Origin of the sequence: Limosilactobacillus reuteri (assembly GCF_034259105.1) — a bacterium.
GTDB classification, from domain to species: Bacteria; Bacillota; Bacilli; order Lactobacillales; family Lactobacillaceae; genus Limosilactobacillus; species Limosilactobacillus reuteri_G.
In genome coordinates this window covers 1,645,685-1,761,027 of record NZ_CP139478.1, presented here as the reverse complement: position 1 = coordinate 1,761,027, position 115,343 = coordinate 1,645,685, and the positions used below count along the sequence as shown (strand labels likewise).

Genomic DNA, 115,343 nt, shown 5'->3' with positions numbered 1-115,343 from the left:
GTCATTACCGCCCCTTGGTGCTTTTTGCCTTGGACGGTATCAGCTTCAAGGTGCCCAAATTCAGTGGCATAGTGCGGAAAGTCCTTGGCACGCTCGTGAATACTTTGCCCCAATTGGCCAGCCTTCCCGCGGCGCTCGACATAGCCATTCGGGTGCCGCTTACCTCGCATCGGCAAGGAACGGACATCGAAGCCGAACTGGCTACGTTCAAACATCCGGTAAAGAGTTCGCCGGTTACAACTAATTGGGCGCTCAGCGCGCCCAATAATGGTATCAGGCGTCCACCCCTGGGCAATTTTGTCGTTGATATAAGTGAGTTCAGCCAGTGACAACTGAGTACGTTTTCGGCCACAACGTTGCTTATTGCGCATATAGTGATCTTGATAATCGGCAATTGAGGCACCGGTTTCCAGGTAACGATAAACGCGATAAACGGTTTCGGCACAACGGTTAATCATTTGGGCCACTCGGTACGCTTTAAGCTTTTGCGCGAAAGAATGGGCGATGATTGTCAGCTCGTTTGTGGTAAGATGGGTGTAAGTCATTTGTGGTTTCCTTTCTTTTATTTAGGGGTATTCAAAAGTCTACCACAAATGGCTTTTCTATTTTTCTAACTTAATTTTACAAACGGCGTGATTAAATAAAGGATTGATTTCTTTACCTAGTGATATATTAAGAACGAAATACTTAACGATTAACAAATGATAAAATTATCACTTTTTAGTGAAAATTTAATATATTTTTATGAAAAGGTTTTCTTTTAATGTAATTGAGAATGAAATGTTTATTAAATAAGAGATTTTATTAACATTAAAATACAATTATAAATATAATTGACTTTTAATTCTGAGTCGATTAAACTAACAACAATCATTAATTAAAAATAAATTATAAGGAGGCGTTAATGATGGAAAATCGAGTTAGCAATTCTAAAGCTAATGCAACTTATCAAAATTCATCAAAGGTCAAGGAAGTGGCCTATCGAATTTTTGCGGCGGTGGCTAATGCTATTTTGGTCGTTCTAGGAGGAGGATTATTAACTCAAACAATTGGTAACTTGACAGGTATCCATGTCCTTACCCTAATTGGTGGTGAGGCTCAAGCATTATTAGCGCCTGCTATTGGGGTTGCGGTTGCTTCACAGATGAACACAAATACATTAGTTACATTTGCATCAATGGTAGCGGCTACCGTTGGATCAAATGGTGTTCATTTTACTGATACGGCGGTTAAAGGAATGACTGCAACAGGGCAAGTAACTGCGGCGGCAGCGGGAGCATCGGTTCTTACTACTGGCCAACCTGTTTCTGCTGTTTTAGTGGCACTTGTTGCTGTTCTTGTCGGTAAGTATTTAACTGGAAAGACGCCACTTGATATGGTTCTTGTTCCATTTGGTGCGTTAGCCGTGGGGATCGGTTTTGGTCTAGTCGTTGCGGCAGTTGTTACGCCGGCGCTTCTTGCTGTGTCCGCCTACATTGCGCATTCGATGCAAGTTTCACCAGTTTTAGGATCAATGGTAATTTCCGTTGTGTGGGCCCTATTTCTGATGACGCCTGCCTCTTCTGCAGCCTTGGCCGTTGCGTTGATGCTTGATCCGATCTCTTCGGCGGCTGCCTTGATCGGTACTACTGCTCAATTTGTTGGTTTTACTGCGATGTCATTTCGGCAAAATAACCTTGGCGCAAATATCGCCCAAGGACTTGTTACCCCTAAAGTTCAATTTCCCAATCTCCTCATCAATCCTTGTCTTTTAGTTCCAACGGTTGTTTCAGCAGCTGTTTGTGCACCAATTGCAACAGTTCTGTTTGATTTCCGTTCAACATCGACCTTAAGAGGATTGGGACTAAACTCCTTGATTGCACCAATTGCTTACTTATCACGCGGCTGGGCTCAGTTCAGCACATACATGGTTTTCGGCGTGGTAGTACCCGCTGTTCTTTCAATTGCTCTTTACCTTGTTCTTAAGCGCGCTGGATTCATCGGTGAAAAGCAATTACATCTTGAGCTAGTTTAGAAGTATCGATCAAAGAAAAAAGCTGTTTGTCTATTGAAAATTATGAAATAGGCAGACAGTTTTTTATTGATAAAACATCCTAACAACTGCTATTGTTGTGATTAGGGAATGTGATACAATAGACAGTGAATGTAAATTATAGATGGTAACTATCTATGATTAACGGCACGGAACGAAGCCAAAGATTAAGGCTTGCTTTAAAGCAAAGTCCCATTAATCGGTAAAAGAGTTCAGTTTTATATGAAGGAGTTTTTATACTATGATTCAAACAATTGATTTGAAAAAAGGTATGGTTTTTGAACGTGACGGTAAGTTATTAAAGGTTCTTCAAATCAACCACCACAAGCCTGGTAAGGGTAACACTTTAATGCAAATGGACATCCAAGACCTCCGTTCAGGTTCAATTGTCCACACTACTATGCGTCCATCTGAAAAGGTTGAACAAGTTAACGTTGACAAGCGTTCTGCTCAATACCTTTATGATGAAGGTGACTCAGCCGTATTTATGGACCTTGAAAGCTACGAACAATACAGTTTAAACCATGACTTGCTTGGTGACGACAAGAACTACCTTGTTGAAAACATGAAGGTTATCTTAAACTTTGTTAACGGCGACATCATTGGTGTTGAATTACCAACTACTGTTGAATTAACTGTTGCTGAAACTGAACCAATGATTAAGGGTGCTACTATCGATGGTGGTGGTAAGCCTGCCACGATGGAAACTGGTTTAGTTGTTAACGTTCCTGCATTTATCAAGAACGGTGACAAGTTAATCATCAACACTACTGATAGTAGCTACAAGTCACGGGCTTAGTTAAATATGGAAGTGGGAAATAACCCCCTCGACAAGGCGGTGGACTAAGCTAGGACGGCGATTAGCACGGCAATTATCGTCCGTACTTAGACCTGAGCCTTGTGGTTATTTTCCATGTTATCTTACTATTGTTCATAAAAACAGTTGAGGCTGGAGAAAATTTTTGTTTTCTCCAGCCTCATTTTTTTATAGGAGTATATTAATATGAATAAGAAAATAGGATTTTTAATGGTTACGGGGATGGCCTATTATTAGCTGGTTGTGGAAATCAGGCTAACAATAAAGCGGCTAATTCTTCATCTGCCTCAAGCAGTAGTTTATTAGTGGCTAAAAGTAATGTGAAAGTTAATAGTGATAACATGAGCCCCCAAGAAGCTGTTAGTTTGATTAGTACGTATTGTGGCCTTCGTTATGGTGGGAATTGGGCTGCCATGGCTAAAGAAGCGCAAAAAGAGGGATTGCAGGTAAATCTTTACCCAAGTTCTAAATACCAATTGAGTGATGGAGGACAAGGAGTAGCTTACGATGTGACTGCTGGTGGAAAGTCACAGGGCTTGGTTTACACTGTTAATAACGATGATGTAAACATCTACCAAAATGTCAAGGAAAATCAAAAGAGTACTAAACTCGCCACAATCTCAAAGTCAGAAATGGCCAATTATGTTAATCAAGAAGGTCAGGGAAAGCTCGTTAATGACTTAGCTGCTAAGGCACAGGTAGTCGATAAGCGCAGTGGGGATAGCAATTCCTCAGCAAGCACCAGTAATTCTGGCAATGATCATAAGTATGGCCGCAGTGGTACTATTGATGTTCCAAGTGAAATGCAGGGAACATGGTATTCGACAGATAATGATGCTGATTCAACAATAACATTTGGTCCTCATACCTTTACCTACAGTGGCGAGAATAGCAGTACAACAACTCAACTCTTTAAACAGGATTCTGAGTGGGGTGAAGACGAGGATAACTATACTAACGAAGGAATCCAAAACGCTACTAAGAACTGGGGGAAAGCCAGCTTCTTTAACATGGATGGATCACGATGGTTAAATATCCGTGGTTGGGTTCAAAATGCCGGTGACGGTTCATCATATACTGTTAAGACCGAAACAATCGATGGAAAGCAGGTTAAAGTTCTTGTATCAGCCGGGGGTGCCGGAAATTGGGTAGATGCTGTTTACTACCAATCAAAGGATATGGCGCAACAAAACGCTGATAAGAAGTTTGACGATCTTAATTACCAATAAAATCGAGTAGGAGATAATTGATTAGTTCAATTATCGACCTCTCACACCACCGTACGTACGGTTCCGTATACGGCGGTTCGACAACTTAATCACATTGAATTGACTGGAGCGTCTTGGACATATTCATAAGTCCGAGTTGTTCCAGTTTTCTATTAGTTAGAGAATAGCTCAAGGTCTTACTATGTGCAGTTCGCCAGTAGCCCTTTCGGGTACTAGCGAAGACATATGCATCATGCTGGGGCAGCCCCAACTTCTGTAAGTTAGTTACCTTAGTTTTAAACTTTTTCCATTGCTTCCAAATATACTGCCTTATTCGGACCCTCAACCACTTGTCAAGGCGTTGAATAAAGTTAGTTAGTTTCCCAATTGAGTAGTACTGAAGCCACCCACGCATTTTTCGATGAATTTCTTCAAACATTCTTGTCAGAGATATTCCACGATTACGTTTAGTTAATAACTTCAGTGCTTTCTTTACTCGTTGTTGCGATTGTTTAGCTGGACGGGCGTAGGCCCCATTGTGGTCTACACCCAACGAAAAGCCAAGAAACTTCAACCGTAGCGGGCTACCGACTTTGGTTTTATCTGGGTTCACTTTAACTTTCAAGCGCTTTTCTAGAAACTGGGTAATGCTTCGCATTACTCGTTCTCCGGCTCGTTGACTTTTAACATAGATGTTACAATCATCCGCATAGCGCACAAAGTGGTGACCACGTCTAGTCAACTCTTCGTCCAACTCATTTAGATAGATGTTCGCCAGTAGTGGTGACAATGGCCCTCCTTGTGGGGTTCCTTTTTCACTCTTAGCGAAAAGCCCATGGTCTAAGACTCCGCTAGTTAGAAACTTACGAATGAGTCTTAGTGTCCATGGGTCATCAATATATTGTTGGAGATACTTAATCATCAAGTCATGATTAACGTTATCAAAATAGGCTTTTAGGTCTAAGTCGACAACTCTTCGATAACCTTGATTATAAAGATCTACTACTTTTGAAATAGCGTCATGGGCCCCACGGTGGGGACGGAAGCCAAAGCTATTATCAGAGAAAATACGCTCAAAGATAGGCGTAAGAATTTGGGCTACAGCTTGTTGAACCATTCGGTCCACCACCGTTGGTATTCCAAGTCTTCTTACTCCACCATTAGGCTTCGGAATTTCTACCCGTTTGACTGGAGCTGGTTTATACTTGCCCTCACGCAAACTAGCGATCAGTTCCGTCTTATTTTCTCTGAGATATGGCAGAAGGTCATTGACTGTCATATCGTCAACGCCTGCTGCTCCTTTATTTCTCTTAACTCGCAAATAAGCCTGATTAAGGTTATTGCGATCCAAGACCAGGTCTTGGATAGTGACACTCATACCTTTACCTTCACCATAACCGGTACTACGCGCCCTTGTGTACTTTCGGTTTTCCAAACCTATCCTCGACAAGCGGTCAGCTTGTTGTTCTGTTTTCTGCGATTGTCGCACCTGATTACACCTCCGATATAAGTTACAAGTTATTGTCGTTCAGTCCTTCATCTGATTATTCAAACTACTATGACCTCGGCTGACTTCTGGCTTACTCAACACTGCATCACTGCACCGCTTGTTTCTGTGGAAATTAAACTTATTCCTCTTGTCGGAAACGTGTAGGCCAGATCTCCCCGGGTAAGAATATTAGCTTTCGTACCATGTCATCGTTAGCTTTACTGAGACCAACTTCGAGTAGTATTGGACTTCAACTTGTCTAGCAGCCTTATCCAGTTAATTCCAGCCTTATAGCTACTTCTTGTTCATCGATGCAGTACTTTGCCTTAGACTTCCTTCAGATTCCACCTCACGGTGGACACCCTTGTCCTCAGCTCATGGTTCCGACTACTACGGCCCATAGCGGACTTTCACCACCTAGCTAATACCCATGCCGGGCGCACAAGAAAAAACACGGCTGAAATTTTCAGGCGTGTTTTTTGATAAACAGTTATTTAATTTCCTTCTTTAGCTTAGCAAGCCAATTGGGGAGAGCTTCACTTAAGCTATCATAGGTATCTTGGAATCGGTGAGTGATCCAGGGGTCAACGATATAGCAATTTTCTTTTCCTGGGGTAGCTTCAAAGATTCCATGAACCTTATTTTCTAACCCAGCTGGTGCCATATCTTTTGCGTCCCGGACATTCATCTGATCCATTGCGATAATATAATCGGCATCATAATAATCCCTGTCCTGCAATTGACGGGCAATCATTCCGTCGTCTTTAATGTGATATTTATCGAGAATGGCTTTTGTTCGACTATCAGCAGGTGAACCTTCAGCAATGTTACTTGTTCCGGCTGAATCAATAGTAATTTGATCAGCAAGGCCAGCTTCTGCAACCATTTTTTTGAACATTGCTTCCGCCATTGGTGAGCGGCAAATATTACCAAGGCAAACAAAAATTACTTTCATAAAAACACTCCACCTAATTATTTAGCTAATTCAGGATCAATTTTGATGATTGGCTTAATAACCTTTCCGTTTGTTGAGTCAGCGATAACTTGGTTAATATCAGCAAAATCGTAGTACTTAACAAGCTTATCAAGGGGGAACTTGCCTTGCTTGTAGTACTTAACTAGTTGAGGAATAAACTCTTGGGGATTGCTATCTCCTTCGACAACCCCAGAGATTTTCTTAGATTCTGATAAGATATCATTCATTAAGTTTAAGGTAATATCGCCGCCAACTCCTAAGAGGACACATTCTCCAGCGGTGGCAAGACTATCAATTGCTGACTTAATTACACCGGTGTTTCCGGTAGTATCGATTGCATAAGTTACACCACGCGGAACGATTTCCTTAATTGCTTTGACGGGATCTTCAGCCGTGTTATTAATTGTTTCAGTAGCGCCCAATTCCTTTACCAGGTCAAGGTGGTTACCGTTACGATTGATCGCAATAATGTGTTTAACTCCAGCGATTTTAACAGTCATAATTGCGGCTAAGCCAACAGCACCAGCACCGAAAACGGCAATTGCATCTTCAGGAGCAGGTTTAATATAATTTAGAACGGTTCCAGCACCTGTTTGCATTCCAAAACCGAGTGGCCCTAATAAGTTAAGATCAACATCTTGATCAACTTTAACAATATTATTGACATTGGCTGTTACATATGTTGCAAAGGAAGACTGACCAAAAAAGACACTGACGGGTGTTCCATCATCTAAATGCAGGCGGTGAGTACCATCATAGGTTTTTCCTTCAAAGTTTAGCTGATTGAAGTTTTCGCATAAGTCTTGATGATTATGAGTACAGTTATAGCAATGGCCACAGTAGCTAAATGACAGAACAACATGGTCGCCGGGGTTAACGTCCGTAACGTTAGCTCCCACTTTTTGAACGACGCCCGCACCTTCATGCCCGAGGACAACGGGGAGAGGAGTAGTGGCACCGCTTCGACCAACAATATCTGTATGACAAAAACCTGTTGAAGCAATTTTTACTAATACTTCATTTTCTTTTGGTTCATCCAATTCGACGGTTTGAATCTCTAAATCAGCGTTAGGATTAGTTGCAACAGCAGCTTTAATTTGCATATTTGGCTCTTCCTTTCAATATAAATACTCTGGATATTAAACAAAATTATTGTAGCATTAGAAAGAAAAAGTATAGACTGTTAATGGAAGTCTACACCCGAATTAAAATGTTCGCCTAGGAGATAAAAATGAACGAAGAATTATTACGATTATTTTTGGATGTTGTTCAATTAGGCAGTTTTCAAAAAGTAGCGAAAAAGAATTACGTCTCACAACGAGCTGTTTCACGACAAATTCAACGGTTAGAGCAAAATCTTCATACCCAATTGTTCGAACGCAAGAAAAATAAAATCATTTTGACGCCAGCTGGTGAATTCTTTAAAAAACGCAGTGAGGCAATTATTAATATGCTAGATGCAACTGAATATGAACTCCACCGTTTTTCTTATCGGGGTGCAACTAACTTGTCAATCGGCTATTTTTCGCCTTTTGATGGCCTCTTTATCCATAAACTGCTTGCTAAGTTATCTCCCACTGTAAATGCCTTTGTAAGCGAAGAGAGCGTGGAACATTTGGTCTCAGATGTATTAATGGGTAACCTTGATTGTGCCATTGTGATGGATAATTATGGCTTTAATAATAATTATGCACAAATGGGATTACAAACGGTTACCATCCATCGTGACCGAATGATTATCGGAATAAGTGAGCGTTTAGGTCATAATAGTGAAGTTGATCTTGCTACTATTCAGAAAATACCAGTGACCTATTATAGTAATGAAGATTCATCATATTTAAAACAAGCCTTTACCAGTAGTCTCCAAGGAATTGTGCGACCTGCTGAAGTATTGCGGGTGCCGACTTACGAGCAAATGCAGATGTTAGTCGGATCAGGTCAAGCCTTAGCTTTTTATCCCGAAAAGTTGATCAAGGTCCTTCAGAACCCCCTTGAAAATATCTGCTATTTACCGTTGGCAGGGAAAAGCAATCAGTCGTTTGAGTTTAAATTAATTTTTAAAGCGGAGAATCCGCATGATATTGTAAAACAAGTAGCTAAAATACTGCAGGTAGCAAATGATTAATCTGTCGGTTCAGAAGCAATGGCTAAAAGTGTACCGTCCATCGTCCAGCTTTTAACGGTTGCGGGGATGATAAAATGATCGCCTTTGTGAAGTGAATATTGTTGATCATCAACGGTTAAAATTCCATTACCATCAATAATGGAAACCAGAGTATAGGGACCATGATCGTGGGTCAAGCTGGTTTGATCATTGATCTCCCACTTGTAGACGGTAAGAATGGTGAGTCAGATTGAGAAATTAAAGTAGTAATTATTGAACTATCATCATGGACGATGCGGGGGTTAATTTGTGGCTCAGTAAATGGCACTGTTGTCACGCCTTTTGCTTGTTTTAAATGAAGCTGGCGTAGCTGACCTGTTTTTTATCTCGACGGTCATAGTCGTAGATCCGATAAGTGGTATCAGAACTTTGCTGGGTTTCTAAGACGATAATTCCTTTGTTTAAGGCATGGATGGTTCCGCTTGGCACATAGACAAAGTTCCCCGTTTTTATTGGCTTTTTACTAAAAAGTTTTGACCATTGATGATTATTGATCATCTTAATAAGCTCATCGCGCGTTTTTGCGGTATGTCCGTATGTTAAATAAGCTCCAGGTTCTGCATGAATGACATACCAACACTCTGTTTTACCTAGTTCGTGCTCATGTTCTTCGGCGTAAGCATCGTCGGGATGAACTTGAATTGATAGACTAGCATTAGTATCAAGAATCTTTGTTAATAATGGAAAAACAGAAGAGCGTGGATTACCAAACAGCTCTGGATGTTGCTGATAAACTTTTGGCAATAGTTGGCCTTTGTATTGACCATTGGTGATGATATTTGGCCCATGAGGATGTCCAGAAATTGCCCAGCACTCCCCAATTGTCCCTTCTGGAATTTGGTAACTGAAATCAGTTGCAAGGTGTCGACCCCCAAAAAAAATTTTCTCATGAAAGACTGGCTTTAAAAATAATGGTTCTACCAATGTTATCACCCCTTTATATATCCGCTTACATAAATTGTAACACTTTTGTAAACCTTATTTTCTTGACAGTAAAAAAAGGCTGTTGAAAAAGCAAAAAAGCTTTTTCTCAGCCTCAAACTAGTAAAATCGAAACATTTATTGAATCAACCAACCAAGCGGCCATGAGAACCACTCGAAGGCCTTATCAATCTTTCGTTGGTTGATTTTTTTATTGGTTGCTAAAACTTGGAAAGTGACTTTTTCCTCTTTGAAAAGTTTTGGAGTTGGGAAAAAGCCATTGCGCCGATAAAATTTAAGTCGTCGTAACCGCTGCTGGTTATTTGCCGCTTGGGGATTAGGCTGCTCAACGTCCAAGGCTAGCGAATCCTCAGGGTAAAGGCGACGAAGTTCATTAATAATCCGTGTCCCGTATCCTTGAGAACGGATTTGATCATTAACTGCGAGGTACAAAATATAATGCATACCGTGACTGTGAATAACGTAAGCAAATCCAACAAACTGTTCCTGGTCATAAAAGGCCATAAAGTCAGCGCATTGATACTTACTCTTGATGAGCAACCACGTCCACGGTTCTCGCTCATATTTCGGAAATGCGCGCATATATAATTGTTTAACTTGTTTATATTCTTTTAAACTCAACCTCACGGGCTGTATGTCTAAATCCAAATAATATCACTCCTTGTAGTTAAATATTTTACCAGAAAAGGATTAAATAGACAATTTGAAATCAAACATTTGTTCTGATATAGTAATACAGTATTTTTAATGGGAGGGATGAGAGGATGGACAAAATCATTGCGTTGACCCGTCAACAGCGAGAAGATATTTTACAACAGTTAAGGCCAGACCAGGTTCAGGCATTGAGTGAATTTACGCGTTATGCGATGCTATCGCGTTTTCATACCCACCATTATCTCAAACAGACTGATTGGGAGTTCCAGGGGATGGTAATTGACCCATGGTATCAGCGACAACATGATCATCCTGGCGATAACCTCTATTGTGATTGTGGTCGGCGTTTAAAGAATCAATTTATCTTACGTTCGCGGACAACTGGTCGGCAACTATTTTTGGGCATCTCTCATTTTCAGCAGCATGCAAGTATTCCCCACAAAGTCGCGAGGGAGATCCAGGCAGGAATTAATGAGATTAACCTGTATATGGATAGTATTCTGTTGGCTTATCAAGCTGGTCGGCGTTTTCCAAAAAAGATATTCCAGTTTGTTGTTGCCCAGCAGGGATTTAAGAACCACGAAGGGACGATCCTTTACCAGCGATGCAACTTATTTAGTCAGGTTGACCTTCCACTCCACCAACGCGATTATCAAGATCTGCAAACCTTATATCACCAATTAAAACAAGGAGTTACCCACCGTCTTACCAAAGAAGAGATTGAGCAATTACGAGATGATATTGCAACGGATTGGCGACAAGTCGACCAGCAGATTACGATGTTTAATTATCTTCTCCGTCAACACGGCCTCACAGTTCAAGACCTTCACCGGATCAAGAGTAATTCAATTAACTATGCTTTACAACGCCGGAAAACCCGTTTCATGATTCATGACTATAAGCAGTTTAAGGATGTGACTTTGACGAAGGCACGGAGCCAGTTAGCGATTAAATTACGGCAATTATCATTCTACCTGCAAATATTCCAGCCAAATGAGTTAGCAAAAGTACAGTGTGAACAAGCGCAACAAATATTGATCGCTCATAAGATGAGTAGTCCTAAATCACATTTCTTTGGAATAAAAGAGGCACAAATTTTACTAAAAAGTAAATATACAATATAATGTTATTGATAGCGATTTCATTGTATAAATTGACTTTATTTATAAAAGTGTCTTTAAGATTAATAATCTGATAAATAAATAGGGGGGGGGTCTTTTGAGATTGTTTTTCGCTCATGTTATAATTTGTGATGATTATTACAATATTTTGTACGCGGGAGTGGGTTAATGATGAATCAAGAAACTAATCATGGCATTACTTATTCTTTAAGCCTTTTGCGCAATAGTGATTACTCTAAAGCTCTTTTCTGGCTAGGAATAAAACCGTTAGACTTTGATGAATTACATGAATTGTTGACTAATATTTATGATAATCAATTGATAACAATAATTGAGGAACTGCAAACCAAATATTTGATCAGTCCGATTAAATATTTGGTTGTTTTGTTCTCACGGAAGGTGGTCAAGAATTTGCCCGTCTCGTTATGTCTTTGGGAGTATGGGGACGTCAACAAATGGATGAAAACGGTGGCAATGATAGCGCTCAAGTTGTTCTCCCTGATTCTTCCATGGATCAAACAGAACTATTAAAGTATCGAAATACGGTTGAACAGTATATTTAGTTTTACTAAACTCTACACGGAAAAAAATAAATCAAATTAATTACACTAATAAAACAAAAGCCTATGAGACTATCAATTCTCATAGGCTTTTTTAGTCGTTATATTTTTTATGAAAATAAAAAACTTGTTTATTTTAATAATTAATATAAACATTATTATAAAAAGTGAATATTAGTGAAAAGAATTTAATAATCATTTAGCAATTACGTGTTTATTATCAATATTTCATTAATAAATCAATTAGCAGTAAAGGAGGAATTATATTTTGCATATTAATAGTGGTGACACAGCGTTTATGATGCTCTGTACGGCAATGGTTTGCCTGATGACGCCAGGCCTCGCTTTCTTTTATGGCGGTTTAGCTCGTAAGCGCAGTGTTTTATATATCATGATGCAATCATTTATTTCAATGGGAATTGTTACACTGATTTGGATTTACAGTGGATTTGGTCTTGCATTTGGAAAAGATGAGGGGGAGTTATCGGACGGATTTCTGATTACTTTGCTTTGGCTAATGTTGGATTAGTACCAAGTTCAGTTCACGCTGCTTCTATTCCATTTACTTTATTCTTCCTATTCCAGTTAATGTTTTGTGTAATCACAGTTCCATTAATTAGTGGAGCCTTTGCAGAACGGCTGAATATGAAAGGGTATATTCTTCTCGATATTTTCTGGACATACCTTGTTTATATTCCAGTATGTCACTGGGTATGGGGTAATGGTTTCTTAGCAAAATGGGGCTTTGTTGACTTTGCTGGTGGAACGGTTATTCATACCACTGCTGGTTTTGCCGCCTTAGCAAGTATTATTGTGCTCGGTAAACGGAAATTAAAGCAAGCGGGAATGAAGCCAAGTAATTTGATGGCTGCCGCGATCGGGACAGGTCTTCTTTGGTTTGGCTTTAATTCAGGTGGGGCCTTAAAAGCAGGTGCCCTATCTACCAAGGCTTTTGCTAATACTGCGATTGGATTAGCTAGCGGAATGATTGTATGGGTCTTATATGCCAAGTTTGTTCGTGGAAAGGCTAATTTTATTGACGTTTTAACTGGTTCAGTTGCCGGTTTAGCTACAATTACCCCTTGTGCTGGTTATATCAATCCTGCCTCCGCGGTCTTAGTTGGTTTAGCAGCTGGTGTCATTTGTAATGTGGCTGTCAGTCTTCAAGAAAAGATTGGCTGGGATGACGCACTTGGTGTTTGGGGAGTTCACGGTATTGGTGGATTCACTGGAACGATTTTGATTGGTATCTTGGCAGATAAAACCGTTAATGGTGTTGCTGCAAGTGGCCACCAATTCTTGATTCAAGCTGGTGGCGTTATCTTAGTTGCTGCTTATTCGTTTGCAATTACCTTTATCTTACTTAAGGTTTTAGGTGCAATTACTAATATTCGTCCTTCTGATGAAATCATTCAAGAAGGTCTTGATCAAACGTTGCTTAATGAAACGACATACGACATTGATTAGTACTCTTTAACTCGTCTCAATGAAAGGAGGCGAAAATGAATTGTTAGGTTGTATATTGCTTTATGTCGGCATGGTACTGATGAGTAATGGTTTCTATACTGTAGAAGACATAAAGGATAAATCGATTGTGGTTATGAACTTCTTTACCGGTGGTCTCAGTTTAACTCTTAATATCGTTGCGTTATCTTGGGGAATTATCAACAATAAACCGGCAAGTTGGTTCTATGCCAGTGCCACTGGGTTGCTATTCGCATTTACTTATCTTTATGTAGCTTTTAACACTCTCTGTGATTTCGACCAACGACTTTATGGTTGGTTTAGTTTATTTGTTGCGATCAATTCAATTCCAGCTGGGATTCTTTGTTTCCAAAACTATGGTGGAAATTGGATGTATGGAATCATCTGGTGGGCCTGGGGAATTCTCTGGTTAACAGGATTCTTGACCAACAATCTAAAGATGAATCTTGGGAAGTTTCCAGGATATTTAGGAATTATTGAAGGAATTTGTACAGCATGGATTCCAGGATTCTTAATGCTCCTGAACTGCTGGCCTAACTAACTCAATTTAGGCAGAAAGGAAGGATATACAATGAGGCAAAGCGTGAACAGGAAAAAATGATGATTAGTTTAGCCGGAATGGTTGCTGAAAAGCGTAAGGATCGTGGCTTAAAGCTAAATGAACCAGAAGCAGTTGCCTTAATCACCAGTCGTTTAATGGAAGGTGCCCGTGATGGTAAGACCGTGGGTGACTTAATGAACGCTGGGGCTACTTGGCTAACAAAGGATGATGTTATGGAAGGTGTTCCAGAAATGATCCCAATGATCCAAGTTGAAGCAACATTCCCTGATGGCACTAAGCTAATTACTGTTACTGACCCAATTCGTTAATTATTAGCATAGATAAAAGGAGGAAACAAAATGGTTCCTGGAGAATACAAATTACAATCAGATAAAGTTCCATACAATGTTGGTTACGATGACATTTCACTCAAAGTAAAAAACGTTGGTGACCGTCCTGTCCAAGTTGGTTCAGAATATCACTTCTATGAAGCTAATGAAGAAGGGCTCCAATTCGACCGTAGTCAAGCCTGGGGCGAGCACCTTGATATTCCAGCTGGTACTGCTATTCGTCTAGAAGCTGGTGAAGAGCGAACCGTTAAGCTAATTGATTTTGGTGGTAAGCGCCGTGTATTCGGCTTTAACAACAAGGTCAATGGGTGGCTTGATGTTGATAAGAAGGCCGATACCTTTAATGGATACCCATTTGAAAAGAGTTATCCCGAAGAGAAGTAATGAGGAGGTAAAGTTATGAGTTTTGATATGGATCACGAGCAGTTTGCCTCATTTTATGGACCAACTACTGGCGATAGTGTACGACTAGGCGACACTGATCTGTTTGCCAAGATTGAAAAAGACCTAACAGTTCATGGTCAAGAAAGTCTTTTTGGTGGTGGAAAAGTCCTTCGTGACGGTATGGGTGTTAGTGCTACTGAAACCCGTGCTGAAAATCCAATGGTTGCTGATTTAATTATTTCTGATGCAATTATTATCGACTGGACCGGTATTTACAAAGCAGATATTGGTATTCGTGATGGTAAGATCTTAGCCATTGGTAAGGGTGGTAACCCTGATGTCATGGATAACGTTGATTTCATTGTCGGTGCAAGTACTGAAGCCATTTCTGGTGAAGGAATGATTGTTACCGCGGGTGGAATTGACTTACACGTTCACTACATTACACCATCAATTGCCCAAGCAGCTTTGGATAACGGTATTACGACTCTCTTTGGTGGTGGTACTGGTCCTGCCAATGGTACTCGTTCAGCTACTTGTAATCCAGGTGCTTGGTATACTCATCGGATGTTACAAGCCGTTGATAATGCACCTATTAACTATGGATTGATGGCTAAGGGTTCTGGTGATCGTCCAGAACTAATTGGCGAACAAATTGAAGCTGGTTGTGCTGCTATTAAGACCCACGAAGACTGGGGTGCAACTGCAGCCGGAATTGAAAACTCAATTGCTGCTGCTAACAAGTATGATGTTCAATACGCTGTCCACACTGACTCCTTGAACGAAGGTGGATTCGTTGAAAATACGATCAATGCGTTCGATGGTAACACTGTTCACACATTCCACACAGAAGGTGCCGGTGGTGGACATGCTCCTGACATTATGGTTGTCTGTGGTCAAGACAACGTTCTTCCATCATCAACTACGCCAACCAACCCATATTGTAAGAACACTCTTGATGAATTGTTCTACATGACAATGGTTTGTCACAACCTTAATCCAAAGATTCCTGATGACGTTGCCTTTGCTGAATCACGGATTCGGAAGCAAACTGAAGCTGCTGAAGACGTTCTTCAAGACATGGGTGCCCTTAGTATGATGACTTCTGATGCGCAAGCTATGGGACGTGTTGGTGAAGTTGCAATGCGGACTTGGCAGTTAGCAAGCAAGATGAAGAAGGTTCGTGGACCACTAGATGGCGATTCCAAGTACGATGATAACAACCGGATTAAGCGTTACGTTGCTAAATACACAATTAATCCAGCTATCTGTAATGGTATTTCCGATTATGTTGGTTCAATTGAAGTTGGTAAGTATGCTGACTTAAACATTTGGGATCCTAAGTACTTCGGAACTAAGCCAGATATGGTTATTAAGAACGGAATGATCACATACGGTATTGCCGGTGATCCAAGTTCAAGTCTTCCAACACCTGAACCAGTTCTTGAACGGTTCCTTTACGGTGCTGAAGGTCGAGCTGTTAACCACACATGTGTAACTTATGTATCTCAATATGCATATGACCATGGCATTAAAGAACAACTTGGTTTGAACAAGACGATCTTACCTGTTCACAATACGCGGAGTCTTACTAAGGCTAACATGAAGCTTAACAATTACACTCCAAAGACAATTGAAATTGATCCACAAACTTACAAAGTAACGATTGATGGTGAGTTGATCACTTGTGATGCTGCACCAACATTGCCATTAACTCAACGTTACTACCTATACTAATCTAATTTAGATTTATCCAGGGGATTGGGAGCCGTGCCCCAATCTCCTTTTATAAAAATATATAAAAAGAGGTTTTATACTTATGGTTTTAACAGAAGTTTATCGTAACGTAGATGATATTCCTAATATTGGTAGTTATCACATTGAAACTGCAATGGTTAAAAGTGATGATTTAATGAAAAATATTCTCCGGGTAAAGACAGATCATGGCAATGAATATGGCATTCGTCTCGATAATGAAGATCAAATTTTAGAGAATGGTTCTGCCTTTAAGCTTGGCGATAAGCAATTGCTTGTCTTGAGCGTAATCGCTGATGAAATGATTGAGATAACGCCACGTGATATTGATGAAATGGGTCTTGTAGCTCACTTCCTTGGCAATTTACACAAGCCAGTCCAGATTAAGGATGGTAAAATCTCACTGCTCCTCGATAAAGTTGTTATTAAAATGCTTGATAAGCATGATATCAATTATGAATTAAAGAAGGTTCAACTAGACCAACCACTTGAGTACCTCGATTTGACAAAGTAAGTAGGGATAGATAATGGAAAATGAATTAACAAAGAAACTCAACTATCTTGAAGTTTTTCAAATTTGTGATTCGACCTTCCCAATCGGTACATTTAATCACTCATTCGGAATGGAAAATTATCTGCGGACTAATGTGATTAAAAAAGCTCCTGAATTTCGAATTTGGCTTGAGAACTACTATCGTTCGCAATTTAGATTTGGTGAAGGCTTGCTCGTCAAGCTGTGTTATGAAGCAATTGATAAGCTTATTGAATATGATGACCAGATTACGAAATCGACTTTAGCAACTGAAACACGGAACGGGACAAAGCTAATCGCTCACCAAATGATTATTTTAATCGATAAAATTTACGGCGATAAGGTTCCGCACCTAAAAGAATATGCGAAAGCAATTGAAGATGGCAAAGCGTATGGAAACCCCGCAATCGTCTTCTCAATGTTTGCTCATTATAAAGGTGTTCCATTGATGGATGCGTTCTTAATGTATGGTTATAGTGTTGCTTCAACGCTGGTTTTGAATGCGGTTCGAGCAATTCCATTAGGGCAGCGTGAAGGACAAGTAATTTTAAACGACCTAATTAAGTTATTAAAGCCATTATATAAGCGGGTAATGAAATTAGATGCGTCCTACATTGGTGCTAATGCTCCGGGACTTGAGATGGCACAGATTAATCACGAAACACAAGAATCACGGTTGTTCATGTCTTAATTATTTTGGAAGGGAAGTTAAAATTTATGAAACGTGCAGTACGAATTGGTGTTGGTGGTCCTGTTGGGTCAGAAAAAACGCAATTAATCGAACGGCTTACCCGGCGGATTCATAATGATTATAATATTGCGGTAATTACTAATGATATTTACACAAAATGGGATGCCGAATATATGGCTAAAAATTCAGTTCTTGATGAAGATCGGATCATTGGGGTTGAAACAGGTGGTTGTCCTCATACTGCCATTCGTGAAGATGCTTCAATGAATATGGCCGCTGTGGAAGAATTAGAGCAACGGTTTAATAATGACCTTGACCTAATCTTTATTGAAAGTGGTGGAGATAACTTAGCTGCAACTTTCAGTCCAGAATTAGTTGACTTCTCAATCTACATTATTGATGTCGCTGAAGGTGAAAAGATTCCACGGAAAGCTGGACAAGGAATGATCAAGTCAGATCTCTTCATTATTAACAAGACAGACTTGGCTAAATATGTCGGCGCTGATCTTGACCGAATGAAGAAAGATTCAGAAAAATTCCGGAATGATGGCAACTTCCTCTTTACTAACTTAAAGAAGGATATTGGTTTTGATGGTGTTGTTGATTGGCTGAAGAAAGATGTATTACTTGAGGACTTGGAAGATGAAAAGTAAAGATTATGATGGCATGATCGACCTCGAATTTACCCATACGAAAGGGCGTAACTTTGCTAAGCGTACTTTCCGAAAAGGTAATTCATGGTTATCATTTTGCCAACCCAATAAAGATAACATTCCATATTACTTTCTCATAACAACAGGTGGCGGATACGTTGAGGGTGAAAAATATCATCACCAAATTACATTAGATGATAATAGTCACGCGATTGTAACTACCCAATCACCAACCTATGTTTATAAGTGTGAAAATCATCAAATGACAACTCAAGAGGATGATTTTCATCTCGGCAAGAATGCGATCTTAGAGTTTTATCAAGATGAAACAATTCCATATAAAGATGCATATTATCGTCAAACAACAACAATCGATATGGAAAAGGGTGCTAAGTTGATTTTAACTGATGGCCTTTCTAAAGGATGGTCACCAGATGGAGCACCTTTCCAATATGATGAAGTGGGTTTACAAACAAAAATTAACTATGATGGTCAGTTAGTTTATAACGATTATCTGTTGGTTGATCCAGAATCTGATCCAATGCAGGAAATTGGTTATTTTGAGGGTAAACTAAACTTCAATTCAGTTGTCATTATTGATGAAAATATTACGCAAAAGACGGTTGAAGAATTGCGGAAGTATTTGGAACAGTTTGACGTTAATATTCACTATGGTATTTTCCTGCTTGAAAAAGATGGGATGGTGCTGCGGTTATTGAGTGATAGTGCTTTTGAAAATCACAAATTAATGTGGAAGTTTATCAGTTACTATCGTGAAAAGATTCTTCACTTCTCTGAACTCAACTTGCGGAAGAGTGAACACCTTGAACGGGAACAAGCTTAGATAGGTAAATAGTGAATAAATATTGTTATCACAGATCTGCTCGCAGCTGGAGTTGGTGTATTTTGATGGATTGCGAAATCTACTGTCTGATGTATTAACCTCTGACTATTACTGGTGAGAAATCATTATGGCGAGGAGTTGTTGAAATAGGTTAAAAGGAGTGGGATTAGTGCATATTCCAGATAATTATTTGAGTCCAGCTACTTGTGCGGTAATGTTTGCAGTTGCTACGCCAGTGGTTGCGGTCTCAGCGAAAAAAGTAAAAGTGCAGTTAAAAGAACATCGTGAACTTGCGCCAATGCTGGGGATTGCAGCCTCATTATCATTTTTGATGATGATGTTTAATGTTCCAGTACCTGGTGGAACGAGTGCACACGCGGTTGGAGGTACGCTGCTTGCAATCTTAATTGGGCCATACGCGGCTAGGACTGCAGTTACAGTCGCACTAATCTTACAGGCGTTTCTCTTTGGTGACGGTGGAATTCTTGCCTTAGGTGCTAATATTTTTAATATGGCAATTATTATGCCGTTTACTGGTTATTGGATTTATAACTTTTTGCGTAAACACCACCATGCAAGCTTAGGAGCGATTATTGGTTCGTATTGTGGTATTAACCTTGCCGCTTTAATGGCAGGGTTTGAATTAGGAATTCAGCCATTAATTGCGCATACGGCGAGTGGTGCACCGCTATATAATCCGTATCCATTAGCCGTAACAATTCCAGCAATGGCGTTTGCCCATCTAGCAGTAGCAGGATGGATTGAGGCTTTCTTTACCTATGTTGTTTATGCTTTTGTCAAGAAAGTTGCGCCTGCTGAAATTTACAAGAATGGTCAGCAGAAAACGCCTAAAAAAGGCTCCCTTAAATATCTGGTATATGTCATTATTGGCTTAGTTGTCCTTTCACCAATTGGGTTGCTTGCTAGTGGAACGGCTTTTGGTGAATGGGATAAGACTGAGTTACTTCAACGCTTAAAATTAGAACATATTTCAAGTTCGGTACCTGCAGGGATGAATCATGACTTTAACTATACAGCATTGTTTGGTGACTATACGATTCCCGGAACGAGTTTGCCAATTGGCTACATTTTAAGCGCGATTACAGCAATATTAATTTTCTTCTTAATAAGTAAGGTGCTGATGGCAGTCTATGGTTCAACAAACAAAGCCCCAAATAAATAACCAACCTAAAAATAAACCAATAGAAAAGTTGCCAGTCTGGTTGATGAATTCAGAGCGGCATCAAGTTCCCCTAACAAAGGGGCGGTTAGTGCAAGATAACTTGAGCAAATTTGCCGCATTGGTTGCTTTTCTTACACGAATTACGCCGGTTTATTCTGCTAAGAATTCACCATGGGTTCGAATTGTTGAACTGATTGGTTTAACAATTTTGATCGTATTATCATCTCAAGTTATGTTTTTATGGTTAATGCTAATCCTGATGTTAGTTCACCTGCTTATTTTGCCTGGATCGGTAATAATTACAATTAGTAAAAAGCTTTGTAAATTATTGCTTGTTTCATTAGTTGTCCTTTTACCAAGTTTATTATTACAGGCAAATAATATTGGGTTATTTTTAGCGCGGATTGCACTAATCATGTTAAATATTTCCATATTCTTAAGTATTACTTCTTGGCCGCAATTCATTCAAGGATTGAAACAATTACATTTACCGAATGTCATCATTCTAACTCTTGATATTACAATGAAATATGTTTATACATTAGGTGTTTATATCCAGGAATTATTAAGCAGTATTAAATTACGGACATTTGGACAACACGTAAATCGGCGTGTTTTAGGCGTAATTATCGGCCAAGTATATCTATCAGCAAAGAAGCGAACCAGTGACCTTTACCAAGCAATGTTATTACGGGGATATAATAGTAATAATGTTGCGAGTTGGAGACTTAGTTGGAATAAATATGACGTTATTAGTATGGGAGAATTGTTACTAGCAATTGTTGCATACTGCTTAATACGAGGAGTGGTTGCATGATCAAAATAGCTAACGGAGCGTATACTTATGGAACGCAAACCGGTTTTCATGATGTAAATATCAATGTTAATCGTGGGGATGCGGTCTGTATCATGGGTCCAAACGGGTCTGGAAAGTCGACACTGTTAAAAACAATTGTTGGGCTATTTAGTTTGAAGAATGGCAAATATACATTTAATGACCAGACGATCGATAAGAAGTTCTTAAAAGATTCAACTAAAACTGGTCTATTTTATCAAAAGTTTGGCTTTGTCTTTCAAAATAGTGATATTCAATTATTTAATACCAGTGTAACTGATGAGATTGCATTTGGCCCCCAACATTTAGGACTTCCGCAGCATGAAATTGATCAACGAGTAAATGATTGTTTGAAACTTCTGAAAATTGAACGGCAACGTGATCGGGTTCCTTATCACCTTTCTGGTGGAGAACAAAAACTCGTGGCGATTGCGAGTGTTCTGGCAATGAATCCTGACATTGTAATTCTTGATGAACCCTTTAATGGTTTATCGCCAGAATATCGGGCATTGATAACTCAGATTGTTAACCAACTTCATCATGCGGGAAAAACAATTATTATTTCGAGCCACCATTTTAACCAGATTAGATCATTAGTAGACCGAGTTTATGTTTTTTCTGAAGATCATACTATTACCCGGGAAATAACTGCAGATCAATTGGAAGAAATGCCCCGCTTTATTGATTACTTAGATAATTTATAAAATGAGAGATGTTTGTAACAAAAAATGAACGCTAATGTTAACTATTAACATTTAGCGCTCATTTTTTATTATTTTAAACAAATTTATAGCCAAATCCCCGTACTGTGAGAAGATGAGTAGGGTGTTGAGAGTCATCTTCAAGTTTATCTCGGAGGTGACTGATGTGAATGTCAACGATCCGTGAAGTATCAAGAATATCATACCCCCAGACCCCATTAACGAGTTGATCCCGATTTAATACCTGTCCTTTATGATCAACTAAGTAAGAAAGTAATTGAAATTCCTTGGGTGTTAAAGCAATTGTTTTATCGTTTTTAGTAACAGTATAGGTTTCTTGATTAATTTCCCATGATCCAGTAGTTATTACTGGGTCATTTTTGGTTGTATTATCATCAGCTAATGAATGCATCTGTGGATAGTGGTAAGTCCACAAGCGTTGCTGAATTAAGGGGCGGAAAACACTGGGAAGGAGAGGAAATGCAATCACATCATCAACATGTGCCCGGTATAATTTCCGCTGAATGCGTTCCGTAAGGCGAGAAACAAAAACGGTAATTGGTCCTTGAACTTGCGACCGAATGAGGGTCATGGTAGCAATCGTGGTGTCTAAGCTTACTTCCGTCATATCCCACCAAATTCCGCTAATTTGATTTTTTTCTAAGGCTACTACTAAGCCAGTCGGAGTAGTCACGAGCTCATAGGTCCAGTGTTCTTTTTTACAAATAGCTTGTAACTGTTGGACGAGATCGTCTTGCTGGCTCATTAGCAAAAATTTATTGGTCATAATACTTTCTCCAAAATTTACATAACCTTTACATTACAAAGATTAAAAATTTACATCGACTTGCTATTCTCTATTTGTACCATACGAAATATATGAAAACAACTAATAAACAGGTAGGAATAGTAATGAAAAAAACGATTATCGGGGTTGTTATCGTCGCAATAGTTTGTTGGTTAGGTGGGTCATGGGTACTCGCTAAGCAACAACCATCACAAGAAAAAATTACCATTGTCGGCTCAACAGCTCTTCAACCATTAGCTGAAGCAGTTGCAAATGATTACCGGACTAAGCATCCCCAAACCAGCATTATTGTGCAGGGTGGGGGTTCAGGAACCGGTCTTAGTCAGGTACAAGCAGGAGCAGTAAATATCGGATCTGCTGATATCTTTGCTGACCAGCAAGATGGAATTAATGCCAATAAATTAGATGATAATATTGTTGCTGTTTCGGGAATAGTACCAATTGTTAATGAAGAGCTTGGCATTAAGAATTTAACAATGAAACAGCTTCAACAAATTTTTACTGGTCAAATTACGAATTGGCAAGAAGTTGGCGGACCTGATTTGCCAATTACAGTTATTAATCGTGCTCATGGGAGCGGAACACGGGTTGCGTTTGAACAGACGGTATTGAAACCGGGGATGCAGGCAGTAAATGCTCAAGAACAAGATTCAAACGGGACAGTCAAAGAAATTATTAGAAATACACCAGGGGCAATCAGCTATATTGCATTTGCTTATCTTAATGACCAAGTTCAGTCAGTTAGCCTTGATGGAGTAGCGCCAACTGCTGATAACATTACGACTAATAAGTGGCCATTATGGTCATATGAGCACATGTATACGCAAAAACAGCCATCCCAATCAACTGCAAATTTCATTAAGTATATGCAAAGCGAGAAAGTTCAAAAGACGCTTGTAACAGAAGCTCACTATATTAGCATTCATGATATGAAAGTTGAAAAAACACCAACTGGGAAAGTAACTGAAAGGAAATAGTACGATGGAAGACTTACGACAACGTTTGACACAGCCCTCGGTTGAAAGTAAGCAGGAAGCCTCAGGGAAAGTAATTAGTTATCTTGCAATTACTTTAATTGGGGGACTAGTGGCAACGATCTTAATCTTTTTAACTTGGAAAGGAATTGCCCTCTTTACTGGCAATCACTATTCATTGTGGGATTTTCTAAGTGGGATTAAATGGCGGCCAAGTGATCATGTATTCGGGGCCTTACCGATGATCGCCACTTCTTTTAGCGTTACTCTTTTGTCAGGAGTAATTGCTTTGCCGCTTGCCTTAGTAGTAGCTATTGCAATCACAGAGATTTTGCCATCAACCGCATATAAGTTTCTTCAACCGACCATTGAATTATTAGTCGGAATTCCATCCGTCGTATATGGCTATGTCGGTTTAACAGTAATCGTTCCCTTCTTACGTCGCTTTTTCGGCGGCACTGGCTTTGGGATTCTCGCTGCTACTTGTGTATTGTTTTTGATGATTTTACCAACAATGACCTCGATGACAATTGATAGTTTTAGGGCAGTTCCTAAACAATATCGCAATGCGTCTGCAGGGCTGGGGGCAACTCGCTGGCAGACGATTTTGCGGGTGATTATTCCGAGTGCTAAAAGCGGGATTTTAACTGCAATGGTATTCGGGATGGCCCGGGCATTTGGTGAGGCCTTAGCAGTCCAAATGGTAATTGGAAACACGACGGTAATGCCAACGGGATTGATGCATTCAGCGGCAACCTTGACTAGTGTTTTGACTACCGGAATTGGAAACACAGTCATGGGGACGATCTCAAACAATGCACTCTGGTCCTTAGCTTTAATTCTATTAGTAATGTCCTTGGCCTTCAATCTTTTAATGCGGCTCGTTAGCCGGAAAGGGGTAAAATAATGCGTCCAGAAAAAGTAGATCGGTTGGCAACCGTGATTATTTTAACTTTAACCGGTTTAGTAGGGTTAGTTTTATTTGCCTTGTTAGCGTACCTATTACTATCAGGAATTCCCCATATTTCTTGGCATTTCTTAACGTCAAGCGCTGAATCATTTAGAAGTGGTGGGGGAATTCGTGATCAATTATTTAATTCTCTTTACCTGGTTGTTTTAACATTAATCGTTTCGATTCCTTTAGCATTGTGTGCTGCCATTTACTTAAGTGAGTATGCACCAGATAATCGGTGGACAAACTTATTACGCTTGGCGATTGAAGTTTTAAGTTCATTGCCATCAGTAGTAGTGGGATTATTTGGTTACTTAGTCTTTGTTTTGCAATGGGGGTTAGACTTCTCCTTACTTGCGGGGGCACTAGCATTAACAATTTTGAACTTGCCGATTTTAACGCGGGCATGTGAAGACGCCCTTTGCCAAGTTCCTTATCTTCAACGCCAGGCCGGATTGGGATTAGGAATGTCAAAGTGGCGAGTAACAACTAAAATTGTTTTACCGGCTGCTTTACCGGGAATTATTACTGGAGCGATCCTAAGTGCTGGCCGTATCTTTGGGGAAGCTGCTGCCTTAATCTACACGGCCGGGCAGAGTTCACCGGCAATTAGCTATACCGATTGGAACCCATTTAGTCCTACCAGTTTCTTAAATCCATTACGACCAGCCGAAACTTTAGCTGTCCATATCTGGAAAGTTAACAGTGAGGGATTGGTTCCAGATGCCCGTGCTGTTTCAAATGGTTCAGCAGCGATTTTGATTCTAACAATTTTAATCTTTAACCTATTAGCTAGATATATTGGTTATTTAATTAAGCGACGACTTGCAAAGTGAGGATAAAAGAATGGAAAATTCAGTTGCTCTTGAAGTGAAAAATTTACAAGTATTATATGGTGACAAACACGTTGTTCATGATGTTTCAATGAAATTTCCGGCCAATAAGATTACGGCAATGATTGGGGCTTCTGGTTCAGGAAAGTCAACATTATTACGAAGTCTTAACCGGATGAACGATGACTTAGCAACGGTCAAAGGTGAAATTAATTTTCATGACTTGAATATTAACCAGCCTAAAGTTAATGTTTACCGGATTCGTCAACAAATTGGCATGGTCTTTCAACAACCGACACCGTTCCCCTTATCAATCTATGAGAATGTTATTTATGGATTACGGCTTGCCGGAGTAAAGGACCGGCAAATCCTTGATCAACGAGTAGAGGAGAGTTTGCGTCAGGCTGCTTTGTGGGAAGAAGTCAAAGATCACTTAAAAGAAAGTGCGCTCGCCTTATCAGGAGGCCAGCAACAACGGCTTTGTATCGCGCGGACGCTGGCAGTTCAACCAGAAATTATCTTGATGGATGAACCAACAAGTGCTCTTGACCCAGTTTCGACTTCGCAAATTGAAGATACTTTAGTACAATTAAAAGAGAAATTTACGATTATTATGGTTACCCATAATATGCAGCAAGCATCACGTTCAGCAGACTGGACAGCTTTTATGCACCAAGGAAAATTAATTGAATTTAACCAGACGACAGATATCTTTATGAATCCTCAACAACAACAAACGGCGGATTACCTTAGCGGAAAATTTGGTTAGGAGTGAAAACATGGGAGCAATTTTTGACGATGAATTAAAACGGCTGCGGAGCCACTTCATGGAAATGGGAATTGACGCTAGTGAGCAGATCTATCAAGCAACAAAGGCATTTACGGATCATGATGCGGACTTAGCAGATAAGGTTTTAGCAACTGATACAAAGATTAACGATGAAGAAATTCATTTGGAAAAACAGGCGTTGAAGCTAATGGCATTGCAAAACCCGGTTGCAACCGACTTTCGGAAAATTATCAGTATCTTAAAAGCTAGTACTGATATCGAAAGATTAGGAGACTATTCCACCCATATTGCCCGCGCTGCGATTACCTTAAGTAAATTTGAACATCATGAAGACGTCGAACAGCCAATTGAACAGATGATGATGATTGTTCGCAAAATGCTTGAACGAATCCTTGATGCTTATGTCTATACTGATGAGCAGGTTGCCTATGAGGTTGCTAACGAGGACTTGAAAGTTGATTTACTTTATGTGAAATTACAAAAAGAAATCATGAAAGCACTGGTTAAAGGTGGCGAAGATGTAAAAGCCTATGAAAGCTATTTGGCCGTTATCCGGAATTTAGAACGCGCTGGCGACCATATTGTTAACTTAGCAGAATGGATTATTTACAGTGGATCGGGGAAACTGGTCGAATTGAATCCAGGAAAGGCTGACCCAACGTTAGTCCGTCGGAAATTAACTGGAAATCAGTAATCTAATAAAAAGCAATCTCGAGGTCAAAGGATGACGCTGAGGTTGCTTTTTGATTAGAAAGCTTAAATATAGAGATTGCTTTGTAACTGCGTATTAATGAATATTCTATTTTTGGATCAAACAACAGCGCTTCTAAGAAGCTTCTAAGAATAATGAGAAACGCTAAAAGAGAATTACTAGGTTAAAAGTATTAGTGATATGAATCCAAGCAATTTAATCAATTTGATAAAGGAAGAAAAGTAGCTATAAAGTAAATTAAATAACTCAAATGATACCCCTAAACTTAGCTAACAAAGTAAAAAAACTCTGCTCCTTTCTATAAAAATTGATAAATAAAATCCAATGAAATAGTAGTTTATAAATAGCTATAAAATCATCGCTGCTGACCGTATGGGGTGTGATCAGGAATAATAAATTCATTTATTTTAAACAAATTTATCAAAATTTATTTATCACCCTTATCTTAGCCTTTTTTAATACCAATCACATAAAAATATTTATTTTTCTAAATTATAATATAATGAACTAGATATAATGAAAATTTTTAAATAAAAGCAATGATATTATCTATAAAATACCGAGGAGAATTTTAATCAGAGACAGACAAGGTAATTTATTATTTCTAAATTTAATTAGAAATAATGTGATATTGTGATGATAATCACTGCTGGAAAATAAGATAAATAGTAGATAAATAAGAAATTGTTGCGAAAAATATTTAATCATCCTAAATCTTAGTTAACATTTTCACAACAGGTGTGCTATAATACTTACAAACAAGAAATCCACTTGTTTTTTAAGTTAGATAAAAGACTCTTCATTGAAACAATGCATCCCTTTATCCAATTAACATCAGCAACATTATGTTTCATCGATGAGTTTACTAAGTTAAAAGTCTGATTTTTCCTGCACAGTTAAATCAGGCTTTTTTTGTTTGCCTTAATTATTGTGGTTTTGCTTATCAACGTACAAAAATAAAACATACCTTATATGAATACTTATAAATTTAAATATGAAAAAAAGTGATTTTTTGCAGGCGAATTTACCTGTTATAAAATGATAATTGTTTTCGCAAACAAAGCGTAATCCCTTGTTTATCAAGCTTTTAAACTAGTGAAATGCTGAAAAAGGAGTGCTAAGACATTAGCTGCTAATTTATAAGAAGAAGGGGAGAATATTTTTATGATTCGGCGACATGTTGTAGAATCGGGGTTTATTGCGCTTTGTGTAATATTGACTGCAATTGTGTTAATGATGTGGTGGGTATCCCAATACTCACATTTTATTATAACGGCGATGATGACTATGATCATTTTAGGCTTAGCGATGGGGAGTCTGGTGCCGAATATTGTTTTAACTTGGCTAGCGATCGGCCTAACAACTGTTGGTAGTGCCATTTTATTGCTAGGTTATGTGGTAATGGATAATTCGATCAAAATAATGCTACTGTTTGCCTTTCCAATTACCGCAAGTTTAGCGTATTTCAGTCGGTACATTATTGGTGAGTGGGGCTGGATTGACCGAAATCGAGCAGAGATAGAAAGCTATGCGATCCACTATAATCAAATAGTAAAACTTCAGACGGCCTATAATACTAATAGGATCTATGAAAAAGAACTTTAATTCATTATTAAAGAACAAATTACTGATTTATGGATTGATATTACAGCGATTCACTGGGTTCATAATCAACAAATACGGCGATTTCATCATAATGATTATAATTCTGCTCTTCAGCAAATTGCGAAAGTCTTAAAGCGCCGACGATTACCATCGGAGGCCTTGTACTATTTAGAAAGTGGCACTTTTTTAATTTTGTCATATCATTTACCAGATATTACATTTGCTTATCAAAACCAAAGCACGCGTTCGGGACTTGATGAATTACAAATTAATAATTCAAGACCCCAATTTAAATGGGGACATTTGAAAGTTGATGATATCAATGCGACTTCATTTAAGAACCTGGAAAGTGTAATGCGTCATATTGAAAGAGATATGGAAACAGACCTTGTCGTTGAATATTTAAGAGGGGTTCAGAGATAATGGTAAGGATTTTCTTTTGGTTGGCGCTTGTGATTACCCTGATCTTTTTTGTTCAGGCATTAATATTTGCTGTTCTTCAATGGGTGATTTATTTTCGCGTTGAACAGACAACACTAAATGTAAAAAGGGAAAGGAAAAAGCAATGATCGAGTTTGTAATGATTGTGACCCTGATCTCAATTTGGAGTTCGCTATTAATGTCATCTATTACATTAGGTGGGGCAGTTCACTTTTGGCTTGAACATAGTAGAAAAATCGTGGATATTGTCCAATTGAAACGATATCCAGTAATTACGATTGTCGTTCCAGCTCATAACGAAGAAGTAGTTATTGCTCAGATGACCCAAGCGATCCTTGAATTAAACTATCCAGCAGATAAGGTCGAACTATTAATCTTTGCGGATAATTGCAATGATCAAACTGCTCAACGGGCCCGAACAGTGTTACAGCTTCCAAAATATGAGAAAAGAAAAGCAAAGGTAATAGAACGTCATGGCAGCGGAGGGAAGGCCGGTGTCTTAAACGATGCCCTTAAATTGGCTCACGGTGAATATATTGGTGTTTACGATGCCGATGCAATGCCGGAAAAAAACGCCCTGTACTTCTTAGTACGAGAAATCCTCGAAAACCCAACACGGTACGTTGCAGCATTTGGGAGGAATAAGACACAAAATGCCGAACAAAACTTTTTGACAAAGTGCATCAATCAAGAAATTGTTGTTACCCAACGGATTCAGCACTGTGCAATTTGGCATCTATTTAAGATTGGTCGAATTCCCGGGACCAACTTTATCATTCAAAGTAAATATATCCGTTCAATCGGGGGTTGGGCAAATGGAGCCTTAACAGAAGATACTGATATTTCATTTAAAATTATGCAAAGTGGCAAACTAATCGCGTTAGCTTATAATTCAGAAGCTTTTCAACAGGAACCAGAGCGTCTGCATGATTATTATTATCAGCGTTTACGGTGGGCAAAGGGAAACTACCAAGTTGTCCTTAAAAATTTCAAGTATCTTTTTAGGAAGAGCAATTGGCGAGTAAAGTTAGAAACTTTTTATTATTCCTGTACTTTTTTCTGGTTTAATGCGGCAATTGTTCTTTCTGATGCAATCTTTTTAGCGAACGTAAGCTTTCGGATTGCTCATTTTTTTAATCCACGGATAATGATCCCCTTTACATTCGGGGAAAGCAACATCCTAATCGCCCAATTTTTGCTTTTTAATTGGTTATTAATGATAATCTTGTATATTTTGCAAATTACAACAGCAGCAGCTACGCAATTTGGGCAAGCGACGAATGAGCAAATCTGGCTAGCGTTTGCTTCATACTTTACCTATTCGCAATTATTTATAGTTGTTTCGATTCATGCGGTAATCTCAGTTGCACTTGATCAGCTATTGCGACGTGACGGAACAAAATGGGTAAAGACTAAGCGGTTTGCGGACTAATAAGGGGAATAGTTATGAAACGTCCAGTATATATTTGGCTTCTCACGCTTGTTGTTGCAGTTATTTATATTGCGACGCTCGCGTTTGTAAGAATAAAGAATCCTGAACATATTCAGTACGAAGATTATCGCCGATGGCAGGTAGCATATTTGGTCCACAAAAATAGTAAGCAAACTTTTGTTAATACCAGCAACGATCAAAAACATCCTGTTGCATTATCGGAAGGACAAGGGTACGGACTGCAAGTAGTATCTCGTGCTGCTGAAAAGGGCTGGGCAAGTGAAAATGATTTTGATAAGTCACTTAATTATTACCTTGTACATCGCGATTATGTTGGCATACACCATGACCAACTGACTTACTTAATGGCTTGGCGTCAATCTTATAATAAAAAGGGACAATGGGTTGATGATCATAACAGTGCGACTGATGGAGATCTTTACATCGCTGCGGCTCTTCACCGGGCAGCAAAAGTTTGGCCCCAAAAAGCACCTTATTATCATAAGTTAGAGCAAAAGATTGCTAGCGATATCTTGAAATATGAATATAACCCAACCACGCACATGTTAACAGTGGGTGATTGGGTTACGAAAAATTCTAAGTTCTATTATTTATTGCGAACTTCGGATGTAATGCCGACAGTTTTTGATCATTTATATGAATGTACTAACGATTCAAGATGGCAGACGATCAAAAATAATATGCTTGATCGCCTAATTGCATTAAGTAAACAGCACCAGACGGGACTAGTACCTGACTTTGCCTGGGCGCGACCAAGGAATACCAAGCCGGTTGGCCCTAACACGATTGCTGGAAAATATGATGGAAACTACAGTGCTAATGCTTGTCGGGTTCCAATGATGTTGGCGAAAAATAATGATCCGCGCGCCCAGAAAGTCTTAAATAAAATGATGAGGTTCTTTAGTAAACAGTATTATATTACGGCCGGCTATTCATTAACCGGTCACCAGTTAGTTAAATATCAATCAAATAGTTTTAGTGCGCCGATTTTTTATGCGGTTAGCTGCAATCGTAATGAAGGATATGATAACTTGTTCGCTAGCCAAAAACATATCTTCAGTAAACCCTTAACAGAGAAGAATTATTATGATGCCACCTTAACGACATTAGCTGCTCTCGAGGGGATGAACTAATCAATTCCTTCATCAGTACAAAGGCCTTGTTGATGTAACACCTTCATAATTTCATCGCGCTTAGTATGGTGTCGATCGAGTTTAGCCCCCGCAATCTGGTTGGTGAAGGAATCAATTCGTCGGTTAGCATCACGAAGGTCATAGTAGGTAGTAACTTCTTGATCATAATCGCTTAAATCACTGAGCTTGATCTCTTTTGGATAGTCATTATCAAATGCGATGAATTTTAATGGCAGGCGGGGCTTTAGTTGAGGTTCTTGGTTAGGTACGCCGATTTGTAAGCCTAAAACTGGGAAGGTCATTTTAGGAAGACTAAGAACTTCGATAATTTTTTGCGGATCATTTTTTATTGAACCGAGGGGAACTACGCCGAGGCCCATACTCTCGGCAGCAACAATTATGTTTTGGGCAGCCATGATTGCATCATCAAGGCCTTGAAAGAAAATATCAGCGGTATGTAAACGGCCATCATCCTTGCCCTTTTGCTGCCGTATTTGTTGGTTACGATAAAGGTCAACTAACAAAATGAACAGGTCACCATTTGCGCCGACATATGGTTGCTTACTGATTTCTCTGATTGCGGCACGTTTATCAGGATCAGTAATGTGCATAATTGACATCTGCTGCATAAACATACTAGTTGGCGTCTGACTAGCAACAGAGTAAAGAGTATTCAATTGTTCTGCTGAAAGGTTTGTTGGCTTAAATGCCCGAATTGTACGATGGTTTAATTGGTGCTTAATCGTTTCATTGGTCATAAAAAAGACACTCCTTTATACTAATTGAAGGGAGTGGGACAAAAGTAGAGATATCTGATGTCTCACTCCCTCAGTTTTTTAAAGTAAATGTTGTTCTTCCATTAATTCGCCAATCCAATTCTTTTTAACTTTCTTAAGTAATGGTTTTTCGATAACCTTTGGAATTGGCAAGTCCATTTCTTCAAACGGCTTTTTATCATTCATGTAGTACATAGCGCGCATTAATTCACGGATGTCATAGATTGAATTAAAGACTTCTGGTACCCCGCGATCAACGTTGAGGAGACTATAAACAGCTTCCATCGCCGTCCGGACTGAATATTCAGTTGTAAAGACGGTATCCCGAGTTGGCGATTCGGCAAAGTTACCAATGAAGGCGAGGTTAGCTGACCCCTCAGGAACAACATCAGGACGATCACCTTTTACCCGCGGCATAAAGTAGCTAGTAACAAATGGCATATAAACAGGGACGGTATTAACCGACTCTTCTTTTGCTAAATCGTCAATTAAAGCTTCTGGAACACCGAGATGGTAGAGCCATTCTTTAGTAATTTCTTCCCCAGTACAGTCAACAATTCGTTTCTTGATATAATTACCTTCTGTGTCAGAATAGAGACCATAGATCCACACAATGGTTTCATTTGGTTTTTGGCTCTTAAAATGAGGTTGCCGGTGGATAGTCCAACTCATCATCTAATTAGAATCAGTGACAGTAATAATTCCACCAGTATTTACCTTTCCATCATGAAGGTCACGCTTTGTTAGTCGTTCAATGTACGGTTCAATTTGTGGATTCTTAACGGTCGCAGTCGCGGAAATAAACCAGCTGCGGTTAGGAATGTTTTTACAAAAGACGTCCGGATGACCAAATGCTGGTGATTGTTTAGCGATGTTTTCCCATAATTTCCAGCTACCGCCAAGGGCACGAGTTGGTTGTGCTACCTGATGATGACTTCCATAATTTGAACTTTCCGTGATTGAGCCATTCGTAACAAATACCAGATCATCGTCAGTTAAGTTGATGGTTTTATCTTCGCCGCCTTGCTTAAGAACAATCTTTTTAGCGTGCTTTTCACCATTCTTAGTATCAACTAAGACGTTTTGGACTTGGGTATCATATTCAAACTTAACACCATGATCTTTAAGGTATGCAAGCAATGGTTTGGTCATTGATTCGTACTGGTTGTACTTATTGAATTTAAGAGCAGTAAAATCAGGCAAACCGTCAATATGGTGGATAAATCGCATTGCGTACCGTCGCATTTCTGCTAAAGAGTGCCACTTCTCAAAAGCAAACATGGTTGACCAATAAATCCAAAAGTTGCTCTTGAAGAAGTCCTCAGAGAAGTAATCACTGATCGTTAAATCGCCGAGCTGGTCTTCAGGTGTAAGGATTAGTTTCATTAATTCCTTAGTTGACTTTCCAAGAAGATACTTGCCGTCAGTAGGAACCTCATTGCCCCGTTTATAAGTTAAGCGACAATTTGAACTATTTGGATCATCCTTATCTAACCAATAATATTCATCAAGATAAGATGCACCAGGGATTTCCAGAGATGGAATTGAACGATACATATCCCACATACATTCAAAGTGGTTTTCCATTTCTCGTCCGCCACGAGTGACAAATCCAACATCAGGGCGATCTTGACCATCTAGCGAACCACCAGCGATTGGTAATTCTTCAAAAATATGGATGCTTTCGCCTGGCATTTGAGCGTCACGAATTAAGAAGACAGCCGCAGAAAGGCCTGCTAAACCAGCACCAACAATGTAAGCATGTTTTTTATCCACTCCCGCCGGCTTACGGGGACGAGCAAATGCTTCATAATTTCCGTTTGAATAGTACATAAAAAGGTCTCCTTTCAGGAAAAGCAATCGGGTAATCTACAATTATATTGTAGCGCTTTCCTTAGATGATTTCTCGGGAAATAAAATAATGGTTTAGAATTTAACAAAAACGCTTATAATTAGTTGAGTAATATTAATACAAGGAGGGATAAAAGTGATTGAAATAAATAGACATAAATATACATTTCCCAAAATTCTTACATTTGGGTTCTTAATTGTTATTTTTATGGGAACGATTTTACTCTCCTTGCCGTTTGCAACACGACCAGGAGAAACGACAAATTTTATGACTGCTTTCTTCACTTCAACGAGTGCAACCTGCGTAACTGGATTAACTCTTGTTAGTACAGCCCATCACTGGACATTATTTGGCCAGATTGTGATTGCAATATTGATGGAAGTGGGAGGCTTAGGTTTTATGACGTTTGCAGTCATGATGTCGTTACTGGTCCGGCAACGAATGCGAATGTCAACACGATTATTAACTCAAGAATCCCTTAATCTTGACCACTTATCCCAATTGAACGTGGTTTACCTTATTATTCGGCTTTCATTACTTATCCAATTAGCGGGTGGAATATTTTTATTTTTTGACTTTTATCCGCGTTACGGACTCGGTAAGGGAATATGGTTTAGTATTTTTCATTCAATCTCAGCCTTTTGTAATGCCGGCTTTGACTTGTTTGATAATAGTATGGCAAATTATGCTAATGACCCTTATATGCTATGTGTGCTTGCTGTTTTGATTGTTGCCGGATCATTAGGATTTTTAGTATGGAAAGATATCCTCAATTATCCTAAATATCACCGGCTATCCTTGCATACTCAGTTAGCGTTACGTACTGGAGCAGTTTTATTCGTTGTTTCTGTGGTTGTTTACTTTATTACCGAGAAAAACTTAGCACAATTAAGTGATAAATTAAGTTTTTCCAACCGTATTCTCAATACTATTTTTATGGCAATCACGCCACGAACTGCCGGTTTAATTACTTTTCCTTATACTGATTTAAGTGCTGCCGGCCTCGCGTTTACGGTTATTTTGATGTTTATCGGAGGAACGCCGGGGTCAACTGCTGGTGGGGTTAAAACCACAACAATCGGTCTATTAACGATTCAGAGTTTTGCAACTTTGCGTGGACAGCGAGACACGACATTTGCTCATCGCCGGTTTACCCAAGAAAATATTTATCGTGCTTTGACATTACTGTTTGTTGCTTTATTTATTTTGCTTGTATCAATTTTGGTGCTTGTTGAAACACAGGATTTGCCAAAACATGATTCGTTGGCGTATGTTACTTTTGAGGCAGTGGCAGCCTTTGGGACAACTGGAATATCGTTGGGAATTACAACCCACCTTAATTTATTAGGTCAATTTATTATAATGTTTTTAATGTTTGTGGGCCGGGTAGGAATTTATACTGTAATGTTCTCAATCCTAAATGCAAGTACAGCAGCGAAGAATTATCGTTATCCAGAGGAGAGTGTGTTAATTGGCTAAAAAAGAAAGTTATGCTGTTATTGGAATTGGACAATTTGGAGCCTCAATATGCGAAGCTCTAGTTCAAGCTGGGCAAGAAGTATTGGCGATTGATTCTAGTGAAGAAGTTGTAAATGAATTTGCAGGGTCAGTTATGCGGGCGGTAATTGCGGACGCGCAAGATGAGGATGCCCTGCGTGACCTTGATATCGGTAGTTTTGACCATGTTTATATTTCAATTGGAAAAAATGTTGAAGCAAGTATCATGGCTACGCTAATTGCCAAAGAACTCGGGGCACCAGATGTAATCTGTCGGGCCGAAAATGTTAATCATGCGCGCGTTTTAGAACGTATTGGCGCTGATATGGTTGTTCGACCAGAGCATGATTTAGCTAAGCGGCTTATTTTCCAACAACTTAATCCAAGCGTCATCGATTATGTCACCTTAAGTAAGGAAATAACTTTGGCGGAAGTAAATATTAATAATCCAAAGTTCTTCAATAGGACTTTAGACGAACTGGATTTTCGTAATCGTTATAATGTCAATGTGATTATCATTGTTAGTAAGGATGATGAAGTTAATCAAATGCCGCAAGCTAATGATGTTATTCAACCCCACGATAAAATTACAGTTGTTGGAAACTTGAAGGATATTCGTAAATTAAACGATATTGTTAGTTAAAATAATGGGTGAAGAGAATTGATAGCCGGAATTGGGATCGTAATTGTTATAGTTGCTGGGATAATTGGATGGTTGATCTGGCAAAGGCAACAGGTCTGGAAAAAGATAAGTGCTGATTTATCGATACGCGGGGATGTTCAAATCCTTGATATGAGCATCGGTAATGGAAAAACGTTTATTAACCTTGCCAAGCAATTGACTACTCCAGGGAAAATCATTGGGGTGGTTACAAATGAAAAGCAGGAACAAAAATTAAAAGAACTGATCAAAGAAGAGGCAGTAGCTGATCGCGCGAAAGTAGAATCGACTGATATTACTAATTTGCCTTTCGTTGGTCATCAGTTTGACTATGTTTTAATTAATAACCTTCAGCAAGTAAGACCAGCAATTACGCAGGGACGTATTTTACAAGAAGCGATAAGGATCCTCGATTTTAAGGGAACCATAGTGATTACTGCTACTACTGTGCAACGTTATCGGCAACTACTGGAATATTATCAGTTTAAAGATATTAAAGTTAAACAAATGGGTGGACAGCGCGTGATGATTGCGCGACGAAACTAAAATAAAGAAGCAGGGTTTGGAATGAAGTGCCCTACAATTGTTAGACAAGAAATCTAATGATTGTGAGGCACTTTTTTGTATGACTAAATATAAACCAGAACTGAAAGCCCAAATTGTTCAAGAATACCTTTCGACTTCACAAAGTACTAATGATTTAAGTGAAAAATATCAAATTAGTGGACGACGTATCGCGGAATGGGTTCAGAGATACCAATTGAGAGGAATCGATGCACTTAAAAAACGGCGCCATAAACGAATATTTACCACCGATTTTAAACTAAATGTGATAGACTACTACCAAACTCATGAGGATTCGATGGCTGAAGTAGCGTCTCGCTTTAATATTTTAACAGCGCAAGTTTCGAGCTGGCGCTCGCAATTTGAACGGGACGGTATTACAGCTTTGAAGCCTCACCCGAAAGGTAGGCCGTCTAAAGTGAAACATACTAAAAAACAGGCTCGTCAGCTCGCTAATAAGAGTGAGCTGGAACGATTAAAGGAAGAATTAGCGAAGAAGAACCAAGAACTTTATGATACTAAAATGGAGCGTGATATTCTAAAAAAATCGCTGTCCCTGTTCGGACCCTCAAAGCCAGGAAGAAAACCCAAATAGTGGATCAGATCAGGGACGATCAATCACAGCGACCAAAGAAACTGCGCTATAAGATTGGCGATCTTCTCCAAGCCATTGGGCTTGCCAAGGCAACCTATCATGATGAACGTAAACGAATTGCCCACTCCCACGACAAATACGAAGAAACTAAAGTTCAAATCCTAAAGATTGCCCAACGGTTCAGACTTCGTGGACGTTGGACCGCAGGCTATCGTCGTATTCAAATGGAACTGGATCAAATAGGATTACACCTGAGTGGAGATACTATTCGCAAGTTAATGCGGGAATTAAATATTCAAGTAACCTTATATAATCGCCATCGTAATGGTAAGTATTCATCTTACCATGGTACGGTTGGTAAGATTGCGGACAATCGGTTAAAACAAAACTTCAATGAAAAACGTCCTTATCATGTTATTCATACTGATGTGACACAGGTCCGTTTAGCTAATCATCAGTGGGCTTACATCTCAGCGATGATTGATGAAGCAAGTCAAGAAATTCTAGCTTTCCAAACAAGTATCAGTCCAAACAAAGAACTGATTGTAAAAACCGTAGAAGAATTAATTACCAATCTGCCTGATAACACTCATCCAGTTATCCATTCGGATCAGGGCTGGCATTACCAGTTAGATTACTATACCCAAAAATTGGCGGATCACCAATTCATTCAAAGTATGTCCCGGAAGGGAAATTGCCTAGATAACGCTCCAGTAGAAAGTTTCTTTCACTTATTTAAGACCGAGTTACTAGCAGGATTTCTGCCATGTAAAGATATCACAGAATTAATTGAACTTTCTCAAGACTATGTTCAATACTTTAATCATGTCAGAACAACCTTAAAAACAAAAGGCATGACTCCAGTCGAATACCGAAATCATGCCTTAGCAGCTTAATATTTTAATTTTGTCTAACTTTTTTCTTGCACTTCAGAACATAAATACCGTTCAGCCCTGCTTCTTTAATTCAGTTGTAAAATGAGATTGCTAAAAACGTCACACCAAAGATAAAAATTTTTTATATCAAATTACTCTCCCAAAAGTAAATAGTGCCCAGTCTTTTATTGCATCAAAAATTACAACAAAATTTATTATTATCTTACAATATTTGATTACTTTTTTAAACACTGATAACTGAAAATAAGGGTATTTATCTATTGAATTTATAATGATAAATAAAAATTATACCAACACTAGTAAGTTCAACCCAGTAACCAAACTAGCCAAAACATATCCAAGGACGGTTTGCCATGGTGAATTAACATGTGGTCCCATCAGTTTCTTATTGCCCGTCAAAGCAACAAGGGGATAGAGCGTAAATGGCAAGGCGATACTGAGGACGATTTGCGCATAAATGATGAGTTGCTCAAATTGCTCTTCGTTAAAATTAATCATGAAGCCGATAATTAGGATTGGTACTAAGGTTACGGCCCGCGTAAGGAGACGCCTTTTCCAGAGTGGGAGGCGAATATTGATAAATCCTTCCATGACAATTTGTCCAGCCAAGGTACTAGTGATGGAGGAGATTAAACCAGTTACCAAAAGGGCAAAGGCAAAGAGCCAACTCATTAATGGGCTTGCTAGAGTACCAACGATATGGGGATTTTTTAGCCCGAAAAAGACGTCCTCAAGACTGCCGAGACTTGCCGCATGAAAGAAGAGGGTTCCACCAAGGATAAGCAGAAGGGCGTTGACGACGAAGGCCGCAAAAAGGTGAATTAATGAATCCCAATTAGCAAAACGGAGCGTTTCTTTGACTTGCTTTGGATCATGCTCATCATAGCGTCGACTTTGCGCCAGGGAGGAATGAAGATAAATATTATGGGGCATAATCGTGGCTCCGACAATCCCTAAACTAATTAGCAACTCACTGTGATTAGTAAAAATCGTGGAACGGGGAATAAAGCCATCCATAATCGCGGAAAATTCAGGGTGGGCCCGACATACTTCAATCGCAAAGATGGCACCGACAACCAGAATAGCAGTTAAAACGATAAATTCAATTCGGCGGATCCCGAAATGAAGGAAGAAGAGGACTACTAAAACGTCCGCAATTGTTAATAGCACCCCGATGAGCAATGGTAGTTTAAATAGCATATTTAAGGCGACAGCAGTTCCAACGACTCCGGTTAAGTCTGTTGCTATCATGGCGATTTCGTTAAATAACCATAAGGCAATTCGCAGGGGAGTAGGTAAACGCCGCGCAATTGCTTGGGCGAGGTCGGTTCGGGTGGTAACGCCGAGTTTGATTGATAAAGATTGCATATACATAGCGATTAAAATGGCGGTAAAAAGAACCACTAATAGCTGATAGTGGTATTGGCTACCACCAGCAAGAGATGTTAACCAGTTTCCTGGATCCATATAACCAACGGCGACTAAAGCACCTGGCCCACTATAAGCAAGAAATTTCTGCCAAAATGCACTTTGATAGACATTTGGAACATCAACACTCCCATTGATTTCGTCTAAACTTTTCCGTTCCATTTTTATCCCTTTCGTTGCACAAGATCAGTAATAAACTGAGCAAATTCTGGTGAGTCATTGAGCGAAGGTACCATTACAAGGTTATTTCCGCCATTTTCACGAAAGACTTGATAGTTCTGCACTTGATCTTCTTCTAATGTTTCTAAACAGTCCGCCACAAATGATGGAGCGACGACTAACACATCACGATGCCCAAGTTGTGCCTCATTAAGCAGCGTATTCCGGAGGTAAGGTTTTAACCATGGCATTGGGCCAAACTTAGATTGGTAAGCCATCTTAATTTGCTTTTCGGGAATGTCAAGGCGTTTAATCAGTTCCATGGTGGCCGCTTCTGTTTCATCGCGATAAGGATCACCATGATTAACCATGGCTGTCGGAATTCCATGATACGAAATGAGTAATTTGTCATATTTCCCTTTATCCCATGCCGTTTGGATTTGCTTAGCCAATAAGTCTAAATAATCTTCTTCTGCCGAGAAACGATCAATTATTTTCGCTTCTGGATCAGCATTTTTGACCTTATCAATGATCGTTTGGGTTGTGCTTTTAGTGAAAAAAGGGAAGAGAGGGAGAACGGTAATATTTTGACATTCCTTTTTCATTTCGACAATTGTGTCACTAATTTTAGACTTGCCATAGGTCATTGCCATTTTGACAATCCACTCCGGCATCAATTCCTGAACCTTAGCAACCAACCGTTCTGTGTAGACAATCAATGGAGACCCATCTTTTGTCCAACAATTACGATAAAAAGTCGCTGATCGCCATGACCGCGTTGGAAGAATAATTCCGCGAAGGAGTGGTTGCCATAGTGCTGGTGGCATTTCGATAACATTCCGATCGCTGAGAAATTCTTTCAAATAACGCTTAACGTCGGGAGTTGTTGGCGTATCGGGTGAACCGAGATTGACTAATAATAGTCCGTTCTTTTTCATGTGTAGCGCTCCTGTTTTATAAAATGATTCTTTTTTATTTTACACCTGTCTATGTAAATTTTCTTGACAACTTACTTTTAACTAGTTATTATTACTGTAATTTGAAATACGAGGAAATTACCAATGGAAAACAATTATTTTGTTAACGCAAATATTTGTTGTTGTGAATCGCGTCTTATGCGACTCACTTTTTGGTATACTCATTTTTAATTGAATTACTATCAAGTTGATAACACATAAGGCGCAAATCCAAGATTATTTCTTGAGTTTGCGCCTTTTTGTAGTGCGCCCGGCATGGGTATTAGCTAGGTGGTGAAAGTCCGCTATGGGCCGTAGTAGTCGGAACCATGAGCTGAGGACAAGGGTGTCCACCGTGAGGTGGAATCTGAAGGAAGTCTAAGGCAAAGTACTGCATCGATGAACAAGAAGTAGCTATAAGGCTGGAATTAACTGGATAAGGCTGCTAGACAAGTTGAAGTCCAATACTACTCGAAGTTGGTCTCAGTAAAGCTAACGATGACATGGTACGAAAGCTAATATTCTTACCCGGGGAGATCTGGCCTACACGTTTCCGACAAGAGGAATAAGTTTAATTTCCACAGAAACAAGCGGTGCAGTGATGCAGTGTTGAGTAAGCCAGAAGTCAGCCGAGGTCATAGTAGTTTGAATAATCAGATGAAGGACTGAACGACAATAACTTGTAACTTATATCGGAGGTGTAATCAGGTGCGACAATCGCAGAAAACAGAACAACAAGCTGACCGCTTGTCGAGGATAGGTTTGGAAAACCGAAAGTACACAAGGGCGCGTAGTACCGGTTATGGTGAAGGTAAAGGTATGAGTGTCACTATCCAAGACCTGGTCTTGGATCGCAATAACCTTAATCAGGCTTATTTGCGAGTTAAGAGAAATAAAGGAGCAGCAGGCGTTGACGATATGACAGTCAATGACCTTCTGCCATATCTCAGAGAAAATAAGACGGAACTGATCGCTAGTTTGCGTGAGGGCAAGTATAAACCAGCTCCAGTCAAACGGGTAGAAATTCCGAAGCCTAATGGTGGAGTAAGAAGACTTGGAATACCAACGGTGGTGGACCGAATGGTTCAACAAGCTGTAGCCCAAATTCTTACGCCTATCTTTGAGCGTATTTTCTCTGATAATAGCTTTGGCTTCCGTCCCCACCGTGGGGCCCATGACGCTATTTCAAAAGTAGTAGATCTTTATAATCAAGGTTATCGAAGAGTTGTCGACTTAGACCTAAAAGCCTATTTTGATAACGTTAATCATGACTTGATGATTAAGTATCTCCAACAATATATTGATGACCCATGGACACTAAGACTCATTCGTAAGTTTCTAACTAGCGGAGTCTTAGACCATGGGCTTTTCGCTAAGAGTGAAAAAGGAACCCCACAAGGAGGGCCATTGTCACCACTACTGGCGAACATCTATCTAAATGAGTTGGACGAAGAGTTGACTAGACGTGGTCACCACTTTGTGCGCTATGCGGATGATTGTAACATCTATGTTAAAAGTCAACGAGCCGGAGAACGAGTAATGCGAAGCATTACCCAGTTTCTAGAAAAGCGCTTGAAAGTTAAAGTGAACCCAGATAAAACCAAAGTCGGTAGCCCGCTACGGTTGAAGTTTCTTGGCTTTTCGTTGGGTGTAGACCACAATGGGGCCTACGCCCGTCCAGCTAAACAATCGCAACAACGAGTAAAGAAAGCACTGAAGTTATTAACTAAACGTAATCGTGGAATATCTCTGACAAGAATGTTTGAAGAAATTCATCGAAAAATGCGTGGGTGGCTTCAGTACTACTCAATTGGGAAACTAACTAACTTTATTCAACGCCTTGACAAGTGGTTGAGGGTCCGAATAAGGCAGTATATTTGGAAGCAATGGAAAAAGTTTAAAACTAAGGTAACTAACTTACAGAAGTTGGGGATGTCCCAGCGTGATGCATATGTCTTCGCTAGTACCCGAAAGGGCTACTGGCGAACTGCACATAGTAAGACCTTGAGCTATTCTCTAACTAATAGAAAACTGGAACAACTCGGACTTATGAATATGTCCAAGACGCTCCAGTCAATTCAATGTGATTAAGTTGTCGAACCGCCGTATACGGAACCGTACGTACGGTGGTGTGAGAGGTCGATAATTGAACTAATCAATTATCTCCTACTCGATTATTCTGAGGAAGAAGGAACCATTATGTTAGTTGAAAATACTTATGATTTGATTGGTCACACCCCCTTGATGCACCTGCCGATGAAGACTCCGAATGACGTTAATATTTATGCTAAGCTCGAAATGTTTAATCCTGGTGGCAGTATTAAGGATCGTTTGGGGATGGCGTTAATCCAGCGAGGAATGGAAGAAGGAAAAATAACAGATACAACAACGATTATTGAACCAACGGCCGGAAATACAGGAATTGGAGTTGCTTTAGCAGCCTTAAAATACCATTTACCAGTTAAATTAGTGGTGCCAGAAAAGTTTAGTTTTGAAAAGCAAACGTTAATGCGTGCGCTAGGAGCTGAAGTGATTAATACCCCGAGTGAAGAGGGAATTAAGGGGGCAATTGCGGCCGCAAAAGAATTGGCGGCTGCAATTGGGAATGCTTATGTGCCTTTACAATTCCAGAATCCAGCGAATCCTGATGTTTATCAGCACACCTTGGGACCAGAAATTTTAGCTGATCTTGCTAATAAACCGCTGGCGGCCTTTGTAGCTGGGGCAGGAAGTGGTGGCACTTTTGCGGGGATTCAAAAGGCGCTCCAAGATGCTTACCCAGAGTTGAAAGGCTATATTGTTGAACCAGCCGGATCGATTTTAAATGGGGGCCCAGCCCATAGTCACCGTACAGAAGGAATTGGCGTTGAATTTATTCCGCTATTCTTCAAGAATTTAGATTATACCGGGGTAAAAACAATCAGTGATGAGGATGCATTCTATTATGTTCGCTGGGTTGCTAAAAATCTCGGCCTCTTTATTGGTAGCTCTAGTGGGGCTGCGCTTGCGGCAAGTTTAGAAGTTGCTAAAGAATTACCGCACGGGGCTAATTTAGTCACGGTATTTTCTGATTCAAGCGAACGTTACCTCAGTGAACATATTTATGAGGAATAGGCATGAATATCTTTCATTTCATTACGGATCGTTCATACATTAAAGAAGAACAAAAACGAGAGCGAGCTAAGGTAAATTGGTTGAAAATCTTTAGTTGGCATCGTTAATTCATTTTAGTTATCTATTAATATTCAATGTTTCTATTTCTAATTTAGTCGAACTATCACTATAATTAAGTAAGAAAGGACGGGATCATGATGAAGATTGTTGTATTAACAGGAAGTCCCCATCATCCAGGAACTTCTGAGCAATTAGCAGATGCTTTTGTTAAGGGCGCAACTGAAGCAGAAAATGAAGTTTATCGCTTTGATGCTGGACGCCGGACCGATGAATTTTCGATGATTAAATTGGAGGACAATCATCCCGGACAAGAAGTTGCGATTGAACCGAATGATGTTATTACTAATGAAGTAATGCCTAAGCTGTTAGCGGCAGACATGGTAGTCTTGGTTAGTTCGCTATATTATTATGGGATCAATGCAGCGCTAAAAGCAGTGATTGATCGTTTCTACAGCTATAACCATGAACTTCACGGCGGAAAGAAAGCTATTACTTTAGTGAGTGGTTATGGTCAAGCAGATGCCTTTGCTTCACTTAACTTATATTTTAAGCAATTGCTTGAATATATGCGTTGGGATAAAGTAGGAGAGGTACTCGCAGCTGATTCTTGGAATAATCAAAAACTGGCTAAACACGTTGAAGAAGCTTACCAGCTAGGAAAGACAGTTAAATAGAAGAATATAAATAAAAAGCGTTAAATTGGCGGAAAGACTATATGCCGTCTAAAATAAATCCTCAATTTAACGCTTTTAATAATCTAGAAGAATATTTTACTCATAATAATCATAAATACCAATAAACAGGTTGAGCTAATCGCAGCCACACCAAAAACGGCCCCTCCACGTTTAAAAATAACCTTAAAGTTTACTGAAACACCTAATGCAGCCATTGCCATTCCTAAAAAGATATAGGCTGCTTGAACAAGTGCATCAAGAAAGGCTGGTGAGAATGGAAGAAAGGTTCCTAACACACTAGTTAAAATAAAACCGCCGAGGAACCAAGGAATTGGTAATTTCTTTGGTTCTTTAGTATGTTCTTCTTCACTTTCAACTATAAGGCGGTGTTGATACCAGTAACCAACAATTAAAGCGACTGGCGCTAAGAGAAGAACCCGTGAAAGTTTCATAATAAGGGCGTTATCTAAACTTGCTTCACCAAAAGCTCCCCCGGCTGCAACGGCATGAGCAATTTCATATAATGAACCACCAGCCACAATTCCAAACTGTGGATCGGTAAGTCCGAGGAGTGGCTTTATTCCAATTTCAACTAAAGTAAAGACTGTCCCCATTACACAAACAACAGCAACAGCTAATACTTCATTTTCTCGTTTGCGCTCCTCGTTGTCAGTTTCAATTTGTGGTGAAACCCCCATTACAGCAGCCGCTCCACAAATACCACAGCCGCAAGCAGAAAGGATAGCTAATTCATCTTCTGCACCAAACTTTCGACTAAGCCAATAAGTAAGGACAATCGTGCCGGTAACTTCAATAGCCGCAACTAAAATAGTCTTAACCCCAGCGGCAGCAAGTTTTTCTAGGTTTAAGCGGAAACCAAGAAGAATAATACCAAGCCGTAAAAATTTGTTAGAAATAAATCCGATGCCGCCTTGAGCCTCATTCCGCAAGCTAGCAGGAGTCAACTGCATGGCAATACCTAATAATAAAGCAATAACCAATGCCCCGATTAAGTTGACATAAGGTAGTTTTGCTAAAAGCACCCCAGCAACAGAACAAATTAAGGTCATAATGGCAGCAATCCAGAATGACCTAGTCTTCATAATACTCATTAGATTTTCTAACCCCCAAATAATAATTAATACCTTACCACTTTAACAAATGTGTCGTGATAAACAAGAGGGAATTTAGAAATTAATAACAAATTGTTTAATTGTATCGTTTATCTCAGATTAAGGTTATACTATTCTTTGTAATTTCAACATTTAAAAATCAAAATGAGGTGAGAAAATGGAAATTAAAAGTGTTAACTTAGATCAACCATATTCGTCTCTAGACATTTATCATAGTCATACTGATAAAGCTTTACCTGGCCTTGTTATTTTGCCAGGAGGCAGTTATAACCAGATTATGGAACGAGATTCCGAACGGGTGGCATTAACGTTTGCAACCCATGCATGGCAAACATTTGTTGTACGATATCCGGTAGTTGAGCATAAGAATTATGAAGAAGCCAAAATAGCGGTTCACCAAGCATTTGAATATATCGTCAACCATGCAGCTGAATTTGATGTTGACACTGATCGGTTGGGGATTATTGGCTTTTCTGCAGGAGGCCAAATTGCCGCTGCATATAGTAACGAAAAACTAACACATGCTAAATTTGCCGCATTAGGATATCCTGTTATTCAACCCTTGATTGATGAACGCATGGGGGTTACAACAGAAAATGTAGCAAAATTGGTAAATCCGCAAACACTACCAACCTTTATGTGGGGATCGGCAAAAGATGAACTGACTCCCTTTGTTGATCACCTTCAAGTATATGCAGATGCGTTAATTAAGCATGATATTCCATATGAATTACATGAGTTTGGCACTGGGGGACATGGAATCGCGTTAGCTAACGAATATACTGGTATTGTTAATAATGATCGGGTAGATACGCATATGGGAAAGTGGTTCCCACTATTTCTTGAGTGGTTAACTGAGTTGAATTTAATTTAGCTAAAAATTATGGAGCTTCAAACGACTATTATTTTGTCGCGTGAAGCTCCTTTTTAACATTAAGTTGGTAAAGTTGATTATTTCCCAGGAAATATTAAATTTCAATTTTCTTTGTGGCAATTTGCTTAATAAAATTTTGATCATGTTCAACAATTAGCATTGGTGGTCGCTTTTCTTGAATTAACTGAATTAGTTGTTGCTGATTATAGGTATCAAGATAATTTAGCGGCTCATCCCATAAATAAAGGTGAGCGGGCTCAGCTAATGACCGTGCTAGTTCAACCTTCTTTTGTTGTCCCATACTCATTTCTTCAATCGGAACATCAAAAGTAGTACGTTCCATTCCTAATTTACGAAAAAGGTTAAGAAATTGATCGTAGTTGATTTTAGAAGAAGATGCAAAACTACGTAAACTTCCATGATTATCAGAATAATCTTGACGTACTGTGCTGATTTTAAGGGTACTGCTAAAAAGTATATCTCCGCTTTGCTTACCACTGAATGTCCCAATGATTGCATTAATAATACTAGATTTTCCAGTACCATTATTCCCACAGAGCAGGACCTGGTCATTTTTTTTAATGGTTGTAGTGATATTAGAACAGAGTTGTTTAGTTGGATACGATAACGTTAGATCATTAATGCTTAACAATAGTTGATGATTAGTGGGGAGGACATTAATTGTTAGCGGAACAACATTTTCAATCTCTTTTAAAAGTCCTTTTCGTTCCTCGATTGCGGTGTCTAAGCGTCCTTTCATTATGGTTGCTTTTTTCATCATTTTTGCAGCTTTGGCACCAATAAAGCCTTTATCCGCATGCAAATTATTCTTCTTTTCATTTTCTGCTTGTTGAGCCCATTGAGATTTTGCCTGACGTGTTTGCTTTAAATGATGAATATCTTTTAATAAATTTTCGTTTTTCTTGATGGCCGTAGAATCTCGTTGCTCCTTATGAACGAAATAATCACTGTAATTACCATGGGTTAAAACAAGCTGGTGTTGTTCAATCACTAATGAATGGTCAATGACTTTATCGAGAAAATCTCGGTCATGGCTAGTGATAATGAAGCCGTTTTTTTTCGCTTTTAGATATTGAGCAATTTGTTTTCGACCATCCTGATCAAGGTGATTAGTCGGTTCGTCAAGCAGGGGGAAATATCCATCCTGGGCAAAAAGGGTTGCTAGCATCACATGTGTTTGTTCGCCACCACTAAGACTACTGAAAGGTTGCCATAGTAATTCTGTGGGAGTTGCCATCAAATTTAATTCTCGTTCGATTTGCCATTGCTCACCTTGATAGCCACTTCTCATAAGGACATTCAATGTGTAATCATTCGGTTCACGAATTACTAATGGATAATAGTTAAACTTAAGATTGGTTTGAATACTTCCTTGAAAGGAAAGTTGCTTTTGCAAGATTTTGAGTAGTGTGGTTTTGCCCCGACCGTTTCGTCCAAGAAGACCAAGTTTCCAATCGCTGCTAATATTAAGATCACAATGATTAAAAAGTGGTTCTTGTCCCGGATAAGCAAAAGTTAAATTATTTATCGTGATTGGTTCCATTAAAAAATCACCCTTTCGTTACTCGCAGAAAAGGTAACGAAAAAAAGCCCACCACTACAGGTAGACTTTTAAACTAATGGTATTGGCCCATTAGTTCTCATTTATTGATCAATCATTGAAAAATAATTCTACCCGTAGTACCTTTCTGCGTGAATCCACAGTTCCAGATACATTAAATTGTGTAGAATTAAAATTTCAATGGATGATCCCTCCTAAAATTTGCTGCTAATAATATAGCAATTTGCCTTCAACTTGTCAATCAACTAATTTAATTCGCCTTCAGCAATTTGATCCAACATTGGACGCGAAGGAATAAAGAAGAGTTGACCACCTAAAATATCAGAGAAAGTTAGGAGATAATCGTTTTGCTCAAGCATATTTTCAAGCATCTTCTTAGTTACAGTCCAATGCCGTGAATAACCAATAAAGAAAGTTCCAGTATTATCAGCGGCAGGGTCTGAATATGGAACATTCATGCGCACAATCTTCTGTTCAATACCATCAATTTCCGCTTGGGAAGCGACATTATGAGCATTCTTAAACTTCTCTTTTTCGCTTAATTCTAAGCCAGAAAACTTCTTTCGTCCAACAGCTTTTTCTTGCGTTTCAGTAGTTAGCTTATTCCAAATGTCCATGTTATGCCGCCATTTTTGTGTAAAGGCATATGAACCATTTTCAAACGTAGGATCCTCATCACCAATAATTGCGTATTCAGCAGCATCCTGAGGTTCCGGATTTTCAGTTCCATCAATAAAGCCAATAATGGCCCGGCCTTCAAAATAGCGAAAGCCCTTTGTTTCATCAACAACATTAGTAATATCTCTAATAAAGAGCATTACTTGAGCCATGAATTCGTAAACTGCAGCCTCATCGTTTGCACGAATATGGAGGAAAATATCTCCTTTTGCGGCAGGCATTTTGTATTTTGGCCCGGTTAATGTTTGGTAAGTTTCTAATTCTTTGGGTTTAGGGGCATTTGGGAAAAGATAGTCCCATGCGTCGTTGCTAAAGCCTAAAGAAACTTTAAGATTACCCTTATTATCCCGAATTCGCAGTGATCGAGTAATTGCTTGGAACCGTTCAACAAATTCTTGAATTGCTTCTTGTTCCTTTGCTTGATTTTCTCGTTTTAATTCTAATACAGTAAATTGGACATGTTCACCGGCGTCTTTCCAAACGTCTTGTGCTTTATTAGGATTCATTACCATTAGCTTCATCCTCCTTAAAATTACTACAAGGCAATTATAGCATTCTTTAAGGATAATTCTTAGATTAAGTTGAAGCCGCTTTCAAACTGAATTAAAATAAAATTGATACTAATTTTACAAAAGAGGCGGTTATTGTGCAGAAAACACAAACGAAGAAAAAACATCATTTTCATATGCCCTCTGCGTTTACAATTTTATTTTTAATTATTATTTTAATTGCAATTTTAACGTGGATTATACCAGCAGGGACATATGAGACGGATAAAGCTGGAAATATTATTTCTGGCACATATAAGGCGGTGACAAATAAACCCCAGGGAATTTGGGATATCTTTATGGCACCCGTTATCGGGATGGTCGGTGATAAAAAGACAGATGGAGCTATCTCAGTATCACTATTTATTCTTGTTATCGGTGGATTCCTAGGAGTGGTTAATAAGACAAATGCATTAAACGAAGGGATCGGTTCAATCGTTCGCCGGTATAAGGGACGAGAAAAACAATTGATTCCAATTTTAATGCTTCTGTTTGCTCTTGGTGGATCAACATATGGAATGGGGGAAGAAACGATTGCATTCTATCCTCTCTTGATCCCCGTGATGATGGGTGTTGGCTTTGATTCAATTGTAGCGGTTGCGATTGCTTTAGTGGGAAGTCAAGTTGGTTGTTTAGCATCAACTGTTAACCCGTTTGCCACAGGAGTAGCTTCTCAAACGTTAAATATTTCTCCTGGTGATGGTTTAGTTTCCCGGGTAATCCTTTTAATTATTACGATAACGATTAGTATTATTTATGTTTACCACTATGCATCGGTAATTGAAAAAGATCCAACTAAATCATTGGTTTACAATCAACGAGCAGAAGATGAAAAGCACTTTTTAGTCAAGGCTGATCCTAATGACGACCATAAGATGACCGGTCGTCAAAAGACAGTTATTTGGCTATTCGGAATTACTTTTGTTGTGATGATTCTAGGACTAATTCCATGGTCAAACCTTAATAGCCATTGGACATTTTTTGATAAATTTACAAAGTGGTTGGTTAATATTCCATTCCTAGGCGATTTATTAGGGCATGATATGGCACCCCTTGGAACATGGTACTTCAATGAAATTACCATGCTCTTCCTCTTTATGTCGGTCTTGATTATGGCTGTTTACCATATGAAGGAAAGCGAATTTATTGATGCTTTCATGTCAGGAATGGGAGATTTCTTAAGCGTTGCAATTATTGTGGCAGTTGCACGGGGAATTCAAGTAATAATGAATAATGGGATGATCACTGGAACAGTTCTTCACTGGGGAGAATTGGGCCTTCATGGATTATCACAAACGATCTTTATTATTTTGACTTACATTTTCTATATCCCAATGTCATTCTTAATTCCATCAACGTCTGGGTTAGCTGCGGCAACGATGGGAATTATCGGACCAATGGGACATTTTGCGCATGTTTCTGGTAGCCTTGTTATTACTGCTTATCAAGCAGCTTCAGGTTGGGTTAACCTTATTACCCCAACTTCGGGAGTTGTTATGGGAGCATTAGCAATTGCGCATATTAATGTCGGCATTTGGTGGAAGTGGATGCTGAAATTAATGATTTATCTCTTTGTTGCTACTTGCTTGTTCTTAGGAATTGCTGCCTTGCTCTAGGAGGGGATTTGAATGGATAAAATTATTACAGAAGATGAACAAAAAGCTGCTGTTAAAACTTTAGAACGACTAATTTCTGTTCCATCATATAATCAACCAGCAGAAGAAGGCGCACCATTTGGCAAAGGAATTCGTAACGCCCTCGATGAAATGATGAAGATTTGTGATGAATTAGGTTTTAAGACCTATGAAGATCCAGACGGGTACTATGGCTATGCAGAAGTTGGTAGTGGGGACAAAATTTTTGGTGTAATTTGTCATCTTGATACGGTTCCTGCCGGCGATTTAGGCAAATGGAAACATAATCCATTTAAAGGCACAGTAATCAATGGTGCAGTTTATGGACGAGGGTCACAAGATGATAAAGGTCCAGGAATTGCAGCTTTATATGCTGTTAAAGCATTGATGGATCAAGGTTATCACTTCAATCAACGAATTCGTTTTATTTATGGAACTGATGAAGAAATTCTATGGCGTGGAATTGCTGAATATAATAAAAAGGAAGCGCCAATTGATAGTGGAATTTCTCCTGATGCTGAATTTCCATTAATTTATGCTGAAAAGGGGTTGCAACAATCTTATCTCGTTGGTCCAGGAACAGATCAACTAAAGATTAACTTGAAAAATGCGTTTAATGCGGTCCCTGATAGTGCAGTGTACGATGGTCCAAAGCAGGATGAAGTGAAGGCGGCTTTAGATAAGTATGGCTTTGAATATACAAGTGACGGTAATTCAATTACTGTTATTGGCAAGTCTGTTCATGCGATGATGGCACCGGAAGGAACGAATGCTGTTTTACGGTTAGCGATTGCGCTTGATGATGTTTTTGATTTTAAGCCACTTGATTTTATTGGCAAATTATTTAAGGAAGATGCAACGGGGAGCAATGTTCTCGGTGATGTTCGCGATGAGTCTGGACAATTAACTTTCAATATTTCTAGTCTTGAGATTAATGAAAATGAAACAAGAATGCAGATTGATTTACGAATTCCCGTAACGATCGATCGCGATAATTTACTAGCAAAACTAAGTAAACAGGTGGCAGCTTATGATTTGAAGTATGTTCATTTTGATTATTTAGCACCCCTGTACGTTCCAAAAGACAGTAAATTAGTGCAAACTTTGATGAAAGTTTATAAAGAACAAACTGGGGATGTTGATGCTGAACCACAAATTTCTGGTGGGGCAACATTTGCTCGAACCATGAATAATTGTGTTGCCTTTGGCGGAATGTTACCAACAACTCCCGATTATATGCATCAAGCTAATGAACAGTGGCCATTGCCAGACATGTATAAAGCGATGGAAATCTATGCTCAGGCAATCAAGAAGCTTTGTGTGGATTAAGTAAAAAAGAGTAAAACGATGAATTAGTCATTGCTTTACTCTTTTTTAATAAAAAAATTATAAAAATATAATGTATAGTTGTTCACAAATCGTTCAAAAAAGAGCTAAAATAGCGTTCTCATCCGTTTTCATCTATTTTCATTTAAAGCGCGTTATAATAACAATGTAATTGATTACAATTTTTTGTAATAAATCTTTGTTAAACGTTTGACATTTTAAAAAGTTCATTGTATATTATTGATGTACAGAAATGATAAACGTTTGTCAAATACCTATAGAAAGAGTACCTACTAATTATGAATAACAAAAATTCTCTTGTTACCAAATTGGCATTCCTGTCAGTTTCATTCATGGTTACGAGTGCTTATGCCATTCAAGGTTCTTTACCGCAATTAAAGGCGGCACTCGGAATCTCACAGACACAGTCAGAATATTTAGTTACAACTCCATCATTTGCTGTAATGATTTTTGTTGTCCTTTCACCATTACTTCAACAATGGTTCAATATTTCTGATAAAAAGATTATTATGGCCGGGGTTACAATTGTTGGTCTTGCCGGAATTGTTCCTATGTTTGCGAATGACTACACTGCGATTTTGATTTCCCGGTTAGTTTTAGGAGCAGGATTTGGTTTATATAACTCTCAAGCAATTTCGATGATTTCAGTTTGGTATGAAGGTACAACCCGAGCTCAAATGCTTGGTTGGCGTGCTGCGGCTGAACAAATCGGTCAAGCTTGTACCCTTGCAATTGCCGGATTAATTCTTAGTTATGCAGGTTGGCATGCATCATTTGCCGTTTATCTTCTTGCTTTCGTTGTTCTTTTCTTCTTTGCAGTTCGTGTTCCTGACGATAGCAAAGCACAAGATAATAACGTTGCAGAAGACGATCTTGCTGAAGAATTAACTGAAGTGGAAGAACCAATTAAAAAGATTAGTCCAGTAGTTTACCTCCTTGTTCTCTTTGCCTTCCTCTTGGTTGTAGATTATGTTGGAATGGAAAATCGTTTCCCTGGCCTAACCGTTGCAATTAAGGGAAGTAGCTATACTGGTTCATCAATGTTCCTTTCCTTAATGTTAATTGGGGCAACGCTTGGTGGTTTATTCTACGGATCAATTAATAAAGTGTTAGGTTTTAACACTGTTTACCTTGGTCTCGGGTTAATGGCCATTTCAAACTTCTTATTTGCCTTCGCAAACGGTAACTTTGCAATGTTAGTAATTGGTTTGCTTTTAATCGGCTTCCCACTACAATTAGTTTCTCCGTTGATTTTTAACTTGTTGCCGGATTTAGCTCCTGCTAAGCGTCAACCATTAGTAACTTCAATGGTACTGATTGGTTTTAACTTTGGAGCTTTCTTCTCACCAACAATTGCTGAATGGATGAATCGATTAGTCGGTCGCCCAATGAGTGGCCTTGATCTTGCCGCACCATTCCCAATCTACGGGGTAATGCTAATAGTTATTGCCTTAATTATTTTCTTTGCAACTCGTCATTCTAAACAAGCTAACTAAATTTAAAATTATTGGAGGATATCATTATGCCAATCAAAAATGAAGCAATATTAATTACTTACTCTGACTCAATGGGTAAAAATATTAAAGAAACTCATGAAGTATTAAAGAACTATATCGGTGATGCAATCGGCGGTGTTCACTTACTTCCATTCTTCCCATCAACTGGTGACCGTGGTTTCGCACCATACCGTTACGATGTTGTTGATTCTGCTTTTGGTAACTGGGATGATGTTGAAGCATTAGGTGAAGACTACTACTTAATGTTTGACTTCATGATTAACCATATTTCCAAGAAGTCTGAAATGTACCAAGACTTCAAGAAGAAGCACAATGATTCTAAGTACAACGACTTCTTTATTCGTTGGGAAAAGTTCTGGGAAAAAGCTGGTAAGAACCGTCCAACTCAAGAAGATGTTGATTTAATTTACAAGCGAAAGGATAAGGCTCCTAAGCAAGAAATTACCTTTGATGATGGTACTACTGAAAACTTATGGAACACTTTCGGTGAAGAACAAATTGATATTAATGTTAAGAGTAAGGTAGCTAACGAATTCTTCAAGGAAACATTAATTGACATGGTTAAGCACGGTGCAGATATGATTCGTCTTGATGCCTTTGCTTACGCTATTAAGAAGGTTGGTACTAATGATTTCTTCGTTGAACCTGAAATCTGGGATCTCTTAAATGAAGTTCAAGATATTTTGGCTCCTTACAAGGCCATCATCCTTCCTGAAATTCACGAACACTACACCATTCCACAAAAGATTTCACAACATGACTTCTTCATCTATGACTTTACCTTACCAATGACTACTCTTTATACCCTTTACTCTGGTAAGACTAACCGCCTTGCTAAGTGGTTAAAGATGTCACCAATGAAGCAATTTACTACTCTTGATACTCATGATGGTATTGGGGTTGTTGATGCTAAGGATATCTTAACTGATGATGAAATCGAATATGCATCCAATGAATTATACAAGGTTGGTGCTAACGTTAAGCGGAAATACTCAAGTGCTGAATACAACAACTTGGATATTTACCAAATTAACTCTACTTACTACTCTGCATTAGGTGACGATGACAAAGCTTACTTGCTTTCTCGTGCATTCCAAGTATTTGCACCTGGTATTCCAATGGTTTACTATGTTGGTTTACTTGCTGGTTCAAATGACCTTGAATTACTTGAAAAGACTAAGGAAGGTCGGAACATCAACCGTCACTACTACACTAAAGAAGAAGTTGCACAAGAAGTTCAACGTCCAGTAGTTAAGAATCTCTTAGACTTACTTGCATGGCGGAATAAATTTGCAGCCTTTGATCTTGATGGTTCAATTGAAGTGGAAACACCAACTGAAACAACTATCAAGGTTACGCGGAAAGATAAGGATGGCAAGAATGTGGCTGTTCTTGATGCTGATGCTGCTAACAAGACTTTCACTATTACAGCTAATGGTGAAAAAGTGATGGAACAAAAATAGTCATCAAATTAATTAGTAATCTTTCTCAAAATAAAATAGGTAGTATTCCTTTCCAAAACGCTTTATCTCTCTCAATAAACTACCTATAAAAAATGGGGCTAGAAGAAAATTTGACGTTTTCTTCCAGCCCCTATTTTGTTTATCAATTCATTTTAGTCCAATATTGGCTTTGTTACACGGGCAAGTTGTTCAATTACTTGTTGTCCCGCTGCCATTGATTGATTTTTATCCGTATAAACCGCAATCGTGTAGTCTGTTCCGTTACTATTTTTTACATAACCAATACTATTGACGATCCATTCATCTTTACCGTAATTTAGCCAACCGTTTTTTAATGCGAAATTATCGCTACTTGCTGAGATCCCCCAGGCTTGGTCATTTTCAATGTTACCCATTAAACCACGAATTTCGCTTCTTTCTTCGTCAGATAAAACTTTAGATTTATAGAAAATATTATTCAAGAGTTTCACCTGGTCTTTCGGGGTAGTAACAGTTAACCCCCAACTGCTATTAGCCCGCGATTGAGTCATGCCAAATTTTTCAAAAGTTTGTTGGAGACCGTTTTTGCCGCCTAAATAATCTTCAAATAATTCGCTAGTTGAATCATTGTCACTCTGCTCAATCATTTTGGTGGCAAGTGATTTTTGATGGCTTGTAAGAGGACTTTGTTGTTTAGCAAGAATCCCTGCTAAAATACTAACCTTTACTGTACTAGCAGTTCGAAACTTATGCTGGGGTGCATTACTAGAAGTATAAATTTGGTGGGTCTTTGGTGAATATACCGCAATACTGACATTATTATTGGAAGTGAAGATGATTTTATTCCATGCGGATTTTAGACGGGCGCTTGTCGAGCTGAAGTGCCGAACACCCATAATAATAAGCAGAATAGCAATAATAATTAAGATAAGCCTGCGCGGTTTATGACGATGACGTTGCGATCTTTGCATTTTTTAACCGACCCTTTCTGATTAAAATTAGCATACTTATTAATAATACAGATAAATTTTGAAAGTTAAAAGGTGCAACTTCTTAATTTAATGAAAAATAAGGATTTCATTTGAATTGTTACCAAATCGTTACACCTTTTTTAGACAGAATAGGATATGATAGTTAAATGTGTAAAGGAGAGAAATAGTTATAATGAAAAAGGTTAAATCTTTTTTTGCCAAATTATTATTGATAACGGCAATAATTAGCATCTGTTTAAATGGCTTGGGGATGTTCGCCAAAGTGCATGCTGATACTGCAGCTTTTCAGATGGATGCACGAGCAGCTTATGCGATTGATGCAGAAAGTGACCAGGTTCTATACCAAAAAAATGCAACTAAACGCTACCCAATTGCATCTGTAATTAAAATCTTAACTTTAGGAGTAATTTTACAAGACATTCGAAACCATCATTTAAAATGGGATCAAAAGATTAAGATTACACCAGCAGTTGCCAAAATGGCGGATGACTGGCACTTTTCCAATGTTCCATTAGTGAATGGGGAAGAATACACTGTCCGTCAGTTAGTTGATTCGATGATGCTTGTATCTGCTGATGGAAGTACAGAAGCATTAGCATTAGCTGACGCGGGCAGTACAGCAGCCTTTAATAAAAAGATGGTAGCATTTGCGAAAAAAGCAGGAGCTACAGACATAAAAATCTACAATATGATTGGGCTGCCTAACGGGGACTTAGGAAAGCATAAACTTAGGAGCGTAGATAAAGACGCCGAGAATTTATTATCTGCTAAAGATGTTGCTCTTATCTCAAAGTATCTTGTTGAAAATTATCCTGAAACTCTCGACATTACAAAGCAAAAGTTTGCTAACTTTGATGTAACTAAAGACCAACAATATTTAATGACAAATGTGAATGCTCTTTTACCGCAAAACGGTTTTGCTCCTAAGAACGGGGAAATTGACGGCTTAAAGACTGGAAATACTGATCGCGCGGGTAAATGTATTGTATCGACGGGAACTTTTGCAGGACGACGGATTATCTTAGTTGCCTTACACACAAAAGGGGAATGGAATGATCAGTCAAAGATGCAGCAAGACTTTTATAATAAGTTAATCGATGAGTATCAGCCAGTTGAAATCAAAAAAGTAAGTGATTTTTCAACCAAACTCACCAGCGTAAAAGTAAAGAATGGTAAGAATAAGACTAATCTTAAGTTGACAAAGAATACCACGGTTTGGCTTCCAAAGAACATGAAATTACAAGCAACTAAACCAACATTACGAGTGCAGGGAGACCACCAAAAACAACTAACTGCACCGATAAAGAAGAATCAACAAGTTGGTTCAATTGAGTTACATATTCCTGGATTGCCTGATTTTAATATTCCGGTAAGTGCAAGTCGAAGTGTTGCTGAAAAGTCAATGTTTTAAAAAATAGATGATTGAATAGGAGAATTTCTATCAGTCATCTATTTTTTTTGCGATGTAATTACTGCAAAATAAAATTAACTATAATTTTAAGACGTATTATTTGTATAATTTAAATTATAAAAAATATAATAAAAGTGAATTAGGAATTATAGCTATTATATTAGGAGGTAATTATTTATGGCTGATTACGCAAAACGTCAACTTAAGGCTTTGGACCGTATTGCAAAGAAGATTGCAGATGCTGAAGGACACTTAACAAAGATTGAAGATAGTGTTGACAATGAGAAGCACCGTACTGCTCAACACGAAACAATTAAGGATATTAAGTCAATCCTTAAGCATGCTTGGAAAGTAGACAAAGATGCAGTAAAGCTTGAAGAGCGTGCTGGCGAAGGTCGTAAAGATCCAGCAGAAAATCACTATGTTTACATGGAAGATGAAGAAGGCGTTATCAAGGACCTTAACAAGGAATTTAAGGAACTTGATGAAAAGCTAGCAGCTCTTACCGATGATGAAGGTGGCAAGATCAAGGCATTCCGTGCAGAACACCACTACCTTGAAAAGGCAAAGGAAATCCTTCAAAAGGCTGGGAAGTATAACCCAGATGACAAAGACTAATTTATAATTCCTAATACATAAAAAGAGATCGGCAAATTGTCGATCTCTTTTTTTAGTGCATTTCACTTGGTAATTTAATTAGTATTCAACGTGCCATTTAATGGTGTATGCTTTTTCTTCGCCCGGATGTAAAGTAATATCACCAAATTCTGGGTGATGAGGTGCATCCGAAAGATTTTGCGCTTCCATTGCTAATCCAAGGTGGGGATGAACTTGTCCATGATTGTAAACTGCTGCATCATCTGAGTTCATCGTATACATAACTAAGCCATTACGATCAGAGTAAAGACTCATCTTCCGGCCGCTTTCTGGATCTTCAAGTGTAGCAACTGGTTTCGTGAGACTAGGAGTAACTTCCCAAATATCGTCAAAACCGTTTTCCTTAGTTGAACTCATTTTTTCTAGCGCATCGCCCATTGTAGTTGGAGTACTAAAGTCAAATGGAGTTCCTTCGTTAGCGATCTTTTCGCCAGTTGGAATCTTGCCGTCATCAACGGCTAAGTGATTTTCGGAGTTGACATAAAGCTTTAATTGATCAACTGTTGGAACATTTGTTGCTGCCATATTCCAGTATGTGTGGTTGGTAGGATTGAACAATGTATCTGCATCAGTAGTAGCCGCCATCTTAAGTGAAAGGAAGTCGTCATTAGTTAAGGTATAGGTTACAGTGACATGCATCTTACCAGGATACGTATCAACTTCAGGACTTAAGGTTAAGCTAAGAGTGATTGAAACAGAATTGTTAGTTGCTTCTGTGCTGTCAACGTGCCAAATATGATTGTAAAAACCATTAGTTCCACCATGAAGAGCATTTTTACCTTCGTTTTGTTCGATTTGGTAATCTTTACCGTTAATACTGAACTTACCATCTGCAATTCGTCCAGCAACCCGGCCGATTAAGCGATTAGTACAAAAGCCATTATTAGTAAATTCGTCGAGGTTTTCAGAAGTCAAAATCATATCGGCCTTACCACCATCTTTTGTTGGAACTTTAAAAGATTGAAGTAAACCGGCAAAATCAAGAATTCCTACTTGAACACCATTATCGTTCGTTAAAATGTATTTTGTTACTGGATCGCCTTTGTAGGTTCCAAATGGTACTTTAGATATTTCCATAAAATATTTCCTCCTTGAAGTAAGCGCTTTTACAAATCCTATTTTACCACAATTTTATTTTAAAATTACGCAATCGTTTGCACAAAAATAGATATGCTAGAATAAATAAAAGCAAAGATAGATGATATTTATGAGGTACATAAAATGGTCAAAAATAAATGGGACAAATTTAAAAAGAATTTTAGTAAAAATTTTATCGACTTTTTAATGATTTTTGCTGCTGAACAGGATTTTATTAATAAGCATCGGCGTAAAAGCAGTGTAATCAAGGAACAAGACCGTTATGGAAGTGATCAGCGAAAAAATTCTGAAAAATAGTATCATAAACTTTTAGTAGCGGATTTGTGCTAGAAATTAAACTTAATATCGAAATTTGCTAATCAAGTGATCTTATGCAATTAGCTTATAAATATTGCTGATTTTAAAATGTGAACATTAATGATATTTATATTTTTTGCATTTATCATTATCTTATAATAAATAATTAGGATATATTAATCTAACGAAAAATAGAAATTTAAAATTTTTTTAATCAAAATTTATAGAATAAATATTGATATATCAGAAACAAGGGTAAGGCTGTTGATGCTCTTAATGCATATGAAAAGTATGCTAATGAACAAATTGTTTCTGCTCAAAAGGCCCTTGACGAAGCAAATGCTAACCAAGCTAACCTTCAAAAACAATTAGATGCAGCTCTTAGTGCACAAGCTCAAGCCAAGACTGCTCTTGATAACGCTAAGTTGGCTGTTAACCTTGATGCTTTAAAGAAGGCCTATGAAGAAGCTTCAGCTAATGCAGAAAAGGCAACTACTGTTTTGAACAATGCTAACAACACATTAAGTGCAGCTCAGAAGGCCCTTGATGAAGCCCGCAATGCTCAAACTGCCGCTGCTGACAAGTTAGGTACTACTAACCCTGACGTAGCTGCTCTTCAAAAGGCATACGATGACGCAACTGCTAAGGTAAATGATGCAACTAAGTCATTAGAAGATGCTAAGACTGCTACTAAGAAGGCTCAAGATACCTTCAACCAAAACAATGAATTCGCTACTGATGCTGCTGCAGCATATAACGAATTAAAGGCTGACCATGCAGAAAACGCATTGAATGCTGCTCAAGCTATGCTCAACAAGGTTCAAAAGGTTTAAGGTTACAATGCACCACAAACTGATGCAGCCGAAGCATTAGTAAGTGCTCTTAAGGATTACTACCTTAACCCAACTACACCAGCTGACAAGAAAGCTGCTGCAACTACTAGCGTAACTCGTGCTGAATACAAGGCTGCCAACAACCAAAACGGTACTAAGGCTGAAACATTACCACAAACTGGTAACGAAAATGGCGTTGCTGCAATCGCATTAGGTGCTGCAGCTGCTATGTTTGGCCTTGGCTTAGCTGGTAAGAAACGCGAATACTAATAATTATATTTTGCAATTATTAGCTTGGATTTAATTTTATAATTTGCTCGGACATACTAGAGGGTTGTGACGAAGGTTTGCTTTGCCACAGCCTTTTAGTTTATATCCAAAAAAGTGAGGGGAAAATATGGCTGATGTAAATATAGCGTTAAAGCAGGCGCAAGCGACTTATGAGCAAGCTCAGCAATCCTATGAAAAGTTTAATCAAAAGTACCATGAAGCAAAACAAGCAGTACTTTCTGCTCAAAGTACATTTGCCGGTGTTCAAACGATTGGCGACCGGACAACAATTGCAACAAGCAGTCAATTGTTGAAAAACGTTCAAAATAATTTAGACAGGATTTCTGCTAATCTGTTGGTGGCAAAGGAAAATGTAAAGGCAGCCCGTAATAATTTGGAAAATGCTAAAAAAGCAGTTGAATTAGAAGAGAAAAATCATCAACCCCTAGAACAACCGCTTTATACCACCATTTCAACAAGTTATGGTGATATCAAAATTACCAAGAAAAACAAGTTCAAACCATCACAGGAAAGAGTTGCAAAAGAACAAAAGGATGCTCCCGTTAAAATGACGAGAGCGGAATATCGGCAAAAATTAAACGAACATAAATAGTATTAAAGAAGGACTTGCAAAGCGATGAATGCAAGTCCTTTTTTAATACAGTTAATTTATTAGTTTTCCTTTAGCAATTGCCAATTTGAATTGTTCATAGTCTGCTGTGACCTGATCTACATACTTTAAAGCCCAATTTGGTAAAAGAGTATCTAATATCTTTTGGTGTTTTAAATAACCACGGATCATCGGTGCGGTGGGACTTTGGAAATGAGCCATCGCTAGCAAGTAAGCACACGTTTGGCAGTAGAATTGGAAACTTTCAAAGTCAAGCTTATTAACATTAATTGATTCTTTCATATCCCGGAACTGTCGAATGTAATAACTGCGACCGCCGAAAGTAGTGCTTCCTAAAAAGCGATCGGATGAGGATTGAAGAACCCGTTGTGCTGTTACAATTCTTTGACCAGCGATTCCTCCATTTCTAATCGCTTGCTGTACGGGGAGGGAAAGTAAGTTATAACGCAATGGCATAGCTTCTTTAACTTGTAAAACGATGTGGCTATTATCATTGCCAGTAAGCATGATTAAGTAACATCGTGTTCCAAAACTGCCAACCCCGACACTATAGCGGATAATATCGGAAATGTGAAAGTTTGCGAGAAGAACCCGAACATCTTGCCGAACATTTTCGCGATATTTGTTATATCCTTTAACAATCTGTTGGTAACGCACAGCACTAAGATGACGTGCGCGTGGTGGATTATCCCGAAAAACAAGATGCCCTTGATTATTGATAGTCGCCATTTTTTGGATTATTTCTTCTGAATTGCTACGCTGACTCTTTTTAAGAACCTTATTAAGGACTGTTTGCATTTGCGTTGAAATATCACCAAAAGACTCAATAGCTTTTCCCATGTCTTCATAGGCAAATGAAAAATAAAACAGTTGGGAAAGGCTCATCTTATTGGCGCTTTTGATAGTATGGCGGTAGGTCTTAGTCGTTAATTGAAGGAGGTGGTAAAGGTCATTGCGATCAAAACCGTTTTCTTCGCCCGCTAGTTCAGCACTAACTAATAACCGTTTCAAATCACTTTCCCAATTTCCAATTCGAGCTTCATCAAAGTCATTAAGACCAAAGAGAAGCTTACGTTCAGGGGAGGCGTAAAAGCCAAAATTATTTACATGGGCATCCCCGCAGATAATTATGGGAAGATTGCTTTGAGCCTGTCGTTTAAGGTCATGTTCCATTAATTCGGCAGTTCCACGGAAAAATGAAAAGCGACTGGCAATCATTCTTTGGTGGCGCAATGGAAGCAACTCGGGGATCATGTTGGCTTCAGTGATCTGAATTATTTTAACGGGGTCCCGATCAACTGGCGTGAAGGTTCCTAACATGTTACTAGAGACCTCTTTTTGCTGCCGTTTACCATTATTTTCCAATTCAGCTTTAGTTTTATTGATTTGAATTTTTCGTAAGTCAAAGATATCGAGATTTTGATTAATCAAAAGTTGCGCATCCTTTCAGAGACAATACTTATGTCTTATTTTAAATCTTCTAATTTATTTGTAAATATGGTTTAATTAAGTTGATAAATAATGCTTTTCAAAATAAAATTAATATAAGCAAAATTATAGGAGGAGTTGATAGAGTGATTATTGCAGTGGAAAATTCACTTGCCCAACATTTGCATATTAATTCACAGGTGATTGCTCCATCTGATCTATTAGAGACAAATGTTTGGACAATTCGTGTTACTGGGGAATTCATGATTATTATGAATAACTTAATGTCGTTGCCAATTATTGTACGCTATCCTCAACGCTTTAATGACTCACGCTCTTTTATTGCGGCATTTAAACGTGAATTCTTAAGTTTATTAGAAGTTTCGCCAATTCCGTATGCAAAAATTAGGATGATTCGTGATGCTCAATTTAGCAAAGTAGTATTTACACGCCAAATTCAGCCAGAAACTCAACAGCAATTGCAGGTGTATCAGAACCTCATGATGGGGCCTAATTCAATTATTGATTGGGAAAAAGACCCAACCAATGCTGAAATTGCACTTCAATTAGCGGAACAGACACGGATTACTAATAAGACAACGGACGAAGAATATGTCGTAATGGATATTTTTGAAGACTATTCAGTTACGGACTTTAAGGTGGCTACTCATCCTAAACTTAATGAACATAACCGTCGCTATCTTTACCGCTCACTTTCAATTAACGATATCATGAATGCAACAGCGGTGGGAGAAAAGATTTTAGATGATTATCAAGGTTATTTAGAAAGTCGTGGAAAAAGCGAGAGCATCGTTGATCGGGATTTGGATTGTGCCGCAGATTACATCGGTTACTGTGAAGCTCTGGGCGAATCTGTTCTTGATGATATTACCTTGGTCTATCACTATTTAATTAACTATGAAAAACTACATAATGATCGTCCTACTGATACCGGCTTTCATTCTAAAAGTGATGCCTTTCGCGAATTTGGGAAGTTTTTACGGGCAGAAGATCTCTTCTCTAGTGAAGATTACGATTTGTTTGTTCAAGCAATTAGTCAGGGGATAAAAGATCTTGGTTCTAAACAGCGGATGTACCACCTGCAACGTATAATTCGTGATATGCAGCGGCAAGTAAGGAATCAACGCGAGCATGCAATCCAATATGTTAATAAGCAATATACTATTTATGTTGAGCTTAGTGATTATCATCCTAAAATGTGGCGGCGATTTACTGTCAGCGGTGATACGCGTCTGGATATGTTGTGCTTTGCAATTTTAGCAGCATTTAACGCGGACGGGCACCACTTATTTGAATTGCATCAGGGAAATACTCACTATCAGTTGCCGATTCTTGATAGCGGCTTTGGTCAATCAAAAGATATTACTCAAAGTTGGGTAGGCGATTGTAATCTTGACCATGAATATAACCTAATATATGACTTTGGTGATATGTGGAACTTTAAAATTAAGTTTGAGGAAGTAAAGCCGAAACGACTTCCAGCTCATACTAGTCCCAAAATTGTCGGCGGGTTTGGAACTGGAATCTTGGATGATATCGGAGGAGTAGAAGGACTGAGTCAAGCGGCAAAAGATGATCCAGCTATTAATGAGCCGTTAAACATTCCAAAATTTAAGGATCAATGGTCTCGTCAAATTGAAAAAATACGCCGCTCTTATGAATAAAAAGCACTACAATAGAGAATGAAATATTTAATTAATCGAGGTCTTTAAGGATGGAAAAACGCGAAAATGCTATTCCGAAAACAATGAAGGCTTGGGCAGTCACAACTCCTGGGCCGATTGATGGTAAGGAATCACCAATCGAATTTACCGAAAAGCCCGTGCCGACTCCTAAACGGGGAGAAGTCCTTGTTAAGGTATTGACGTGTGGAGTATGTCATACGGACTTGCACGTGACTGAAGGAGACTTGCCGGTTCACCACGAACACGTTACTCCTGGTCATGAGATTGTTGGTAAAGTTGTCGGCTTTGGACCAGAGACACAACGATTTAAGCTTGGTGAGCGAATTGGGATTCCATGGTTTCGGCATGCTTGTGGTGTATGCAAGTTTTGCCGGTCAGGTCATGAGAATCTTTGTCCTCATTCACTTTATACCGGTTGGGATCATGATGGCGGTTATGCAGAATATGTCACGGTTCCAGAAGGATTTGCATATCGGCTTCCGGAAAAGTTTGATTCTTTAGAGGCAGCTCCATTATTATGTGCAGGGATTATTGGTTATCGGGCCTTTGAACGTGCCAATGTTCCCGCTGGTGGCCGCTTAGGGTTATATGGCTTCGGTGGCTCAGCGCACATTACGGCCCAGATTGCACTTGCCCAGGGAATTGAAGTGCATGTCTTTACACGTGGTGAGGCCGCAAAGAAATTCGCCCTAGAATTAGGTTGTGCTTCTGTTCAAGGCTCCTATGACCCCGCGCCAGTTCCTTTGGATTCGTCAATCATTTTTGCGCCAGTTGGTGATATGGTATTACCAGCCTTAGCTAGTTTAGTTCCAGGTGGGACTTTGGCCTTAGCTGGCATTCATATGACTGATATTCCAACGATGAATTACCAAAAAGAAATATTCCACGAGAAGACATTAACGAGTGTTGAGAGCAATACCCGTCGTGATGGGGAAGAATTCTTAACATTAGCTGACCGTCTCAATATCCATCCTGAAGTACACGAATATCCACTAGCAAAGGCTGACGAAGCATTACGCTATGTTAAGCACGGTGATATTAAGGGAGCTTGTGTATTACGTGTTAGTGAGGACTAATAATTGCCTTTTCCTTCTGATTCCTGCTAAGATGGTTAGAGAGGTTTAGAAGAGAAAAGAGGAGGCTTTATTTATGAAATATCCCCAATTATCATTGGATGAAGTTGAAGGACCAAAAGCAGTAATTGAAACTACAATGGGAACAATTACGGCCCAACTTTTTCCAAAATACGCACCTAAAACAGTTGAAAACTTTGTTAAATTAGCAGAGAAAAATTATTATGACGATGTAATTTTTCACCGGGTTATCCCGGATTTTATGATTCAAGGTGGCGACCCAACTGGAACCGGCCGTGGTGGCGAAAGTATTTATGGTCACCCGTTTGAAGACGAGTTTTCTGAAGAACTATTTAACTTCACTGGTGCTCTTTCAATGGCTAATGCTGGTCCGAACACAAATGGCAGTCAATTCTTTATTGTCACTAATGAACATGTTCCAGAAAATATGATTGATCAAATGAAGGCCGTTGGGTACCCGCAGGAGATTATTGATTATTACGAAAAACATGGCGGTACACCGTGGCTTGATTTCCACCATACCGTATTTGGCCAAGTATTATCCGGGATGGATGTTGTCGAAAAGATCAGCAAGGTTAAGCGGGATGCGATGGATAAGCCTAAGAAAGACGTTATTATAAAAACAATTAAGATTGAAAAAGAAAAGTAATAAAAAGGAATAGAGGCTAGGAGAAAACTTTTGTTTTCTCTCAGCCTCTACTACTTTTATGAACAATAGAAATATAACGTGGAACTAGCTTCGCGTCGCCACAAGGCTCGAGTATAAGTACGGACGATGATCAGCCCGTGCCGTGCTAATCACCGTCCTAGCTTAGCCCACCGCCTTGTCGAGGAGGTTATTTCCCACTCTCATTCCTTTTTTGCAGTTAAGAGATCCCATAGTTTTTGCTTGGGGGCTGTTAATAATTCGGTTGAACGAGTAACAGCTGACAGGAGAAATGATTGTTTTAACGGGCTAGTAACATTTATGGAATGGATGTTATCTTCTGGAGTAATCGCCAAACTTGTTAAATAAGCAATTCCAAGATTTTCTGCAACCATGGTTTTGATAACGTGAATGTCGGCAGTTCGGTAGATGACTTGGGGACGAAAATGAGCCAAATGAGAGATTTGCTTAAAGGCTTGCTCATGAAAGAATTCAGTATCAGGGACAATAAAGCGTTCATTTTTGAGAGCAGCAAAATCAATCTCCTTTTTAGCAGCGAGGGGATGGCGCTTGCTAACGATAATCTTAAAGGGATACTCAGCTAATTCAGTGGTTTTTAGCCCCACTTCCCTTAGGGGGGTTAAGCGATCCGAGCAATGCCAAATCAAGGTGACCATGTTTAAGCATCTTGAGAATTTCCTTAGAACCATGCTCAGAGGTTTCCAAGTGGCTTAAGAGGCCTTCTCGCATTAATAGTGGGGTCAATGGCGGAAAGTAGTAATTACCGATAATGGGTGGCAGGGCAAAGCGAATACTGGACGATTCAGCTTGATTGATTTCTTGGCGGGAAATCCTTAATTCGTTTAAGATAACGTCAACGTGAACGGCAAATTGCTTACCAGTCGGTGTGATATGCAATTGTTTATGGACATGGTCGCGAACAAAAAATGACGTGCCAAAATCTTTTTCTAGTCGTTGGATAGCCATTGTAATAGTGGGCTGACTGACATTAAATTTTGCTGCAACTTGCGAAAAATTTTTATATTTTACCAGTGCTTGATAATATTTTAGGTCGTTTAATTTCATAGTAAATGCCTCTCTGTCAGTGATTATAAGGGGTATTATCAATTTTATTTATATCATAGCATATATTTGACTATAAACTAGCGCTGGAATTACTCTAAGATTGTTGAAACAGATAAAAGGTAAAGGATAAGCGATAATGTTGCGGAAAGGAATGCAAATGTTGAATGATCCCTTTAAGAATAAGGGAACTGCTTTTACAATTGAAGAACGAAAAAAGTATGGTTTATTAGGCTTGTTACCATCTTGTGTAAGAACGATTGAGGAACAGGCAGACGAAATCTACCGGTTATATCAATCTAAGAACTCACGGATTGAACAACGTCATCTATTGATGGAAGTATTCAATACTAACCGTACGCTTTTCTTCTACTTGATGGAAAAACATATTGCGGAGTTTATGCCGGTTGTGTATGATCCCGTAATTGCTGAGGCGATTGAGCAATATAATGAACGTTACATTAAGCCGCAAGATGCTGCATATTTGAGCATTGAGCATCCTGACTTAATTAAAGAGGAACTTGTTGATGCCGCCGATGGTCGTGATATTCGCCTTATTGTTGTTACAGATGCTGAAGGAATCCTTGGTATTGGTGACTGGGGTGTAAATGGGGTTGACATTTCTGTTGGAAAATTAATGGTTTACACGGCAGCGGCTGGGATTGATCCATCCCAAGTTCTCCCGGTCTCTATTGATGCAGGGACTAATAATGAAAAATTGTTGAAGTCCGCTAATTACCTAGGAAATCGAATTAAGCGGGTTGAGGGACAACCTTACTTTGACTTCATCGATAAGTTTGTTGATGCAGTTGAAGGATTGTTCCCTAAGAGTTTATTACACTTTGAAGATTTTGGTTGGGGAACGGCTGCACGGATTCTTGATAAGTACCAGGATAAGATTTTGACCTTTAATGATGATATTCAAGGAACCGGAATTATTGCCTTAGCTGGTGTGCTAGGAGCCATGAATATCTCAAAAGAAAAGTTAACGGATCAAACATTCTTAACATTCGGTGCGGGTACTGCTGGAATGGGGATCGCTAAGATGCTTTATGACGAATTGATCCGTCAAGGCCTGACACCGGACGAAGCAAAGAAGCACTTCTACCTTGTTGACAAGCAAGGATTATTATTTAAAGATACGCCAGGCTTAACACCAAAGCAAAAGCCATTTACCCGTCAACGGAGCGAATTTGCTAATGCTGATGAATTAACTAATTTACTTGCGGTTGTTAAAGCTGTTCACCCAACAGTAATGATTGGTACGTCCACTCAGCCAGGAAGTTTTGATGAAGCGGTTGTAAAGGAAATGGCAGCCCATACTTCATGGCCTGTTATCTTCCCGCTCTCTAACCCAACTAAGTTAGCAGAGGCAAAAGCAGCCGACCTTCTCAAATGGACTGATGGAAAGGCATTAATTGCGACGGGAATTCCGGTTAAAGATATCGAGTATAATGGAACCGTTTATCAAATTGGTCAAGCTAACAATGCGTTAATTTATCCTGGAGTTGGTTTTGGCGCCTTGGCTGCTGAAGCTAAAGTGTTAAATGATAATATGCTTGCTGCAGCTGCTCATGCTTTAAGTGGCTTAGTTGACCCAGAAAAACCAGGAGCAGCTGTATTACCTCCTGTTTCTAAGTTAACAGAATTTTCTAAGCGAGTGGCTGAACGAGTAGCCGAATCTGCTATCGACCAAGGCTTAGCAGGCGATGGAATTACCGATGCGAAGAAGGCAGTAGCAGAAAAAATTTGGAAGCCGCGATATTAATCAAGCAACTTTCATCTTTGTGAATAATAAAACCAGATTGTTAGACAAAAATAGAAAAGCATCTAAGAAATTAAAAAATCTTAGGTGTTTTTTTGTATGGAAGTTTGTGAAACTTTTGCAAGCGTAATTCAAAAAAGCTATTATAACAGTTGGTAAGGCAATAGCTATAAGTGAAATTTATTGAAAATTAAAGATTTGACTATAGCTTTACTTACAAGGTAGGATATACGTGTAAATGATGTGTAACATTTCACAAGATAAAATTGCTCAATTAATATATTGGAGGTTTTTGAGATGTCAGAATACCGTACTGAAGAAGATACGTTAGGTCCTGTTAAAATCCCTGCTGAAGCATTATGGGGACCACAAACAGAACGGAGTCGGAATAACTTCCCAACCGGTCAATACATGCCATTAGCAATCATCCGTGCTCTATTGAACATTAAAAAGGCAGCGGCCCAAGCTAATATGGAAACTAAAGCTATCTCTGAAGAAAAGGGTAATCTAATCGTTAAAGCGATTGATGAATTACTCGCATTAAGTGATGAAGAATTGCGGAAGGACTTCCCATTAAAGGTTTACCAAACTGGTTCTGGTACCCAAACCAACATGAACACTAATGAAGTTGTTGCGCACAAGGCTCATGAAATTAACCCTGACATTGAAATCTTACCAAATGATGATGTTAACAAGGGTCAAAGTTCAAACGATACATTCCCAACTGCAATGAATGTGGTTGCTTTAGAAGCGCTTGATAAGTTGAAGCCAGCTGTTCAACACTTAATTGATGAATTAAAGGTTAAGGAAGAGAAGTACATGAAGACTGTTAAAGTTGGACGTACTCACTTGCAAGATGCTGTTCCATTGACATTTGGTCAAGAACTTTCTGGTTACATTGCTTTCTTAGAACATGACCTTGATTACATTAAGACTTTGGAACCAACATTAGATGAATTGGCAATTGGTGGTACTGCTGTTGGTACTGGTTTGAATGCTGCAGAAGGAATGTCTGAAAAGATTGCTGAAAAACTTAGCGAAGTTTACGACTTAAACTTAACTGCTGATTCAAACAAGTTCTACGGTTTAGCTAACCACTCTGGTTTAAATGTTGTTCACGGTGCTTTGAAGACATTAGCAGCTGACATGTTCAAGCTTGCTCAAGATATTCGTTTCTTGGCTTCTGGTCCACGTGCTGGTTACGGTGAATTAAATATCCCAGCTAACGAACCAGGTTCATCAATCATGCCAGGAAAGGTTAACCCAACTCAAGCAGAAGCTGTAACAATGGCTGCTTTACGGGTGTTCGGTAACGATACTGTAGTAACAATGGCTTCATCACAAGGTAACTTCGAAATGAATGTTTACAAGCCAGTATTGATTGATGCATTCCTCGAATCAGCTGACTTATTAACTGGAACAATTACTGGATTTGCTGACAAGATGATCCACGGAATGACAGTTAATGAAAAGCGGATGGAAGAATTAGTTGATAATTCATTGATGACTGTTACTGCTTTGTCACCACACATTGGTTACCATGACAGTGCTAAGATTGCTCAAGCTGCTGATAAAGCTGGTAGCACATTAAAAGAAGCTGCTTTGAAGTCTGGTAAGCTTACTGAAGAACAATACGATGAATGGATGGACATGCTTAAGATGACCAACGTTGATCAGGATAAATAAGAATTGAGTTAAAAGTAATGCCAATTTTGGGGTGGATTATAGAATGAAGTTAGCCACCCAGTTGGTGGTAAATAAAAAACGCCATTCGGCGTGACATCAGGTATCATATTAAGTGAACCAAACCTATATGAAAGGATGTCCGTCAAATGACGCACTTAAATGATACCATGTCTACTAGTTTATTGACTACTCATAAAAAGAATGCTCATCTTACTAAAGAAGAACGTGTGATGATTGCGACTTTAAAGTCGCAAGGACTTTCCAATCGCGCAATTGGTCGCCAATTAGGAGTTAATCATCAAACAATTAATAACGAGCTCAACCGTGGTACGGTCCGCCAACTTCGTCGTCAAAAATCTAATGGTAAAATTTACGAATATTCTTACTACATCTATAGTTATGAAGCTGGTCAGGCCACATATCTTGAACATCACCGCCATTCTGGTCGTCGTCGCTTATATTATTCTTCAAAGCAATTTTTACGATTAGCTGATCAGCTAATGCTTGGTGAGTTTGACGACCACCATTACTCCCCACAAGCGGTTATTTATAAGGCTCGAGATTTAATGAATGATGGCACCCTGATCCCAAAGTCGGTTGTAACTTTATATCAATGGATTAATGAGGGTGTGCTTCGTACGTCCAATTTAGACCTCTTTGAAAAACCTAAACGTAAGCATCATCGAACTCATCCGCAAGCTAAAAGGTGCTTAGGGCCTAATATTGCTCAACGACCTCAAACTGCGGACCAACGGTCCGAAATTGGCCATTGGGAACTAGATACAGTTCAGGGACAGAAAAACGGTAATGACAGTGTTGTACTAGTAATGACTGATCGCCTTTCACGAGTTAATATCACGAGTAAAATTGCTGGTAAAACTGCGCATGCAGTAAATCAGTTCTTTATAAATTTACGCCAGAAAATGGGCACAGATGCTTACTATCGCATCTTTAAGACAATAACCTCTGACAACGGTTCAGAATTTAGTGAGTTAACACAAGTTCACGATCATGTTTTCTATGCTGATCCGTATTCCCCTTGGGAACGTGGATCCAATGAGATCAATAACCGGTTTCTCCGCAAGGAGATTACCAAAGGTGAAGCTATAAATAACTATAGTAGTGCTCAGATCATAGCGACTAATGATTGGATGAATCACTATCCACGAGCTATGTTTAATGGACATTCGTCAATGGATATCTATCGTAAGGCCTTCTACCAAGAGATATCACAGCTCCATCAACCAATAATCAATTGGTCAGTATTATTTATTTGAGTCCAGTGGCTAACTTATTCTTGAAATTTAGGATGCCAATTTTGGCAAGAGTGAAAATAAGCAATAAAAAGAACTTGTTCCACTCTTTTTGACTGTTAATACATTTAAATATAATTAAAAGGAGAGCAATATCATGGCTGAAAAATTCCAACCATTATCTGTAAGCAAATTAGATAATGATTACGATGTTATTGTAATTGGTTCTGGTGGAACAGGTCTTTCCGCAGCAATTCAAGCAAACGAATTGGGAATGAAGACGGTTGTTCTTGAAAAGGAAGAAGAGCTTGGTGGAAATACTAACCGGGCTTCTTCAGGAATGAACGCCGCTGAAACCAACGTGCAATTACAACATGGAGTAATTGATAACGTTGCCGATTTCTACCACGAAACATACCAAGATGGTGGACGTCTAAACGACAAGGATATGCTAGGTTACTTTGTATATCACACAGCCCCAGCAATCGACTGGTTAGCTGATCATGGGATTAAGCTTGATGACATTACAATTACTGGTGGAATGTCTCGTAAGCGTACTCACCGTCCAGCAAGTATGGCGCCAATTGGTGGTTTCTTAGTAAAGAGTTTATTGGAAGTTGTTCAAAAGGAAAACATTCCAGTATTCAACAAGGTTAAAGTTAACAAGCTCTTACAAGATGATGAAGGCAAGGTAATCGGTGTTGAAGCTAATGCTGATGGCCTGATTAAAACCGTTCACGCAAAGGCTGTTATCTTAGCTACTGGTGGATTTGGTGCTTCTAAGGAATACATGAAGCGGTTCCGCCCTGACCTTGCTGATTACAAGACTACCAACCAACCAGGAGCAACTGGTGATGGTTTGAAGCTTGCTGAAGGCGTTGGCGGTGAATTAATGCAAATGGACCTTGTACAAGTTCACCCAACTGTTCAACAAGATAATCCTCATGTTTACTTAATTGGTGAAGCTGTCCGTGGTGAAGGGGCAATTATGGTTAACGCTGAAGGTAACCGGTTTGTTAACGAATTGAATACCCGAAAGATTTGTGCCAATGCAATTACTTCCCTTCCAGAACACAGTGCTTACTTGATTTTTGATCAAGGTATTCGTGATCATGTTAAGGCAATTGAATTCTACGATAAAGTTGGTCTTGTTGTTCATGGCGATACGATTGAGGATCTTGCAAAGAACCTCAACATGGATCCTGAAAACTTGAAGAAGACGGTTGCAACATGGAATGAAGCTGTTGAAAATCATGATGATAAAGAATTCCATCGGACAACAGGAATGGACCGTGGAATTACTAAGCCAGGATTCTTCGCAATTCATATTGCACCTGCAATTCACTACACTATGGGTGGTATTCATATTAATACAAAGACTCAAGTGCTTGATGGTAATGGGGATGTAATCAAGGGATTATACGCTGCAGGTGAAGTTGCTGGTGGTTTACATGGTAATAACCGTGTTGGTGGTAACTCAATTGCAGAAACAATTGTCTTTGGACGACAAGCAGGTCAACAAGTAACTGTTTACGCCCGTGGCTTAAAGTAAAAAATAATGGGCAGTGAGAAACTGCCTAGAGCAATTATTTGTATATTATTTGGAGGAAAATTTTATGTTAGGACATCATCATAAAGTTGTGCTTGTTGGTGATGGAGCTGTAGGATCATCATTCGCATTCTCACTCCTTCAAACAACACAAGAAATTGATGAATTAGTTATTGTTGACCTAAAGAAAGAGAAGGCAACAGGAGAATCATTGGATTTACAAGATATTACTCCACTAACTAGTCCAGTCAACATTCATGCGGGGGATTATTCTGATGCTGCTGATGCTGATGTTGTAGTTATTACTGCTGGAGTTCCACGCAAGCCAGGAGAGACTCGTTTGGATCTTGTTTCAAAGAACACAAAGATTCTTTCAACTATTGTTAACCCAATTGTTGAAAGTGGATTCAACGGCATTTTTGTTGTATCAAGTAATCCTGTTGATATTTTAACTATAGTGACACAACAACTCTCTGGATTCCCTAAGCATCGTGTTATCGGAACTGGTACTTCATTAGACACAGCTCGATTGAATGTACTTTTATCTGAAAAGTTAAATGTTCCAGTAAATGAAATTGATGCTTTAGTTTTAGGGGAACATGGAGATACATCGTTTGGTGCATTCGATGAAGCTACTATTAATGGAAAACCGTTAAAAGAAGTTACTGATTTAACTGTTCAGGACTATAGCGAACTTGAAAAAGCAGTTAAAGAACGTGGTGGTAAGATTATCGAAGGAAAAGGAGCTACTTTCTATGGAGTAGCTAAATATCTTGCTTATATTGTAAAAGCGATTATTGAAAATCGTAACATCATGCTCCCAATATCAGCTCCTCTAACGGGTCAATATGGGATTAATGATTTGTATCTTGGAATACCTGCAATTGTTAATCGAACAGGAATAGAAAAAGTCATTGATTACGGACTTTCGGATACAGAAATCGAAAAACTAAAATACTCTGCTGCTAAGATGAAAGATGTCTTAGATGGTGTGAAAGTTTAATTATTAAGGGAGAAATAATCTAATGGGATTATCAAAGGTAAATTATAAAGGATTTATCTGGCCGGTACTTGTTGGAGTTATCATTTGGCTTTGTACTCCAGTCCGGCCTGTAGGAATTAGCGTTGTAGCTTGGCACTTGTTAGCATTATTTATTGCAACGATTGTTGGATGTATTACTCAGCCATTGCCAATTGCTGGGGTTGCATTAATTGGTTTTACACTCACGGTTTTACTAGGAATTGCTCCGATGAAAGAAGCAGTAGTTGCTTTTGGAAATAGTACTCCTTGGACTATTGCAATGGCATACTTAATTGCCCGTGGATTTATTAAGACTGGTTTAGGAAACCGAGTAGCTTTACTATTTGTTCGTTATTTTGGTAAAAAATCAATTGGTTTAGGATATGCTTTAATGGGAATTGATCTTGTTACAGCGCCTGCTACACCAAGTAACACGGCACGTGCTAGTGGTATTGTTTTACCGATTATTGATGCTCTTTCAAATACGTTCCATTCATCACCAAAAGATGGAACAGAACGGAAGATGGGTTCTTACTTATTATTCACTGAATTTCATGTCAATATTATTACTAGTGCGATGTTTATGACTGCAATGGCACCAAACATTGTTGCTGTTGGGCTTGCAAAAGAGCTGGGTGTTAACATTACTTGGATTTCATGGTTCTTAGCTGCTTTACTTCCTGGTGTTATTCTTTTAGCATTGATTCCATGGATCATCTACAAGATGTATCCACCAGAAATTAAGGAAACACCGGATGCTCGTCAGTTAGCTGATAGTCAACTAGCTGAAATGGGGCCAATGAAGCTTTCTGAAAAATTAATGTTAGTTATTTTTGCAATCGCAATCGTTTTATGGATGATTTCAAGCTTCATTGGAATGGATGCAATGACAGTTGCATTTATTGCCGTTGTATTAATGCTTTTAACAGGTATTCTTACTACTAAAGATGTTTTAAATGAAACTGGTGCTTGGAACGTTGTTCTCTGGTTCTCAATCTTAATTTTCCTTGCTGGAGAATTAAACAAGCTTGGAATTATTCCATGGTTCTCAAAGACTGTTAGTCATTCACTTAGTGGAATGAACTGGTTTGTAATCATGATTGCATTAGTACTGATTTACTTCTACAGTCACTATCTATTTGCTTCTGGTACAGCCCAAGTTACTGCTATGTTTAGTGGATTCCTTGGAGTTGCGATTTCAGCCGGTGTTCCACCATTCTTAGCAGCAATGCTTCTTTCATTGACTGCTGCTGCTTATAGTTCAACTACTCACTACGCTAACGGTCCTGCTTCTGCTTTATTCAGTACAGGTTACGTTAAGCAGAGTGACTGGTGGCGAATGAACTTTATCCTTGGTCTTCTTTATCTGGTAGTATTTATCGGAATCGGAACAGTATGGATGAAAGTTATTGGTTTATGGTAATAAAAAAAGATCTGGCAATTTGTCAGGTCTTTTTTTATATCTCCTCAATAATTCGTAAAGCGATTGATTCTGTAAGTATCATATCAGTAAATAAACCTCCACGAAGGGCTCCTAAAGCGGCTTGATATTTTGATTTGCGTTGAACAATAGCAAAGCGTATAGGAACGTTAAGAATTTTATTTAAAGGGATAGAGAGAGTTTTATCGTTATTGGGATGAATTAGAAAGTTACCGTTAATATCGTATGGACGACCAAATGCCATTCCAGCAATTTGGTTTAAACTAACTCCTTTAAATAACTTTTCTTTATAATCATGCCAAGCAGGGATACTGTCTATTGATTGGAGAGTGCCTAATCCACAAACAATCATTTCCATTTTATTGGCAACCTTAAATGCTTCTGTAAAAGGCGGTTCGGAATATAGGTCATTTCTTGCTTCGTCATTAAGAATATAAAGTGGTCCGGGAATGGTGTAATAAGGACAATCATATTTGGATGCAGCTTTTTGTACCATTCGCATTGATGCGGCAGAAGATTTATATTTCATATTTTCACCCATAAATTGTGTGAAAACTAAATTACGGGAAGAGTGTTTGCTGAAATGATCAAGAACAGTATAAATTGTTTCCCCCCACGATAATCCGATTGTTTTATATTCTTTAATAAGAGATTGAATTTGATTAGCTGCAAAGTTAGCAATGATTTTATCGCGGTCCAAGGGGTTACTTGGATCTTTAATAACATAGACATTTCTTATATCAAAACTATTTGATAATTCGCGTTCTAGTTGGGCATTTCGGTCATAATCTGTATGAATGCTTATATCAACAATCCCGCTTGAAAAAGCTTCATCAAGGTATTTCATAATGAGGTAGCGACTAAGATTATATTTTTTAGAAATATCACTAATTGCCATTTTGCTAAGGTAATAATCTTGTGCAAGATTACCGAGTAATTGTTGATGCTGTGAGTTCATTATTTTTATTCCTTTCATGCTCAATGTTGTTTTAAGTATATCATTATTTTTTTAAATATTTAAAAAATACAGTAATTATTTTAATTTTTAAAAAAAGGTGGTAAGATATTAATAATGAAATGAGGAGGCTTTCGACAAATGGAAGATAAAGAAATACTCTCAATGCATGCTAAGAACCAAGGAGTACTTAATATTGCACCTCAATTTGAAGTGAAAAATCGAAAAGAATTAGGTGAAGCATATACTCCAGGAGTTGCGGTAATCTCTAAGCTTATAGAACGTTATCCCGAACTAAAGGATAAATATACCCTTAGTGGAAAACTTGTAGCATTAGTAACTGATGGCTCTGCTGTTTTGGGATTAGGAAATATTGGCCCGGCCGGTGGTCTTCCAGTTGTTGAGGGGAAAGCATTACTTTATAAGGATTTAGCTAATGTTAATGCACTACCTTTAACTGTTGAGCAAGTTCCTGTCGATGAATTTGTGGCAACATTAAAGAATATGCAGGAATCTTTTGCGGGTTTTCATTTAGAAGATATTAAAGCACCTCGTTGTTTTGAGATTGAAGAGAAATTGTCTAAAGCAGTTAATATTCCAGTTTACCATGATGATCAAGAAGGAACAGCAATCGTTGTTTTGGCTGGATTAATTAATGCCGCTAGAGTAGTAAAGAAAAATCTGAAAGATTTGAAAGTTGTAATTAATGGAGTTGGAGCATCAGGAGTTGCAACAGCTCGATTACTTTTTGCGGCAGGTATTAAAAATATTACATTTGTTGATATTGATGGACCAGTGCATGTTGATAGTCAAAATTATAATCATTATCAAACAGATTTAGTAAAACAAAGTGCTGATCAAACATCGTATAGAAGCTTAGATGAGGCAGTAAAAAATCGAGATGTATTTATCGGGCTTTCTGATGCTGATGTATTAAGCGAAAAACAGGTTAAATCAATGGCTCAAAATCCAATTATTTTTGCACTTGCAAATCCAAAGCCTGAGATTGATCCTCAAATTGCAAAAGATGCAGATGTAGCAGTAATGGCAACTGGCTCAAGTCAATATCCAAATCAAGTAAATAATATTTTGGTATTTCCCGGGTTATATAAAGGATTATTATCAGCTGATTTAAATAAAGTTGATTTCGGCCTTGAAAAAGCAATTGCTTCTGCATTAGCAAATATGATTTCTAAGCCAACAGCTGAAAAAATTGTTCCTGGAGTATTTGATGATGGTGTAGTAAATACAGTAGCTAAAGCTGTTCAACATTACGCAAGTCAAAAGAATAACGATTAGGAGAATATTAATGGAAGTTCGTGAAATTAACATTCATTTAAAACGCAATTTCACCAAGTGGCAAAAGTTCTTGCGGTTCAATGGAATTGAAGCTTTTTCTGAAAAAGAAACATCTTCTATTGATAAGACTTTTGTATGGGAAGAAAATGGTGAGATTTTAGCAACTGGATCAATTGCTGGTAATGTATTGAAGTATATTGCAATTTGTTCAAAAGTTCAGGGACATGGTGAAACATTTAACAGTTTGGTTAGTAAATTAGAAAACGAAGCTGCAATGATGGGGCACTTCCATTTGTTTGTTTTTACGAAACCACAATATAGTCAAAGTTTCCAGTATGTCGGATTTCATGAATTAGCAAAAGTAGAACAAGGAACTATATTAGAAAGTGGAACCCCTGATATTCATGACTATATTTCGTCTTTGCCACACTTTAACGATCAAGAAAGAAGCAAGATCGCGGGAATTGTTATGAACGCTAATCCTTTTACAAAAGGACATCGTTACTTAGTGGAAACTGCTAGTAAAGAAAATAATTATGTATATGTTTTTGTTGTTAGTGAAGATGTTTCCATTTTTTCATTTTCTGATCGTTTTAAGTTAGTTAAAGCAGGAGTAGCTGATTTACCAAATGTTATAGTAGTACCAGGTAAGGAATACATGGTTAGTTATGCTACGTTTCCAGCATACTTTTTAAAAGATGATCAAAATGTTGGAAGATTTCAAGCTTCCTTGGATGCAACCCTTTTTAAGGAACAAATTGCAAAACCACTTAATATAACATCTCGATATCTTGGGAATGAACCATATTCCAAAACAACAAATATATATAATGAAGAGTTAAATAGGGTTCTACCACCTGATGTTGAAGTAAAGATTATTGATCGAAAGAAAAATAAGGATCAAAATATTATTTCAGCAACGAAGGTACGAGCAGCAATTGCTAATGATGATATTGCGTTAGTAAAAAAGTATGTTCCAGATACAACGCTCGAATTTATTAAAAACAACTGGTCTGAGCTTCAAACTCGGATAAAGGAAGGAAGTATTAAATAATGGATATTAAGAAGACTGCATTAGCAGGAACTTTGGAATCTTCCGATATTCAAATTACTTTGAGCCAAGGTAATAATGGTATCAACATTGACTTAGATTCCTCTGTGGAAGAACTTTATGGTAATCAAATTCGTAAGGTGATTACTGATACTTTAACTGCTTATGGAATTGATAATGCCAATGTTAAAGCTGTGGATAAAGGAGCTTTAGATTGTGTAATTAAAGCACGGACAATGGCTGCTGCTCAACGTGCTCTTGATACAGCAGATCAACCAGACTGGGAGGTATTTTAATAATGGAAGAACGTTTACGTCGGACAATGATGTTTGTCCCAGGTAACAATGCCGGAATGGTAAAGGATGCTGGTATTTATGGTGCCGACTCCATTATGTTTGACTTGGAAGATTCAGTTTCAATGGCAGAAAAAGATGCTGCCCGGATGTTAGTTTATCAAGCTCTTCAAACACAAGATTATGGTGATTCAGAATTAGTTGTTCGTGTTAATGGAATTGATACACCATTTTTTAAGAATGATGTTTTCGCAATGGTAAAAGCCGGTATTCAAGTTGTTCGTTTGCCAAAAGTAGAATCAGCTCAAATGATGCTAGATCTTGTAAAAGTAGTAGAAGAAGCTGAAAACAAATTTGGTATTAAGCCAGGTACAACGCACGTTATGGCAGCTATTGAAAGTGCTAAGGGAGTACTTAATGCACCAGAAATTGCTGCAAGCACTGACCGGATGATTGGTTTGGCACTTTCTGCTGAAGACTATACGACTGATATGAAGACTCATCGTTACCCAGATGGAGCAGAACTTGAATTTGCTCGTAACATGATTCTTCACGCAGCACGTGCCGCTGGCATTGCAGCCTTTGATACTGTCTTTACTAATATGAATGATGTAGAAGGCTTTAAACGTGAGACTGAACACATTCACGAATTAGGATTTGACGGTAAATCTCTTGTTAACCCTCGTCAAATTGATTGGGTAAATAAGATTTATGAACCAACCAAGAAAGAAATTGAAAATGCATTGGACGTTGAAGCTGCAATTGAAGAAGCACACCAAAAGGGTTCAGGTGTTATCTCAATGAACGGTCAAATGGTTGACCGCCCAGTTGTATTACGTGCACAACGGGTAATTCGTTTAGCAAAGGCTTCTAACTTGATCAATGAGGAGGGCGAATACATTGAAAAATAAAGTCGGACGCGAAATTTCAGATAAAATTTTAGATTCAACAAACTACAAGCCATTTGAAACTACTGAAATTGGTCATCCAATTGTTCACTATACTGGTCATGATGTTCGTGTTACCAAGGGTGACGATAAGTTAGTAGATTCATTAGATGATGTTATCAAGAATAACTTGAAGGACGGGATGACAATTTCGTTCCACCACCACTTCCGTAATGGTGACTTTGTATTTAACATGGTTATGGATAAAATCATCAAGATGGGTTACAAAGACTTAACTTTGGCTCCATCATCGTTAACTGGGGTAATGAATGATAAGGTAATCGAAGCTATTAAGGCTGGTACAATTACTAACATTACTAGTTCTGGTATGCGGGGAAGTCTTGGGGAAGCCGTTTCTCATGGTTTATTAAAGAATCCAGTTATTTTCCGTTCACATGGTAATCGTGCACGTTCAATTGAAAATGGAAATATTAAAATTGATGTGGCCTTTATTGGTGTTCCTAACTCAGATCGAATGGGAAATGCTAATGGTATGAATGGTGAATCAGCTTTGGGATCATTAGGTTATGCATTAGTTGATGCCAAATACGCAGATAAAGTTGTTCTTGTAACAGATACAATTGCTGATTATCCTAATACGCCTGCATCAATCCAACAAACACAAGTAGATTACGTTGTAAAAATTGATAAAGTTGGGGATCCAGACCGTATTGGTAGTGGTGCAACACGTTTCACTAAGGATCCTAAAGAATTGAAGATTGCAAAGATGGTTAATGATGTAATTGTAAATTCTCCATACTTTAAAGAAGGTTTCTCATTCCAAACTGGTACTGGTGGAGCTGCTTTAGCTGTTACCCGTTTCCTTCGTCAAGCAATGATTGATAACAACATTACTGCTTCCTTTACTTGTGGGGGAACTACTTCGCCAATCGTTAAACTTTTAGAAGAGGGATTAGTAAAGAAAGTTATGGATGTTCAAGATTTTGACAAGGGTGCTGCTTCAAGTATGAAGAGTAATCCTGGTCAAATTGAAATTGACGGATCATGGTATGCTGATCCTGATAACAAGGGAGCAATGGTTGATCAACTGGACATTGCAATTCTTTCTGCTTTGGAAATTGATACTGATTTCAATGTTAATGTTTTAACTGGATCTAATGGTGAAATTCGTGGTGCTGTTGGTGGACACCAAGATGCTGGTACTGCAAAGATGACAATTATTTCTGCACCATTAACTCGTGGTCGGATTGCAACAATTGTACCAGCTGTTAATTCAGTAACTACCCCAGGTTCATCAATTGATGTTGTTGTTACTGAAGTAGGGGTTGCTGTAAATCCTGCACGTAAAGATTTAATTGAAGCATTCAAGAATGTGCCAAGTATTCCATTGATTTCAATTGAAGAATTACAACAACGTGCAGAAAAGATTGTTGGTAAGCCAGAAAAGATTGAATATACTGATCGAACAGTTGCACTTGTTGAATATCGTGATGGTACTTTAATTGATAAAATTAAACAAATTAAGGACTAATTACGAATAGAAATTGCGGTACTGGAATTTTCTAGTACCGTTTTTTATACCCGTTATTGCTATAATTAATGTTAAAATTTGATTTGAGGAGTTAGTATGCAAACTATTTTTGATCACGGTGAATACCAAGACATTCTTGCCGTTTAAAAAAATAAGGATGAGCGTGTAAAAATACAAAACCAGTTATTGAAAACTAATCCATCAATGACTGTTGTAGCAGCTAAATTAAATATTCCTGGTCCAATAAAGAATAATAAAAAGATAGAGTCATTTTTTATAGCTGGCCTCAATGAATTTGAAAAAATGTTATTAGATGCTGGAATTGTTTTTATTTCAAAAAAAGAGTGGCTGGATAAGAAAACTGGTCCAGAGCGCTTCTATCTTGTTGATACGGGTGCAATTTTAGTAAAAGAGATTACGAATCATTTTGAAGAATTGAAGCCAAGTTATCGTTTATTTGACTTAGATGTGCTAGCTAATGATAGTGGAACAATAAAATCACTATCAAGGTCAGATGTAAATCAACCTGCTAGAAAGTGTTTAATTTGTGGTCGCCCAGCTAAAGAGTGTGGTCGCTCCCGTCGACATTCAGTTGAAGAGTTACAAGAAAAAGTTAGTCAGTTAGTTTGCGTAGAATTGGCATATCAAGAAAAAGAAAACATTGCAAATTGGTTAACTCAGCATGCACAACGAGCCCTTTTATATGAAGTGTCTGCTTGGCCTAAGCCCGGATTAGTGGATCCAGTTGAACATGGAGCACACTTAGATATGGATATATTTACTTTCATTAATAGTTCTATTAGTTTGCGTAACTATCTTCATCAAGCAGCATTACTAGGAATAATGAGTCGTTCTGCTAATTTATCATTGATATTTGAAAAGTTACGTGAATATGGTAAAAAAGCTGAGAAAACAATGTTTGTTGCTACAAATAATGTTAATACTCATAAAGGAGCAGTTTTTTCATTGGGAGTATTTGTTGCAGCAACAGCCTACAGCTTACAGCATCTAAAACAATTTGATGCAAATGATATTAAAAACGTGATTAAAAAGATGTTAAAAAATTTGATTAATGATGATCTAAAACATCTTTCATCGAAAAAAATTTTAACTGCGGGTGAGAAACAATATTTAAAATACGGCCTTTCTGGTATTCGAGGGGAAGCACATGCTGGATACCCGACAGTTTTTAAGTATGGTTTACCAACCTTATTAACATCAAACTATGATTGGAATAGCCGAATTTTAATAACTTTTTTAGAACTAGCTTTACATATTGAAGACTCGACCTTAATTAAAAGAGCAGGGGATCCAGCTATTCAAGAATGGAAAAATAAAGAAATTCAAGAGTGTTTAAGACTAGGTGGAATAGATACTAAGGCTGGACAACAAAAGCTAACTAAAATTGAAGAAAAATTCACTCAACAAAATTTAAGCCTTGGCGGCACTGCTGATTTATTAATAGTTACTATCTTTTTAGCTTTAGTGAAGGAAGGGTTGCCTGATGGACTTCAAAACAAATGACGGGATAAGAATTAATTACTATGTTTATGGCACTGGAAAACCAGTTGTTTTAATTCATGGCTTTGGCGGCTACCAACAAATATGGTGTTTACAAATTAAAAACTTAATTCAGCAAGGTTATCAGGTAATTACGTATGATCAGCGAAATCATGGAGCATCAACTAGAGATGAGAAATTAGACTCCATTGAGCCCTTAATAAAGGATTTATATGAACTATTAAATTATTTAAATGTTGCAAAGCCCTTTTTAATTGGGCATTCTATGGGTGCATCTGTAATATATGGATTCTTATCACTTTATGCTGATTTTCCTTTAAGTGGTGTGATAGCGATTGATCAATCTCCCAAGATGCTTAATACAATTCAATGGCCTTATGGATATATGGATGTCACAAGGGCATCATATAAATTAAAATTAAAAGAGCATGGTAATGTTAGAGAGACATTAAATGGGGTGCCATCTCAAGTAATATCAAAATTAGAGCCAGAAAAAGAAATGTTTCCATTTATTAGGACCGAAAATCTTCCCTTACTCTATGATCACGCTAAACGGGATTGGCGATTAACCCTTGAAAAAATTAGTATTCCAACATTATTAGTCACCGCAAATCAAAGTCCGTACTTTAATGGTAAATTTGCAGATGTTATGAGACAAGCTAATCCACAGTTTATATCACATCAATCTGTTGATCAAAGTGGCCATGTAATAATGGCAGAACAGGCAAACAAATTTAATAAAATAATGGATAATTACTTAAAAGAACATCAATAATTTAACATTTACTTGAATAGCTTAAGATTAGTGCGGAAGCTGGGAGAAATGAAAAAAATTCCCCCAGCCTTATTATTTTAAATAACAAGATAACATGAAGCCAGTTTAGCCGACCTTCTTGTTGAGAAGATTAATTTCTTTTGCGAACATTCTTTTGTATTCAAGTATAAGTTGACGTAAGATAAAGATATTATTTCGACATAGAAAGGGTTAAGACGATGAATACTCGTGATTTGCAATACTTTGCCATGCTAGTTAAATTAAAAAATTATACGCAAGTAGCAAAGTATTTTAATGTTTCTCAACCTAGTATTACCCAGGCAATTCGTCGCCTTGAGCAAGAATTTGACACAAAGTTAGTGCGCAAAGATCGTGTTCATAGGGATGAAATGTTTACGCGCAGTGGGCAGTTACTATATGAAAAAGCGTTGGCGATAAACAAAAAAATAGACATTGCCCATCAAGAAATAGCACGGTCCGATCAGCGACAAATAAAATTAGGTCTTCCGCCAATTATTGGAAAAATGTATATTTCACACATTATCGGCAATCTTTCTAAGCAGCTTCTTCAACGAATAAAAATTGTTTCTGTGGGGTCGCATGAGTTGCTAAGTGAATTACAAGCGGGAAAGATCGATATTGCCATGCTGGGATCAATTGCACCAATTGATCAAGCCGGTATTTTTGCGGAATTAATAACTGCGCGACCATTTAGTATCATCGTAAGTGCTGATCATCCGCTTGCAAAGAAAAAGGCGGTTAGTTTTCAAGACTTAACGAATGAAATCTTTATTAATTATGACCAGCAATATGTGCATAAAGCTGCCTTCCAAGCTTATTCTACCTATGCCCAAATTAATCCACAAACGGCAATTTATAAGGTACCAAATGTTTCCTGGATTAAAGAGTTAGTGCGGCAAAATAAGGGAATTAGCTTGATGGTAAAAGATGCGGTAAAGGATGAACCAGGAATTGTTGCCTTAGATATTGAAGACCCAATTCCCGAAAAATTTTTTATTTCGCTTGCCACAAGGGAGGATTACATTTTAAGCGATGATGAACAGCAATTAATCACTAAATTAAAAGAAATTACTCCCGTCGCTTGACAGCCGCCGTATAATTAAATAGTTAAGAGAATTGATAAGAGGAGCTGGATGGGTTTTGAGTAAGGATAAAGAGATCTCAGCGAGTGATTTTGAGCCGACTGAACATTTGTCTGATAAGCATCATATGGCGATTCCATGGCATGACTTTTTTACAAACGATAATTTCACCCCTGCGTATGAGGCTAATTTAGTAGAACGAGCAGCGATTGTCGGGCGAATTGGATTAATGATGCTTTCTTATGGAACGGGGGCATGGCGAGTCCGTGATTCAATGAATACAGTTGCCCGGACGTTGAAAATGACTTGTTCGGTCGATATTGGGTTAGTTTCCCTCGAATATACTTGTATGGATGCCCACCATAGTTACACGCAGGCAATATCTTTGCCAAGCACAAGTATAAATACGACAAAACTTTCGCAGATGGAGCGATTTATTAAAGAATTTGACCAGAATGGAAGCGAGATGACAATTGGAGAAATCCATTCCCGTTTGGAAGAAATCGCTCACTCAAAAGGAAATTACGCTCCTTACCAAGTAGGACTAGCAGCTGCTCTGGCATGTAGCGCCTTTGTCTTTTTACTCGGTGGTGGACCAGTTGAAATGTTTTGTAGTTTTATCGGGGCTGGCCTCGGAAACTATGTCCGCCGTAAGATGATTGACCATCACATTACCTTATTTGCGGGAGTAGCGGTTGCGGTTGCAGTTGCGTGCCTTTCTTACCTGCTGGCTTTAAGTTTGATGCAATTAACATTTAATGTGAGTTCGCGTCATGAAGCAGGGTATATCGGCGCAATGCTGTTTATTATTCCAGGATTTCCATTTATTACTAGTGGACTTGATATTTCAAAGCTTGATATGCGGTCTGGGCTTGAACGGATGACCTATGCAATCGCAATTATTACAGTTGCTACCTTGGTCGGATGGATTGTGGCGTTGATGGTTAATTTACGTCCTGAGAATTTTCAAGCATTGCCTCTATCGGCATTAATGCTCTTTTTACTCCGGCTGCAAGCCAGCTTTTGTGGGGTATTTGGCTTCTCAATAATGTTTAACAGTACGCCTAAAATGGCAGCTATTGCCGGTTGTATTGGTGCGATTGCTAATACCTTACGATTAGAATTAACGGACTTGACCGGAATACCGGCAGGAGCAGCCGCATTTTTAGGAGCATTAGTTGCCGGGTTATTGGCATCGATTGTTAAACGTAAAATCCAATATCCGCAAATTTCAATCACGGTTCCATCGATTGTTATTATGGTCCCGGGACTTTATATGTATCGGGCAATGTATAATATCGGTTTAACTTCGATTAGTGTAGGAACGCTTTGGATGACCAAGGCGCTTATGATTGTTGTATTCTTGCCAATGGGATTGATCGTTGCTCGGATTCTTACAGATTCTAAGTGGCGACATAATGGATAGGAGATTGAGAATATGATTGCAGAATATCCGCCAACACTCCTGGCAGAGGTAAAAGAAAAAACGAAGGATCGTCAATTAACAGGTTTTACTCCAGGTCAAGGACCGCTTAATCCAGATTTGATGTTAGTAGGAGAGGCTCCTGGTCGTCACGAAGAAAAGGTAAATATTCCTTTTTCGGGTGCTTCCGGTCAAGAGCTGATGAAGTTGATTGAATCAATCGGATATTCACGTTCAACCGTTTATATTACCAGTGTAGTTCGTCAACGGCCTTATAGTATTAAGAGGGCAATTGATAAGAAGACGGGTGAAGTGATTGAAAAACACCCTAACCGGACGCCAACTAAAAAAGAAGCCTTAGCATTTGCCCCTTTGTTTGATTGGGAATTAGCTCAAGTTAAGCCGAAAATTATTGTTACGCTTGGCAATACGGCTTTACAACGGCTGCTTGGTAGTCAGGCTAATATTGGTAAGCTTCATGGACAACTTCTCCACGAAAAAATTCAGCGGACTAATGACGCGCATGATGGTTATGAGTTGACGGCTGATAAATATTGGATTATGCCGATGTATCATCCAGCCGCAGTACTCTATGCCCGCCGATTAGAGCCTACTATTAAAGTAGATTGGCAACAGTTGGGACAAGACATTAAGAAAATGAAAAAATAATCATTATACTTTTTATGCCTAAGGTCGTATAACGGAAAACAGTTTGTAATTCAAGAGGATGGGACAACGCACTTAGATGCTCTGTTCCATCCTCTTTAGTACGGAGAGAATTAAAGGGGATGAAAAAGTGGAATTACAACAACGACGAACAATTGTTACTGGTGCGTTGTTACTATCTAATATTATGGCGGGGATGGATGGTACGATTGTAAATACAGCCTTGCCAGCTATTACCAGTGATCTTCATGGGTTGCAATATATGGGGTGGATCATCGCAACTTTTCTTTTCGGAATGGCTGTTGCGACCCCATTATGGAGTAAGTTTGGTGAGCATAAGGGAAACAAGCAAGCCTATATTACCGCTACCTCCATGTTTTTAGTTGGAGCAATCTTTCAAGGATTAGCCCCTAATATTTTATGGTTTATTATCGCGCGAACTGTAATGGGAATTGGTGCTGGAGGAATGATAAAAGTTGACAGTAAGGCGGTAGACCCAATTGTTCCTAGCAGTCTGTTTAAAAATCGCGAACTGGTAATTGATTTTACTTTATTCGTTATAATTTGGGGTTCCTTTATTGCATTTGTCACTTATATTCCAATGTGGGCTCAGGGAATTTTAGGTTTAAGTGCGCTGCTTGGCGGAATGACGCAAATTCCAGGGGCGGTTACTAACTTTATTGGTTCAGAATTAGTGCCAGTGTTGCAGGAACGATGGGGAAAATACTGGATTGTTACCTGTGGGGCAGCTTCAATTTTTATTGCCTATTTAGGAATAATGATTGGGGGACAAAAAACACCATTCTGGCTTATTTTATTCATGGGTGCTTTTGAAGGGTTTGGTGTTGGCCTTGTTTTTAATATTTTACAGATTAATGTTCAAACAGATGCTGAATTACGGGATGTGCCAATTGCTACTTCACTAGGATACTTATTGCGAATTTTGAGTCAGACTCTTATGTCCGCGGTGTATGGAGTTATTATTAACCAAGAGCTATTCCAGGGTGTTCAAACGCACCACGGAATTACCTTAAGAATGCTAAATAAATTATCAAATGCCCAAACTGCTAGTAGTCTTCCGGATAAGCTTTTACCAACCCTGCGTACGATTCTTTATAATGGATATCGCGACATTATCATTGCGGCAGTAATTTTAATCCTTATTGCCTTAGTTTTGGTTGTGGTTTTAGGCTGGCAAAATCATTGTCATCAACGCGACCTAATGGCTTTAGGTAATCTTAAAGACACAAAATCTTAAATCATGATAGGATAATAGTAAGATTTTAAATGAGGAGCGATCGTTTCAGTGGAGAAAATAAAGAAATTTAATACTCAAATTGCTAGTCATTTGGCTAATAATCTTGAGAATAGTTTGCGAGAGTTACGACGATGTGGTGCTCATCGTTCTAGTAAAGCAACCTTTACTGAAATGGGAATTTAATTAAGCGGATTTAAAAACGATCTTGCAGAAAATAATAAGTTTAATGCCTTAGTGGGGAACGCATGGATTGACAACGAGGCTGAATACTACTTGCCTGCTGCTGTAATGACAGTTGATGTTCAACGTCAAGAACAGGAAGTAACAACATATGTCTTAAATGATCACGGAAATAATCAACGAGTAATCATGTATCTAACCGGGGGAGCCTATATTCAGCGCCCCAATAAGACTCATTGGCAATATTTAAATCGGTTGGCAATCGCCACGGATGCGAAGATTTATGTCTCAATTTATTCGCTGGTTCCGCATGCTACTTACCGTACCGCCTACCAAGAAATTGCTAGTCTTTATAGTAAAATTTATACCCTTATGCCTGCTAGTAAAGTAACTATTATGGGCGATTCAGCTGGTGGGGGATTAGCAGCTGGCTTTTGTGAATATCTTGGTAAAAAGGGGCTTCCACAGCCTGGTCACCTCATCTTATTTTCTCCTTGGCTCGACCTTGATCTCACAAATTCTCTCATTAGCAAATATGAGGATAAAGATGTTACACTAGCAGTGAACGGTTTGCGAAAAATTGGTACGATGTGGGCCGGTGATACGGATCATCAAGACTATCGATTAAGTCCCTTATATGGGAATCTTGATCAGTTGCGCGATGTGACTGTTTTTGTAGGGACAAGGGAAATAATGTATCCTGATGTGACCTTGTTTGTTCAAAAATTGCGTGACGCTGGGATCACTGTAAACTCATATACGGGTCGTGGACTGTTTCATATTTACCCGCTTTATCAAATTCCAGAAGCAAAGGGTGTAATGAAACGGGTAGTTGCAATAATTAATAATTGATGGGGTGATATTTTGGCTAAAGTTGCTGTAGTGTTTGCACCAGGTTGTGAAGAAGTAGAAGGACTTACAATTGTGGACGTTCTCCGGCGAATGGGGATTGAAACCACAATGGTTGGATTAGAGGATTTTCATGTTCCTGGCGCTCACGGAATTGAATTAACTTGTGATGAGGTAATGAGTGATCGGCTCCTCGATTATGATGTGGTAGCCTTTCCTGGTGGTCGTGGGGGTGCTCAAAAGCTTCGCGATAATGATAAGTTGATGAAATTGATGCAAAAACGCAATGCAGAAAATAAGTGGGATGCCGCAATGTGTGCTGCTCCGATTGCCTTGGCTCGGTATGGTTTGCTTGATAATCATAACTATACTTGCTTTCCAGGAATTAACGAGGAAATTGCTAAGGGTGCCCCAACAGCAAATTTTGAAGAGGATATTACGGTTGTTGATAATGATGGGAAGATCATTACCAGTCGTGGTCCCGCAACTGCCTTAGCCTTTGCTTATCAGATTGCAGAGGTATTAGGCTACAATACTGATAAGATTAAGCATGAGATGCTATATGATTATTTGATGGATCAAAAATAGACGATAAAAGTAAAAGGGAGCGAGACAGAAGTCACTCGTGACTTCGTTTTCAACGCGAAGCTAGCCTCTGGGAGCCACCGCAAGCAACAATAGGCCTTCAGCGTTCGACTTTGCCGGATGCTGAAGGCCATTGTTGTACTGCGCTGTTCGTATTTTATGGAAGTGACCTAACTTATGTCACAACTCCTTAATTATATTATTTAATCAACCACCAGAAGATTGAACGGTGGTTTTGCTGATCAACACGTTGGTTAACAACGCTAACTAAAATCATCATTGTGGCAATGATTGAATTCTTCTTGCGGAAAGCAGTATAACGTGAATACCAAACTGTCGCATATTTATCTTTGTATCGCCGTAATCCTTGAAAGCCATACAAATGATATCCATATTCATAAATGAAGTGCGCAGCTTTTTCTTCAATAAAGCTAAATTGATATTCCCCGACATTTGAAAGAGGTGCCATTCCGAGATCGAAGTAGGTATAACCGTTTTCCTGACCATATTGGAACATACTGATGAAAATTTTATCCATTATTCCAGAAGGAGCATCTTTGCTATGACGCATGAGGTCAATTGTTAAAATCTTTTTACCTCCTGTCGGCATAAACGTTGCAAAGGCGACCATTTTGCCTTCTTTATCACGGATAATACCAACTGGTGCCTGATTAATATAGTAGGAGTCAAAGAAACCAAGAGAAAATCCTTTTTCTGTTTCGTTTCCTAACCAGCTATCGGAGACTTGTTTCATCTCTTGCATTAATTCTTTACTAAATGGTGGCTTTTCAACGGAGAAGGTATAGCCTTCACGATCAAATTTATGCATCAATGCTCGTTGTGATCGTTGTCGCTTACCAGCAAGCGTAAAGTCTGCCAGCTTAACGAGGCCAGTTTCACCGGTCTTAATAAAGTCAAAACCAAATTCATGAAGAAGCATCGTCATATCGCTGGAGACTTCATAAAAGACAAGCTGATAGCCATACTTATCAGCTTCTAAGACAAATTGTCGAAGAGCTGGTCGCCAACTATCCTTATTGCCAACTGGATCACCCATTACGACCAAGCGATCATATTTACGGCGATACATGAAAAAGAGCTTATCATGGTCGTCAACACTGTAATAGTAGATACTTTTATCTTTTAAGAAGGCGAGGTGACTAGTTTCATTTCCCCCATATTCTTTAATAACATTGCGGATCCGTTCAGCATCAAATACACTTGGGATATTGAAAGGATCAGTCCCGGCCATAAAGTAGCGCAGAATAACGAAAATTAATAAGAGACCGAGGATTAATCCGAAGAGTCCGGAAATCCAAATCTTTTCACCAGGGAAAAATAGAAAACCAGGGATGTGGTGCTTGCTGGAATATTGAGGAGCATTAATAACGCCGACAATTACATAGAGGATACAAGCCCCAGCAAAGATAAGACTATCAATTGCAAATTTTCCAATTGAATATTCCAATTTCTTCCGGTATAACACATGGCGAGAGAGTAAAACAAGTATCAAAACAATGACGAGGTAAATTGTTAAGCTCAATGTTCCCAGGTTCCAAATGGTATTAGCAATTCCAATTACCAATAATATTAAAGTAGGAAGGTATGCCTTTTTCACCTTTGATTGAAGACCGCGAGCACAGGCAAGCATAGCCAGTGCAAATAAGATGGTTGTCAATTGGTGGAGGAAGAAGAAGGTATAGGGATAAAGGTTCGCGATAATCTTATTTTGTGCTGTGATGTCTGGAATTGAGGCAGTAATAAGCATCAAAATCCCAGAAACATACATAAACGTTGTAATTAAATAGTAAGCAAGTTTGCGGACCATTAGTAATGGCAATCCGTCAAAGAACTGGTTAACTTGTGATGCCAGCGAATGCAAGAACATGAATCCGGCAATAATTAATGGAATGATGTAGTAAAAAATTCGGAATAGTAATAACCAAATAACAGAGGTAGTTTGGGAAACGCCAAGTAATGACAGTTCTAACATCATTAAAAGGTCAAACGAACCAAGCGCCCCCGGAATCATTGAAAGAACCCCGAGTACCTGGGCAACAACGTATAACGGCAGAACGCTAATAAGGTTATGCCGAACGCCTAAGCACCAACCGACCAATAAGAAGAAAAGTGCGACAAATAGCCATTCACAAGTTGAACTGGTAATTAAAAAGGTTCCTACTTTTGGCGTGATATCCTTAAATATTTTACTATTATGAATAACAGTAAAATAAAAAACGATTGGGAAATATAATCCGCCCCCCACAAGCCAAAGTGCGTATTGATTGAAGTGCCCACCATCGTGAAACACAAACATGATGATCAAAGCTACCCAACAAAGAGCAGATAAACCAGAGAGTAAAAAGACGGCAATTTTAGAGATAGCAAGCAGAATCTCTTTCTTAGTTGCGTTCTTTCGATAGAAGTATGCTCGTAAAGTAGAACCAAGAATTCCGCCAAATCCGGCAATATTTGTTAAGGTATTAGTAATCCATCCACAGCGAATAATATATGATTTCTTAAATTTCCCGGGTAATAAATGGGTGATTGCAAAATCATACCCCAACATAGGGATGACTGCGATGCATCCGGTAATTAGGAGCAGGATGATGCTTTCCCAAGACAGGTTTGCTAAGCCAACTCCTACTTCATGCCATTTAACTGTTTTAAAAAAGTTACCTAACGCGAGAATAACAAAGACTAGGACTGAAGTTACGAACACTACTTTTATGACTTTTGAATACTTAGACCACCAGTTTAATAGGCGCTTGCCCAACTGCTGCATTAAAAACTCCTCCTTGAATAATAGCTAGTACTTTCATTATAAACTATTGGGAATTTTTGCGGTATAGATAGGAAAAACGAAAAATCAAAAATAAATTGCAAATTTTTGTTGACTAATTTTGAAAAATCTCGTATACTTTTATTTGTTGTCGAGTTGGTCCGTTGGTCTAGTTGGTTTAGGACGCATCCCTGTCACGGATGAGATCACGAGTTCGAGTCTCGTACGGACCGTTCAATATTAAAGAGCTGTGATTTAGGTCATCAGCTCTTTTTTTGTATCTTTTGTAATGTCGATGGAGGAGATTAAGATGGAAAATACGTGGATATACCAAGGAACCGAACCGATTAAAATAAAGAAGTACCTTCAGTCATTGGGGATGGGGCACCGTTTATTTAACGATCTTAAAAACGGTGAAGGGGAATTCCTTGTTGATCATCGGAAGGTACGGCCAACAACTCAGATTCTTCCTAATCAACCTTTAACCATTAAGGCTCAGCCAGAGTTAGCTGATGATACTGTTGAAATTAGTAATGAGCCCTTAAAGATTGTTTATGAAGATGATAATTGGTTGGTAGTAGATAAGCCAGCAGGTGTGACTTCTATCCCAGGACCAACCGTTCAAAATAATACAGTTTTGAATCGGGTGAAGGGATACTTAATTGCATATAATTCTGCAGATCTCCGCCCTCATTTAATTACACGACTGGATCGCTTTACGGGAGGATTACTTCTTATCGCTAAGCATCATATTGCCTCCAGTATGATCAGTCAACAAGTGCAGCAACATCAAATGCTGAAGGAATATACCGCTTTAGTAGAAGGACAAATTATGGACGAACATGGCGAGATTAACAAGCCGATTGGAAGAAAGGATGGGCAGGCTGCACGGGTAATTGACGAGAATGGGCAACGAGCTTTGACCGAGTATTGGGTTGAAGAACGAGATGCAAAGTGGACACGAGTACGGGTAAGACTTCACACTGGACGCACACACCAGATCAGGGTTCACTTTGCCGCTATTGGTCATCCCCTAATTGGTGACCATCTTTATGGCGGCGATACTAGTAAGTATGATCATCAGTTGCTTCATGCAAGTAAAATTAGCTTTAACGATCCCTTTACCCTTAAACAAAGGACATTTACCTCAGAATTGCCACCAGTATTTTTGAATTAGATTAAATACAAAATAGAGACTAGGAGATTGTTTTTTTCTCTTAGTCTCTATTTTTTACTTAACTTGTTTTAAAATTTGTTTAACGCTTTGGGCCTGAAATTCTTGTTCTGCTTGTGCTGATACTTCTTGGATTTGTTTAGCAGTCATGTTAGGATTCTTGATCATTGCTGCTTGAACCTTTGATGTAACAAAAGCGCGTCCTTGTTCTGCTGCTTGTGATTGTAATTTGGCTCCCATAGCAGATTTAGCAACTTTGGCAAGTTTAGCAGCCTGACTTGTTGTGAGTTTAACATACATTCGTGGATATTCTAACACGTTAGTTCTCTTAACCAATGTATTGTCCATTCCTGACCATGCATATAGGACTTTATAAAAATCATTACGATATTGCCAACATGTCTCAGTTGTTACGAGCTGAGGGGTAGTAGAACCATTAGTCCATTTAATCCGACTAGTGGTATATTCGTTTGCTTGGGTATGGTTAGGCGTTTTTTGTTTAACTTTGGTGTTATAAATATAAACATCATCACGGCCGCTTTTACCAACCGGTTGGTAAATTGCCAGGGGCATTGAGGAATTTGAAGCAGAGTAAATCCGCTTGGTGGTTGTTGTCGTAACTTTTTGCATTCCAAAATGGTGACTGTAATTTAGTGTCATCAAAAGAGTTGAGCCCACAAAAATAATTCCCGTGAGTGTAGCTAAAATAATTCGCAGTTCTTTTTGCTGAATAAACATCATGCAAGCAAAAAAGGCAAGTGCTCCTAGAAAAGTTAGAATAATAACCATTACTTCATCCCTCCTTTATCAGTTGGTTCTACAATGTCTTCGCTATCAAGGCGGAGGTGAATTCCATTACCACTTGTAACAAAGAATGTAAGGAATAAACCAATGAGTGAGAAGGCGATTGCGAACCAGAATGCTGCATGGTACCCCATCAAAGTAGCATTAAACATCTTTGCTTTATATTGCAATGGGGATTGTGTCAGCAGTGAATGAGCAGGTCGATTGCTATTAGTAATATTTGTCAAAACAGAGATCATGATCGCTGTTCCCACAGAAGTAGCGACTTGACGAATGGTATTGTTAACAGCTGTACCGTGCGAGATTAAATTGTAAGGAAGAGAATTCATTCCCGCCGTAGTAACTGGCATCATTACCATTGAAATACCAAACATTCGGACTGCATATAAGAAGACAATATAAATAGTTGGGGTATCACGAGTAATAAAGGCAAAAGGAATTGTTCCAACAGTTAAGATAAACATTCCCGTAAAGGCTAAGCGTTTAGCACCATGACGGTCAAATAAATTCCCAGTAACTGGGCTCATGATTCCCATGAAAAGAGCCCCAAATAAAAGGGTAAGACCTGAATGGAAGGCGGACATTCCATGAATAATTTGAAGGTAAAGAGGAATGACGAATTCCACCCCAACCATTGCCATCATTACAATTGAACTAAGGATGGTTGCGAGGGAGAATTCTTTGCTTTCGAAGACCTTGAATTCAAGGAATGGATCGTCTAGCTTGTTTTGACGCATGATTAGAATTCCAACTAAAATCACCCCAATGATAATGGCTGAAAGGACAACTGGATCTGTCCAACCCTTATCACCGACACTTGAGAATCCATAAAGCATGCTCCCAAATCCTAATGTTGAAATAACAACAGAAAGCCAGTCAAGATGCGGCTTTTTATTAGGAATAACATTCTTAACTGTAAAAAAACTAACAATAATAACTAAAGCAGTAATGGGGGCGATCATTCCGAAAAGCCACCGCCAGCTATAACTATCGATAACCCATCCAGATAGAGCCGGACCGATTGCTGGGGCTAATCCAATAACTAAGCCGTTTACTCCCATTGCAGCGCCACGTTTCTCAGGAGGATAAACAGTCAGCATAATATTTTGCATTAGGGGCATGTTAATTCCTACTCCGACCGCTTGGATAAGACGACCGACTAATAAAACGGCAAACGATGGAGCAATCCATGCTAAGATTGTTCCAACTTCAAAGGTTGACATAGCAATGATAAAAAGACTCTTAGTATTAAAACGACTGGTTAAATAGGCACTTACGGGGATCATAATCCCATTAACCATTAAGAAACCAGTAGTTAACCATTGAACGGTGGCGGTACTAATATTAAAAGCATCCATTAATGCGGGAAAGGCTGTTGAAAGAATAGTTTGGTTTAAAATGGTACAAAAAGCTCCAATTAATAAGACAAAGATCATTAAGGAACGATTATAAGTTTGACCATTAATATCAACAGGTTGTTGCTCTTGATTCACTAATAGAATCCTCCTTTACGTTTTTTACAATGTGAAAAACATAATACTATTCGATATCTTTGTCAAATTATTTGACAAAGATATCGAATTTTTGGTAATTTATGATTGAAATATACACTTTGGAGGAAAATAATGGATCCGCTTTCTGAAAAAATTAGAAAAATGATCGCTAGTAAACAATTAAAGATTAGTATGAGTGAAGTAGCACGTGTAACTGGTGTCTCTACTAGTCAACTAAGATATTGGGAGAAAAAGGGTTATATTAAATCGGAACAAGATGAGCAGAATAAAAATCACTATTTTAGTTTTCCAACAATTTTTCAGGTATTAACGATTAAAGTATTTTTGGATCAAGGTTTTACTTTAGCGATGGCTGTAAAAAAGGAACGAAAACGGCGCGAGCTTCATAAGATTTTTACCCGTTTTATTACTGATGGCATCAAAGAAGTAGAACAAACCGGGGAAGATAGTGGAGAAGTTAAGCTGGGCTCATTAGCTGAAGATTCCACAAAAGAAGTATATGCAGTGATTGATGGTGATAAGACCAGTCTTCGTATTCGGGATCGGAAAGAAAATTAACGGATAATAAACTTTGTGTTAAGGTTAAAATGTAGAGGATAACCAAAGTAAATTAATTTGAGAAAGGAAGAATAACAATTGGCTACAACAGGTTTAAGTTATAGTGAGTTAAGCGGGGATGCTAAAGAAGTTGCCCTTAATTCATTTATTAATTTTTATGTTGATCAATATCGTAGGGGTAGCTTAGAAATCCTTAGCTCACAAGTATCAAATGAACTAATAGCTACAATTAATCAAATCTTGCGCGATAATGCGTTTATGGGTCATCAAGAATTAGTTAATGTAAGCACGCGGCTAAGTAAGCCAGCCTATCAAAAAATTTTAGCCGCGTTGCCTAATGTTAAATTTCATGAAGATGGGGAACCGGTTGTTGATTGGATGAAGGCTTGGGAACGAAAAGAGGAACAGCTACCAGAAGAAGATTAGAAAAGCAACTAGTGGGATTTAAAAAGGAAGGTGGCTGGGAGAAAACTTTTGTTTTCTCTCAGCCTCAACTGCTTTTATGAACAGTAGTAAGATAACGTGGAAATTAACTACAAGGCTCGAGGCTAAGTCCGAATGATAGTTAGCCCGTGTTAGCCCACCGCCTTGTCGAGGAAGTTAATTTCCACTCACAACCTTCTTTTTTAATCAAAGAATCAGGCAATTACTACCTTCAATTTTGTAGATGTGGTAAAATAATAGTTAGTTTTACGTACGGATTAAATAATTAAGATTAAGTGCCAATAATAAAATGAATATTAATAACCGACCTTGCCAAAACAAAGCGGTTCTTTTGGCTTACTTAAATTCCGTTAATTAACATGATAAAAAATCTATAAAAGGAAAGGTATTATGACAAAATTAAAGATTAAAAACAATGAAGTTGCCTTTTACGCCATGGGTGGTCTTGGTGAAATTGGTAAAAATATGTATTGTGTACAATTCCAAGATGAAATTATTGTTATTGACTGTGGAGTCTTATTCGCCGAGGATGAATTGCTAGGGGTGGATTACGTAATTCAAAACTATGATTACCTCATTGAAAATAAAGATAAGATTAAGGGAATCTTTATCACACACGGTCACGAAGACCACATTGGAGGATTACCATTCTTCTTACAAAAGGTCAATGCGCCTATTTATGCTGGACCTTTTGCAATGTCATTAATTAAAGGGAAATTGGAAGGAAAACACTTGCTAAGAAATGCTGAATTGCATGAAATTAATGAATTTGATGAAGTTCATTTTAAGAAGTTATGGGTGAGTTTCTTCCGTACAACCCACTCAATTCCTGACACCCTGGGGATTGCCGTTCATACTCCTCAAGGAACAATTGTCCAGACTGGTGACTTTAAGTTTGACTTGACACCAGTTGGCAATTTACCCGGGCCTAACCTTCAACAAATGGCTAAATTAGGGGATGATGGGGTTCTCCTCCTAACATCAGATAGTACAAACGCTGAACGACCAGAATTTACAAAGTCTGAACGCTGGGTTAATATTCATATTCGCCGGATCTTTGAACGAATTAAGGGACGCATTATCTTTGCTTCATTTGCATCTAATGTTTATCGGTTGCGTGAAGCATCTGATGCCGCGATTGCTCAAGGCCGAAAGATTGCAGTTTTTGGTCGCAGTATGGAAAATGCAATCACTGCTGGTCAAGAATTAGGTTACCTTAATATTCCTAAAGATTCGCTTATTGACCAAAATGAAATTAACAATTACCCACCAGAGAAAGTATTGATCATGTGTACTGGATCGCAGGGTGAACCAATGGCAGCCCTTAGTCGGATTGCTAATGGTACTCACCGTCAAATTACTATTCAGCCAGAAGATACAGTTGTCTTCTCTAGTAACCCAATTCCAGGAAATACTACTAGTGTTAATGCCCTTATCAATAAGCTTGAAGAAAGCGGGGCTAACGTAATTCATGGATATGTTAGTAATATCCACACATCAGGACACGGTGGTCAAGTCGATGAAGAATTTATGCTACGGTTAATGAAGCCTAAGTTCTTCGCGCCGGTTCACGGTGAATACCGAATGCAAAAAATTCACACCAAGTTAGCTGAGATGACTGGTGTGCCAGAGGAAAATAGCTTTGTTCTTGCAAATGGGGATGTTTTAGCTCTTACGAAAGATTCTTGTCGAGTAGCGGACCATATTGATAGTGTTAGTGATGTTTATATTGATGGTCGTGATGCGGGAGATACGGTTGGAAATCCAGAAATTCGCGAACGGCGCTTACTTTCAGAAGAAGGTGTCGTAACAGCGATTGCGGTTGTTGACTTAAAGGATTATCAAATTGTTGCGGGGCCTGATATTGTTTCGCGTGGCTTTGTTTATATGCATGAGTCACAAGAGCTGATTAAGGCAGCCAATCATGAAGTATTCTGGGCAATCCTTAATACATTTAAGAATCACAAACACATTGATCAACGGGTATTAAACCGGACAATTATCAGTCGTTTGCAAAAATTGCTTTATGATCGCACTGGTCGTCGCCCTGTGATTATTCCGATGGTGACAATCTTGAACGGCAATAATCGTTCAGAAAATCAACACTATCGTCGACCAAACAATAAAAATAATCAAGCACATAAAAACGAACGACAAAATAATCATTCCTAGCGGAAATCTCAGCAACATTCTAAAAAGAAGAATGGTAAAGAGAAACAACCAGTTGCAACTGGAAACACAAAATAAACAATAAAAGAACTTGCGGTTTTTTTGCCTGCAAGTTCTTTTGTGGTTTAAACTAAAAAAAGAAGATTTGTTCTTAAAACTAAGGAGATTGTTTGGTATGATCATATTTAGCAATTATTTTATATTTCCCAGAGAGGATGAGGAAAAATGACCGGAAACGATTATCTAAGGATCTGGTACCGGGTTCAAATTGGGGCGACCCTGGTCATTTTAGCGATGATGATGATTCGTAATTATGAATTTAATCGTCAGACCGATGCATTAGCATTATTGATCATGGTTACTATTTTAGGAATTGGTTTAATCTTTGAACTCTTGCCTAATGTGTCCTTACTAGTTAAGAAGTTAAATGCATGGCTGCAGGTAATTGCCCAGCCGATAATTTTAGTGTTTGCCTGGGATGTAATGGTTCGAGAAATTATTGTTCTATTACATTTACCATCCCGGGGCGTTGTGACAATGATGATTTTTTATTACTTTATAATGTTTGCACCATTTGCAAGCGTAATTGGTGAATTCATGCATTGGAGCATCGAACGACTAATCTTTATTGCCTGGTTAGCTCAGGTGGTTTTCATGCCATTGATTGCCTTACCAATAGACTTGGTTGATAATCACTTCTTATTATTAGCATTATCCACTGGTGCAGTTGGCGCAGTTGCTTTCTTTATTCTTACGACAACTGTTATGCGGACGTGGCATTTATCATGGCCAGGATTAAAACCACATTGGAGCGGTGATTTTAATTGGGGGATATTTGCTGGATTAGTTGTTGTTGATATTATCTTTATGGCCTTAAATACGGGAGAAATGCCAAGACTCCACCGTGCTAATTGGGATTTTACCCTTTCAGCATTTGAAGCTGCGGTAATGGAAGAGACCTTGTTCCGTTTCGCTATTCTGGGCATCTTATTCTATGCTTGGCGCAATGTCAAGCAACGCCTTCCGTTAGCATTGGCAACGAGCTCAATTTTATTCGGAATTGTTCATCTTACCAACTATGGCCCTCAAGAATGGTCAATGACTGTTTTGCAAGCAGTTAGTGCAGCCGGTATTGGACTATTTTTTGCAACTGTTTATGTTTATACTGGTCAATTGTGGTTAGCAATGTTAATGCACTTCTTATTAGATTGGACGGCATTTATTGCTTCTGATTCAACGTTGATGACTGGCAAAGTAACAGTTCAGGATTGGATTGGGACGGGAATTGAATTAGTAGTATTTATTGGAATTGCCGTTTGGATGATGTTTGGACAACGACGTCAAGTGATGGAACGACATGTTAATCGCTTAACGGGAGAGCATCAACGGTTTGATTTTATGATTCAGCATTAAAAAATGGCAAGATTAGAAAAAGTTTTCTAGTCTCGCCGTTTTTAATACTCAGGCAATGTGTTTATGCAAATAACGTGCAAACAATGATAATGAGTAGCAGACAATAAAGTATAGGACTGCTAAAGCAACGAACATTGGAATAATATAATTTGTGTTTTGACCATAGATGATCTGGGCGTGGTACATTAACTCTGGCAAGACAATAATTGTTGCTAGTGATGTATCCTTGACCAACGAAATGAACTGGCTAACGAGGGCCGGCATCATATTCTTAATCGCCTGTGGTAAGACAATAATTCGTAAAGCTTGCCACTTAGATAATCCGTTAGCTAATGCCCCTTCTGTTTGCCCATAATCAATCGAATTTATTCCTGAGCGAACAATTTCAGCAACCATTGCCGATTCGAAAATTGAAAGCGCCATAATTGCAGCTGGAATAATTTCTGGTTTAATTCCGATATTCGGGAGACCAAAGTAGGTGAAGAAAATTATTAGCAGGAGGGGAAGGTTACGGATAATATCGATAATGAACCCGACAATTGCTGATAAGTATTTGATGTTAGCGTAACGAATAATTCCGAGAAAAGTTCCCAAAATAAAGCTGATTATAATTGAAATTACGGAAACTTCAATTGTAATCCAAAGCCCTTCTAGGAGGAAACGGATATTAATCCATGAATACGCGTCAATAAAGTTTTGCATTGATCATCCCTCCTAGGCCAATTTCTTTTCAAGGTGTCGCATATAATAACTCAACGGAAGCGTGATGATGAGGTACATGATACCGACAATGAAATACGTGGGCATAGTTGCTAAGGTATCGTTTGCAATTAAATTTCCTTGGTACATAAGATCAAAGCCAGCAACAAAGGCAAGAACCGATGAGTTTTTAACCAAATTGATAAATTGATTACCGAGTGGTGGAATAACAACGCGAAATGCTTGTGGTAAAACAATGTAGCGCATCGCTTGTCCATAAGTAAGTCCATTAGCAAGGGCTCCTTCCATTTGGCCAGGATCAATTGAATTAATTCCAGCGCGTACGGTCTCAGCAATAAAGGCGGACGTATAAAGCGTTAAGCCAATTGTTCCCGCAGTAAATCCATTAATTTTAACAATATACATTGGAATGATCAGGAAAAAAGCCATTGTAATTACCAATAATGGGATATTACGAAAGACCTCTACATAGACATGACCAATTATTTTAACAACACGGTGTTGCGAAATCTCAAGAAGAGCAAAAAAGGTTCCGATAATGAGGCTCCCAATTAATGCGATAAGGCTACACAGAATAGTATTCCAGAGGCCGGTTAAAAGGGGATGCCACTCATTTATAATTAAATTTAACATTAGCGTTTCATCTCCTGATAATTAAATCCTTTAACATTCCCAAACCATTTAAGAAGAAGACGGTTGTAAGTACCATCCTTTTCAACTTCTCTTAACGCCCAGTTTAATTTATTACGGAAGCGCGCTTGGTTTTTGTTAACGGCGATTCCATAAGGTTCTTTAGTAAAGTTACCACCGACAACTTCATAGCCTGGATTTTCAGCTGCCATCCCATAGAGAATCCCATTATCAGTGGTAAGGGCATCTCCCTGCTTGGATTTAAGGGCAGTCATTGCTTGAGCGTAGTCAGATAATTGAAGGACGCGTGCTTTAGGAGCAAACTTCGCAACGTTTTTAACTGAATTTGATCCAGAAACACCAAGAATTACAGCGCCTCGGCGATTTAAATCGCTGATGTTTTTGATCGGACTTCCCTTTTTAACTAGGAGAGATTGACCAGCATCAAAGTAAGAATGGGTAAAATCAACTTGCTTTTCTCGCTCAGGAGTGATCGTCATGGTTGCCATAATCGCATCAATATTACCGTTTTTTAGGAGTGGTACCCGGGTTCCGCTAGTTACAGGAACAAAAATTGGTTTTCCCTGTGGGCCGAGGATCTTTTTTGTAATAGCTGTTGCGAGGTCAATTTCAAATCCTTCTAGCTTCCCTGTCCGGATATTTTCCAGTCCAAAGAGACGAGTATCTGCTTTTACTCCCCAGGTAATTCGTTGACTACGCATATCCTCAGTCAGGACATCCTTTTTTGCAATTGAAGTACCACAGGCAGAAAGGGTAAGGAGGGTGATAAAGAGGAGGGCGCTAAGACTAAGTAATCGCCAATACTTTTTCATTGTTATACCTCCTTAGTGCCCACTGATTTTACTCATGAATTTACGAGCACGCTCTGTAGAAGGCTGATCACCAAAGAATTTTTTGGTTGAATCATCTTCTAAGATTCGTCCATCTGCCATAAAAATAACCCGGTCAGCAACTGCCCGTGCAAAGCCCATTTCGTGGGTCACTACTAACATTGTCATGTTGGAGTTTTTAGCGATATCTTTCATAACGTCTAAAACATCATCAATCATTTCCGGATCGAGCGCACTTGTTGGTTCATCGAACAGGAGGCATTTAGGCTTCATAGCCAGACTGCGGGCAATCGCAATTCGTTGTTTTTGCCCTCCAGATAGCTGAGCAGGCATACTTTCAGCCTTATTTGCAAGGCCAACTTTATCAAGCAGTTTCATTGCTAACTCACGGTTTTCATCTTCTGGGCGCTTTAATACGATTCGTGGTGCGAGCATGATGTTTTCGATAACACTCTTATTGTTATATAAGTTAAAGTGTTGAAAGACCATCCCAACATCTTTTCGAATTAAATTAACATTGGTCTTCTTATCAGCAAGGTCAAAGCCATTAACGATTAATTGACCGTCTCTAATAGGATCTAAACCATTAACAGTCCGGATTAAACTACTTTTTCCCGAGCCAGATGGCCCAATTAAAACAACTGTTTCACCAGCATCGATTGTTAAATTAATATCTTTTAATGCATGAAACTTGCCATAATATTTTTGTACATTATGAAATTCAATCATTGACATGAAATAATTAACCTCGTTTCGTTATATTATCAAGAAGTAAGTAACTTTTATTATATCGATTGTTCTATAAGTCGTCAAAATGAGAATTGTGTAGAAGTGAATTTGAAAAAATAATTATAAAATTCTTTAATAAATCACTTTTATTTTAGGAAGGCCGAAATAATTATTTACAAAATCGAGATAAGTAGTAACATAAGGAGTGAAGAATATGATTTAACGAAGAGGAGCGAGTAATGCTTCACCGTTAAAGTGTAGAACATAGGGAGGAGAATACTAATGTTGGAAATAAAGCCAAAGAAGTTCAAAAAGATCCTCGTTGGTGTTGACGATGCACCAGATGCCCGTGTCGCTTTTTCATATGCGGTTGACAAGGCGAAACGTGATGGCTCAGCGCTAGGAATTGTCTCAATTCTTGAAACTGACCGGGTAAATGTATATCAGATCTTAGATAAGGATTATGTTCATAGCAGTGAAGACGAATTACGTCAACGAGTAAATGAATATGTCCAAGCAGCGATTGATTACGGTGTTGATCCAGAAAAGATTACGGCAATTGTTGATCGTGGTGAACGGCCGGCTGAGCGGATTTGTAATCACGTTATCCCTGCCTTCCAACCGGATTTATTAGTTGTTGGTTCAATTGGCAAGAAGGGTAACCGTAAGGCAGTTGGTTCCCAGGCATCATACATGGCTCGTCATGCTGGAACATCAGTATTTGTTATTCGGACCAATACTGTTCAGGCTTATGAATAAATAATTTAATTTTTTGAGCTACTGCGTTTTGGCAGTTTACAATTTAAAATAGCAAAGAGGTTGGATTTCCCCAGCCTCTTTTTACATAAAAATATATTTTTTAATGATTCTAAGATAGAATATCATTTGAAGATTATTTGGTTGTTTTTATTCATCCCTATGTTATAATGATTCTAAACTGAAAGAGGGAAGGGATAAATGTGTCCAAGAAAAAGATGTCACTAGCACAAAAGGTAAACGTTCTGCGTGCGAGTGTGATGGGGGCTAATGATGGGATTATTTCAATTGCCGGAATTGTTATCGGGGTGGCAGCGGCAACGAGTAATGCCCGTTCCATCTTAATCGCAGGTTTGTCCGGAACACTTGCCGGTATGATTTCAATGTGTATGGGGGAGTACGTCTCAGTTTCGACCCAAAAGGACTCACAAAAAATGGCTTTGATTAGTGAAAAGCAGCGGCTTCAGAATCAATACCAGCATGAATTTGACTATGTTCAAAAGAAATATGAAGCTCAAGACATCGATCCACAACTAGCTAAGCAAGCGACGAAAGAATTAATGGAAAAAGATGCTTTAGGGAAAGCTGTTCAAGAACGCTATGGCTTTAATCCTAATGAGTTTACAAGCCCATATGCTGCGGCGATTGCTTCTTTTATATCTTTTCCAACCGGTTCAATTTTACCGATGGTGGCGGTTACCGTTTCCCCTGCAAATGTTCGAATCTTAGCAACCGCAATTGCAGTTCTGATTGCCTTGTTAATTACTGGCTATTTTGCGGCAGTTTTAGGAAAATCTAACCGGATTAAGTCAATGATCAGAAATGCAGTTGCTGGATTGTTAACAATGGGGGTTACATACCTGATTGGACAATTATTTGCACGGTAGGGAGATGAGATTAAATGACTATTAAGGTAAAGAAGCAGCAAAAGCAAACAATGGAAGAGAAACTAAATACGTTACGAGCCGGGGTACTAGGTTCAAATGATGGCATTCTAACTGTTGTCGGTGTCCTGGTATCGGTAGCAGCAGCGACAAGTGACCGTTTCACTATCTTCATTGCTGGCTTGTCTGATTTGCTTGCTTGTGCATTTTCAATGGCTTCTGGCGAATATGCCTCTGTATCTACCCAAAAGGATACGGAAAAAGCGGCCGTTGCTCAAGAAGAACAGCTCTTAAAAACCGATTATGAAGGGGAACTTGCAGCAGTAAAAGACTATTATGTAAATAAAGGAGTTACCCCTGAAACATCAATCAAAATTGCTAAAGACCTTCTTAATAAAAAGCCCCTCGAGACGGTTGTTCGGATTAAGTATGATATTGAGCTTGGTCACTATCTGAACCCTTGGGATGCGGCATTTTCTTCTCTTTTTTCAGCAGCTGCTGGAGGCTTGATTCCGTTGATGGCGATGACTTTTGCTCCCGAAGCATATAAGTGGTATGCCGTGATTTTAGCGGTTGCTTTCACTAGTGCCTTAACTGGTTATATCAGTTCTAAGCTTGGTAACGGGCTTGTAAAAGTTGCAGTTATTCGAAATATTATTATTGGTTTGATTACGATTACGATTCACTACGGAGTCGGAAAATTATTTTAATTTATATAAAAAATTAGGAAGCAAGAGGCTGAGTTTTCGCTCAACTTTTTGCTTCCTTTAATTTTAGTCCTGTTTGAAGTCGTTATTAATAACATTTTTTGGCTCTTCGTCAAGAAGTACTGATGAGAAAATAAAATAATTTTACTAAGCAGCTTGTGCCTGGACTTTGGCATGAGCTGTTTGTTTATTTCTCCAGTTTATTGCAATGTAGGTATTTGGTAATGCAAGGAGGATTCTAATTCGGAAATTAAAGAAATTACGAAAGCCATAAGCAGTTCGTTTAATAACTTTAATTTTATTGTTAGTTCCTTCAACGGGACCATTTGTATAGGTATCATATTTAAAACTATTGTAAATTTCTTGTTTATAGCTGCGAAGAGTATGCTGAACTTTTTGCAGTGCTTGGGGAAGCTGCGTCCATTTAATCGCGAGTAAGTTTTTTAATTCTTTCTTGCTACGATGAGCAATCACCAGAATTAAGTTTTGATAGTATTCATAAGCCCTTTTTAGTTCATTATCAAAGCTTAGAAGACGATGAATGACTTCCACATCGGTTAATTGAGCGTAACTAAAGTTACGCCTTGACCAATAATTATCATATTTAAGCTCATTAGCAGGCGTTAGGAGTAATTTCCAAAAGTGCTTAAGTGCACGCCATTTATGAGTGCCAGCACCGGCACGATTCATTACTTGGATCCTAATTTTGTTAAATGCACGATATGCTTGAGCAACAATATGAAAATGATCAGCGATAATTAAAGCGTGGGGGAAAAGCTCATGAATCAAATGGCGGTAAGGAGTGTACAAGTCAACCGTTACTGTTTGAACTGCTAAGCGTGCTGAACGGTCATATCGAAGAAAGTATTTTCGCAGATAGCTATTTTTACGTGACAAGATAATATCAAGCGTCCGCTTATTTTCAATATTCATTAGAATCATACTCATTCCGCTGGGGGCAAAGCGACCAGACTTGAAATCATCAAAGGCAATATGGCGAGGTAACCAATGATAGTTAGGCTTAAAAAACTGATCAAGATTTGTAATGACTCGTCTAATTGTCCAGTCAGAGACATTTAATTCTTTGGCTAAATCACTTTGTGATTCGTTTTTTGTTAGAAGCATCATTGCCCGTTGTTTTATCGCTAAAGAGATATGATTACGATAATGAATATCTTCAACGGCTGCTAATTTAGTAACTACTTCAGGGCAAGAAGAAGAAGCTTTACAGATATATTTTTGCTTTTTAATCGACCAGATTGTTGGCTTAAAGTGAAGCTCTGGTCCCAAGCAATTAACTGTTCTATAGCCATTTTTACACATTAAGTGTCCACATTTTGGGCAATGCATGGGGTAAGTTTGAATAAGATGGACAATGATTTGATTAGGTTGATCTTCAATTGGGTTATCAAAATTCTTTTCATCTAGTTTGAGGTAAGGATCTTTAATTCCTAAGATAGTTTTGATAGAATTGTTCATGAAAGACGGTCCTTTCTTAGCGAAGACGGGGTCCAACCATCTTTCGCTTTTTTATTTTAAATTTTAAACAAATAAAGCCCTGATGTTAAATTCATCAGTACTTAAAATTGTAGAGCCCATTTTTTTCATCAACGGGAGTATTGAATAGTTCTTCATCTTTCCCCCGGTGATATTCTGCCTGAATAGTAACGTGGCAAATTCCGTATTTTTCATGCAAGATCTTTTCTACTTGACTATAGATTCGCTCAACCTGGCTTAGCGGCAAGTCATCACAATTCAGATGGGCAGAAAAAATAATTCGGTGTTCATCCATCATCCATGCATGAACGTGGTGAACAGCTGTAACTCCATCAATCTGTTTTAAATCATTTTCGATGGAATCATAATCAAGATCAGGCGAGGATTGCATGAGGATTTTGATAGTCTGATTAATAATTGGCCAAGCTTCATAAGCAATATAGAGGGCAACCCCGATTGTCAAGGCAGGATCAAGCCATGGTACATTGACAAAGGTAAGAATGATTCCTCCAATGATAACAGCGACAGAAGAGAGCGCGTCACTTAGAATATGGAGATAAGTTGCTTTGACATTTAAGCTGTCTTCGCTGCCAGCATGTAAAAGGGCTGCGGAAATAAAGTTTGCAAGAAGACCAATCACGGCCACGGTTAACATAATGCACCCGTTAATATGCTGGGGATGCTCTAACCGTTTAATAGCTTCAATAATTAAAAAGAAAGAGATAACAATTAAAAAGATACTATTAGTTAATGCTGAGAGGATTTCAGCTCGCCGGTAGCCATAGGTTCGCTGCCGATTCTCTGGCTGTCCCCCAATATGCTGGGCAAAATAGCCTAGTACAATGGAAAGCGAATCTCCCAAGTTATGAAAAGCGTCTGATAGTAAGGCTAAACTTCCAGAGAGGATACCTCCGAGAATTTCAACAATTGTAATTATTATATTTAGGAGGGTAACTGCTAAAAAGCGTTTCCCTGTTACTTTTTCGTCCATGATTTACCTACTCCTCCGTAAAGATCGATTGCGGGTTTATAAAAAGCTTATAACAAAAAAGTTAGGCTTTCCAAACTACACTTTTAATAATATGCTATAATCAATTTGGGTTCAATGTTAATATATAAAAACAGACAATGACCGATCGTAGGCCAAATTTTAATACCCAGAGGTGAAACAATTTGACTCCAATGAAGGAAGACTATCTAAAAATTATTTTTGAATTAGGTGGTAGTCATAAAAAAGTTTCTAATAAAGAGATTTCCCTTGGACTAGGAATTGCCGCTGGATCAGTAACCGAGATGATTTCTAAGTTGGCTGACGAAGGGCTGGTTGTTCATGAACCATATGCCGGTATTTCTTTAACGGAAAAAGGACAAAAGTATGCTGCGGAATTAGTTCGGAAGCATCGTTTATGGGAAACATTTTTAGTAGATAAGCTTCACTATAATTTTGCGGATGTTCATTCCGAAGCGGAAATTCTTGAACATCAGACGAGTGATCGACTAGCAACGGCCTTAGATGCTTTTCTTCAACACCCTGATCATTGTCCGCATGGTGGAGTAATTCCATCAGCTAATGGCAAGTTTCCAGATGTAACGCATCGTTTATTGGCAGATGCTGATGATGGGGAAAAAGTTGAACTAGAACGATTCTTAGATAATCATGAGCTGCTCACTTACTTAGAAGAGTTAGGATTACGACCTCAAGAACAAGTTACTGTAATTCGCCATGAGCCTTTTGAAGGACCAATTGTGATTCAAAAAGAGGATAGCGACCAAGAAATTAATGTTTTATATAAGGCTTCGCATAATATTTTTATTGAACCGGACACAGCTCAAGAAAATAAAGATTAATTATGTAAATGATTATTTATGTGATACAATGGTTTTTGTAGTTTTTTTAAGTGCGGTTGGTTCGATTGTTTCATTGCAAATGGATCTCTTCACCTGAGACGAATTACAAATTATATTAGTGCTTAATGCACAGGAGGATTTCCAACATGGAACAAGGAACTGTTAAATGGTTTAATGACGATAAGGGGTATGGCTTCATTACTCGTGAAAGCGGCGATGACGTGTTTGTTCATTTTTCTGCTATTCAAGGGGATGGCTTTAAGTCATTGAGCGAAGGACAATCTGTTACGTTTGAAGTTGAAGAAGGCGAACGTGGCCTTCAAGCTGCAAATGTAGTTAAAGACTAAATACAAAAAACGACTGGATTTTTCCGGCCGTTTTTTTGTATTGAGCTCCTTATCTAAACAGAGGATAATAATAAATATCTTTGAACAGAGAAGGCGAAAAGATGTTAACAAAACGACGACAAGCACTCGCGCTAAAGACGTGTTTACTAGCGGGGAGACTTTTAATTGAGAATGGATCCAATATGGAACGGGTTAACGATACCTTATTCCGAATGGCAAAAAGCGCTGGACTCCATGACTTTCAGGCCTTTACAACCGTAACTGGTATTGTAGTTGGGACAATTAATGAGCCTGCTGCCCAAGTAATTAATATTCGTCATCGAAAAAATAATTTAAGCAAAATTGCGGATGTCAATGAAGTTTCTCGTGAATTAGCACGGCGCAAAATTGATGTTCCACAAGCATTTGCCAAATTAAAAAAGATTGATCGCCAAAAGATGCCAAGATGGCAAAACTGGTATGAATCATTTGCCGCTGCAATTTTAAGTGGCGCATTGATGATTGTCTTTACAGGCAATGTTGCTGATTCTTGGGGCGGCTTCCTTGCAGGTGGCGTAGGTTATGGGACATTTTCATACCTTTTGCGAAAATTTAAGATTCAGTATTTAGGAGAGTTTTGTTCTTCCTTGATTATAGGTATTTTGGCGGTGATATTTGTTAGAATGCACCTCGCTAATAATATTAATGATATTATTATTGGCGCGGTTATGCCTCTGGTTCCCGGAGTGCCCTTAACTAATGCGGCACGGGATTTAGTTTCAGGAAATTTAATTAGCGGACCCACAAGAGGAATTGAGGCGATCTTAACTGCTGTTTCGATTGGTAGTGCGATTGTAATTGTTTTGCACTTTAATTAGGAGGGTAGGAGATGAATTGGAGTACCCTATTATTACAATTTTTCTTATGTTATGTTTCGACAGTTTGTTTCGGAATCCTCTTAAACATTCCTAAACATGCCTACAATACTGCAGGGATGATTGGCGGAAGCGTATGGGTAATCTATTGGATAATGTATTATTGCAGTGGAATTGGCCTTGCGTTTAGTAATTTAGTTGCTGCAATCTTAATTTCGGTATTAAGTCAGGCAGCAGCTCGGCGAAAACGAATGCCGATTATTGTTTTTAATGTGCCCGCACTAGTTCCATTCGTGCCGGGAGGACAGGCCTATAAAATGGTTCGCAATTTCGCTATTGGCAATTACCACCTTGTTAATGTTTATTTCTACCAGGTAGTTGTCATTGTTGGCGCAATTACGCTTGGCTTTGGGTTAGGAGAACTTTTAAATCGTGTTTTGAACTATCTTCATAAATATTTAATTAAAAAGTCACGATGGAATTTTTGACACTGTGGTATACTCATTTTTGATTAATTAATTTAAGTTAGGAGAATCCTTGATTATGTTTATTGAACGTGATGATCATCGGTGGTGGCGTTTTGCCTTAAGCGGTGGTTTCTTTATTGCATTGATGCTATTAATTATGTTTAATTCGTCAGTGTTAACAATGATTGATGCTGTTTTGCAGTCATTATTTACCAGTCAGCGCCTGGAAGGAATTGGTTGGTTCCATGCTTTGATGAGTTTGCTTTCATTTTTAGCTAAACCAGTCTTAGATTTAGTATGGGTATTTATTATTGCAGGTGTTTTATGGCTGAAGGGTTATCGCATCCCAGCATTATGGTCATTAGGAACGATTTTTGGTGGAGATGTGCTTGGAACAATTATTAAACACATCGTTAAGCGGGTCCGTCCTGCACAACACTTGGCAGCAGATGATGGCTATAGTTTCCCTAGTGGTCACACTTTAGGATTCTTCTTGGTAGTAGCAATTTTATTCTTAATTGTAATTCCGCTTATTCAAAAAGCATCTGTCCGCACAATTTTGCAAATCTTATTAATATTCGCAGTCTTCTTTTTGGCGGTATCGCGGGTATATCTTTATGCTCACTGGCCATTTGATACGATTGGTGCAATGTTATTAGCTTATGCATGGTTACAAGTAGCGGAATGGCTCTATGTCGCTTGGGCACCACGATTGCAACGAATTCCGTTCTTCCGTAGTGTTGAAATTTAATAATCGAAATTGATAGAGGGCAATCTTTTTTTGTTGCTCCTCTTTTTTATTTCCCGGGAAATAGGAGAAAAAATGAGTGAAATTATAATTGAACCAGCAAAAAATAATAACAATTTAGGAGCGTTAGTTAAATTATTGGACGATGAAAAATTAACACAAACAGTGGGATTGCTTTTACCGCTTCAAGAAGAAAAACGTGCGCAAGCCATTAAGATGTTTATTCGCCATAATCATGTGATGGTAGTAAAAATAAATGAAGATATAGTGGGAATGATTGTGTTAAGTGCTTGGTATGGGGATGAAGGAAAAAGAATTGCTCATCATTATGAAGTAGGTTATCTTTTACAACAAGACCAATGGAATAAAGGCATAATGACAGCTGCACTTCAAAAATTTATTTCTATTTTGCCATCTAAAATTACGATTCATGCGGAGTGCAAACAAAGTAATTATCGTTCCCAGCGAGTACTTATTAAATGTGGCTTTATTTATGACAAGGACGACCTATGGCAATGCATTATTAATTAATCGGGCTTGCATTTTCATTTGAGTGGGGTATAATTTCATTCGATGAAGAGGTTGCGTATTTTATTAGTAACTGGTATTAGGTGAATAAGCACCGGAGTATTAGTGAAAGGGAAATATGCCGAAACACTACTTAGCTTATTTCTGGTAGATGTTGGGCTATAGTCACAATAGGCTATAGACTGTCGCAATAATTGCGGGGCGCTTCCTAAATTGATTCAACGATTAATTATAGGTATTAAGTTGGGTCTTCTGGTAGGGTTACCGATCAGAAGACCCCTTTAATTTATCCTCTTCGAAAATGTTGACGTTAAGACACACAAATTTGGAGGAAATATATTTATGGCAGATGAATCTAAGTCGACGGGTCATATGGAACGGACATTACAGACGCGTCACTTGTCCATGATTGCTCTTGGTGGAACAATCGGTACGGGACTTTTTATTGCTAGTGGATCCGCTATTTCAACTGCGGGACCTGGTGGAGCATTAGTTGCATATGGAATTATGGGAATTATGGTTTATTTCCTAATGACGAGTCTGGGTGAAATGGCAACGTATATGCCATTGACTGGATCGTTTTCAGCTTATTCGACGAAATTTGTTGATCCAGCACTAGGTTTTGCTCTTGGCTGGAATTATTGGTTTAACTGGGCAATTACAATCCCCGTTGATGTTACAACTGCGGGAATTGTAATGAATTATTGGCTTCCCAATGTTCCAGGCTGGATTTTTAGTGTAACAGTGATGGCACTAATTTTCTTAATCAATTATTTATCGGTACGGTCTTATGGTGAAACTGAATTTTGGCTTGCTTTAATCAAAGTGGTCACAGTTATCGTATTTTTAATTGTTGGTGTTGCAATTATTTTTGGAATTATGGGCGGTAAGCCTGTTGGATTAAGCAACTTCCACTACAAGCAAGCACCGTTTGTTGGGGGAGTGCCAGCGATTATTAGTGTTTTCTTGGTTGCTGGTTTCTCATTCCAAGGAACAGAATTAGTTGGAATTACTGCTGGTGAAGCCGCTACACCAGAAAAGTCTGTCTCCAAGGCAATCCATTCAACTTTCTGGCGAATTTTACTTTTTTATATTTTTGCTATTTTTGTTATTGCTTGTATCCTGCCTTACACAGATAAGAACTTATTGAATCAAGATGTTTCAAACATTACAATGAGTCCATTTACAATTGTGTTTAAGCGGGCGGGATTAGCCTTTGCAGCTAGTGCAATGAATGCGGTTATCTTAACTGCCGTCATTTCTGCTGCTAACTCTGGTTTATATGCCTCAACCCGGATGCTTTATTCACAAGCGCGTGAAGGGTATGCATGGCGGATTTTTGGTTATGTAAACCGGCGTGGTATTCCGATTTATGCTTTACTAGGAACAATGGTTGTCTCATTAGCAGCTTATGCAACCCAATTTATTGGTCCAAAAGCTTATAACTACTTAATTGGTGCATCGGGATTGTGTGGATTTATTGCATGGTTGGGAATTGCAGTTTCCCACTATCGATTTAGAAAGGCATTCCTTAAGCAGGGACATACGCTTTCCGAATTGAAGTATCACGCAACCGGATTCCCATTTGGTCCAGTATTCGCACTTGCTTTGTGTATTATCGTTATTTGTGGTCAAAACATCGATGCTTTTGTAAAAATGGATTGGCAAAACATCTTGATTACTTACATGGGAATTCCATTATTCTTAATTCTTTTCTTCTACTACAAGATTCGTTATAAGACACACTTGATTCCGCTTGATAAGGTTGATTTATCACGGCGAACAAAGGGTGAATCATACGAACCAGAAGATGATTAGCAAGTGAAAAAGGAACGAGAAAATACTCGCTCCTTTTTATTTTAAATGTTAGAATTGTTTTCGTTACTTTTTGAATTTGAAATAGGGGGAAATAACTAATGATTGCTATAGCCGGGACAATCGGTGCAGGAAAGACCAGTTTGACAAAGTTATTAGCCGACCATCTTAATAGTCAGGCCTTTTATGAGTCCGTCGACAATAATAAAATTTTGCCGCTTTTTTATAAAGATCCTAAAAA

General features: G+C 38.6%; 101 protein-coding genes, 1 tRNA gene, 9 pseudogenes and 1 riboswitch (2 of these 112 running past the window's edge). Of the genes and pseudogenes, 83 read left to right on the top strand and 28 right to left on the bottom strand.

What is annotated here, in order from left to right:
- Positions 1–545: the 5' portion of an IS30 family transposase gene (locus SH603_RS09790; RefSeq protein ID WP_321533905.1), read on the bottom strand. Its footprint begins 421 nt before the window's first position; the window shows 545 of its 966 coding nt (coding positions 1–545); it begins with the start codon at positions 543–545; its stop codon lies beyond the left edge, outside the window.
- Between the two features lie 359 nt (positions 546–904).
- Here SH603_RS09790 and SH603_RS09785 point away from each other — a divergent pair, with 359 nt between their 5' ends.
- From SH603_RS09785 to SH603_RS09775, 3 genes and pseudogenes are all read left to right on the top strand, one after another.
- Positions 905–2,014 (top strand): PTS transporter subunit IIC, encoded by a 1,110-nt coding sequence (locus SH603_RS09785; protein WP_169473708.1) that lies wholly within the window; start codon positions 905–907, stop codon positions 2,012–2,014.
- Between the two features lie 259 nt (positions 2,015–2,273).
- Positions 2,274–2,831 carry an elongation factor P gene (gene efp / locus SH603_RS09780; RefSeq protein WP_169473706.1) on the top strand — a complete coding sequence of 186 codons (558 nt, stop codon included), beginning with the start codon at positions 2,274–2,276 and terminating at the stop codon, positions 2,829–2,831.
- A 204-nt stretch (positions 2,832–3,035) separates the two neighbouring features.
- A pseudogene (locus SH603_RS09775) lies at positions 3,036–4,078 on the top strand (hypothetical protein).
- Positions 4,079–4,163: 85 nt separating this feature from the next.
- On the opposite strand, the gene ltrA (SH603_RS09770) reads toward SH603_RS09775, so the two are convergent.
- From ltrA (SH603_RS09770) to SH603_RS09760, 3 genes are all read right to left on the bottom strand, one after another.
- Positions 4,164–5,546, bottom strand: coding sequence for a group II intron reverse transcriptase/maturase (gene ltrA, locus SH603_RS09770; RefSeq protein ID WP_321533904.1), 1,383 nt, complete (start codon positions 5,544–5,546; stop codon positions 4,164–4,166).
- A 490-nt stretch (positions 5,547–6,036) separates the two neighbouring features.
- Entirely contained in the window at positions 6,037–6,501 is a 465-nt protein-coding gene (locus SH603_RS09765) for a low molecular weight protein-tyrosine-phosphatase (protein WP_169472851.1), read from the bottom strand.
- A gap of 17 nt (positions 6,502–6,518) precedes the next feature.
- Positions 6,519–7,625 carry an NAD(P)-dependent alcohol dehydrogenase gene (locus SH603_RS09760; RefSeq protein ID WP_321533903.1) on the bottom strand — a complete coding sequence of 369 codons (1,107 nt, stop codon included), beginning with the start codon at positions 7,623–7,625 and terminating at the stop codon, positions 6,519–6,521.
- A 128-nt stretch (positions 7,626–7,753) separates the two neighbouring features.
- On the opposite strand from SH603_RS09760, the gene SH603_RS09755 reads away from it, so the two are divergent.
- On the top strand, positions 7,754–8,647 hold the full coding sequence (locus tag SH603_RS09755; protein ID WP_321533902.1) for a LysR family transcriptional regulator: 894 nt from the start codon (positions 7,754–7,756) through the stop codon (positions 8,645–8,647).
- On the opposite strand, the pseudogene manA reads toward SH603_RS09755, so the two are convergent.
- Positions 8,644–9,610, bottom strand: a pseudogene (gene manA, locus SH603_RS09750) (mannose-6-phosphate isomerase, class I). The gene SH603_RS09755 and the pseudogene manA sit on opposite strands and share 4 nt — an antisense overlap.
- 135 nt (positions 9,611–9,745) lie before the next feature.
- A complete protein-coding gene (locus tag SH603_RS09745) occupies positions 9,746–10,276 on the bottom strand; it encodes a GNAT family N-acetyltransferase (protein ID WP_169472855.1) in 531 nt (176 codons plus the stop codon).
- Between the two features lie 116 nt (positions 10,277–10,392).
- On the opposite strand from SH603_RS09745, the gene SH603_RS09740 reads away from it, so the two are divergent.
- The 13 genes and pseudogenes from SH603_RS09740 (at position 10,393) to SH603_RS09680 (ending at position 21,920) form a co-directional block, all read left to right on the top strand.
- Complete coding sequence (locus SH603_RS09740; RefSeq protein WP_169472856.1) at positions 10,393–11,406, top strand: hypothetical protein; 1,014 nt, start codon at positions 10,393–10,395, stop codon at positions 11,404–11,406.
- An 855-nt stretch (positions 11,407–12,261) separates the two neighbouring features.
- A pseudogene (locus tag SH603_RS09735) lies at positions 12,262–13,430 on the top strand (ammonium transporter).
- Between the two features lie 40 nt (positions 13,431–13,470).
- Positions 13,471–13,989 carry an AmiS/UreI family transporter gene (locus SH603_RS09730; protein ID WP_321533901.1) on the top strand — a complete coding sequence of 173 codons (519 nt, stop codon included), beginning with the start codon at positions 13,471–13,473 and terminating at the stop codon, positions 13,987–13,989.
- A 23-nt stretch (positions 13,990–14,012) separates the two neighbouring features.
- Entirely contained in the window at positions 14,013–14,318 is a 306-nt protein-coding gene (locus SH603_RS09725; protein WP_318635983.1) for an urease subunit gamma, read from the top strand.
- A gap of 30 nt (positions 14,319–14,348) precedes the next feature.
- The gene (locus SH603_RS09720; protein ID WP_169472859.1) at positions 14,349–14,723 is read left to right on the top strand and encodes an urease subunit beta; all 375 of its coding nucleotides are present in this window, start codon (positions 14,349–14,351) and stop codon (positions 14,721–14,723) included.
- Positions 14,724–14,738: 15 nt separating this feature from the next.
- Positions 14,739–16,460 carry an urease subunit alpha gene (gene ureC / locus SH603_RS09715; RefSeq protein ID WP_035169448.1) on the top strand — a complete coding sequence of 574 codons (1,722 nt, stop codon included), beginning with the start codon at positions 14,739–14,741 and terminating at the stop codon, positions 16,458–16,460.
- An 82-nt stretch (positions 16,461–16,542) separates the two neighbouring features.
- A complete protein-coding gene (locus SH603_RS09710; RefSeq protein WP_003664737.1) occupies positions 16,543–16,992 on the top strand; it encodes an urease accessory protein UreE in 450 nt (149 codons plus the stop codon).
- Between the two features lie 13 nt (positions 16,993–17,005).
- A complete protein-coding gene (locus SH603_RS09705) occupies positions 17,006–17,701 on the top strand; it encodes an urease accessory protein UreF (protein ID WP_321533900.1) in 696 nt (231 codons plus the stop codon).
- A gap of 26 nt (positions 17,702–17,727) precedes the next feature.
- Positions 17,728–18,354 carry an urease accessory protein UreG gene (gene ureG, locus SH603_RS09700; protein ID WP_169472862.1) on the top strand — a complete coding sequence of 209 codons (627 nt, stop codon included), beginning with the start codon at positions 17,728–17,730 and terminating at the stop codon, positions 18,352–18,354.
- A complete protein-coding gene (locus tag SH603_RS09695; RefSeq protein ID WP_169472863.1) occupies positions 18,344–19,198 on the top strand; it encodes an urease accessory protein UreD in 855 nt (284 codons plus the stop codon). Before ureG ends, SH603_RS09695 begins: the two co-directional genes overlap by 11 nt.
- 169 nt (positions 19,199–19,367) lie before the next feature.
- A complete protein-coding gene (gene cbiM / locus SH603_RS09690) occupies positions 19,368–20,381 on the top strand; it encodes a cobalt transporter CbiM (protein ID WP_169472864.1) in 1,014 nt (337 codons plus the stop codon).
- The gene (locus SH603_RS09685; protein ID WP_003664730.1) at positions 20,350–21,198 is read left to right on the top strand and encodes an energy-coupling factor transporter transmembrane component T; all 849 of its coding nucleotides are present in this window, start codon (positions 20,350–20,352) and stop codon (positions 21,196–21,198) included. The genes cbiM and SH603_RS09685 overlap by 32 nt, the downstream gene beginning before the upstream one ends.
- A complete protein-coding gene (locus tag SH603_RS09680) occupies positions 21,195–21,920 on the top strand; it encodes an ABC transporter ATP-binding protein (RefSeq protein WP_321533899.1) in 726 nt (241 codons plus the stop codon). Before SH603_RS09685 ends, SH603_RS09680 begins: the two co-directional genes overlap by 4 nt.
- Before the next feature lie 73 nt (positions 21,921–21,993).
- Here the strand turns inward: SH603_RS09680 and SH603_RS09675 are convergent, their stop codons facing one another.
- A complete protein-coding gene (locus SH603_RS09675) occupies positions 21,994–22,704 on the bottom strand; it encodes a winged helix-turn-helix transcriptional regulator (protein WP_085679065.1) in 711 nt (236 codons plus the stop codon).
- Positions 22,705–22,829: 125 nt separating this feature from the next.
- On the opposite strand from SH603_RS09675, the gene SH603_RS09670 reads away from it, so the two are divergent.
- The 8 genes and pseudogenes from SH603_RS09670 to SH603_RS09635 all read left to right on the top strand — a co-directional run bounded on the left by SH603_RS09670 (position 22,830) and on the right by SH603_RS09635 (position 31,618).
- Positions 22,830–23,702, top strand: a complete 873-nt coding sequence (locus SH603_RS09670) for a phosphate ABC transporter substrate-binding protein (protein WP_165929373.1) — start codon at positions 22,830–22,832, stop codon at positions 23,700–23,702.
- Positions 23,703–23,706: 4 nt separating this feature from the next.
- On the top strand, positions 23,707–24,606 hold the full coding sequence (pstC, locus tag SH603_RS09665; RefSeq protein ID WP_169477448.1) for a phosphate ABC transporter permease subunit PstC: 900 nt from the start codon (positions 23,707–23,709) through the stop codon (positions 24,604–24,606).
- Positions 24,606–25,487 (top strand): phosphate ABC transporter permease PstA, encoded by an 882-nt coding sequence (pstA, locus tag SH603_RS09660; RefSeq protein WP_169472867.1) that lies wholly within the window; start codon positions 24,606–24,608, stop codon positions 25,485–25,487. The genes pstC and pstA overlap by 1 nt, the downstream gene beginning before the upstream one ends.
- A 10-nt stretch (positions 25,488–25,497) precedes the next feature.
- On the top strand, positions 25,498–26,253 hold the full coding sequence (pstB, locus tag SH603_RS09655; RefSeq protein WP_085679053.1) for a phosphate ABC transporter ATP-binding protein PstB: 756 nt from the start codon (positions 25,498–25,500) through the stop codon (positions 26,251–26,253).
- A gap of 10 nt (positions 26,254–26,263) precedes the next feature.
- Positions 26,264–26,968 carry a phosphate signaling complex protein PhoU gene (phoU, locus tag SH603_RS09650; protein WP_169472868.1) on the top strand — a complete coding sequence of 235 codons (705 nt, stop codon included), beginning with the start codon at positions 26,264–26,266 and terminating at the stop codon, positions 26,966–26,968.
- Between the two features lie 1,182 nt (positions 26,969–28,150).
- Positions 28,151–29,014: pseudogene (locus tag SH603_RS09645) on the top strand (hypothetical protein).
- A 142-nt stretch (positions 29,015–29,156) separates the two neighbouring features.
- Positions 29,157–30,464 (top strand): glycosyltransferase family 2 protein, encoded by a 1,308-nt coding sequence (locus tag SH603_RS09640; RefSeq protein ID WP_169477445.1) that lies wholly within the window; start codon positions 29,157–29,159, stop codon positions 30,462–30,464.
- Between the two features lie 14 nt (positions 30,465–30,478).
- Positions 30,479–31,618, top strand: a complete 1,140-nt coding sequence (locus SH603_RS09635) for a glycosyl hydrolase family 8 (RefSeq protein ID WP_321533898.1) — start codon at positions 30,479–30,481, stop codon at positions 31,616–31,618.
- On the opposite strand, the gene SH603_RS09630 is transcribed toward SH603_RS09635, so the two are convergent.
- Positions 31,615–32,376, bottom strand: a complete 762-nt coding sequence (locus SH603_RS09630) for an NADPH-dependent oxidoreductase (protein ID WP_169471442.1) — start codon at positions 32,374–32,376, stop codon at positions 31,615–31,617. The two genes, SH603_RS09635 and SH603_RS09630, sit on opposite strands and share 4 nt — an antisense overlap.
- 78 nt (positions 32,377–32,454) lie before the next feature.
- Positions 32,455–34,227: pseudogene (locus SH603_RS09625) on the bottom strand (oleate hydratase).
- A gap of 154 nt (positions 34,228–34,381) precedes the next feature.
- Here SH603_RS09625 and SH603_RS09620 point away from each other — a divergent pair.
- The 5 genes from SH603_RS09620 (at position 34,382) to SH603_RS09600 (ending at position 38,459) form a co-directional block, all read left to right on the top strand.
- On the top strand, positions 34,382–35,725 hold the full coding sequence (locus SH603_RS09620; protein ID WP_168240647.1) for a TrkH family potassium uptake protein: 1,344 nt from the start codon (positions 34,382–34,384) through the stop codon (positions 35,723–35,725).
- A complete protein-coding gene (locus tag SH603_RS09615) occupies positions 35,718–36,386 on the top strand; it encodes a TrkA family potassium uptake protein (protein ID WP_321533897.1) in 669 nt (222 codons plus the stop codon). The genes SH603_RS09620 and SH603_RS09615 overlap by 8 nt, the downstream gene beginning before the upstream one ends.
- Positions 36,387–36,404: 18 nt before the next feature.
- The gene (locus tag SH603_RS09610; RefSeq protein WP_169471439.1) at positions 36,405–36,950 is read left to right on the top strand and encodes a class I SAM-dependent methyltransferase; all 546 of its coding nucleotides are present in this window, start codon (positions 36,405–36,407) and stop codon (positions 36,948–36,950) included.
- Positions 36,951–37,029: 79 nt separating this feature from the next.
- Complete coding sequence (locus tag SH603_RS09605; RefSeq protein ID WP_169473092.1) at positions 37,030–37,563, top strand: helix-turn-helix domain-containing protein; 534 nt, start codon at positions 37,030–37,032, stop codon at positions 37,561–37,563.
- Positions 37,563–38,459 carry an IS3 family transposase gene (locus SH603_RS09600; protein WP_318635981.1) on the top strand — a complete coding sequence of 299 codons (897 nt, stop codon included), beginning with the start codon at positions 37,563–37,565 and terminating at the stop codon, positions 38,457–38,459. The genes SH603_RS09605 and SH603_RS09600 overlap by 1 nt, the downstream gene beginning before the upstream one ends.
- A 285-nt stretch (positions 38,460–38,744) precedes the next feature.
- On the opposite strand, the gene SH603_RS09595 is transcribed toward SH603_RS09600, so the two are convergent.
- Both SH603_RS09595 and hemH read right to left on the bottom strand, forming a co-directional pair.
- Positions 38,745–40,049 (bottom strand): Nramp family divalent metal transporter, encoded by a 1,305-nt coding sequence (locus SH603_RS09595; RefSeq protein ID WP_169473091.1) that lies wholly within the window; start codon positions 40,047–40,049, stop codon positions 38,745–38,747.
- A gap of 2 nt (positions 40,050–40,051) precedes the next feature.
- Positions 40,052–40,984, bottom strand: coding sequence for a ferrochelatase (gene hemH / locus SH603_RS09590; protein ID WP_169471320.1), 933 nt, complete (start codon positions 40,982–40,984; stop codon positions 40,052–40,054).
- Between the two features lie 726 nt (positions 40,985–41,710).
- Here hemH and ltrA (SH603_RS09585) point away from each other — a divergent pair.
- The 3 genes from ltrA (SH603_RS09585) (at position 41,711) to SH603_RS09575 (ending at position 44,850) form a co-directional block, all read left to right on the top strand.
- Positions 41,711–43,093: a group II intron reverse transcriptase/maturase gene (gene ltrA / locus SH603_RS09585; RefSeq protein WP_321533896.1), complete on the top strand. Its 1,383-nt coding sequence runs from the start codon at positions 41,711–41,713 to the stop codon at positions 43,091–43,093.
- A 108-nt stretch (positions 43,094–43,201) separates the two neighbouring features.
- Positions 43,202–44,116, top strand: a complete 915-nt coding sequence (locus SH603_RS09580) for a PLP-dependent cysteine synthase family protein (RefSeq protein ID WP_169473620.1) — start codon at positions 43,202–43,204, stop codon at positions 44,114–44,116.
- Positions 44,117–44,310: 194 nt separating this feature from the next.
- On the top strand, positions 44,311–44,850 hold the full coding sequence (locus SH603_RS09575; protein WP_169471403.1) for a flavodoxin family protein: 540 nt from the start codon (positions 44,311–44,313) through the stop codon (positions 44,848–44,850).
- 83 nt (positions 44,851–44,933) lie between these two features.
- Here SH603_RS09575 and SH603_RS09570 read toward each other — a convergent pair whose 3' ends face one another.
- Entirely contained in the window at positions 44,934–45,962 is a 1,029-nt protein-coding gene (locus SH603_RS09570) for a YeiH family protein (RefSeq protein ID WP_321533895.1), read from the bottom strand.
- 178 nt (positions 45,963–46,140) lie between these two features.
- On the opposite strand from SH603_RS09570, the gene SH603_RS09565 reads away from it, so the two are divergent.
- Positions 46,141–46,857, top strand: a complete 717-nt coding sequence (locus SH603_RS09565) for an alpha/beta hydrolase (RefSeq protein WP_321533894.1) — start codon at positions 46,141–46,143, stop codon at positions 46,855–46,857.
- Between the two features lie 94 nt (positions 46,858–46,951).
- Here the strand turns inward: SH603_RS09565 and abc-f are convergent, their stop codons facing one another.
- Both abc-f and SH603_RS09555 read right to left on the bottom strand, forming a co-directional pair.
- Positions 46,952–48,421 carry a ribosomal protection-like ABC-F family protein gene (gene abc-f, locus SH603_RS09560; RefSeq protein ID WP_321533893.1) on the bottom strand — a complete coding sequence of 490 codons (1,470 nt, stop codon included), beginning with the start codon at positions 48,419–48,421 and terminating at the stop codon, positions 46,952–46,954.
- Positions 48,422–48,684: 263 nt separating this feature from the next.
- Complete coding sequence (locus SH603_RS09555; RefSeq protein ID WP_321533892.1) at positions 48,685–49,629, bottom strand: Dyp-type peroxidase; 945 nt, start codon at positions 49,627–49,629, stop codon at positions 48,685–48,687.
- Between the two features lie 134 nt (positions 49,630–49,763).
- On the opposite strand from SH603_RS09555, the gene SH603_RS09550 reads away from it, so the two are divergent.
- The 4 genes from SH603_RS09550 (at position 49,764) to gtfA (ending at position 55,626) form a co-directional block, all read left to right on the top strand.
- Complete coding sequence (locus SH603_RS09550; protein ID WP_169471483.1) at positions 49,764–51,281, top strand: YfcC family protein; 1,518 nt, start codon at positions 49,764–49,766, stop codon at positions 51,279–51,281.
- 12 nt (positions 51,282–51,293) lie between these two features.
- Positions 51,294–52,628 carry a dipeptidase gene (locus tag SH603_RS09545; protein WP_321533891.1) on the top strand — a complete coding sequence of 445 codons (1,335 nt, stop codon included), beginning with the start codon at positions 51,294–51,296 and terminating at the stop codon, positions 52,626–52,628.
- A gap of 296 nt (positions 52,629–52,924) precedes the next feature.
- On the top strand, positions 52,925–54,142 hold the full coding sequence (locus SH603_RS09540) for an MFS transporter (protein ID WP_003670740.1): 1,218 nt from the start codon (positions 52,925–52,927) through the stop codon (positions 54,140–54,142).
- 26 nt (positions 54,143–54,168) lie between these two features.
- The gene (gene gtfA / locus SH603_RS09535; RefSeq protein ID WP_321533890.1) at positions 54,169–55,626 is read left to right on the top strand and encodes a sucrose phosphorylase; all 1,458 of its coding nucleotides are present in this window, start codon (positions 54,169–54,171) and stop codon (positions 55,624–55,626) included.
- 152 nt (positions 55,627–55,778) lie between these two features.
- Here the strand turns inward: gtfA and SH603_RS09530 are convergent, their stop codons facing one another.
- Entirely contained in the window at positions 55,779–56,576 is a 798-nt protein-coding gene (locus SH603_RS09530; RefSeq protein WP_169471479.1) for a serine hydrolase, read from the bottom strand.
- A 193-nt stretch (positions 56,577–56,769) separates the two neighbouring features.
- On the opposite strand from SH603_RS09530, the gene SH603_RS09525 reads away from it, so the two are divergent.
- On the top strand, positions 56,770–58,008 hold the full coding sequence (locus SH603_RS09525) for a D-alanyl-D-alanine carboxypeptidase family protein (protein ID WP_169471742.1): 1,239 nt from the start codon (positions 56,770–56,772) through the stop codon (positions 58,006–58,008).
- A gap of 177 nt (positions 58,009–58,185) precedes the next feature.
- Positions 58,186–58,626, top strand: coding sequence for a hypothetical protein (locus tag SH603_RS09520; RefSeq protein ID WP_065533259.1), 441 nt, complete (start codon positions 58,186–58,188; stop codon positions 58,624–58,626).
- A 78-nt stretch (positions 58,627–58,704) separates the two neighbouring features.
- On the opposite strand, the gene SH603_RS09515 is transcribed toward SH603_RS09520, so the two are convergent.
- Entirely contained in the window at positions 58,705–59,742 is a 1,038-nt protein-coding gene (locus SH603_RS09515; protein ID WP_321533889.1) for an aldose epimerase family protein, read from the bottom strand.
- Between the two features lie 144 nt (positions 59,743–59,886).
- On the opposite strand from SH603_RS09515, the gene SH603_RS09510 reads away from it, so the two are divergent.
- The 4 genes and pseudogenes from SH603_RS09510 to SH603_RS09500 all read left to right on the top strand — a co-directional run bounded on the left by SH603_RS09510 (position 59,887) and on the right by SH603_RS09500 (position 61,776).
- Entirely contained in the window at positions 59,887–60,060 is a 174-nt protein-coding gene (locus SH603_RS09510) for a hypothetical protein (RefSeq protein ID WP_163622195.1), read from the top strand.
- 425 nt (positions 60,061–60,485) lie between these two features.
- Complete coding sequence (locus SH603_RS09505; protein WP_169472458.1) at positions 60,486–60,893, top strand: hypothetical protein; 408 nt, start codon at positions 60,486–60,488, stop codon at positions 60,891–60,893.
- Between the two features lie 165 nt (positions 60,894–61,058).
- Positions 61,059–61,163: pseudogene (locus SH603_RS11395) on the top strand (LPXTG cell wall anchor domain-containing protein); the annotation flags it as partial.
- 127 nt (positions 61,164–61,290) lie between these two features.
- Positions 61,291–61,776, top strand: coding sequence for a hypothetical protein (locus SH603_RS09500; RefSeq protein ID WP_321533888.1), 486 nt, complete (start codon positions 61,291–61,293; stop codon positions 61,774–61,776).
- Between the two features lie 51 nt (positions 61,777–61,827).
- Here SH603_RS09500 and SH603_RS09495 read toward each other — a convergent pair whose 3' ends face one another.
- Positions 61,828–63,225 carry a DUF2252 domain-containing protein gene (locus SH603_RS09495; RefSeq protein WP_169472456.1) on the bottom strand — a complete coding sequence of 466 codons (1,398 nt, stop codon included), beginning with the start codon at positions 63,223–63,225 and terminating at the stop codon, positions 61,828–61,830.
- Between the two features lie 143 nt (positions 63,226–63,368).
- Here SH603_RS09495 and SH603_RS09490 point away from each other — a divergent pair, with 143 nt between their 5' ends.
- The 3 genes from SH603_RS09490 to SH603_RS09480 all read left to right on the top strand — a co-directional run bounded on the left by SH603_RS09490 (position 63,369) and on the right by SH603_RS09480 (position 66,671).
- The gene (locus SH603_RS09490; protein ID WP_169478303.1) at positions 63,369–64,907 is read left to right on the top strand and encodes an IS1096 element passenger TnpR family protein; all 1,539 of its coding nucleotides are present in this window, start codon (positions 63,369–63,371) and stop codon (positions 64,905–64,907) included.
- Positions 64,908–64,957: 50 nt separating this feature from the next.
- Positions 64,958–66,004: a zinc-dependent alcohol dehydrogenase family protein gene (locus SH603_RS09485; RefSeq protein WP_019253175.1), complete on the top strand. Its 1,047-nt coding sequence runs from the start codon at positions 64,958–64,960 to the stop codon at positions 66,002–66,004.
- 73 nt (positions 66,005–66,077) lie between these two features.
- Positions 66,078–66,671 (top strand): peptidylprolyl isomerase, encoded by a 594-nt coding sequence (locus tag SH603_RS09480; protein WP_035168606.1) that lies wholly within the window; start codon positions 66,078–66,080, stop codon positions 66,669–66,671.
- A gap of 200 nt (positions 66,672–66,871) precedes the next feature.
- Here SH603_RS09480 and SH603_RS09475 read toward each other — a convergent pair.
- A pseudogene (locus SH603_RS09475) lies at positions 66,872–67,754 on the bottom strand (LysR family transcriptional regulator).
- A gap of 136 nt (positions 67,755–67,890) precedes the next feature.
- On the opposite strand from SH603_RS09475, the gene SH603_RS09470 reads away from it, so the two are divergent.
- From SH603_RS09470 to SH603_RS09445, 6 genes are all read left to right on the top strand, one after another.
- Entirely contained in the window at positions 67,891–69,519 is a 1,629-nt protein-coding gene (locus SH603_RS09470; protein WP_169478300.1) for a malolactic enzyme, read from the top strand.
- 294 nt (positions 69,520–69,813) lie between these two features.
- Entirely contained in the window at positions 69,814–71,202 is a 1,389-nt protein-coding gene (locus SH603_RS09465) for a class II fumarate hydratase (RefSeq protein ID WP_321533887.1), read from the top strand.
- 146 nt (positions 71,203–71,348) lie between these two features.
- Entirely contained in the window at positions 71,349–72,479 is a 1,131-nt protein-coding gene (locus tag SH603_RS09460; protein WP_013923736.1) for an IS30 family transposase, read from the top strand.
- Between the two features lie 133 nt (positions 72,480–72,612).
- Complete coding sequence (locus SH603_RS09455; RefSeq protein WP_169472451.1) at positions 72,613–74,007, top strand: flavocytochrome c; 1,395 nt, start codon at positions 72,613–72,615, stop codon at positions 74,005–74,007.
- Positions 74,008–74,071: 64 nt separating this feature from the next.
- The gene (locus SH603_RS09450; RefSeq protein WP_169472450.1) at positions 74,072–75,007 is read left to right on the top strand and encodes an L-lactate dehydrogenase; all 936 of its coding nucleotides are present in this window, start codon (positions 74,072–74,074) and stop codon (positions 75,005–75,007) included.
- A 22-nt stretch (positions 75,008–75,029) separates the two neighbouring features.
- On the top strand, positions 75,030–76,448 hold the full coding sequence (locus SH603_RS09445; protein WP_113898132.1) for an anion permease: 1,419 nt from the start codon (positions 75,030–75,032) through the stop codon (positions 76,446–76,448).
- A gap of 34 nt (positions 76,449–76,482) precedes the next feature.
- Here the strand turns inward: SH603_RS09445 and SH603_RS09440 are convergent, their stop codons facing one another.
- Positions 76,483–77,424, bottom strand: a complete 942-nt coding sequence (locus tag SH603_RS09440) for a sugar-binding transcriptional regulator (RefSeq protein WP_169472449.1) — start codon at positions 77,422–77,424, stop codon at positions 76,483–76,485.
- Positions 77,425–77,562: 138 nt separating this feature from the next.
- Here SH603_RS09440 and SH603_RS09435 point away from each other — a divergent pair, with 138 nt between their 5' ends.
- From SH603_RS09435 to SH603_RS09375, 13 genes and pseudogenes are all read left to right on the top strand, one after another.
- On the top strand, positions 77,563–78,720 hold the full coding sequence (locus tag SH603_RS09435) for an NAD(P)-dependent malic enzyme (RefSeq protein WP_169472448.1): 1,158 nt from the start codon (positions 77,563–77,565) through the stop codon (positions 78,718–78,720).
- Between the two features lie 10 nt (positions 78,721–78,730).
- Positions 78,731–79,774: a [citrate (pro-3S)-lyase] ligase gene (gene citC, locus SH603_RS09430; protein WP_169472447.1), complete on the top strand. Its 1,044-nt coding sequence runs from the start codon at positions 78,731–78,733 to the stop codon at positions 79,772–79,774.
- Complete coding sequence (citD, locus tag SH603_RS09425) at positions 79,774–80,067, top strand: citrate lyase acyl carrier protein (RefSeq protein WP_003670701.1); 294 nt, start codon at positions 79,774–79,776, stop codon at positions 80,065–80,067. Before citC ends, citD begins: the two co-directional genes overlap by 1 nt.
- Positions 80,068–80,069: 2 nt before the next feature.
- A complete protein-coding gene (gene citE / locus SH603_RS09420; RefSeq protein ID WP_003670699.1) occupies positions 80,070–80,975 on the top strand; it encodes a citrate (pro-3S)-lyase subunit beta in 906 nt (301 codons plus the stop codon).
- Positions 80,965–82,503 (top strand): citrate lyase subunit alpha, encoded by a 1,539-nt coding sequence (citF, locus tag SH603_RS09415; protein ID WP_169472445.1) that lies wholly within the window; start codon positions 80,965–80,967, stop codon positions 82,501–82,503. The genes citE and citF overlap by 11 nt, the downstream gene beginning before the upstream one ends.
- A gap of 96 nt (positions 82,504–82,599) precedes the next feature.
- Positions 82,600–84,027 (top strand): annotated as a pseudogene (gene citG / locus SH603_RS09410) (triphosphoribosyl-dephospho-CoA synthase CitG).
- Positions 84,008–84,799 (top strand): alpha/beta fold hydrolase, encoded by a 792-nt coding sequence (locus SH603_RS09405; RefSeq protein ID WP_169472443.1) that lies wholly within the window; start codon positions 84,008–84,010, stop codon positions 84,797–84,799. Before citG ends, SH603_RS09405 begins: the two are co-directional and overlap by 20 nt.
- A 218-nt stretch (positions 84,800–85,017) precedes the next feature.
- The gene (locus tag SH603_RS09400; RefSeq protein WP_169472442.1) at positions 85,018–85,905 is read left to right on the top strand and encodes a LysR family transcriptional regulator; all 888 of its coding nucleotides are present in this window, start codon (positions 85,018–85,020) and stop codon (positions 85,903–85,905) included.
- A 55-nt stretch (positions 85,906–85,960) separates the two neighbouring features.
- The gene (locus SH603_RS09395; RefSeq protein WP_169472441.1) at positions 85,961–87,328 is read left to right on the top strand and encodes a threonine/serine ThrE exporter family protein; all 1,368 of its coding nucleotides are present in this window, start codon (positions 85,961–85,963) and stop codon (positions 87,326–87,328) included.
- Positions 87,329–87,340: 12 nt separating this feature from the next.
- Positions 87,341–87,994: a uracil-DNA glycosylase gene (locus tag SH603_RS09390; RefSeq protein ID WP_169472440.1), complete on the top strand. Its 654-nt coding sequence runs from the start codon at positions 87,341–87,343 to the stop codon at positions 87,992–87,994.
- 76 nt (positions 87,995–88,070) lie between these two features.
- Positions 88,071–89,249: an MFS transporter gene (locus SH603_RS09385; RefSeq protein WP_169472439.1), complete on the top strand. Its 1,179-nt coding sequence runs from the start codon at positions 88,071–88,073 to the stop codon at positions 89,247–89,249.
- 48 nt (positions 89,250–89,297) lie between these two features.
- Positions 89,298–90,281: pseudogene (locus tag SH603_RS09380) on the top strand (alpha/beta hydrolase fold domain-containing protein).
- A 12-nt stretch (positions 90,282–90,293) separates the two neighbouring features.
- Complete coding sequence (locus SH603_RS09375) at positions 90,294–90,866, top strand: DJ-1 family glyoxalase III (protein WP_169470968.1); 573 nt, start codon at positions 90,294–90,296, stop codon at positions 90,864–90,866.
- A 196-nt stretch (positions 90,867–91,062) separates the two neighbouring features.
- Here the strand turns inward: SH603_RS09375 and mprF are convergent, their stop codons facing one another.
- Positions 91,063–93,648 carry a bifunctional lysylphosphatidylglycerol flippase/synthetase MprF gene (gene mprF / locus SH603_RS09370; RefSeq protein ID WP_321533886.1) on the bottom strand — a complete coding sequence of 862 codons (2,586 nt, stop codon included), beginning with the start codon at positions 93,646–93,648 and terminating at the stop codon, positions 91,063–91,065.
- 155 nt (positions 93,649–93,803) lie between these two features.
- On the opposite strand from mprF, the gene SH603_RS09365 reads away from it, so the two are divergent.
- Both SH603_RS09365 and SH603_RS09360 read left to right on the top strand, forming a co-directional pair.
- A tRNA-Asp gene (locus tag SH603_RS09365) sits at positions 93,804–93,878 on the top strand.
- A gap of 77 nt (positions 93,879–93,955) precedes the next feature.
- Positions 93,956–94,822: an RluA family pseudouridine synthase gene (locus tag SH603_RS09360; protein WP_321533885.1), complete on the top strand. Its 867-nt coding sequence runs from the start codon at positions 93,956–93,958 to the stop codon at positions 94,820–94,822.
- A 54-nt stretch (positions 94,823–94,876) separates the two neighbouring features.
- Here SH603_RS09360 and SH603_RS09355 read toward each other — a convergent pair whose 3' ends face one another.
- The gene (locus SH603_RS09355) at positions 94,877–95,608 is read right to left on the bottom strand and encodes a DUF4811 domain-containing protein (protein WP_321533884.1); all 732 of its coding nucleotides are present in this window, start codon (positions 95,606–95,608) and stop codon (positions 94,877–94,879) included.
- On the bottom strand, positions 95,608–97,116 hold the full coding sequence (locus SH603_RS09350; RefSeq protein WP_169472435.1) for an MDR family MFS transporter: 1,509 nt from the start codon (positions 97,114–97,116) through the stop codon (positions 95,608–95,610). The genes SH603_RS09355 and SH603_RS09350 overlap by 1 nt, the downstream gene beginning before the upstream one ends.
- A gap of 132 nt (positions 97,117–97,248) precedes the next feature.
- On the opposite strand from SH603_RS09350, the gene SH603_RS09345 reads away from it, so the two are divergent.
- The 4 genes from SH603_RS09345 (at position 97,249) to SH603_RS09330 (ending at position 101,721) form a co-directional block, all read left to right on the top strand.
- On the top strand, positions 97,249–97,695 hold the full coding sequence (locus SH603_RS09345; protein ID WP_113897319.1) for a MerR family transcriptional regulator: 447 nt from the start codon (positions 97,249–97,251) through the stop codon (positions 97,693–97,695).
- 78 nt (positions 97,696–97,773) lie between these two features.
- Entirely contained in the window at positions 97,774–98,121 is a 348-nt protein-coding gene (locus tag SH603_RS09340) for a DUF3368 domain-containing protein (RefSeq protein WP_169477957.1), read from the top strand.
- Between the two features lie 408 nt (positions 98,122–98,529).
- Complete coding sequence (gene rnjA / locus SH603_RS09335) at positions 98,530–100,311, top strand: ribonuclease J1 (protein WP_321533883.1); 1,782 nt, start codon at positions 98,530–98,532, stop codon at positions 100,309–100,311.
- Between the two features lie 222 nt (positions 100,312–100,533).
- Positions 100,534–101,721 (top strand): CPBP family intramembrane glutamic endopeptidase, encoded by a 1,188-nt coding sequence (locus SH603_RS09330; protein ID WP_169472432.1) that lies wholly within the window; start codon positions 100,534–100,536, stop codon positions 101,719–101,721.
- A 48-nt stretch (positions 101,722–101,769) separates the two neighbouring features.
- On the opposite strand, the gene SH603_RS09325 is transcribed toward SH603_RS09330, so the two are convergent.
- The 4 genes from SH603_RS09325 to SH603_RS09310 are packed head-to-tail and all read right to left on the bottom strand — an operon-like array spanning position 101,770 to position 104,657.
- Positions 101,770–102,423 carry an amino acid ABC transporter permease gene (locus SH603_RS09325; RefSeq protein ID WP_113897323.1) on the bottom strand — a complete coding sequence of 218 codons (654 nt, stop codon included), beginning with the start codon at positions 102,421–102,423 and terminating at the stop codon, positions 101,770–101,772.
- A gap of 12 nt (positions 102,424–102,435) precedes the next feature.
- A complete protein-coding gene (locus SH603_RS09320; protein WP_003664618.1) occupies positions 102,436–103,074 on the bottom strand; it encodes an amino acid ABC transporter permease in 639 nt (212 codons plus the stop codon).
- Positions 103,074–103,904: a transporter substrate-binding domain-containing protein gene (locus SH603_RS09315; protein WP_169472431.1), complete on the bottom strand. Its 831-nt coding sequence runs from the start codon at positions 103,902–103,904 to the stop codon at positions 103,074–103,076. The genes SH603_RS09320 and SH603_RS09315 overlap by 1 nt, the downstream gene beginning before the upstream one ends.
- Positions 103,905–103,916: 12 nt before the next feature.
- Positions 103,917–104,657, bottom strand: coding sequence for an amino acid ABC transporter ATP-binding protein (locus SH603_RS09310; protein ID WP_318635927.1), 741 nt, complete (start codon positions 104,655–104,657; stop codon positions 103,917–103,919).
- A gap of 276 nt (positions 104,658–104,933) precedes the next feature.
- On the opposite strand from SH603_RS09310, the gene SH603_RS09305 reads away from it, so the two are divergent.
- The 3 genes from SH603_RS09305 to SH603_RS09295 all read left to right on the top strand — a co-directional run bounded on the left by SH603_RS09305 (position 104,934) and on the right by SH603_RS09295 (position 107,001).
- Positions 104,934–105,410 carry a universal stress protein gene (locus SH603_RS09305; RefSeq protein ID WP_321533882.1) on the top strand — a complete coding sequence of 159 codons (477 nt, stop codon included), beginning with the start codon at positions 104,934–104,936 and terminating at the stop codon, positions 105,408–105,410.
- A gap of 200 nt (positions 105,411–105,610) precedes the next feature.
- On the top strand, positions 105,611–106,294 hold the full coding sequence (locus SH603_RS09300) for a VIT1/CCC1 transporter family protein (protein WP_169472429.1): 684 nt from the start codon (positions 105,611–105,613) through the stop codon (positions 106,292–106,294).
- 14 nt (positions 106,295–106,308) lie between these two features.
- The gene (locus SH603_RS09295; protein WP_169470898.1) at positions 106,309–107,001 is read left to right on the top strand and encodes a VIT1/CCC1 transporter family protein; all 693 of its coding nucleotides are present in this window, start codon (positions 106,309–106,311) and stop codon (positions 106,999–107,001) included.
- Positions 107,002–107,145: 144 nt separating this feature from the next.
- Here the strand turns inward: SH603_RS09295 and SH603_RS09290 are convergent, their stop codons facing one another.
- Both SH603_RS09290 and SH603_RS09285 read right to left on the bottom strand, forming a co-directional pair.
- Positions 107,146–108,477, bottom strand: a complete 1,332-nt coding sequence (locus SH603_RS09290; protein ID WP_321533637.1) for an ISL3 family transposase — start codon at positions 108,475–108,477, stop codon at positions 107,146–107,148.
- Positions 108,478–108,571: 94 nt separating this feature from the next.
- Entirely contained in the window at positions 108,572–109,486 is a 915-nt protein-coding gene (locus tag SH603_RS09285; protein WP_321533881.1) for a cation diffusion facilitator family transporter, read from the bottom strand.
- A gap of 182 nt (positions 109,487–109,668) precedes the next feature.
- Between SH603_RS09285 and SH603_RS09280 the strand changes: the two genes are divergently transcribed.
- The 8 genes from SH603_RS09280 to SH603_RS09245 form a co-directional block, all read left to right on the top strand.
- Positions 109,669–110,343, top strand: a complete 675-nt coding sequence (locus SH603_RS09280) for a metal-dependent transcriptional regulator (protein ID WP_321533880.1) — start codon at positions 109,669–109,671, stop codon at positions 110,341–110,343.
- Positions 110,344–110,489: 146 nt separating this feature from the next.
- On the top strand, positions 110,490–110,690 hold the full coding sequence (locus SH603_RS09275; RefSeq protein ID WP_153700620.1) for a cold-shock protein: 201 nt from the start codon (positions 110,490–110,492) through the stop codon (positions 110,688–110,690).
- Between the two features lie 101 nt (positions 110,691–110,791).
- Positions 110,792–111,547 carry a threonine/serine exporter family protein gene (locus SH603_RS09270; protein WP_153700619.1) on the top strand — a complete coding sequence of 252 codons (756 nt, stop codon included), beginning with the start codon at positions 110,792–110,794 and terminating at the stop codon, positions 111,545–111,547.
- 11 nt (positions 111,548–111,558) lie between these two features.
- The gene (locus SH603_RS09265; RefSeq protein ID WP_169472427.1) at positions 111,559–112,032 is read left to right on the top strand and encodes a threonine/serine exporter family protein; all 474 of its coding nucleotides are present in this window, start codon (positions 111,559–111,561) and stop codon (positions 112,030–112,032) included.
- A gap of 55 nt (positions 112,033–112,087) precedes the next feature.
- A complete protein-coding gene (locus SH603_RS09260; RefSeq protein WP_019252701.1) occupies positions 112,088–112,762 on the top strand; it encodes a phosphatase PAP2 family protein in 675 nt (224 codons plus the stop codon).
- Positions 112,763–112,834: 72 nt separating this feature from the next.
- Positions 112,835–113,290, top strand: coding sequence for a GNAT family N-acetyltransferase (locus SH603_RS09255; protein WP_169470895.1), 456 nt, complete (start codon positions 112,835–112,837; stop codon positions 113,288–113,290).
- A gap of 37 nt (positions 113,291–113,327) precedes the next feature.
- Positions 113,328–113,502, top strand: a riboswitch (Lysine riboswitch).
- 127 nt (positions 113,503–113,629) lie between these two features.
- Positions 113,630–115,105 carry an amino acid permease gene (locus SH603_RS09250; protein ID WP_035168573.1) on the top strand — a complete coding sequence of 492 codons (1,476 nt, stop codon included), beginning with the start codon at positions 113,630–113,632 and terminating at the stop codon, positions 115,103–115,105.
- A 98-nt stretch (positions 115,106–115,203) separates the two neighbouring features.
- Positions 115,204–115,343: the beginning of a deoxynucleoside kinase gene (locus tag SH603_RS09245; RefSeq protein ID WP_321533879.1), read on the top strand. Its footprint extends 502 nt past the window's final position; the window shows 140 of its 642 coding nt (coding positions 1–140); the start codon lies at positions 115,204–115,206; its stop codon lies beyond the right edge, outside the window.

What these genes read in the sequence shown, in the direction of transcription:
- SH603_RS09710 (WP_003664737.1), top strand. Translation starts at nt 16,543, where the DNA reads ATGGTTTTAACAGAAGTTTATCGTAACGTAGATGATATTCCTAATATT.
- SH603_RS09765 (WP_169472851.1), bottom strand. Translation starts at nt 6,501, where the DNA reads ATGAAAGTAATTTTTGTTTGCCTTGGTAATATTTGCCGCTCACCAATG.
- SH603_RS09435 (WP_169472448.1), top strand. Translation starts at nt 77,563, where the DNA reads ATGGAAGATAAAGAAATACTCTCAATGCATGCTAAGAACCAAGGAGTA.
- SH603_RS09545 (WP_321533891.1), top strand. Translation starts at nt 51,294, where the DNA reads ATGGATAAAATTATTACAGAAGATGAACAAAAAGCTGCTGTTAAAACT.
- SH603_RS09445 (WP_113898132.1), top strand. Translation starts at nt 75,030, where the DNA reads ATGGGATTATCAAAGGTAAATTATAAAGGATTTATCTGGCCGGTACTT.
- SH603_RS09320 (WP_003664618.1), bottom strand. Translation starts at nt 103,074, where the DNA reads ATGTTAAATTTAATTATAAATGAGTGGCATCCCCTTTTAACCGGCCTC.
- SH603_RS09675 (WP_085679065.1), bottom strand. Translation starts at nt 22,704, where the DNA reads ATGACCAATAAATTTTTGCTAATGAGCCAGCAAGACGATCTCGTCCAA.
- SH603_RS09385 (WP_169472439.1), top strand. Translation starts at nt 88,071, where the DNA reads ATGCTCTGTTCCATCCTCTTTAGTACGGAGAGAATTAAAGGGGATGAA.
- SH603_RS09540 (WP_003670740.1), top strand. Translation starts at nt 52,925, where the DNA reads ATGAATAACAAAAATTCTCTTGTTACCAAATTGGCATTCCTGTCAGTT.
- SH603_RS09405 (WP_169472443.1), top strand. Translation starts at nt 84,008, where the DNA reads ATGGACTTCAAAACAAATGACGGGATAAGAATTAATTACTATGTTTAT.
- SH603_RS09450 (WP_169472450.1), top strand. Translation starts at nt 74,072, where the DNA reads ATGTTAGGACATCATCATAAAGTTGTGCTTGTTGGTGATGGAGCTGTA.
- SH603_RS09670 (WP_165929373.1), top strand. Translation starts at nt 22,830, where the DNA reads ATGAAAAAAACGATTATCGGGGTTGTTATCGTCGCAATAGTTTGTTGG.
- SH603_RS09265 (WP_169472427.1), top strand. Translation starts at nt 111,559, where the DNA reads ATGAATTGGAGTACCCTATTATTACAATTTTTCTTATGTTATGTTTCG.
- SH603_RS09275 (WP_153700620.1), top strand. Translation starts at nt 110,490, where the DNA reads ATGGAACAAGGAACTGTTAAATGGTTTAATGACGATAAGGGGTATGGC.
- SH603_RS09480 (WP_035168606.1), top strand. Translation starts at nt 66,078, where the DNA reads ATGAAATATCCCCAATTATCATTGGATGAAGTTGAAGGACCAAAAGCA.
- SH603_RS09500 (WP_321533888.1), top strand. Translation starts at nt 61,291, where the DNA reads ATGGCTGATGTAAATATAGCGTTAAAGCAGGCGCAAGCGACTTATGAG.
- SH603_RS09290 (WP_321533637.1), bottom strand. Translation starts at nt 108,477, where the DNA reads ATGAACAATTCTATCAAAACTATCTTAGGAATTAAAGATCCTTACCTC.
- SH603_RS09400 (WP_169472442.1), top strand. Translation starts at nt 85,018, where the DNA reads ATGAATACTCGTGATTTGCAATACTTTGCCATGCTAGTTAAATTAAAA.
- SH603_RS09605 (WP_169473092.1), top strand. Translation starts at nt 37,030, where the DNA reads ATGACTAAATATAAACCAGAACTGAAAGCCCAAATTGTTCAAGAATAC.
- pstC (WP_169477448.1), top strand. Translation starts at nt 23,707, where the DNA reads ATGGAAGACTTACGACAACGTTTGACACAGCCCTCGGTTGAAAGTAAG.
- SH603_RS09345 (WP_113897319.1), top strand. Translation starts at nt 97,249, where the DNA reads ATGGATCCGCTTTCTGAAAAAATTAGAAAAATGATCGCTAGTAAACAA.
- SH603_RS09455 (WP_169472451.1), top strand. Translation starts at nt 72,613, where the DNA reads ATGGCTGAAAAATTCCAACCATTATCTGTAAGCAAATTAGATAATGAT.
- SH603_RS09390 (WP_169472440.1), top strand. Translation starts at nt 87,341, where the DNA reads ATGATTGCAGAATATCCGCCAACACTCCTGGCAGAGGTAAAAGAAAAA.
- SH603_RS09680 (WP_321533899.1), top strand. Translation starts at nt 21,195, where the DNA reads ATGATCAAAATAGCTAACGGAGCGTATACTTATGGAACGCAAACCGGT.
- ureC (WP_035169448.1), top strand. Translation starts at nt 14,739, where the DNA reads ATGAGTTTTGATATGGATCACGAGCAGTTTGCCTCATTTTATGGACCA.
- SH603_RS09595 (WP_169473091.1), bottom strand. Translation starts at nt 40,049, where the DNA reads ATGGAACGGAAAAGTTTAGACGAAATCAATGGGAGTGTTGATGTTCCA.
- SH603_RS09565 (WP_321533894.1), top strand. Translation starts at nt 46,141, where the DNA reads ATGGAAATTAAAAGTGTTAACTTAGATCAACCATATTCGTCTCTAGAC.
- SH603_RS09515 (WP_321533889.1), bottom strand. Translation starts at nt 59,742, where the DNA reads ATGGAAATATCTAAAGTACCATTTGGAACCTACAAAGGCGATCCAGTA.
- SH603_RS09525 (WP_169471742.1), top strand. Translation starts at nt 56,770, where the DNA reads ATGAAAAAGGTTAAATCTTTTTTTGCCAAATTATTATTGATAACGGCA.
- SH603_RS09330 (WP_169472432.1), top strand. Translation starts at nt 100,534, where the DNA reads ATGACCGGAAACGATTATCTAAGGATCTGGTACCGGGTTCAAATTGGG.
- pstA (WP_169472867.1), top strand. Translation starts at nt 24,606, where the DNA reads ATGCGTCCAGAAAAAGTAGATCGGTTGGCAACCGTGATTATTTTAACT.
- SH603_RS09325 (WP_113897323.1), bottom strand. Translation starts at nt 102,423, where the DNA reads ATGCAAAACTTTATTGACGCGTATTCATGGATTAATATCCGTTTCCTC.
- SH603_RS09465 (WP_321533887.1), top strand. Translation starts at nt 69,814, where the DNA reads ATGTCAGAATACCGTACTGAAGAAGATACGTTAGGTCCTGTTAAAATC.
- SH603_RS09530 (WP_169471479.1), bottom strand. Translation starts at nt 56,576, where the DNA reads ATGCAAAGATCGCAACGTCATCGTCATAAACCGCGCAGGCTTATCTTA.
- SH603_RS09355 (WP_321533884.1), bottom strand. Translation starts at nt 95,608, where the DNA reads ATGGTTATTATTCTAACTTTTCTAGGAGCACTTGCCTTTTTTGCTTGC.
- SH603_RS09305 (WP_321533882.1), top strand. Translation starts at nt 104,934, where the DNA reads ATGTTGGAAATAAAGCCAAAGAAGTTCAAAAAGATCCTCGTTGGTGTT.
- SH603_RS09310 (WP_318635927.1), bottom strand. Translation starts at nt 104,657, where the DNA reads ATGTCAATGATTGAATTTCATAATGTACAAAAATATTATGGCAAGTTT.
- SH603_RS09315 (WP_169472431.1), bottom strand. Translation starts at nt 103,904, where the DNA reads ATGAAAAAGTATTGGCGATTACTTAGTCTTAGCGCCCTCCTCTTTATC.
- SH603_RS09635 (WP_321533898.1), top strand. Translation starts at nt 30,479, where the DNA reads ATGAAACGTCCAGTATATATTTGGCTTCTCACGCTTGTTGTTGCAGTT.
- SH603_RS09760 (WP_321533903.1), bottom strand. Translation starts at nt 7,625, where the DNA reads ATGCAAATTAAAGCTGCTGTTGCAACTAATCCTAACGCTGATTTAGAG.
- SH603_RS09755 (WP_321533902.1), top strand. Translation starts at nt 7,754, where the DNA reads ATGAACGAAGAATTATTACGATTATTTTTGGATGTTGTTCAATTAGGC.
- SH603_RS09285 (WP_321533881.1), bottom strand. Translation starts at nt 109,486, where the DNA reads ATGGACGAAAAAGTAACAGGGAAACGCTTTTTAGCAGTTACCCTCCTA.
- SH603_RS09785 (WP_169473708.1), top strand. Translation starts at nt 905, where the DNA reads ATGATGGAAAATCGAGTTAGCAATTCTAAAGCTAATGCAACTTATCAA.
- efp (WP_169473706.1), top strand. Translation starts at nt 2,274, where the DNA reads ATGATTCAAACAATTGATTTGAAAAAAGGTATGGTTTTTGAACGTGAC.
- SH603_RS09250 (WP_035168573.1), top strand. Translation starts at nt 113,630, where the DNA reads ATGGCAGATGAATCTAAGTCGACGGGTCATATGGAACGGACATTACAG.
- SH603_RS09460 (WP_013923736.1), top strand. Translation starts at nt 71,349, where the DNA reads ATGACGCACTTAAATGATACCATGTCTACTAGTTTATTGACTACTCAT.
- SH603_RS09580 (WP_169473620.1), top strand. Translation starts at nt 43,202, where the DNA reads ATGTTAGTTGAAAATACTTATGATTTGATTGGTCACACCCCCTTGATG.
- citD (WP_003670701.1), top strand. Translation starts at nt 79,774, where the DNA reads ATGGATATTAAGAAGACTGCATTAGCAGGAACTTTGGAATCTTCCGAT.
- rnjA (WP_321533883.1), top strand. Translation starts at nt 98,530, where the DNA reads ATGACAAAATTAAAGATTAAAAACAATGAAGTTGCCTTTTACGCCATG.
- SH603_RS09255 (WP_169470895.1), top strand. Translation starts at nt 112,835, where the DNA reads ATGAGTGAAATTATAATTGAACCAGCAAAAAATAATAACAATTTAGGA.
- SH603_RS09470 (WP_169478300.1), top strand. Translation starts at nt 67,891, where the DNA reads ATGTTGCGGAAAGGAATGCAAATGTTGAATGATCCCTTTAAGAATAAG.
- phoU (WP_169472868.1), top strand. Translation starts at nt 26,264, where the DNA reads ATGGGAGCAATTTTTGACGATGAATTAAAACGGCTGCGGAGCCACTTC.
- SH603_RS09260 (WP_019252701.1), top strand. Translation starts at nt 112,088, where the DNA reads ATGTTTATTGAACGTGATGATCATCGGTGGTGGCGTTTTGCCTTAAGC.
- mprF (WP_321533886.1), bottom strand. Translation starts at nt 93,648, where the DNA reads ATGCAGCAGTTGGGCAAGCGCCTATTAAACTGGTGGTCTAAGTATTCA.
- pstB (WP_085679053.1), top strand. Translation starts at nt 25,498, where the DNA reads ATGGAAAATTCAGTTGCTCTTGAAGTGAAAAATTTACAAGTATTATAT.
- gtfA (WP_321533890.1), top strand. Translation starts at nt 54,169, where the DNA reads ATGCCAATCAAAAATGAAGCAATATTAATTACTTACTCTGACTCAATG.
- SH603_RS09685 (WP_003664730.1), top strand. Translation starts at nt 20,350, where the DNA reads ATGGTTCAACAAACAAAGCCCCAAATAAATAACCAACCTAAAAATAAA.
- SH603_RS09720 (WP_169472859.1), top strand. Translation starts at nt 14,349, where the DNA reads ATGGTTCCTGGAGAATACAAATTACAATCAGATAAAGTTCCATACAAT.
- SH603_RS09640 (WP_169477445.1), top strand. Translation starts at nt 29,157, where the DNA reads ATGATCGAGTTTGTAATGATTGTGACCCTGATCTCAATTTGGAGTTCG.
- SH603_RS09695 (WP_169472863.1), top strand. Translation starts at nt 18,344, where the DNA reads ATGAAAAGTAAAGATTATGATGGCATGATCGACCTCGAATTTACCCAT.
- SH603_RS09555 (WP_321533892.1), bottom strand. Translation starts at nt 49,629, where the DNA reads ATGGTAATGAATCCTAATAAAGCACAAGACGTTTGGAAAGACGCCGGT.
- SH603_RS09270 (WP_153700619.1), top strand. Translation starts at nt 110,792, where the DNA reads ATGTTAACAAAACGACGACAAGCACTCGCGCTAAAGACGTGTTTACTA.
- SH603_RS09485 (WP_019253175.1), top strand. Translation starts at nt 64,958, where the DNA reads ATGGAAAAACGCGAAAATGCTATTCCGAAAACAATGAAGGCTTGGGCA.
- SH603_RS09440 (WP_169472449.1), bottom strand. Translation starts at nt 77,424, where the DNA reads ATGAACTCACAGCATCAACAATTACTCGGTAATCTTGCACAAGATTAT.
- citE (WP_003670699.1), top strand. Translation starts at nt 80,070, where the DNA reads ATGGAAGAACGTTTACGTCGGACAATGATGTTTGTCCCAGGTAACAAT.
- abc-f (WP_321533893.1), bottom strand. Translation starts at nt 48,421, where the DNA reads ATGGAACCAATCACGATAAATAATTTAACTTTTGCTTATCCGGGACAA.
- SH603_RS09705 (WP_321533900.1), top strand. Translation starts at nt 17,006, where the DNA reads ATGGAAAATGAATTAACAAAGAAACTCAACTATCTTGAAGTTTTTCAA.
- SH603_RS09360 (WP_321533885.1), top strand. Translation starts at nt 93,956, where the DNA reads ATGGAAAATACGTGGATATACCAAGGAACCGAACCGATTAAAATAAAG.
- SH603_RS09295 (WP_169470898.1), top strand. Translation starts at nt 106,309, where the DNA reads ATGACTATTAAGGTAAAGAAGCAGCAAAAGCAAACAATGGAAGAGAAA.
- SH603_RS09520 (WP_065533259.1), top strand. Translation starts at nt 58,186, where the DNA reads ATGGCTGATTACGCAAAACGTCAACTTAAGGCTTTGGACCGTATTGCA.
- SH603_RS09570 (WP_321533895.1), bottom strand. Translation starts at nt 45,962, where the DNA reads ATGAGTATTATGAAGACTAGGTCATTCTGGATTGCTGCCATTATGACC.
- citC (WP_169472447.1), top strand. Translation starts at nt 78,731, where the DNA reads ATGGAAGTTCGTGAAATTAACATTCATTTAAAACGCAATTTCACCAAG.
- SH603_RS09740 (WP_169472856.1), top strand. Translation starts at nt 10,393, where the DNA reads ATGGACAAAATCATTGCGTTGACCCGTCAACAGCGAGAAGATATTTTA.
- hemH (WP_169471320.1), bottom strand. Translation starts at nt 40,984, where the DNA reads ATGAAAAAGAACGGACTATTATTAGTCAATCTCGGTTCACCCGATACG.
- SH603_RS09575 (WP_169471403.1), top strand. Translation starts at nt 44,311, where the DNA reads ATGATGAAGATTGTTGTATTAACAGGAAGTCCCCATCATCCAGGAACT.
- SH603_RS09630 (WP_169471442.1), bottom strand. Translation starts at nt 32,376, where the DNA reads ATGACCAATGAAACGATTAAGCACCAATTAAACCATCGTACAATTCGG.
- ureG (WP_169472862.1), top strand. Translation starts at nt 17,728, where the DNA reads ATGAAACGTGCAGTACGAATTGGTGTTGGTGGTCCTGTTGGGTCAGAA.
- SH603_RS09510 (WP_163622195.1), top strand. Translation starts at nt 59,887, where the DNA reads ATGGTCAAAAATAAATGGGACAAATTTAAAAAGAATTTTAGTAAAAAT.